Here is a 102,687-nt window from a genome sequence, read left to right as displayed (position 1 = left end):
CACAGCCTGGAGCTGACCGGCAAGGAGTTGCGCTCATGATTCCGGCTCACACCGAGGTCGGCCGGGGGTCCGGGGGTTGGCCCCCGGGAAAGCACAGCCTGGAGCTGACCGGCAAGGAGTTGCGCTCATGATTCCGGCTCACACCGAGGTCGGCCGGGGGTCCGGGGGTTGGCCCCCGGGAAAGCACAGCCTGGAGCTGACCGGCAAGGAGTTGCGCTCGTGACCGCCACCGGCACGGGGATGTACACGCCGAAGCCCGGCGCGGCGCCCCTCCCCCGCATGATCGCGGCCCAGGCCGCGCTCGAGACGAAGATGCTGCTGCGCAACGGCGAGCAGTTGCTGCTGACCGTCGTCATCCCGACGCTGCTCCTGGTGCTCTTCAGCACCGTGGACATCGTCGACACGGGCGCCGGAGAGGCGGTCGACTTCCTCGCGCCCGGCATTCTCGCGCTCGCGGTGATGTCGACCGCGTTCACCGGCCAGGCCATCGCCACCGGCTTCGAGCGCCGCTACGGCGTGCTGAAGCGGCTCGCCTCCTCGCCCCTGCCCCGCTGGGGCCTGATGACGGCGAAGACGCTGTCCGTCCTGGTCACCGAGGTGCTCCAGGTCATCCTGCTGACGGTGATCGCCTTCGCGCTCGGCTGGTCGCCGCAGGGCAACCCGGTCGCCGTCCTGCTGCTCCTGGTCCTCGGCACGGCGGCCTTCTCGGGCCTGGGCCTGCTGATGGCCGGGACGCTGAAGGCCGAGGCCACCCTGGCCGCGGCCAACCTGGTGTTCCTGCTGCTGCTCGTCGGCGGCGGGGTCATCGTGCCGCTCGACAAGTTCCCCTCCGGCGTTCAGGACGTGCTCGGCCTGCTGCCGATCTCGGCGCTGTCCGACGGACTGCGGGACGTGCTCCAGCACGGCGCCGGGATGCCCTGGGGCGACCTGGGGATCCTGGCCGTCTGGGCGGTCGTGGGGCTGGCGGCGGCCGGGAAATTCTTCCGCTGGGAGTAGGGAAGGGGGAGGGAAGGTGTCCTGTGACGGACCCCTCGTGAAAGTGTGCACAAGCGGCGGCCTACGATGGTTCGCGTGCCAAACGTGACCCGCGCCGACGCCAAGGCCGCCCTGCGCAACCCGCTCGCCTTCATCGCCGAGCGCTGGACCCCGGAACCCCGGACGGTCCGGCGCGCGGCCCTCTCCGCGCTCCTGATGTCGGTGTTCATCGTCGTCACCGGTGGCGCCGTACGGCTGACCGGCTCGGGCCTGGGCTGCCCGACCTGGCCCAAGTGCACCGACGACTCGATCACCGCCACCAGCGCGATGGGCTTCCACGGCGCCATCGAGTTCGGCAACCGCATGCTGACGTACGTGCTGTGTGCCGCCGTCGGCTGGGCGATCATCGCCGCGCGCTCGCAGAAGCCGTACCGGCGCGGCCTGGTCCGGCTGGGCTGGGCGCAGTTCTGGATCGTGATGAGCAACGCGGTGCTCGGCGGCATCGTGGTGCTGGTCGGTCTCAACCCGTACACGGTCGCCGCCCACTTCGTGGCGACGTCCGCGCTCATCGGGGTGGCCACGGTGATGTGGCAGCGCACCCGCGAGGGCGACGCGGCACCGCGCCCGCTGGTCGGCAAGGCCGTGCAGCAGCTGGTGTGGTTCCTGGTCGCGGCGGCCGTCCTGCTCATCCTGGTCGGCACGGTCGTCACCGGTGCCGGCCCGCACGCGGGCGACTCCAGCGAGGTCGAGCGGATGCCGGTCGACTGGGAGACCGTGAGCAAGCTGCACGCCGTGCTGGCGTGGATCGTGGTGTCGCTGACGTTCGCCCTGTGGTTCGTCCTCAAGGCGGTCGACGCGCCCAAGAGCCCGCTGAACCGCACCCGCGAGCTGTTCCTGATCCTGCTCGCGCAGGGCGTCATCGGTTACGTCCAGTACTTCACGGACCTGCCCGAGGTCCTGGTCGGCCTGCACATGCTGGGTTCGGCCGTGATGTGGATCTGGGTGGTGCGGGTGGTGCTGTCGCTGCGCGAGCGGCCGGAGGCGGTGGCCGACGTGCCCGGCCCGGCCGCCGAGGCGAGCCTGACGAAGGCCTGACCGGGCAGGGCTCAGTCGAGTCCGTACACCCTGCGCGCGTTCCCCGACGCCAGCATGCCCGCCACCCGCTGCGCGTCGGCCAGTGACCAGGCGCCCTCGGCGACCCAGGTGCCGAACACCCGCCCCAGGGCCTCGCGGAACAGGCGGGCGCCCACCACATGGAGTTCGGGCAGGCCCTGCGCCCCGGTGGAGAAGAGGACCTTGCCGAAGGGGGCCAGCTCCAGGATCTCCGCGAGGACGGTCGCGGCCCGGGCGCCCGTGCGGACCAGGGCGGCTCCGCAGTCGACGTGGACGTGCGGGAAGACACCGGCGAGATGGGCGGCGTGCCGGTGGTACGGGTAGCCGTGCAGCAGGACGAGGTCCGTGCCCAGGCCGGCCGTGGCCCGCACGAAGTCCGTCAGCAGCACCGGATCCGTACGGTCGATCCGCAGCCCCGGCGCACCCAGCCCCGCGTGCAGCTGGAGCGGCAGGCCCGAGGCGACCGCGCTCCACAGCAGATGCCGCAGCAGCACCGGGTCGCTCAGCTCCCCGCCGACCCCGCGCCCGGCGAACCAGCGGCCGACGGCCCCCCGTACCTCCCCCGGCCCGGGCGGCTCGGGCGCGAGGGCGAGGCCGTGCCGTACGCCCGCGACCGAGGTGAAGGCGACGGCGTTCGCGGCGGCCGCGTGCACCGACTCGGCGAGGTTGGCGAGGAAGGACTCGACGGTTCCGGAGGTGTCGGCGACCTGCTCGGCGAGGAGTTCCAGGCGCACGATCTCGCGGGCCTCGGCGGCTCCGGCGGAGGCCAGCTCGCCGGGTTCCGTCAGATCACCCGGGAGGCCGGTGTCGACCAGGTACGTCGTGATGCCGCTGCCGCGCAGCAGCCGGCGGCCGGACTCCAGCACGCCCAGTTCCCGGCGTCGGGCCAGGTAGCGGGCGGGTGGGCAGTGTGGTTCGAGACCGAGCAGGGGTGGGCACCAGCGCCGCACGGCGAAGCCGGTCTGGGTGTCGAAGAGAGTGGTGCCGGGGGCGGGTGGGCCCTCGGTGCGGGAGAGGTGGGCCTCGAAGGTGCCGAGGCCCAGCTCTGTGCGCAGCACTCCGTGGCAGTACTGGTCCACTAGGGACGGCGTTTCGATCATCCGGGCCTCCCGGTGTGGACCCTGTTGTTCCTAGGGTCTTAACGGGTGAACCGGGTTCAGGTCGCGGTCCCGACGGGGGGTGCGGGTGTTCTGGCGGCCACGGGTTGCCGGTGGCTGATCGCGCAGTTCCCCGCGCCCCCGAGAGCCGGCTGCTCAGCCGTTGGACGGGCCGCCCACCTGGATGCCCGCCATGCGCGTCCACTCGTAGCGGCCCGTCTTCACCTTGGCCGCGAACTCGCCGTCGAAGGACTCGTGGGCCGTGATGCCGGACTTCTCCACGGCCTTCTCGGCGATCTCGTAGGACGGGGCGACCAGGTCGCCCCAGTTGCCGTCCTCGCCGACCAGGACGATGCGGGCGCCGCGCTCGCCGAGGTAGGCGACCTGGCCCTCGGCGCCGCCGTGGGCCTTGGAGAAGGAGGAGATCTGCTGGGCCAGCCGGGCCACCTTGCGCTCGGCCTTCGGGTCAACCTGCTGCGTGTCTGCCATGGCCAGGATGCTACTCACGAGTAGATCGACTGGCGAGGGCAGGGGGCTGTGACGTACGTCAGCGCAGGAACGGGTCGACAGCGACCGCCACGAACAGCAGCGAGACGTAGGTGATCGACCAGTGGAACAGGCGCATCTCCTTCAGCTTCGCGCCCGTCACCTCCGCCTTCGCGCGGTTCTGCAGGCCGTGCGCCTCCCAGAGCCAGAAGCCGCCCGCCAGCAGGGCGACCGCGGTGTAGAACCAGCCGGTGTAGCCGAGCGGGGTCAGCAGGAGCGAGACGGCGACCATGACCCAGCTGTAGAGCACGATCTGCTTGGCGACGACCTTGTTGGAGGCGACCACCGGCAGCATCGGCACGCCCACGCGCGCGTAGTCCTCCCGCACCTTCATGGACAGCGGCCAGTAGTGCGGCGGCGTCCAGAAGAACATGACGAGGAAGAGGATGACCGGCGCCCACGACATCGAGTTGGTGACCGAGGACCACCCGATCAGCACCGGCAGGCAGCCGGCGATGCCGCCCCACACGATGTTCTGCGAGGTACGGCGCTTGAGGATCATCGTGTAGACGACCACGTAGAACAGGAGCGCGCCGAGGGAGAGCCAGGCGCTCAGCCAGTTCACGGTGAGGCCGAAGAGCAGGGTGGAGGTGATCGCCAGGGTGATGCCGAAGACGAGGCACTCGCGCGGGCTGACCATGCCGGTGACCAGCGGGCGCTGCGAGGTGCGGTCCATCAGCGCGTCGATGTCGCGGTCGATGTACATGTTGAGCGCGTTGGCGCCGCCCGCGGACATGTAGCCGCCGAGGCACGTCAGCAGCACCAGCGTCAGGTCGGGCACACCCTGCTGCGCCAGGAACATCACCGGCACCGTGGTGATCAGCAGCAGCTCGATGATCCGCGGCTTGGTGAGAGCCACGAACGCCTTGACACGGGCCCCGAACGGCCGGTGGGCCGGGCTCTGGTCCGCCCCGATCATCCCCGCTGGACGGGATTCAACGGCCGTCACGCACACCCCTACAGAGACATCCCAGCAAGCCTCATCCCTGTGAAGTCCCGGTAAAGGCTCGCGCGTACCACGCCACTTTAGACGTTGCCCAGACTCGGACATTCGCGGGGGTCGGCTCGTGTTGGGAGGCACCTTCCGAAGGGCGCGCCGAAGCTCGATTGAGCACCCGGATGAGCGGCTCCGTATTCACCTGTCGAATGCGGTACGGCCCAGTCATGAGGCGGATCGGGATCAGCCCCGGCACTCTGGAGTGACTCGAAAAAACGCACGTCCCACGGGGGTAGGCTCGACTGCGGCCGGTGGGCGCCCCGATACACCGGCATCCGACATGTGGAGAGGAGCCCTGACCCAGGGTGAGCACCAAGCCGACCACCACAGACTTCGAGTGGACCGAGTTGGACCAGCGGTCCGTCGACACCGCGCGTGTCCTGGCCGCCGATGCCGTACAGAAGGTCGGTAACGGCCATCCGGGTACGGCGATGAGCCTGGCGCCTGCCGCCTACACCCTCTTCCAGAAGGTGATGCGGCACGACCCGGCGGACGCCGACTGGGTCGGGCGGGACCGCTTCGTGCTGTCCGCCGGCCACTCGTCCCTGACCCTGTACACCCAGCTGTACCTGGCCGGCTTCGGCCTGGAGCTGGACGACCTGAAGTCCTTCCGCACGTGGGGCTCCAAGACCCCCGGCCACCCCGAGTACGGGCACACCACCGGTGTGGAGACGACCACCGGCCCGCTCGGCCAGGGTGTCGCCAACGCGGTGGGCATGGCGATGGCCGCCCGCTACGAGCGCGGTCTGTTCGACCCGGAGGCCGCCGAGGGCGAGTCCCCGTTCGATCACTTCATCTACTGCATCGCCGGTGACGGCTGCCTCCAGGAGGGCATCTCCGCCGAGGCGTCCTCCCTCGCGGGCCACCAGAAGCTCGGCAACCTGATCCTGCTGTGGGACGACAACCACATCTCGATCGAGGGCGACACCGAGACGGCCGTGTCCGAGGACACGGTGAAGCGGTACGAGGCCTACGGCTGGCACGTGCAGCGGGTGCAGCCGCAGGAGAACGGCGACCTGGACCCGGCCGCGATCTTCGAGGCGATCCAGAAGGCCAAGGCCGTCACGGACCGGCCGTCGTTCATCGCGATGCGCTCGATCATCGCCTGGCCGGCCCCCAACGCGCAGAACACCGAGGCCGCGCACGGCTCGGCGCTGGGCGACGACGAGGTCGCGGCGACCAAGCGGGTCATGGGCTTCGACCCGGAGCAGAGCTTCGAGGTCTCCGACGAGGTCATCACGCACACCCGCAGGGCGCTGGAGCGGGGCCAGGCGGCCCGCGCGGTGTGGGAGAAGGCGTACCAGCAGTGGCGGGACAACAACCCCGAGCGCGCCGCGGAGTACGACCGCGTCGCCCGGGGTGAGCTGCCCACCGGCTGGGAGGAGAAGATCCCGGTCTTCGAGGTCGGCAAGGGTGTGGCCACGCGTGCCGCCTCCGGCAAGATCCTCCAGGCGCTCGGCGGAGTCATCCCCGAGCTGTGGGGCGGCTCCGCCGACCTGGCCGGCTCCAACAACACCACGATCGACAAGACCAGTTCCTTCCTCCCGGCGGACAACCCGCTGCCGGAGGCGGACCCGTACGGCCGCACGATCCACTTCGGTATCCGCGAGCACGCGATGGCCGCCGAGATGAACGGCATCGCGCTGCACGGCAACACCCGGATCTACGGCGGCACCTTCCTGGTGTTCTCCGACTACATGCGCAACGCGGTGCGGCTGTCGGCGCTGATGCACCTGCCGGTGACGTACGTGTGGACGCACGACTCCATCGGCCTCGGCGAGGACGGCCCGACCCACCAGCCCGTCGAGCACCTGGCGTCGCTGCGGGCGATCCCGGGCCTGAACCTGGTGCGCCCGGCGGACGCCAACGAGACCGCGATCGCCTGGCGCGAGATCCTCAAGCGCTGGACGAAGGAGTTCGGCAAGGGCCAGCCGCACGGTCTGGCTCTGACCCGTCAGGGCGTGCCGACGTACGAGCCCAACGACGATGCCGCCAAGGGCGGTTACGTCCTGTTCGAGGCCGACGGCGGTGAGCCCGAGGTCATCCTGATCGCCACCGGTTCCGAGGTGCACGTCGCCGTCGAGGCGCGCGAGCAGCTCCAGGGCGCCGGCGTGCCCACGCGCGTCGTGTCCATGCCGTCGGTGGAGTGGTTCGAGCAGCAGGACCAGGGGTACCGGGACAGCGTCCTGCCGCCGTCCGTCCGGGCCCGTGTCGCGGTGGAGGCCGGTATCGGTCTCACGTGGCACAAGTACGTGGGGGACGCCGGCCGCATCGTTTCCCTGGAGCACTTCGGTGCTTCGGCCGACGGCAAGGTGCTTTTCCGCGAGTTCGGCTTCACTCCCGAGAACGTGGCCGCCGCCGCGCGGGAATCGATCGCCGCAGCCCAGCGCTGACGCTCATATACGACACGTAGGAGATGGAATTTCCATGACAGACGCACTCAAGCGCCTCTCCGAGGAAGGCGTGGCGATCTGGCTGGACGACCTGTCGCGCAAGCGGATCACGTCCGGCAACCTCGCCGAGCTGATCGACCAGCAGCACGTCGTGGGCGTCACCACCAACCCGTCGATCTTCCAGAAGGCGATCTCGCAGGGTGACGGCTACGACACGCAGCTGACCGACCTCGCCGCCCGCAGGGTCACCGTCGAAGAGGCCATCCGCATGATCACGACGGCGGACGTCCGTGACGCCGCCGACATTCTGCGCCCGGTCTTCGACGCCACCGGTGGCCAGGACGGCCGGGTCTCGATCGAGGTCGACCCGCGCCTGGCGCACAACACGCGGGCGACGGTCGCCGAGGCCAAGCAGCTCGCCTGGCTGGTGGACCGGCCCAACACGCTCATCAAGATCCCGGCGACCGAGGCGGGCATCCCGGCCATCGCCGAGACCATCGGCCTGGGCATCAGCGTCAACGTCACGCTGATCTTCTCGCTGGAGCGCTACCGCCTGGTCATGGACGCGTTCCTGGAGGGCCTGGAGAAGGCCAAGGAGCGCGGCCTGGACCTGTCGCAGATCCACTCCGTGGCGTCGTTCTTCGTCTCCCGCGTGGACACCGAGATCGACAAGCGGATCGACGCGCTGGGCACCGACGAGGCCAAGGCGGCACGCGGCAAGGCCGGCGTCGCCAACGCCCGTCTGGCCTACCAGGCGTACGAGGAGGTCTTCTCCTCGGACCGCTGGAGCGCCCTGGAGAAGGCGGGCGCCAACAAGCAGCGTCCGCTGTGGGCGTCCACCGGTGTGAAGGACAAGGCGTACAAGGCCACCCTGTACGTCGACGAGCTGGTCGCTCCCAACACGGTGAACACCATGCCGGAGGCGACCCTGTTCGCCACGGAGGAGCAGGGCGAGATCCGCGGCAACGCCGTCGCCGGGACGTACGAGCAGGCCCGCGCTGACCTCGACGCGGTCGAGAAGCTCGGGATCAAGTACGACGACGTGGTCCGGCTGCTGGAGGAAGAGGGCGTCGAGAAGTTCGAGGCGTCCTGGACCGACCTGCTGAAGTCGACCGAGGCCGAGCTTCAGCGCCTCGCCCCCTCGGAGGGCTGAACAGGTGTCGAGCAGCAACCCGCTGCGTGACCCCGCGGACCGACGGCTCCCGCGTATCGCGGGGCCGTCGGGCCTGGTCATCTTCGGCGTCACGGGCGACCTGTCCCGGAAGAAGCTCATGCCCGCCGTGTACGACCTCGCCAACCGGGGTCTGCTGCCGCCGGGCTTCTCTCTGGTGGGCTTCGCCCGCCGCGAGTGGGCGCACGAGGACTTCGCGCAGGAGGTCCACGACGCGGTCAAGGAACACGCCCGCACGCCCTTCCGCGAGGAGGTCTGGCAGCAGCTCATCCAGGGCATGCGCTTCGTGCAGGGCACCTTCGACGACGACGACGCGTTCGAGCGGCTGCGCTCCACCATCGACGAGCTGGACAAGGCACAGGGCACGGGCGGCAACTTCGCCTTCTACCTGTCGGTCCCGCCGTCGTCCTTCCCGGTGGTCATCCAGCAGCTGAAGAAGCACCAGCTGGCCGACCAGACGGGCGGATCCTGGCGGCGCGCCGTCATCGAGAAGCCGTTCGGCCACAACCTCGCCTCGGCCGAGGAGCTCAACAAGGTCGTCCACGAGGTCTTCGCCCCGGACCAGGTCTTCCGCATCGACCACTACCTGGGCAAGGAGACCGTCCAGAACATCCTGGCGCTGCGCTTCGCCAACACGATGTTCGAGCCGATCTGGAACCGGTCCTTCGTGGACCACGTACAGATCACCATGGCCGAGGACATCGGCATCGGCGGCCGGGCCGGGTACTACGACGGCATCGGCGCCGCCCGTGACGTCATCCAGAACCACCTGCTCCAGCTCATGGCCCTGACGGCCATGGAGGAGCCGGCCTCCTTCGACGCGGACGCGCTGGCCGCCGAGAAGACCAAAGTCCTCGGCGCCGTGAAGCTGCCGAAGGACATGGGCCGGGACACCGTACGCGGCCAGTACTCGGCCGGCTGGCAGGGCGGCGCGAAGGTGATCGGCTACCTCGACGAGGACGGCATCAACGCCTCGTCGAAGACCGACACCTACGCCGCGATCAAGCTGGAGATCGACAACCGCCGCTGGGCGGGCGTCCCCTTCTACCTGCGCACCGGCAAGCGGCTGGGCCGCCGCGTGACGGAGATCGCCGTCGTCTTCCAGCGGGCCCCGCACTCCCCCTTCGACTCCACGGCCACCGAGGAGCTCGGCTCCAACGCGATCGTCATCCGCGTCCAGCCGGACGAGGGCGTGACGGTCCGCTTCGGCTCGAAGGTGCCGGGCACGTCGATGGAGATTCGGGACGTGTCGATGGACTTCGCCTACGGCGAGTCCTTCACGGAGTCCAGCCCCGAGGCGTACGAGCGTCTGATCCTGGACGTTCTGCTCGGTGACTCGAACCTCTTCCCGCGCACCGAGGAGGTCGAGCTGTCCTGGGAGATCCTCGACCCGATCGAGGAGTACTGGGACAAGAACGGCAAGCCCGCCCAGTACCAGGCCGGTACCTGGGGGCCCGCCGAGGCGGACGAAATGCTCGAGCGACACGGACGGAGCTGGCGTCGGCCATGAAGATAGACCTCACGGACACCACCGCCAGCAAGGTCAACAAGGCGCTGGTGCAGGGCCGCCGGGCGATCGGCACCCCGGCGGTCGGCATGGTGCTCACGCTGGTCATCGTGACGGACGAGGAGAACGCCTACGACGCGCTGAAGGCCGCGAGTGACGCCTCGCACGAGCATCCCGCACGCACGCTCGTGGTCATCAAGCGCGTCTCCCGCTCACCCCGCGACCGTACGCAGTCCCGCCTCGACGCGGAGGTCCGGGTCGGCGCGGACGCCGGTTCCGGCGAGACGGTGGTGCTGCGGCTGTACGGCGAGGTCGTCGACCACGCCCAGTCGGTGGTGCTGCCGCTGCTGCTGCCGGACGCCCCCGTGGTGGTGTGGTGGCCGGTGAACGCGCCGACTGACCCGGCGAAGGACCCCCTGGGCGCCCTCGCGCAGCGCCGCGTCACCGACACCTACGCCTCCGAACAGCCGGTACGGGACCTGGCCACCCGGTCCGGGACCTACACCCCGGGCGACACGGACCTGTCCTGGACCCGCATCACGCCCTGGCGCTCCATGCTGGCGGCGGCCCTCGACCAGGTCACCTGCGAGGTCCGGGCCGTCGAGGTGGAGGGCGAGGAGTTCAACCCGAGCTGCGAGCTGCTGGCGATGTGGCTCGCGGACCGGCTGGACGTCCCCGTGAAGCGGTCGCTGTCCGGCGGCCCCGGTCTGACGGCCGTGCGGATGGACACCAACTGCGGCCCCATCAAGCTGGACCGCGCCGACGGCTCCCTGGCGACGCTCTCGATCGAGGGCCAGCCGGACCGGGCGGTGGCGCTCAAGCGCCGGGAGACCGCCGAGCTGATGGCGGAGGAGCTGCGGCGGCTGGACCCGGACGACACGTACGCGTCCGCGCTGCGGTACGGGGTGGACCGGCTGAAGTCCTCCTGGTCGGCTCAGGTGCCCCGGCCTGCGGCTGCGGAGGGGCCGGAGGCCAAAGGAGAGCGTGGTGAGCCCAAAAGTGACGGGCGAGCACGACTCGCCCTCCCCGCTCCCGTTGAAGCGGCTGCGAAAGCACCCGCTGCGGAAGCGGCGGCGCAGGCACCGGTGAAGCAGGAACCGCCCGCGTTGGAGCCGGTCCGGAAGGCGGAGGTGAAGTGAGTACGGCACCGCAGCTGGTCGTGCACCGCGACAAGGAGCTGATGGCGCAGGCCGCGGCGGCCCGGCTGATCACGAAGATCGTGGACGCGCAGGCCTCCCGGGGCTCGGCGTCCGTGGTCCTGACGGGCGGCCGCAACGGCAACGGCCTGCTGGCCGCGCTGGCCGCGGCGCCCGCCCGGGACGCGATCGACTGGAGCCGGCTCGACCTCTGGTGGGGCGACGAGCGTTTCCTGCCCGAGGGCGACCCCGAGCGCAATGTCACCCAGGCGAGGAAGGCTCTCCTCGACTCGGTGCCGCTCGACCCGAAGCGGCTGCACGCGATGCCCGCGTCGGACGGGCCTCACGGCACCGACGTGGACGCGGCGGCGGCCGCGTACGCGGAGGAACTGGCGCAGGCGGCGGGCCCGGAGAACCACGGCCCCGTGCCCACGTTCGACGTGCTGATGCTGGGCGTCGGGCCGGACACGCATGTCGCGTCGCTGTTCCCGGAGCTGCCGGCGGTCCGGGAGACCGACCGCACGGTGGTCGGCGTCCACGGCGCGCCCAAGCCGCCGCCGACCCGGGTGACGCTGACGCTCCCGGCGATCCGTGCGGCCCGTGAGGTGTGGCTGCTGGCCGCGGGCGAGGACAAGGCCCAGGCCGCGGCGATCGCCCTCTCGGGCGCGGGCGAGATCCAGGCGCCGGCGGCGGGGGCGTACGGCAGGAGCAGGACGCTGTGGCTCCTGGACGGGGCGGCGGCTTCGCAACTGCCGCGTTCCTTGTATCCGCCGGCGTCACCGTGAACGTCCTCGGGCCCCCACTTCGTGGCGAAGTGGGGGCCCGAAACGCATGCGCTACTTGACCGACCCGGCCATCACGCCCTGCACGAAGTGCCGTTGGAAGGCGAAGAACACGACCACCGGGACGACCAGGGACACGAACGCCCCGGGTGCCAGGACGTCGATGTTGCTTCCGAACTGGCGTATCTGGGACTGGAGTTGCACGGTCAGCGGCTGCGATGCGCTGTCCGCGAACAGCAGCGCCACCAGCATGTCGTTCCACACCCACAGGAACTGGAAGATGGCCAGGGAGGCGATCGCGGGCCGTCCCACGGGCAGGACGAGCCGCGTGAAGATGCGCCACTCGCTGCCGCCGTCCATACGGGCGGCCTCCAGCATCTCCTTCGGCATCTCGGCGAAGTAGTTCCGCAGCAGGAACACCGCGAAGGGAAGTCCGTAGGCCACGTGGAAGAGGACGACACCGGGGATCGTGCCGAACAGGCCCAGGTGCCCGAAGAGTTTGGCGACCGGCAGCAGACCGATCTGCACGGGCACCACCAGCAGCGCGACCACGACGAGGAAGATCGCCTCCCGCCCGGGGAAGTCCAGCCAGGCGAAGGCGTACCCGGCGAGTGCCGCGAGGACCACGACCAGCACCGTCGTCGGCACCGATATCAGCACCGTGTTCCAGAACGCCTGGGTGATCCCGGCGTTCCCCAGCAGCGACGAGTAGTTGTCGAAGGACAGCTGCCCGGGGCTGGAGAACACCGTCCACCAGCCGCCCTTCGCCGTGTCCTCGGCGGACCGCAGCGAGGACAGGAACAGCCCGGCCAGGGGCGTCATCCAGACGAGGCCCACAATGACGAGGAAGGCCTGGACGACCCCGTTGCCCAACCCGCGCCGAATCGCGTTCATCGCTGGCTCCTTCGGAAACGGCGGACGTTGAACACCATGGCCGGGACGACCAGCAGCAGGAGCAGCACGCCCAGCGCACTGCCGAGGCCCTGGTTGTTGCCGCCGCCGAACGACACCAGCCACATCTGCGTCGCGAGGACGGTCGCGTCCTCCTGCACGGGCCCGGGCGCGATGATGTAGACGAGGTCGAAGACCTTCATCACGTTGATGACGAGCGTGATGAACACGACCGACAGCACCGGTGCCAGCAGCGGCACCGTGATCCGCCGGAAGATCTGCCACTCGTTCGCGCCGTCCATCCGCGCCGCCTCCAGGGCGTCCCGCGGCAGCGTCGACAGACCCGCCCCGATCAGCACCATCGCGAAGCCGGTCCAGATCCACAGGTAAGCGCCGATGATCGCCGGAGTGACCAGGGCCGGCCCCAGCCAGGAGACACCGTCGTAGGGCTGGGCGAAGTTGGACGAGGGCAGTCTCACCTCGTAGGAGCCCGGTTCGAGTCCCTCGAAGCGGAAGGAGCCGTCGGCGGCCGTGGTCGCCGAGGCGACCTGCTCGCCGTCGCGGACCGCCTCGACCCTCATCTGCGGCAGTCCGCTCTCGCGCCGGTCGACCTTGCCCTGCTCCCCTCCCCCGCCGGGCGTGAAGTCCAAGTAGACGACACCGCGCAGTTCGTCGGCGGCGGCCTTCCGTCCCGCCGCCGCGTACGCGGGCGCGGCCCCGCCCGGCAGGTCGTCGGGCTGCACGCCGACCAGGCCCAGCGCCACCGCGTTCCCCGGGGACACGGTCGTACTCGTGCGGTACGAACCGTCCTTCTCCTTCGTCAGGCCCTGGGCGTCACGCGCCCGGGCCGTCGGATAGGAGGACTCCGCCTTGAAGGCGTCGTGGACGGAGACCACCGCGGCGTTGAGCACGCCCTTGTCGGGGTCCTCGTCGTAGGCGAGCCGGAAGATGATGCCGGCGGCGAGGAAGGAGACCGCCATCGGCATGAAGAGGAGCAGTTTGAAGGCCGTCGCCCAGCGGACCTTCTCCACCAGTACGGCGAGGATCAGTCCGAGGCCGGTGAGCAGGGCCGGGGCCACGACGACCCAGATGGCCGTGTTCTGGACGGCCTTGAGGGTCGCCGGGTCGCGGAACATCTCGGCGTAGTTGTCGCCGCCGACGAAGCTCGTTCCGGAGGCGTCGAAGAGACTGCGTCCGATGCTGAACAGCACGGGGTAGACGACGAGCGCGCCGAGCAGCAGCAGCGCGGGCAGCACGAACAGCAGGGCGATGATCTTCCCGCGCCGGCGCAGCCGCCGGGTGCGGTCGGCGACCGGGCCGGGCGGTGGGGGGCTCGTCTCTTTCACGAGGGTCGCTGTCATGGCGTATCAGTCCTGGTACGCCTTGGCCGCCGCGGCCTCCAGCTTCGCGGCGGTGCCCTTCGGGTCCGACGGGTCGCGCAGGAAGTCCTGGAGGAGCTTCCACTCGCCGGTGCCCTTCGTGCCGCCGAAGGACGCCGGGGCCTGGTCGGACATGTCGAAGCGGACCGAGTCCCCGGCCTGGACGAGGGACTTGGCGGTGGCGCGGGTGACGTCGTCGCCGTAGGAGGCGAGGTCGAGCTTCTTGTTCGGGGAGAGGAAACCGCCCGCCTCGGCCCACACGGCCGAGGCCTCGGGCGTGGCGAGGTACTCCAGGAGGGCCTGGGCGGCCTTCTGGTTCTTGCCGTCCTTGAGGACGACGGCCGCGTCACCGCCGCTGACCACCGGTGCCTCGCCGCCGCCGACCGCCGGGAACGGGAAGAAGTTCGCGTCCTGGCCGACCTTCTTGCCGAACTGGTCCTTGGCGACACCGGCGACGAAGTCGCCCTCGTAGACCATGCCGGCCTCGGGCTCCGGGCCGAAGACCTTCTCCACCGAGCCGGGGAAGTCGGTGTTCAGGGCGCCCTTCTGGCCGCCCGCGATGAGCTGCTTGTCCTTGAAGAGCTTGCCGAGGGTGGTGAGGGCGTCGACGACGGACGCGTCGGTCCACTTCAGCTTGTGCGCGGCGAGGGCGTCGTACTTCTCGGGTCCGGCCTGGGAGAGGTAGACGTTCTCGAACCAGTCGGTGAGGGTCCAGCCGTCCTGCCCGGCCACGGAGAAGGCGGCGAGGCCGGAGTCGGACACGGTCTGCCCGGCCTTGAGCATCTCGTCGTAGCTCTTCGGGGGCTTCACGCCGGCCTGCTCTAGGGCGTCGGGGCTGTACCAGACGGTCGACTTGTGGGCGGCCTTGAAGTACAGGCCGTAGAGGGTGCCGTCGACGCTGCCGTACTTCTTCCACACGGGGGCGTATCCGGCGTCGACGGCCTGCTCGGTCTTCTTCGACAGGGGCTTGAGCCAGCCCTGCTGCGCGAACTGCTTGAGCACGCCGACCTGCGGGACCATCACGACGTCGGGGGCGTTGCCGCCCTCGATCTTGCTGCCGACGACGGTGGAGACGTTGTCGCCGGTGGACACGAACTGCGTCTTGGCGCCGGTCTTCTCGGTGAAGGCGTCCAGCACCTTCTGGAAGTTCTTCTGCTCGGTGCCGGACCAGACGCCGGCCACGGTGATCGACTGGCCGCTGAGCGCCTTGTCGCCGCCGCCGGCCGAGACGGGTCCGCCGCCGCAGGCGGTGGCGCCGAGCGCCAGGGCGAGGGCGGTGCAGCTGGTGAGCAGGGTGGTACGTCGTCGCATCATCGTTGATGTCCCTTCGGAGGGTTCGCTTGCGGGGAGTTCGCTTGCGCGGATGTTGCTTACGCGGACTTCGCTTGTGCGGGTGTCGCTTGCGGGGCGGTCAGGAACGGATCCACCAGGCGGCCGTCGAGCCGGAGAGCACTCCGGGCGGGCAGGGGCCGCTGGCGAGCAGGGGGGAGCCGGGTACCGGCGCGGGTGTGGGGGCCGTACCGAAGTTGACGGCGCACACCAGGTCGCCGCGTTCGAAGGCGAGGACGCCGGGTGAGGCGTCCAGCCAGCGCATGGTGCCCTCGCCCAACTGGGGCAGGGCGGACCGCAGTTGGAGGCCGTCGCGGTACAGGTGCCAGAAGGAGCGGGTGTCGGCGAGGGCGCGGTCGGTGGCGTATTCGGCGAAGTACTCCGGCTGCGGCAGCCACGGCTTGGCGCTCTCCACGCCCGGGGTGAAGCCGAACGGCGAGGCCTGGCCCGACCAGGGCAGGGGGACCCGGCAGCCGTCGCGGATGCGGGCGCGGCTGCCGGTGCGGCGGAAGATCGGGTCGGTGAGCACGTCGTCGGGCAGGTCCACGACCTCGGGCAGACCGAGCTCCTCGCCCTGGTAGATGTAGGCGGCGCCGGGCAGGGCCAGCATCAGCAGCGCGGCGGCGCGGGCGCGGGCGGCGCCGAGGCCGCTGCCCTCGGTGGCGGGTTCGCCGTAGCGGGTGACCGTGCGGACCTGGTCGTGGTTGTTGAGGACCCAGGTGACGGTCGAGCCGGTTCCGGCGATGTCCTGCATGGCCTCGGCGATGACCTTCTGGAAGGCGTCGGCGTCCCAGGAGGCGCTGAGCAGGTCGAAGAAGAAGGCCTGGTGCAGCTCGTCGGGGCGGACGTACTGCGCGTGCTCGCGGGCGGTCGGGACGGACACCTCGCCGACGAGGAGGCGTTCGCAGCCGTCGCGCTCGGTGTACTCCTCGCATATGGAGCGCCAGCGCCGCCATACGTCGTGGACCTCGGGCTGGTTCCAGGCGAGCGGGTTGACCGAGTCGCGGGTGCGGGCGTCGGCCTCCGGGTCGTCGGAGTCGGGCAGCTCCGGGTGCTTGTAGAGGCCGGCGGCGACGTCGATGCGGAAGCCGTCGATGCCCCGGTCCAGCCAGAAGCGCAGGACCCGGTCGAACTCGGCGCCGATCTCGGGGTTGCGCCAGTTCCAGTCGGGCTGCTCGGGCGCGAACATGTGCAGGTACCACTGGCCGGGCGTCCCGTCCGGCTCGGTGACCCGGCTCCAGGCGGGGCCGCCGAACATGGAGTGCCAGTTGTTGGGCGGCTCGGCGCCGTCCGGGCCGCGGCCGTCGGCGAAGTGGAAGCGGGCACGGGCCGGGCTTCCGGGCGGGGCCGCGAGCGCCTCGCGGAACCAGGGGTGCTCGCTGGAGCAGTGGTTCGGGACGATGTCGAGCAGCACCTTGATGCCGAGCCGCCGCGCGGCCCCCACCAGCTGGTCGAACTCGTCGAGGTCGCCGAAGAGCGGGTCGACGTCGCAGTAGTCGGCCACGTCGTAGCCGTGGTCGTGCTGCGGCGAGGGATAGAAGGGGCTCAGCCAGATCCCGTCGACGCCGAGCTTCTTGAGGTACGACAGTCCGGCCCGGACGCCGGCGAGGTCGCCGATGCCGTCGCCGGTGCTGTCGAGGAAGCTGCGGACGTACACCTGATAGATCACTGCGTCACGCCACCAGTGGTGCCTGTTCAACCCATCGACCTGTCTCTGAGGAGGGCAGCGGTTATGCATGCATGTTAAGTAGGCGTGTCGAGAGGGTGTCAATGAAAAGGCAGAAGCTACCGAGCGGTTGAGGTGCTGAAATTCGGACGTACTGGTGCAATCCTCAGCCAGATGAGATGTCCGCGTTACCTAACAAGTAAGTAGGAGGCGGCTAGCGACGCGAGATGACGGCGAGCTCTCGCGCCAGACGACGCACCGCCGCTTCGGGCGTCTGGTGCCCGGCCATGGCGTCGTGCACGACCGCCTGCACGACCAGGCTGACCTGGTCGTAGCGCGGGCTCTTGGGGCGCGGTTCGGCCGCGAGCACGCTCGTCCGCAGGGTCGGCAGGTACGGGAACCTGCGGATGAGCGCCGGGTCCCTGTAGAGATCGGCCCGTACGGGCGGCAGCGCGCCGCGGGTGAGGACCTGGCGCTGGACGCGCTCACTGGTGAGGTACGCGATCAGGCGGGCCGCCGAGTCGGGGTGTTGCGCGTGCGAGCTGACGGCCAGGTTGGAGCCGCCGAGGACGCTGGTGCCCGGCCCGTCGGGTCCGGGCAGGGGTACCGCGCCGACCTTCCCGGCGACCTTCGACCCGGGGGCGGAGGCGCCGACGTAGGCGTACGGCCAGTTCCGCAGGAAGAGCAGCCGGCCGTCCTGGAAGGCCTGTTTGGACTCCTCCTCCTTGTACGTCAGCGCTTCCCTTGGGATCCAGCCGTCGCGCACTCCGCGCGCCAGGAACCCGATGCCCTCGCGGGCCGCCGCCGAGTCGACGGTGACGCGTTCGCCCTCGTCGCCGAGGATCGAGCCGCCCGCCGAGTAGACGGCCTCGGCCGCGTTCACGGTGAGGCCCTCGTAGGGCAGGAACTGTCCGGCGTAGCCGTCGAGGCCGTGCTTCGGGGCGATGGTCTTCGCGTACCGCTCCAGCTCCGCCCAGGTGCGCGGCGGCTCGACGCCCTCCTCGGCGAGGACGTCCTTGCGGTAGAGGAGCAGGCCGGCGTTGGTGACGTACGGGACGGCGTAGAGCTTCCCGTCGTAGGTCGCCGTGTCGACTACCGGCTGGAGGAAGGTCTTCAGGGGGAAGCGGTCCCGGGGCAGGGGCCTGATCCAGCCCGCCGCGGCGAACTCCGGGGTCCAGTTGACGTCGATGTTGAGCACGTCGAACCGGCTGCGGTCGCCGTCGCGCAGGTCGGTGACCATCTGGGCCTGGGTTTCGTCGGCCGAGTCCGGCAGCTCGACGAGGGTGACCTTCTCGCCGGGATGGGTACGGTTCCAGCCTTCCAGCAGGGGCCCCAGATAGCCGGTGAGGTCTCCTGCGGTGGCCAGGGTGAGGGGGCCGCGGCTGCCCTCGGGGGGCTCGCCCGCCCGTGCTCCGGCGGTGACGTAGCCGGTCAGGACCACGACGAGAACGAGGAGGCCCCTACCCGCGGCATGGATCCACCGCATAGGTTCCTCCCTGTACACCGGCGCTGGGCACCTTTGCCCGGAATCAGAGGCCATGTATACCTGTTAGGTATGGGCGATACTAGGGCCTGGAGCACATTGGACCAGACAGGAGGACTGCACGCGTGCGCCTGCCCCTCCTGGCACTCCTCGCCCGCGGAGCCGCCCACGGTTACGAGCTCAAGCAGGACCTTGAGCAACTGCTGGGCTCCGCGTACCCTCAGCCGAATGTCGGCCAGATCTATGTGACCCTCGGCCGTCTCGAGAAGTCGGGACTGATCGAGGGCGAGGACGTGGCGCAGTCCAGCCGGCCCAACAAAAAGGTCTACCACCTCACCGACGCCGGGCGGGAGGCGTTGCGCGCCTGGTTCGAGGAGCCCGAGGACGAGCCGCGGGTGCGGGACGAGTTCTTCATGAAGCTGGCGCTCGCTCCGCAGACCGGTCTCGCCGAGCAGATCACCCTGATCAACCAGCAGCGTCGCCAGTATCTGAACACCATGCGGCAGCTGTCGAAGCTGGCCGCCGCCGAAAACCGCGACAACCGCATCGCCCATCTGCTGATAGAGGGTGCGATGCTGCACCTGCAGGCCGATCTCGACTGGCTGGAGCGGTGCCAGGAAGAGCTGGAGGAGCTGGAGTGAGCGACGACCGTCCCGCTCCTGTGCTGCGCGCCGAGGGGCTGGTGAAGACGCACCACGGCGAGGGCGCCCCGGCGCATGCCGTGCGCGGGGTCGACCTGTGCGTGCGGCCCGGCGAGTTCGTGGCGATCACCGGCCCGTCCGGCGCCGGCAAGTCGACGCTGCTGCATCTGCTCGGCGGGCTCCAGCGGCCGGACGCGGGCCGCATCTGGCTCGACGGCGAGTCCACCGACACCTACAGCGAGGCACGCTGGGCGGTGGAGCGCAGGAAGCGGATCGGGATCGTCTTCCAGTTCTTCAACCTCGTGTCGAACCTGTCCGTCGCCGACAACGTGGAGCTGCCCGCCCTGCTCGCGGGGACCCCGCCGAAGCACGCGCGCACCGAGCGCGAGGCGCTGCTGGCCGAACTGGGCCTGACGGGCAAGGAGCGCAGCATGCCGGGCGAGCTGTCCGGCGGCGAGCAGCAGCGGGTCGCCCTGGCCCGGGCGCTGGTCAACCATCCTCCGCTGCTGCTGGCCGACGAGCCCGCCGGCAGCCTCGACAGCAAGGGCACCCGCGAGGTGATGCGGCTGCTGTCCCGCTTCCACCAGCGCGGCCAGACGATCGTGCTGGTCACACACGACGCCCGGCTGGCGAGCGCCGCGGACCGGGTGATCAGCTTCTTCGACGGCCGGATCGCCGACGACGCGGAACTCGACGGCGGCACCACCCCGCCGCGCCGCTCCGGGATATCCGGTGTGCTGGAGCTCAAGGACTGACATGCGCGTCCACGACGACCGTGCGGACCTGCGGGTCCACGACGACCGCGCGCCCCGCGGGCCGAGGGGCTGAGGCCCGTGCGAGCCACCCTGCGCTGGGCCCACTCCGATCTGCGCACGCATCGCGGCGAGGCGCTGTTCCTCGTCCTCGCCACCGCGGGCATCGTCGCCTCCCTGCTGCTGGCCACGGCCCTGTTCGGCTACGCGACCAACCCCTGGCAGCGCGTGTTCACGCAGTCGCACGGCGCGCATGTGTCGCTGCACACCGCCACGGCGGCCGACACCGGGAAGCTGGCCGACCTGGACGGTGTGGACTCCGTCGCCGGCCCCTACCCCACCGCCTCCACCACCGTCTCCTCGCGCGGCAGCCGCGCCGCCGTCGAACTGCGCGGCACGCCGGAGCGGCCCTTGGTCGGCCGCCCGCTGATCGTCTCCGGCCACTGGCTGAACCCCTCGACCCCGAACGGCGTGGTCCTGGAGAGCCGCCTCGCCCGCGCCCTGCTGGCCGAGCCCGGCGACACCCTCACCGTGCCCGGCACCGCCCGCGAGCTGACCGTCGTGGGCCTCGCCGACAGCGCCGAGCCGCGCTACCGGCCCGGTGAGCAGCCGGGCCTGGTGTGGGCACTGCCGTCGGCCGTGCCGGATCCCGGCGGCCAGGTGATCGGGCTGCGGCTGACGGACCCGGGCGACACGTCCTACGTCGTCCAGCGCGCCGTGACGGTGCTGGGCTCCGGGGCGATCGGCGAGGTCTCCACCTGGCAGCAGGCACGAGCCGAGGCGCAGGGCGACAACCGGCTCCTCGGTCAGGTGCTGGGTCTGTTCGGGCTGGGCGCACTGGTCGCGGCCGGGCTCGCCGTGCACGGGGCGATCGGCACCCGCATCCGCGGCCACCTTCGGGACCTCTCCGTCCTGAAGGCCATCGGCTTCACCCCCGGCCAGGTGGTCCGGATCTTCCTGCTCCAGCACCTCGCCTACGCCCTGCTGGGCGCCCTGGCCGCCGCCGGTCTCGCCGAGGCCCTGGGCAGCCGGATCCCGGGGCGGCTCGGGGACGCGGTCGGCGTGTGGCAGGGGTTGCCCGGGCACACCGTGGCGCTGCTCGTGGTGCCGGTCGGCGCGGTGCTGTTCATCGGCGCCACCACCGGGCTGGCCGCCTGGCGGGCCGGACGCGTGCCGCCGGTGCCAGTGCCGAGACCCGCCGCGACCTCGGGCGGACGGCTGTCCGGCGTGTCGCGCCGGGCCCTCGGCGTGCGGATTCCGCCCGCGCTGGTGCTGGGCTGGCACAAGGCGTTCACCCGCCGCCCCCGCTCTCTGGCCACCGTCGCCCGCCTCACGCTGCCGCTGCTGCTGATCGTCGTCGCGATGAGCGCCTGGACCACCATCGACCGCTTCCACAGCGAGCCCGAGCAGGTCGGCCTGCCCACCACGCTGAGCGTCCGCGCCGACGCCGGCCTGGGCGAACAGCAGGCCCGCTCCCTCCTGGAAAGCGACCCACAGGTGGCCGCCGCCTACCCGGGCGTCGAGACGGCCGCCCTGGGTCCGAGCCAGACCGCGACCATCGCGCTGCGCGGCCTCGGCACCCACCGGGACCCGTACCCGTACACCCTCGCCGAGGGCCGCCCCGCCCGCGGCGCCGACGAGGCCGTGGCCGGGCAGGGGCTGCTCGACCTGCTGGACGTGCGGGTCGGCGACTGGGTCCGGATGACCGTCGGCGACCGGCCGCAGATCCTGCACATCGTGGGCCGCAGCATCGAGCCGGAGAACGCCGGCCGGGTCATCTCCACGTCCCTCGACACCCTCCGCGAGGACGACCCGGGGCTCCGCCCGACCCTCTACGAACTCCGCCTGGACCCCGGCGCCGACCCGCGCGAGGTCGCCGACCGGCTCGCCACGGCCGGGCGCGGCCACCTGGACGTGCACACGGTGATCAACCCGGCGGACGGGCTCTCCCCCCTCCGCGCGGTCGTGGCCGGGCTGATCGCCGTCCTCGCCCTCATCGGGCTCATCGAACTGCTGACCGCGATCGGCGGCACCGTCCGCGAGGGCGAGCGGGACCTGCTGGCCCTGAAGGCCATCGGCCTGTCCCCCCGGCAGATCACGGCGATCACCGTCACGGCCACGGGTCTCACGGCCTTGACGGCCGTCCTCGCCGCCACGGCCCTGGGCCTCCCGCTCGCCCACTGGCTGATCGACGCCCAGGGCCGGTCCAGCGGCATCGGCGCGGGAATCGCCCAGGGCCCGTCCGCGATCCTGATGGTGCTGCTCGGGGCGGCAGCGGTCCTCTGCGCCGCCGCGCTGGCCGCCGTCCCCGCGGCCCGGGCGGCCCGACGGCGCCTCGCCGACACGCTGAGCGCGGTGGCCTGAGCCCGGCGGCCTCGCCGGTCAGCCGCCGTACGGGGCTTGCCGGTTGTACGGCGGCTGCGGGTGGGGTGCGTACGGGTGCCGCGGGTTGTACGGCGGCTGCGGGTGCGGGGCATACGGGTGCTGCCCGCCCGGCGCGTAGGGATGGCCGTACGGGTTCCCCTGCTGCGGCGGCAGGTACGGCGCTCCCGCCGGAGGCATCGGCGGGACCGGGCCCGGGGCGGGTGCGGGCGTCACCGGGTGTGCCTTCAGCCGGATTCCGTACCGCCGCTTCAGCCGCCCCATCTCCAGCAGCGCGATGGCGGTGACCGTCACCGGCGCGCCCAGGATGAAGACGATGCCGAGGGTGAGGCTGAGGCCGTGCAGATCGCCGGTGACGAGGTCCGGGATGGCCATCAGCCAGCTGGTCACCACGGCGAGCAGCGGCGGCAGGCAGCGGTGCACGGCAGCTGTGCCGAAGAAGTTGCCGGAGACCCGCACCGCTCCGTAGGCCGTGAAGATGAGCATCCACATCATCGTCAGGCCGACCGTCAGGATCATCACCATGCTGCCGGCCGCGTTCGTCGTCCGCACCAGCACCAGCAGCGCCGCGACACAGCCGACGAACAGCAGGAGCAGCTTGAGGGAGTTGAGGAGCGGCACCCGCACCTGCCGTACGGTGCCGCCGCGCCGCCAGACCCAGAGCATCGCGCCGACCGTCAGCGGCGTGAGGAAGAGCAGGACGACGGAGGCCGTCATCGCGTTCTCCAGCAGCTCCGTGAAGTCGAAGCCGCCCTCGATGAAGGTGAAGACCCCGAGGGACGCGACCGCCCCGGCGATGACGCGGAACCTCTTGAGCCGCTCCACCGACGGATCGAGCGGCTGCGGAATCCACGCGGGATGGAACACCGCCCGCGCCACGTCCTGGGGTTTGAGCAGGGACCGGGCCGTCAGCGTGCCGCCGGTCCAACTTCCGCGTGTGCGTGCCACTTCGCGCTCCCCCGAGCACTCGCCGTGATGATCGTCCGGGAGTCTACGGGACAGGGACGGGACGGCGCGCTGCCGCCCGCCGTCCCGTCCCCCCGTCCCTCCGGCGGCCGTCACTCCCGGCCGCGCAGCTCCCGGTACGTGGCGACCAGGGCCTGGGTGGAGGCGTCCAGGCCCTCGACCTCGGCGCCCTCGGTCAGAGCGGGTTCGACGCGCTTGGCGAGGACCTTGCCCAGCTCGACGCCCCACTGGTCGAAGGAGTCGATGTTCCACACCGCGCCCTGCACGAACACCTTGTGCTCGTAGAGGGCGACCAGCTGACCGAGGACGGACGGCGTCAGCTCGGGCGCGAGGATCGTGGTCGTCGGGTGGTTGCCCTGGAACGTCTTGTGCGGCACCAGCTCCTCCGGCACGCCCTCGGCCCGCACCTCCTCGGGCGTCTTGCCGAAGGCGAGCGCCTGCGTCTGGGCGAAGAAGTTGGCCATCAGCAGGTCGTGCTGCGCCTTCAGCTCCTCGCTCAGCTCGCCGACCGGCCGGGCGAAGCCGATGAAGTCAGCCGGGATCAGCTTCGTGCCCTGGTGGATGAGCTGGTAGTAGGCGTGCTGCCCGTTGGTGCCCGGCGTGCCCCACACGACCGGACCGGTCTGCCACTCCACCTCGCGCCCGTCCCGGTCGACGTACTTGCCGTTGGACTCCATGTCGAGCTGCTGGAGGTAGGCGGTGAACTTGGACAGGTAGTGGCTGTAGGGCAGCACCGCGTGCGACTGGGCGTCGTGGAAGTTGCCGTACCAGATGCCCAGCAGGCCCAGCAGCAGCGGCACATTGGACTCAGGGGGCGCGGTCCGGAAGTGCTCGTCGACGATGCGGAACCCGTCGAGCATCTCGCGGAAGCGGTCCGGGCCGATGGCGATCATCAGGGCCAGGCCGACCGCGGAGTCATAGGAGTAGCGGCCGCCGACCCAGTCCCAGAACTCGAACATGTTGGCCGTGTCGATGCCGAACTCGGCGACCTTCTCGGCGTTCGTCGACAGCGCGACGAAGTGCCGGGCGACGGCGGCCTCGTCATCCAGCGCGTCCAGCAGCCAGGAGCGCGCGGACGTGGCGTTGGTGACCGTCTCGATGGTCGTGAAGGTCTTGGAGGCGATGACGAACAGCGTCTCCGCCGGGTCCAGGTCCCGGACCGCCTCGTGCAGGTCGGCGCCGTCCACGTTCGACACGAAACGCACCGTCAGCGAGCGGTCCGTGAAGGCCCGCAGCACCTCGTACGCCATCGCGGGGCCGAGGTCGGAGCCGCCGATGCCGACGTTGACGATGTTCCGGATCCGCTTGCCGGTGTGGCCGGTCCACTCGCCCGAACGCACCCGGTTCGCGAAGTCCGCCATCTTGTCGAGCACGGCGTGCACATCCGGCACCACGTTCTCACCGTCGACCTCGATCACCGCGTCCCGCGGGGCGCGCAGCGCGGTGTGCAGCACGGCCCGGTTCTCGGTGGTGTTGATCTTCTCGCCGCGGAACATGGCGTCCCGGAGCCCGAAGACGCCGGTGGCGGCGGCCAGTTCGCGCAGCAGCCGCAGGGTGTCGTCGGTGACGAGGTGCTTGGAGTAGTCGACGTACAGGTCACCGACCCGGAGGGTGTACGCGGTGCCGCGGCCGGAGTCGGCGGCGAACAGCTCGCGCAATGCGACTCCGCCCAGCTCCTCGCGGTGCTTGGCCAGTGCCGTCCACTCGGGCGTCTGGTTGAGCCTGGTACGGACGTCTGCGTTCATCTCGGACTTCAGCCTTCTTTCCTGTCCTGCCTGCGTACCTTGCCCCGCTGCCGGTCCCAACCTAATGGAGCAGCGCGTGACATCGGCTGTCGTGGCGCCGTCCTCCGGCTCAACAACAGATACGTTCACCTGGAGCACGGGTATCAGCGCGATGACGGCGAGGACGAAGAAGGCGGCCGTGAGCAGGGGCGGGGTGTTCGGCCCCCGGGCGGCGGCGACGGCTCCGCCCAGCAGGGCGCCGAGGGGCACCCCGGCGAAGGCCAGGGTCCGGAAGGCCGAGCTGACCCGGCCCAGGAGTCCGGCGGGGCTGCGCTCCTGCATGAGGGTCGTCGTGTTGACGTTCCACACCATGCCCAGGAGCCCGAAGACGGCCAGAGCGCCCACCAGCACGGCCAGGCTGCGTACGGTGCCCATGACGACGAGGAGGGCGGTCTGCACCGAGCCGGCGAGCAGCACCGACCGCAGCCGGCCGAGCCGCGCCACCAGCCGGGCGTTCACCACTCCTCCGGCCAGGCTGCCCAGGGTGAAGGCGGTGCCCGCTGCCGCGTATCCGGCGGGGCCCGCCCGGAGCCAGTCGGTGACGAGGACGACCAGCATGGCGAGCTGGGTGCCCATGCCGATGTTGCACAGGGCCGTGGCGGTGCACAGGGCCCGCAGGGCACGGTCGCGCCACAGGGTGCGCAGTCCCTCGGCGATCTCCCGGCGCAGCGTGCTGCCCGCCGGTCTCGGCTTCCGGCCGGACTCGGCGGCCGGCAGGGAGGCGATCAGCGCGGCGGCCACGAGGAAGGTCACGGCGTCGGCCGCGAACGGCACGGCCGTACCGGCTGCCAGCAGCAGCGGCACGACGGGTCCGCCGAGCAGGCCGCCGGCGATGCGCTGGCCCGTCATCAGCCGGGCGTTGGCGCTGCCGAGCGCGTCCCGCTCGACCAGGACGGGCAGCAGGGCCGTGGCGGCGTTGTCGAAGAGGGTCTGGAGGGTGGTGAGGGCGACGGCCAGCACGATGAGCAGGCCGATCGAGGCGTGTCCGAGCGCGACGGCCACCGCGAAGGCGGCGACCAGCAGCCCGCGTAATGCGTCCACCGTCCACATGGCCCGCCGCTGGTCCACCCGGTCGGCGACGGCCCCGCCGAGCAGGCCGAAGACGATCCAGGGCAGATAGCCGCAGGCCGTGACGGAGGCGATGAGCAGCGGATCGTCGGTCAGCGTGACGGCCAGCAGGGGCAGCGCGGCCGTCCGCAGTGCGTCGCCGAAGCTGGACAGCACGGCGGCGCTCCACAGCCGTCCGAAGCCCCCACGCCACGCGGGCGCGCGCAAGCTCCCCGCCTCGACCGTCGCCACCGCTCCCCCTCATGGTTCGTCCGATGCACAAACCGTAGAGGGCACCACTGACAATCGGTCGCGGCGGCGAAAGACGGGAAGGCAGCTCCGGCCGGGCACCTGCTGGTGCCCGGCCGGTCTCGACTTCTAGATCTCGCCCCGCAGTTTGGCGAGCGCCTCGGCGAGGATCGCCTCGCCGTCCGCGTCGCTGCGCCGCTCCCGCACATACGCCAGGTGCGTCTTGTAGGGCTCGGTGCGCGGCGGGTCCGGCGGGTTGTCCCGGTCCTGGCCGGCCGGAAAGCCGCAGCGGGGGCAGTCCCAGGTATCGGGCACCTGCGCGTCGCTGGCGAAGCTCGGCTGGGTCTCGTGTCCGTTGGAGCACCAGAAGGAGATGCGCAGCCGCGGCGCGGACTCGCCGCGCTCGGCCTCGCCCATCGGCCCCGCCCCGACCCGGCTTCCCCGGATCGCGTTGCCACTTGCCACGGTCGTAACTCCCTGCGTAATGGTGCCGCGAAGCGAGTCGGCGTTCCGCTTCGCTGCGAGCGCCTCAGTCTACGTAAGGCCCAACGCGCGTCCAGTGATTGGAGTTACAACCCTCACACCTAGACGCAAGCCCCATGATAGGCCGCGCTCAGCTGCGCGTACCGAACATGGGGCCTTACGTACGAGTCCGTGCGGATTGCGGCTCGGTCAGTTGTTCACCTTCATCATGATGCCGAGCACGACAATGCACGCGAACCACAACAGACCGACCACGACGGTGATCCGGTCGAGGTTGCGCTCGGCGACCGAGGAGCCGCCGACGGAGGACTGCATGCCGCCACCGAACATGTCGGAGAGGCCGCCGCCCTTCCCCTTGTGCATCAGCACCAGCAGCATCAGCAGCAGGCTGAAGACGATCAGGGCGATGGAGAACCCCAGAACCACGGCTGGACCAACTTCCTCGGATGCGGATGGACGACGCGGGGCCCAGCACAGCGCTGGACCCCGCAAGGGTACGACGGATCGCCGCTACGGCCTACTCACTGGTCACGGAAGCGCACGATCTTGACGAACTCGTCGGCGTCGAGCGACGCGCCGCCGACCAGGGCGCCGTCGATGTCGGCCTGGGCCATGATCTCGGCGACGTTGCCCGACTTCACCGAGCCGCCGTACTGGATGCGGACCTTGCCGGCCAGCTCCTGCGAGTACAGCTCGGCGATCTTGCCGCGGATCGCCGCGCAGACCTCCTGGGCGTCCTCGGCGCCGCAGACCTTGCCGGTGCCGATGGCCCAGACGGGCTCATAGGCGATCACGACGGTCTCGGCCTGCTCGGCGGGGAGGTCCTTCAGACCGCCCTCGACCTGGGCGAGGGTGTGGGAGACGTGGTTGCCCGCCTCGCGGACCTCCAGCTCCTCGCCGACGCACAGGATCGGGGTCAGGCCGTGCTTGTAGGCGGCCTTGACCTTGGCGTTCACCAGCTCGTCGGTCTCGGCGTGGTACTGGCGGCGCTCGCTGTGGCCGATGGCGACATACGTGCACTTGAGCTTGGCCAGCATGGGGCCGGAGATCTCGCCGGTGAAGGCACCGCTGTCGTGCGCCGAGATGTCCTGGGCGCCGTACTTGATCTTGAGCTTGTCGCCGTCGACCAGAGTCTGCACGGAGCGCAGGTCGGTGAAGGGCGGCAGGACGGCGACCTCGACGGCCTCGTAGTCCTTGTCGGCCAGGGCGAAGGCGAGCTTCTGGACGTGGGCGATGGCCTCGAGGTGGTTGAGGTTCATCTTCCAGTTGCCCGCCATCAGCGGCGTGCGCGTGCTCATTAAGGTCAGTCCTCCAGTGCGGCGAGGCCGGGGAGCGTCTTGCCCTCGAGGTATTCGAGGGAGGCGCCACCACCGGTCGAGATGTGGCCGAATGCGTTCTCGTCGAAGCCCAGGATGCGGACGGCCGCGGCGGAGTCGCCACCGCCGACCACCGTGAAGGCCTGGGAGTCGAGGAGAGCCTGGGCGACCGCCTTGGTGCCCTCGGCGAAATCGGGGTGTTCGAAGACGCCCATGGGGCCGTTCCAGAAGACGGTGGCGGCGTCGACGATCTTCGAGGCGTACAGCTTGCGTGACTCGGGGCCGATGTCCAGGCCCATCTGGCCGGCCGGCATGGCATCCGCGGCGACGGTGCTGGGCCCGGCCGGAGCCTTGGTCTTCAGGTCCGGGAACTCCGGCGCGACCACGACATCCACGGGCAGAACCAGCTCGACGCCGTTCTTCTCGGCCCGCGCGATGTACTCCTGGACGACCGGAAGCTGGTCCTCCTGGACCAGGGAGGAGCCGATCTCGTGGCCCTTGGCCTTGAGGAAGGTGAAGACCATGCCGCCGCCGATGAGCAGGCGGTCGGCCTTACCGAGCAGCTGGTCGATGACGGCGAGCTTGTCGGACACCTTGGCGCCGCCCAGGACGACGGCGTAGGGCCGCTTGACGTCGTCGGTGAGCTTCCTCAGGACGCCGACCTCGGTGGCGATGAGGTAACCGGCGTAGTGCGGCAGGCGGGCCGGGAGGTCGAAGACCGAGGCGTGCCTCCGGTGCACCGCGCCGAAGCCGTCGCCGACGTAGACGTCCGCGAGGGCGGCGAGCTGGTCGGCGAAGGCGCCGCGCTCGGCGTCGTCCTTGCTCGTCTCACCGGCGTTGAAGCGCAGGTTCTCGACGACCGCGACCTGGCCGTCGGCGAGGCCGGCGACGGTGGCCCGGGCGGACTCGCCGACCGTGTCGGCCGCGAAGGCCACGTCCGACCCGAGGAGCTCGCCGAGACGCGCGGCGGCCGGGGCGAGGGAGAAGGCCGGGTCCGGGGCGCCCTTGGGGCGGCCCAGGTGGGAGGCGACGACGACCCGGGCGCCCGCGTCGGCGAGGGCCTTGACCGTGGGCAGCACGGCGCGGATGCGGCCGTCGTCGGTGATGCGCGTGCCGTCCAGCGGCACGTTCAGATCGGCGCGGACGAAGACCCGCTTGCCCGCGACCCCTTCGGTGAGGAGTTCGTCGATCGTCTTCATGAAGGGACTCCTGAAAGAGCTCGTGATCGCTCGTAAGCGCTCGTGATCGAACAGCTCTGATCTGTACGTGAGTCAGGGCTCGGACGGCGCGTCCTCGCGCCGCCCGAGCCCTGCTCTCACATGGACGTGCCTGCTCGTTTGATCAGAGCTGGTTGCCGACGAAGACCGTAAGGTCCACGAGGCGGTTGGAGTAGCCCCACTCGTTGTCGTACCAGCCGATGACCTTCACGTTCTTGCCTTCCTGGACCATGGTCAGGGAGGAGTCGAAGGTGCAGGACGCCGGGGCGTTCACGATGTCGGAGGAGACGATCGGGTCCTCGGTGTACTCGAGGATGCCCTTGAGCTCGCCCTCCGCGGCCTTCTGGAAGGCCGCGTTGACCTCTTCCTTGGTGACCTCGCGGCCGAGCTCCAGCACCAGGTCGGTGACCGAGCCGGTCGGGACCGGGACGCGCATCGCCATGCCGTCCAGCTTGCCCTTGAGCTGCGGCAGGACCAGCGCGGTGGCCTTGGCGGCACCCGTGGTGGTCGGAATGATGTTCTCGGCGGCGGCACGCGCGCGACGCAGGTCCTTGTGCGGGAAGTCCAGGATGCGCTGGTCGTTGGTGTACGCGTGCACCGTCGTCATCAGGCCCTTGACGATGCCGAAGTTCTCGTCGAGGACCTTCGCCATCGGCGCCACACAGTTGGTGGTGCAGGAGGCGTTGGAGATGACGTGGTGGTTCGCCGGGTCGTACTTGTCCTGGTTGACGCCCATCACGATGGTGACGTCCTCGTCCTTGGCCGGAGCCGAGATGAGGACCTTCTTCGCGCCACCGGCGATGTGCTTCTCGGCGTCGGCCTTCTTGGTGAAGATGCCGGTCGACTCGATGACGATGTCGACGCCCAGCTCGCCCCACGGGATGTCGGCGGGGTTGCGCTCGGCGAGGACCTTGATGGTCTTGCCGTCGACGGTGATCGTGTCGGCGGTGTGCGTGACCTCCTGCTTGAGGCGGCCCAGGATGGTGTCGTACTTCAGCAGGTGCGCGGTGGTCGCGGTGTCACCCAGGTCGTTGACAGCCACGATCTCGATGTCTGCACCCTGCTCCAGCAGCGCGCGGAAGTAGTTGCGACCGATACGACCGAAGCCGTTGATGCCTACGCGGATCGTCACGAACCGATCTCCTCGTTGGTACGCCGGCCATGCGGTGCCGGCGAGCTCTGTTTGGGATGTCCCCGACCGCCTACGACCCTACCTCTCTGAAGCCGCGGTGGTGACATCCAGATGCCTCATACGCGGCAGGGCGGTCCGTACCCGCCAGTAGGGGTACGGACCGCCCACCGCCGCGCGCAAGATCACTCGATTTCGCTACAGGGCGGGTTCCCTGTTGACCAGGGATGTCACCCGTCCAGGGAAGCGAGCGCCTTCCTCATCAGTGCCGCCCGGTCGGCCGCTGCGGTGACGTGCTCCAGGCCGAAGCCCAGCAGCACGGTGTCGTCCGTGGTGACCGCGCCGTACGTCTGGAACAGGGCGCCGGTGCGTGCCCAGTCCTTGAGGACGGCCGGGCTGCCCTCGGGCGGTCCGGCGACCTTCCAGGCGCCGAGCGAGGTCTCGAAGCCCTCGGTCTCCTTCGCCGCGCCGCCCACGACGAGCGAGGCGTCGTCGGCGAGGACGCCGTGCCCGCCGCTGCCCGGATCGGTGACGTAGCTGATCGCGACCTCGACCGTCTTGCCCGCGTAGGCGCCCAGGTCGAAGTTCACCTGCTGCCAGCCGCTGGAGGAGCCCGTGAGGCTGTTCCACGTACCGGTGGTGCCGGTCGCGGTGCAGCCGTCGGCCGCCACGGTCAGGTAGTGCTTCAGCCACGGGTGCTCGTTGACGTAGAACCCGCCCTGGCACTCCGTCGGCACGGCCGTCCTGGTGGCGCCGCCCAGCTCGGGGAGGGTGGTCCAGTCGTCGGCGCCGGCGGTGTGGGCCTCCACGATGGCGTGGTCGTAGCCGGACTCCGTGTCCCACAGCAGCTGGGTACGCAGGGTGGGCTTCTCGGAGGCGGTGATGCCGGTGAGGTCCACGGTACGGGTGAGGCGCTTGTAGGCGTCGTCGGTGTGGACGGCTGCGGCCATCGAGGAGCCCGCGAACGGGCCGTACGGGTTGACCGTGCCGGCGAACTGCCCGGCCCCCTTGCTCGCGAACTGCGGGAACTCGCCGGTGCCCAGCTCGTCGGAGGTGACGCTGTAGGTACCGGCCTTGTCCAGCGGGTTGCCGGGGGCAGCGCTCAGTGGGCTGGTGACGCCGCCCAGCTCGCCGGAGCCGGTGAACCCGGTGGCCCCGGGGGTGGCGGTGCGGGTGTAGGCGCCCAGGTAGTACTGGCCGAAGTCGTTCGACAGCGCGCCGCCGCCGAGGTCGACGTTGCCGCCTGCCTGCTCGCCGGCCTCGATGAGCCGACCGCCCTCGTTGAGGAAGGCCCGCAGCTGGAGCTGGGTGGCGACGCCCGGGACGCTCGCGCCCGTGTAGTGGGCGACGGTGTCGAAGTGGCTCAGCACGCCCAGCGCGTCCGGCGCGCCCTGCTTGGCCACGTCCCAGACGATCGCCTTGCGGCCGCTCGCCTTGAGCGCGTCCACGTACGTCTGCGCCTGCGTGGCGGCAGCACCCTCCTCGGCGACGACGAGGGTGTTCGCCCGGGGCCGCTCGGCGACGGTGTAGGTGAAGCGCTCACTGGAGACCTTCTTGCCGTTCTTCGCCTCGCCGGTGAACCACACCTCGACCTTGTCGCCCGGTTCGCCGTCCTTGACCTTGGCCCGGTACTCGTCGAAGTAGAGGTTGTCCTCACCGCCGTAGGTCTCGCCCCCCTTCCAGGGCTTGAGCGCCATGTCCTCGGTGCGGCCGCCGTTGACGCGGTACTTGAGTTCCTTGTCGCGCACCGACTTCCGTACGACGACGGAGACCTCCTGGTCGGCGCCGCGGGAGTACGACGTGCCGAACGCGGCCGGGGTGAAGTCGGCGGCGCTCAGGCCGACCGACGAGGACGGCCGGTCGGGGCGGGCGGCGGACTCGGCGACGGAGAGCGCGAACGGGACGTTCTTGGCGAACTCCTGCTGGATCAGCTTCTCGTCGTCCGGGAAGGTGAAGACCGACTGGCAGTCGGATGCCTTCCACTCGTCGTTCGGGTAGAGGTCCGAGACGGTCTGGCAGGTCGACATCTCGGGGGTGAACATCGCCAGGCCGTTGACGTTCGCCGCGTGGCCGTCCGCCTCGCCGTTGGTGGTGTACAGCTCGGAGGAGAGCTGCGGGTGGTAGCCGGGGATCGCGGAGTTGTCGGGCGTACCGGCGAGCGCCTTGTACAGGACGTCGTCCGGGGTGTGCGTGGCCACCTGCCAGCCGACTCCGTAGAGGATGAGTTCGGCGGCGGAATGGTAGTTGATGCCGTACGTGAAGCCGATCCGCTTCTGGAAGGCGTCCAGGGCCTGGGTCTCCGGCTCGGAGCCCGGGCCCGCGCCGCGGTAGGTCTGGCTGGTGGGGTTGGGGGACGAGCCCTCGTCGTCGTAGCCCCACTTGTAGGCGAAGTTGCGGTTGAGGTCGACGCCGTCACCGGTGGTGATGGTGCCGTCGCCGTTGACGTCCCGCAGGTTCTTGCGCCACTGCCGGTTGGCGGGGTCCGCGAAGGTGTAGTCGTAGCCGTCGGGGTTGGCCGACAGCAGGAACCACAGCTCGGTGGAGTCGACGAGCTTCTTGACGCGCCGGTCCTTCTTGTAGTTGTCCAGGTAGTGGTGCATCAGGCGCCGGGTCATCTCCGGCGTGATCCACTCGCGCGCGTGCTGGTTGGACATGTAGAGGACGGACGGCTTGGAGCCGTCCTTCGTCTTCTTCGCACCCTTGGTGAGCTTCAGCGCGAGGATGTCCTGGCCCTTGATGGTCTTGCCGATGGAGACGACCTTGGTGAGGCCCGGATTCTCCTGCGCGGTCCGCAGGAGTTCCTCGCGCAGGCCGCCCTTGCCGCTGTACGGGCGGAACACGCCCTCTGCGGCGTCCTCGACGCGGGCCTCGGCCCGGGTGGAGAGTTCGTGCTCGGTGAGGCCGACGCCCTGCTTCTCCAGCTTCTTCGCCTGCTGGTCCGTCAGGTAGGCCTCGACGGTCGCGGTGCCCTTCTCGGGCACCCGCTCACTCAGTTCGTGGCCGTCCTGGCCGGCCGCCAGCAGCAGGGGTACCTGCTGCTGGGTGACCTCGGCGCGGAAGACCTTGACTTCGTCCGGGTCGGACGGGGTCGAACTCCCCGGTTGTGCCTGGGCGATGGGTGCGAAGCTCGCTCCGCCGATCAGGAGCGCGCCGACAGCGAGGATCGATCTCGCTCTTCGTCTCATGAACCCCCCTAGCGTGGGTCCGCCACAGCAGCGAACAGATGCCAGGCTCATGACAGTCCATGATCGAGTCAAGGGTGCCTCAACGACACGCAGAAGCCGGTGCCGGTCACCCAAGTGGGCGTCGGCACCGGCTTCTTGACGTCGTGTGGGATCAGCCCACCAGGTTGTCCGCCAGCTCGTCGCTGAGGTTGGCCTCCGTGCCCGGGATGCCGAGGTCGGAGGCGCGCTTGTCGGCCATGGCCAGCAGGCGGCGGATCCGGCCGGCGACCGCGTCCTTGGTCAGCGGCGGGTCGGCGAGCGCGCCCAGTTCCTCCAGGGAGGCCTGCTTGTGCTCCATGCGCAGCCGGCCGGCGGCGGCGAGGTGCTCGGGCACGTCGTCGGCGAGGATCTCCAGGGCGCGCTGCACGCGGGCACCGGCCGCGACGGCCGCGCGGGCCGAGCGGCGCAGATTGGCGTCGTCGAAGTTGGCGAGCCGGTTCGCCGTGGCGCGCACCTCACGGCGCATCCGGCGCTCCTCCCAGGCCAGCACCGACTCGTGCGCGCCGAGGCGGGTCAACAGCGCGCCGATCGCGTCACCGTCCCGGACGACGACCCGGTCCACACCGCGCACCTCGCGGGCCTTGGCGGCGATCGACAGCCGGCGGGCGGCACCGACCAGGGCGAGCGCTGCCTCGGGACCCGGGCACGTCACCTCCAGGGAGGAGGAGCGGCCCGGCTCGGTGAGCGAGCCGTGCGCCAGGAACGCGCCACGCCAGGCGGCCTCGGCGTCGCAGGTGGCCCCCGAGACCACCTGCGGGGGCAGGCCGCGGATCGGGCGGCCCCGCCCGTCGACCAGGCCGGTCTGGCGAGCGAGCTGGTCGCCGCCCGCCACGACCCGCACCACGTAACGCGAGCCTCGGCGCAGCCCGCCCGGAGCCATCACGATCAGCTCGGAGCTGTGGCCGAAGATCTCCAGAATGTCCCGCTTGAGCCGGCGGGCCGCCATCGCCGTGTCCAGCTCCGCCTCGATCACGATCCGACCGCTCACCAGGTGAAGGCCGCCGGCGAACCGCAGAATGGCGGAGACCTCCGCCTTTCTGCAGCAGGTCCGGGTGACGGGGAGCCGGGAGATCTCATCCTTCACCGCTGCCGTCATCGCCATGGGCCGATCCTTCCATGCATCCGAAAAATACGGTCGTACGCGGCGGCCAACAGCTCCGGGTCGTGCCTCGGGGTGCCGTCGGGCCGGGCCACCGGCGCCAGCTCGACCGCGGCCCCGAACCGCTTGGCGGCATCGGTCAGGGAGTCACGGTCGGGCACGGCGGCCTCGTCGGCCAGCACCACGTCCAGGGCGAGTTTAGGGGCGTGTCGTCCCAAAACCTCCAAATGACGCTGCGGGGAGAAGCCCTCGGTTTCTCCGGGCTGCGGCGCGAGGTTCAGGGAGAGCACCCGGCGGGCCTTCGTCTGCGTGAGCGCGTCCAGCAGCTCGGGCACGAGCAGGTGCGGGATGACCGAGGAGAACCATGAGCCGGGGCCGAGCACCACCCAGTCCGCGTCCAGGACGGCCGCGACCGCCTCGGGCACGGCCGGCGGGTCGTTCGGCACGAGGTGCACGGACTGCACCTCACCCGGGGTGAGGGCGACGGTCGCCTGACCGCGGACCGTGTCGACCTCCTCCGGGCGCGCCGGGTCGTGGCCCTTGACCAGGGCCTGGAGCTCCAGTGGCACGGCGGACATCGGCAGCACGCGCCCCTGGGCGCCCAGCAGCCGTCCGACCAGGTCGAGGGCCTGGACATGGTCGCCGAGCTGCTCCCACAGGGCGACGATCAGCAGATTGCCGACCGCGTGCTCGTGGAGGTCGCCCTGGGACTGGAAGCGGTGCTGGATGACCCGGGCCCAGGTCTGGCCCCAGTCGTCGTCGCCGCACAGCGCGGCCAGCGCCTTGCGCAGGTCGCCGGGCGGCAGCACGCCCAGCTCGTCGCGCAGCCGGCCGCTGGAGCCGCCGTCGTCGGCCACGGTGACGACGGCGGTGAGGTCACCGGTGATCCGGCGCAGCGCGGCGAGCGAGGCCGACAGGCCCATGCCGCCGCCGAGGGCGACGACCTTCGGCTGGGTGCCCCGGCGGCGCGCTCTGCCGCCGCGGGCCTCGGCGGGCCGGCCGCCCTTGGCGCCGTTGACCTCGGGCACCACCCGGCGCAGCCGGCTCAGCCGCGGTGTACGTCGTGTCATTCGCGTCCCATGTCCCGGTGTACGACCACCGTCTCCACGCCCTCGGCGGCGAGCCGGGCGGCGAGCTTCTCCGACATGGCGACCGAGCGGTGCTTGCCGCCGGTGCAGCCCACGGCGATGGTCACATAGCGCTTGCCCTCACGGCGGTAGCCGGTGGCGACGAGCTGGAGGAGCTCCGTGTAGCGGTCGAGGAACTCCTTGGCGCCGGGCTGGTTGAAGACGTACCCGGCGACCTCGTCGTTGAGGCCCGTGTACGGGCGCAGCTCCGGGACCCAGTGCGGGTTCGGCAGGAAGCGGCAGTCGACGACGAGGTCGGCGTCGACCGGCAGGCCGTACTTGTAGCCGAACGACATCACCGTGGCCCGCAGCTCCGGCTCCTCCTCGCCGGCGAACTGGGCGTCCATCTTGGCGCGCAGCTCGTGCACGTTCAGGCTGGAGGTGTCGATCACCAGGTCGGCGTCGCCGCGCAGCTCGCGCAGCAGTTCGCGTTCGGCGTCGATGCCGTCGACGATGCGGCCGTCGCCCTGCAGGGGGTGCGGGCGGCGCACCGACTCGAAGCGGCGGACCAGGGCCTCGTCGGAGGACTCCAGGAAGACGATCCGCCGCGTGACGTTCTTGGCCTCGAGGTCGGCGAGGGACTCGCGGAGGTTGTCGAAGAAGCGGCGGCCGCGGACGTCGACGACGACGGCGATCCGCGCCACGTTGCCCTGGGAGCGGGCGCCGAGCTCCACCATGGTGGGGATCAGCGCGGGCGGCAGGTTGTCGACGACGAACCAGCCGAGGTCCTCCAGGCACTTCGCCGCCGTGGAGCGCCCGGCTCCGGACATGCCGGAGATGATCACCAGCTCGGGAATGGCCGCGTCCGGGACCGGGGCCTTCTCGTTGGGCGTGCCCGTACTCACCTGTGCTCCGTCTCCGGCTTGCTCGTGTTGCCCGTCGTGCTCGTTCACATTCATGTCTCCTGCCCCCGTCGTTCGTCCGGGGCGCCCATCGTCACGGGTTCCCCACTGGAACCCATGGTGCCGGGTTCCTCCTCCATGATCTCTCCAGTCGCCGTGTTGACGGCGGGTGCGGCCGAGGCCGAGCGGGCGAGGGCCACCGCGATCGTCTCGGCCGTCTTGCGGCCTATGCCGGGCACCTCGCAGATCTGCTCGATGGTGGCGGCTCGCAGTTTCTTCAACGAACCGAAGTGCTTCAGAAGTGCCTGCTTGCGTGTGTCCCCGAGGCCGGGGACGTCGTCCAGGGGGCTGGAGCGGAAGCGCTTGGACCGCTTTGTGCGCTGGTAGGTGATCGCGAACCTGTGGGCCTCGTCACGGACGCGCTGGAGCAGGTACAGGCCCTCGCTGGTGCGGGGCAGGACAACCGGGTCGTCATCGCCGGGCAGCCAGACCTCCTCCAGGCGCTTGGCGAGGCCGCACACGGCGATGTCGTCGATGCCCAGCTCGTCCAGGGCACGCTGGGCGGCCGCGACCTGCGGGGCGCCGCCGTCGACGACCACGAGCTGGGGCGGGTAGGCGAACTTCTTGGGGCGGCCGTCGTCCTCGGTGAGGGTGTCCGCGCTGGTGAGGGTGTCCGTGCCGGTGAAGGGGCTCTCACCGATCTCGGTGTTCTCGGCGCTCCCGGCACTCTCGGCGTCCTCGCCGTCCGTCCACTCGCCCGTCTTCTCCTTCTCGGCGAGATAGCGCCGGAAGCGGCGGGTGATCACCTCGTGCATCGAGCGGACGTCGTCCTGTCCGGCGAAGCCCTTGATCTGGAAGCGGCGGTACTCGCTCTTGCGGGCGAGCCCGTCCTCGAAGACGACCATGGAGGCCACGACGTCGTCACCCTGGAGGTGGGAGATGTCGTAGCACTCGATCCGGAGCGGGGCGCTGTCCAGGTCGAGGGCGTCGGCGATCTCCTCCAGAGCGCGCGAGCGCGTGGTCAGGTCGGAGGCGCGCTTGGTCTTGTGCAGCACGAGCGCCTGCTGGGCGTTGCGCTGCACGGTCTCCATGAGGGCTTTCTTGTCGCCGCGCTGCGGGACGCGCAGGGAGACGCCCGAGCCGCGCCGGCCGGTGAGCCACTCCTGGACGGGCTCAACGGGGTCGGGCAGGGCCGGGACCAGGACCTCCTTGGGGACGGCGTCGCCGGTCTCCTCCCCGTACAGCTGCTGCAGGGCGTGCTCGACCAGGGCGCCGGTGGTGATCTCCTCCACCTTGTCGGTGACCCAGCCGCGCTGGCCTCGCACGCGTCCGCCGCGTACGTGGAAGATCTGGACGGCCGCCTCCAGCTCGTCCTCGGCGACCGCGATCAGGTCGGCGTCGGTCGCGTCGGCGAGCACGACCGCGTTCTTCTCCATGGCCTTCTTCAGGGCCCCGATGTCGTCGCGCAACCGGGCCGCCCGCTCGTACTCCATCTCGTCGGCCGCTTCCGCCATCTGCTTCTCCAGGCGGCGGATGTACGTGTTCGTCCGGCCGGTCATGAAGTCGCAGAACTCGTCGGCCAGTTCGCGGTGCTCCTCGGCGGAGACCCGGTCCACGCAAGGGGCCGAGCACTTGCCGATGTAGCCGAGGAGGCAGGGGCGGCCGGTACGGGCGGCGTTCTTGAACACGCCCGCCGAGCAGGTGCGCACGGGGAAGACGCGCAGCAGCAGATCGACGGTGTCGCGGATCGCCCACGCGTGCGCGTACGGTCCGAAGTACCGGACGCCCTTCTTCTTGTGACCGCGCATCACCTGCACGCGCGGGTACTCCTCGTTCATCGTCACCGCGAGGTACGGGTAGCTCTTGTCGTCGCGGTACTTGACGTTGAAACGGGGGTCGTACTCCTTGATCCACGAGTACTCCAGCTGGAGCGCCTCGACCTCCGTGGACACCACCGTCCACTCCACGGACGCGGCCGTGGTGACCATGGAGCGGGTGCGCGGGTGCAGGCCCGCCAGGTCCTGGAAGTAGTTCGCCAGGCGCTGGCGCAGGCTTTTCGCCTTTCCGACGTAGATCACCCGGCGGTGCTCGTCACGGAACCTGTAGACCCCCGGCGAGTCGGGGATCTCACCCGGTTTGGGGCGGTAGCTGGAGGGGTCGGCCATGTCTCACACCCTACTGGCGAGCACCGACAGTCCGGCGCGGCCGCGGGGCACGATCACGGTCCCGGCGGGAGGCAGTTTCCAACGGCATGTCCCGCCGCGGGATTACGGCGGGCCGGTAGCGGGAATGCAGGCTTCCCACGGGGACACGGCGACGTCCGGTGGACGGAGACCGTGTCGGTGCAGACACAGGTTGTCAGTGCGGACCGCCCGCTTCCGAGCGGAATGGGCGGGCCACGGGTCGGAGGGCTGCGCAGATGAAGCGGATGCGGATCGAGAAAACCCGGCGGACGGTCCGTGCCCGCCGGTACGCGGACGAGGCGTTCGCGCTGCGCGACGCCCTGGACCCGCGCGACCCCGACATAGTGCGGGCCAAGCGCCTGGCTCTCAGGGAACAGGGCGGAAGCGGCCGCTCCTAGCAGTACACCTCCACCGCACACGTCCACCGTGAACGCCCGGGGCGCACGCCCCGGGCGTTCGCGTGTCCGGACGGAGCCCGGCCAGGAGCGCGTACGTCACTGTCCGGCATCAAGTGTTGTCGGGACCAGGTCAACACGCTTCAATGCGGGGGAACTCGGGGCCCTGAACGACGGCGTACGGATGTGAAGACCTCTTCCGCGCCGGGGGGACGGCCCCGGGCGGCCCGCGCCGACGGTCTGACCAGCCGTCGCCGACTCACAGAGAGGCCCCTGCATGCCGCACGCCCCACAGCAAGCGGACGTCGCCACCGCGGAACTGGACTCGGCCCTGCGAGGCGGCCCCTTCCACGTCGCCCTGCGGGCCGCGATCGCCGCCCGCGGACTGCCCCTGCAGCGCGTGCAGCACCATCTGTCCCGTCACGGGGTGAAGGTCGGCGTCACGAGCCTGAGTTACTGGCAGCAGGGGGCCCGGCGTCCGCAGCGCCCCGAGTCGCTACGGGCCGTGCGGGCGCTGGAGGAGATCCTGGAGCTTCCCGAGGAGTCGCTCATCCGGCTGCTCGCCGAGTCCGCGGAGAGCCCGTCCGGGCTGCGGTCCGCCGCCCGCTCCTACCGCTCGCTCGTCGAGGCCTCCGGGGTCCTGGACCAGTTGCTGGCCGAGCTGGACTGCCCGCCGGACGGGGGCCTGCACACGCTCGGCCACCACGAACGGCTCCGGATCGGCGCGCGGCGCGAGCTGGCCGAGCGCGAGTCGCACCACATCGTGCGCGCCCACCGGGACGGCATCGACGGCTTCGTGGCCGTCCACCACGGCGACCGGGGAGCCACCCCGGAGCGCATGCGGGTGCACGCCCTGGAGAACTGCCGTATCGGACGCGTCCGTTGGCACCGTGACACGGGACTGCTCGCGGCCGAGCTGCTCTTCGACACCCGGCTGCGGGCCGGGGACACCTTCCTGTTCCGCTACGGCGTCGAGGACGGCACGGCGGGTGTGGCACGCGAGTACGTCCGCGGCTTCGACTCCCCCGGCGGCCAGTACGCCCTCCAGGTGTGCTTCGACGCGGCGGCCCTGCCGGTGCGCTGCCACCGTTTCGCGCAGCACTCGGCCGCGGCGCCGCGCAGCGGATGCCACGACCTGGCTCTGAGCGGCCGGCACCGGTCGGTGCATCTGGTCGAGCCGCGGGTGCGGGCGGGATTCCTGGGGATCGGCTGGGACTGGGAGTAGACAGCTGAGGGCGGCGGCCGCAGTCGGTGCTGCGGCCGCTGCTTGCTGCCCGCTGCCTGCCGTGTGCCGTGTGCCGCCTGCCGCCTGCCGCCTGCCGCCTGCCGTTTGACGTTTGACGTTTGACGTAAACGATTGCGCAAACGTTTACGTCTGCCGCCGGATGCGATACGTTCCCCGCCAGGACCTGAAAGAGGAGGCGGGAGCGGCATGGCGACCATGGCCGACGTGGCGCGGAGCGCCGGTGTCTCCGTGGCAACCGTCTCGCATGTGCTGAACGGCACCCGGCCGGTGCTGCCGCACACCCGCAAGGCGGTCCTGGACGCCGTGGAGGAGCTCGGCTACACCACGAACACGCTGGCCCGTTCCCTGGTCACGGCCCGTACCCGGTCCGTCGGGCTGGCCGTGTCGGCGATCAGCAACCCCTACTTCACGGAGATCCTCCAGGGCGTCGAGGCCGCCGCGCTGGAGGCCGGGTACAGCCTGCTCATCGCCGATCCGCACGACGACCCCGCGCACGAGCGCAAGGTCGTGCAGCTGCTGCACGAGCGCCGGGTCGACGGCATGATCGTCGCGCCCTCCGCCGATCCGCGCGGACTGCTCGCCTACCTGGGGCGGCACGACGTACCGGCCGTGTTCCTGGACCGGCTGATTGACCCGCCCGGGAAGGACGGCGGTCCGCGCTTCGACCAGGTGTGCGCCGACAACGCCGAACCGACATCCCGGCTGGTCACCCATCTTGCCGGGCTCGGTCACCGGCGGATCGGGCTGGTGGCGGGGCGGCCGGGGCTCAGCACCACGAGCGAGCGGATCACCGGCTACCGCAGCGGTCTCGCGTTCGCGGGGCTGACGTACGACGAGCGGCTGCTGGTGCACGGCGACTCGGAGTCGACCGGCGCCGAGCAGGCCACCGAGGCCCTGCTGTCCCTGGGCGTGCCGCCCACCGCGCTGGTCACAGGCAACAACGCCATGACCATCGGGGTGCTGCGTGCCCTGAGCGCGCGCGGACTGTCCGTGCCGGGCGACATCGCGCTGTGCTGCTTCGACGACTTCGCCTGGGCGGATCTGTTCTCGCCCCGGCTCACCGCGATCGCCCAGCCCGGCAAGGACATCGGGGCGCGGGCCGTCCGCGTGCTCCTGGAGCGTCTCGCCCGGCCGGACCGGCCCGCCCGGACCGTGCGTCTGCCCTGCGCCTTCGTCCACCGCACGTCGTGCGGCTGCCCCAGTCCGTCCGAGGAAGGAACCCTGTCGTGATCGTCGTCGCCGGTGAGGCACTGATCGACCTGGTACCGCAGGGCACGGGTGCCCTGGCGGCGCTGCGGCCCGCGCTCGGCGGCGGCCCGTTCAACACCGCCGTGGCGCTGGGCCGCCTCGGCTCCCCCGCCGCTTTCTGCTCCCGGGTGTCGTCCGACGCCTTCGGAGAGGCCCTGCTGGACCGGTTGCGCGAGGCCGGGGTCGACGTGTCCTCGGTGCAGCGGGGCACCGAGCCGACGACCCTGGCCGTCGCCACGGTCGGCGCGGACGGCTCGGCTGCGTACTCCTTCTACGTCGACGGGACGGCGGACCGGCTGTTCACGGCGCCCCGGGCGCTGCCGTCGGGCACCCGGGGCGTGTCCTTCGGTACCTGCTCGCTGGTGCTGGAGCCGGGGGCGAGCGCATACGAGAAGCTGATGCGCCGGGCTGCCGCGCAGGGCGTGTTCACCGCGCTGGACCCGAACATCAGGGCCGGGCTGATCCCGAACGCGGACGCCTACCGGGCACGGTTCAAGAGCTGGCTGCCGTCGGTGTCGCTGCTGAAGCTGTCGGCGGAGGACGCCGAGTGGCTGGGCGGCACGCCCCGGGAGTGGCTGGCGGCCGGTCCGGCGGCGGTCGTGATCACTCGGGGCGGCGACGGGCTGACCGCCTTCACCGCCGACGGCGGGGAGTACACGGTGCCGGGCGAACGCGTGGCGGTCGTGGACACGATCGGCGCGGGCGACACGGTCAACGCGGCCCTGCTGCACGGGCTCGCCGAACGCGACGCCCTCAGCGCCCGGGCGCCGGCCGAACTGGGCCCCGACGGCTGGACGGAACTGCTGGGCTTTGCGGCCCGCGCGGCGGCGGTCACCTGCTCACGGGCCGGGGCGGAACCGCCGTACGCGCACGAACTGCGGGGCTGACCGGGCGAGCCGCCGGTGGCGGGCCGAGGGTGCTTCAGCCGGTCTCGCCCATCGCCACCGCCCGCAGTGCGCCGGGGCGGCGGCCGTTGAGGCGGTCCAGTGCGGCCGCCGTGGCGTCGTCCTCGGGCAGGTGGATGACGAGCTGCTGCCCCTCGTCGGGGAGCGCGAGCGTCTCGTGCAGCAGCCGCAGGGAACCGGCCTCCGGGTGCTCGATGTGCTGGGAGCCCGTCCGCCGCGGTGCCATGGCCAGATCGGCGAACCGGTCGGTGAAGTCCGCGCCTGCCGTCACCGACAGCTCGTCGGCCAGCTCGGCGAGGTACGGGTCCCCGAGGGGGACGCCGTGCCGGAGCCGGGCGACGAGGTCGTCGGCCACCCGGTCCCAGTCGCGGTAGACGCTGCGGGCCCGCGCGTCGGTGAACAGATACCGGAGCAGGTTGGGCCGCTCGTCGTCGAGCAGGCCGAGTGGGCCGACCAGACGCTCGTACCCGGCCGTGTGGGCGAGGATGTCGCCGATCCAGTTGACCACCAGTGCGGGAGTGGGCTCCAGGCGGTCCAGCACGGCCCGTACGGTGGGGCGCGCCGCGCGGCTGAGCTGCGGCGCCGCCGCACAGAGCAGGGGGTCACCGCCGTCCGCCTCCTTGGTCAGGCGGCGCAGCAGCATCCGGTCGGTGAGGGAGAGGTTCAGGGCGTCGGCGAGGGCGCCGAGCACCTGGGCGGAGGGGTTGCGGTCGCGGCCCTGTTCCAGCCGGGTGAGGTATTCGACGCTGACGCCGGCGAGCGTGGCCAGTTCTGCACGCCTCAGGCCCGGGGTACGGCGCCGGGGGCCTGCGGGCAGACCCGCCTCGGCCGGGGTGACGGCTTCGCGCCAGGTGCGCAGGAACGTGCCCAACTCGTTGTCGCTCACCCGCCGAACGTACAGCGCCCGCGGGCGCGGAGGGTGGCCCCGTCACTACCAGGCTCCGGCCGGTCTCCCTCCCGTGCCGCACGGCCCTCAGGGTGGAGGGCATGACGAATGAAACCGCCGCCGCTGCCAGGACCGCTCTGCCGCTGGCCCCGGGCACCTGGGCCCTCGACCCGTTCCACTCCTCCGTGAACTTCACCATCCGGCACCTGGGCATCGCCAAGGTGCGGGGGCGCTTCGAGCGGCTGGAGGCCGAACTGTCCGTCGGGGAGCGGGTCGAGGACGTGCGGGTCTCCGCGACCGTCGACCTGGTCTCGGTGAACACCGGCAACGCCGACCGGGACGCGCACGTCCGCGCCTCCGACCTGCTCGACGTGGAGAAGCGCCCGACGATGACGTACCGCTCGACGCGAGTGTCGGGCGAGGGTGACGACTGGACCATGGAGGGCGAGCTTACGATCGGCGACGTGACCCGCCCGGTGTCGTTCGCCGTGGAGTTCGGCGGGCTGGTCGAGGTGCCCATGGACGGCAGTCGGCACGCCGGGTTCGAGGCGACGGGTGAGATCCGGCGCGGCGACTTCGGGCTGGACTTCGCCCCCGGTCTGCTCGGCGACGTGGTCAAGATCCAGCTCGACATGCAGTTCGTGGAGCCGGAGAAGGCCTGACCAAACACCGAACGCGCCGTGCCCCACAGGACGTTGCCTGTGGGGCACGGCGCGTTCGGCAGGAGACCTCAGCCCTTGCTGGTCCGGGTCGTCTTCTTCGCGGCGGCCTTGGTGGTCTTGGTCACCGTCTTCTTGGCGGCCGTGCCGGTGACCGTCTTGGTGGCGGTCTTGCGGGCCGATGCCGTCTTGGCCGCGACCGTCTTGCGGGCCGTCGTCTTGCGCGGCGCCTTCACCGAGGACGCGTCGCTGACGCGGTCGGCGCCGAGGACCTCCCGCAGGAACTTGCCGGTGTGGCTGGCCGGGACCCCGGCCACCTGCTCGGGCGTGCCCTCGGCGACGACCAGTCCGCCGCCGGCGCCGCCTTCGGGGCCCATGTCGACGATCCAGTCGGCGGTCTTGATCACGTCGAGGTTGTGCTCGATGACGATGACCGTGTTGCCCTTGTCGACCAGTCCGGACAGGACCGTCAGCAGCTTGCTGATGTCCTCGAAGTGCAGACCGGTGGTCGGCTCGTCCAGGACGTAGACCGTGCGGCCGGTGGAGCGGCGCTGGAGCTCGCTGGCGAGCTTGACGCGCTGGGCCTCACCACCGGACAGGGTGGTCGCGGACTGGCCGAGCCGTACGTAGCCGAGGCCGACGTCCTTCAGGGTCTTCATGTGGCGGGAGATCGCGGGGACCGCCTCGAAGAACTCGGTGGCCTCCTCGATCGGCATGTTCAGGACGTCGGCGATGGACTTGCCCTTGTAGTGGACCTCCAGGGTCTCCCGGTTGTACCGGGCGCCGTGGCAGACCTCGCACGGGACGTAGACGTCCGGGAGGAAGTTCATCTCGATCTTGATGGTGCCGTCGCCCGCGCAGTTCTCGCAGCGGCCGCCCTTGACGTTGAAGGAGAAGCGGCCGGGCAGGTAGCCGCGGACCTTCGCCTCGGTCGTCTCGGCGAACAGCTTGCGGATGTGGTCGAAGACGCCGGTGTACGTGGCCGGGTTGGAGCGCGGGGTGCGGCCGATGGGCGACTGGTCCACGTGCACGACCTTGTCGACGAGGTCGTCGCCGTCCACGCGCGTGTGCCGCCCGGGCACGCTCCGCGCACCGTTCAGCTCGCGGGCCAGATGCGTGTACAGGATGTCGTTGACCAGCGTCGACTTGCCGGAGCCGGACACGCCGGTGACGGCGGTGAAGACGCCGAGCGGGAACGAGACGTCGATGTCCTGGAGGTTGTTCTCCCGGGCGCCGTGCACCGTGAGGTGCCGGGACGGGTCCAGCGGGCGGCGGATGTCGGGCAGCGGGATGGCCTTCTTGCCGGACAGGTACTGACCGGTCTGCGACTCGGCGTTGGCGAGGAGCTCCTTCAGGGAGCCGCTGTGCACGACCTTGCCGCCGTGCTCACCGGCGCCGGGGCCGATGTCGACGATCCAGTCGGCGGTCTTGATGGTGTCCTCGTCGTGCTCGACGACGATGAGTGTGTTGCCCATGTCGCGCAGCCGGACCAGGGTCTCGATCAGCCGGTGGTTGTCGCGCTGGTGCAGACCGATGGACGGCTCGTCCAGGACGTACAGGACGCCCACGAGGCCGGAGCCGATCTGGGTGGCCAGGCGGATGCGCTGGGCCTCGCCGCCGGACAGGGTGCCGGCCGCGCGGTTCAGCGAGAGGTAGTCCAGACCGACGTCGACCAGGAACCGCAGCCGCTCGTTGACCTCCTTCAGCACGCGCTCTGCGATCTTCTTGTCGCGGGCGGTGAGCTTCAGCTCGCCCAGGAAGTCCGCGCAGTCGCTGATCGACATCGCGGAGACCTCGGCGATGGACCTGCCCATGATCGTGACCGCGAGGACGACCGGCTTCAGGCGCGTGCCCTGACAGGTCGGGCAGGGCACCTCGCGCATGTAGCCCTCGAAGCGCTCGCGGCTGGAGTCGCTCTCGGCCTCGCTGTGCCGGCGCTTGACGAAGGGGACGGCGCCCTCGAAGGCCGTGGTGTAGCGGCGCTCGCGCCCGTAGCGGTTGCGGTAGCGGACCTCGACCTGGGTCTTGTGGCCGTGGAGCAGGGCCTTCTTGGCGCGCTGCGGCAGACCGGCGAAGGGGATGTCCGTGCGGAAGCCCAGCGCGTCGGCGAGGGCACCGATCAGGCGGCCGAAGTAGTCCTTGGTGTGGCCGTGCGACCAGGGGTGGATGGCGCCCTCGTCGAGGCTCTTGTCCTCGTCCGGGACGATCAGCTCCGGGTCGACCTCCATGCGCGTGCCGATGCCGGTGCAGTCGGGGCAGGCGCCGAAGGGCGAGTTGAAGGAGAAGGAGCGGGGCTCCAGCTCCTCGAAGGACAGGTCGTCGTACGGGCAGTACAGGTGCTCCGAGTACATGCGCTCGCGCTCGGGGTCGTCCTCCGGGAGGTCGACGAAGTCGAGCACGACCATGCCGCCGGACAGGCCGAGGGCGGTCTCCACGGAGTCGGTGAGGCGGCGCTTGGCGCCGTCCTTGACCGTGAGGCGGTCGACGACCACCTCGATGGTGTGCTTCTCCTGCTTCTTCAGCGTGGGCGGGTTCGACAGCTGGATCGTCTCGCCGTCCACCCTCGCACGGGAGTAGCCCTTGGTCTGGAGGTCGCCGAAGAGATCGACGAACTCGCCCTTGCGCTCGCGCACCAGCGGCGACAGCACCTGGAAGCGGCTGCCCTCGGGCAGCTCCAGGACCCTGTCGACGATGGCCTGCGGCGACTGGCGCGAGATCGGACGGCTGCACTCGGGGCAGTGCGGCTTGCCGATGCGCGCGAAGAGCAGCCGCAGGTAGTCGTAGACCTCGGTGATGGTGCCGACCGTGGAGCGCGGGTTGCGCGACGTCGACTTCTGGTCGATGGAGACGGCCGGGGACAGGCCCTCGATGAAGTCGACGTCCGGCTTGTCCATCTGGCCGAGGAACTGCCGGGCGTACGAGGAGAGGGACTCCACGTAGCGCCGCTGTCCCTCCGCGAAGATGGTGTCGAAGGCCAGCGAGGACTTGCCCGACCCCGACAGGCCCGTGAAGACGATGAGCGAGTCGCGCGGGAGGTCGAGCGAGACGTTCTTGAGGTTGTGCTCGCGCGCTCCACGAACGATGAGACGGTCGGCCACGCCGGTCCGCACCTTTCTTGAGAGAAGTGACAGGGGCGGGGCCCCCGTCTTTCTCAGACTAGGGGGAGCCACTGACAACGCCGGTCGGGTTCACGGGTTGCCAACAAACCCCGGCTCTCCAGCATGCCCGACGCCACGTCCGACCATATAGCACGCGCTTTCGAATTACGGCACTGCTTCACCACCTTCACCCGAAGGAGTGGCGGAGCTAGGGTCAGCACCATGATTGATCACGCTCATGACCTGGCGTCTGTACGTGACGCGACGGAGCGGCTGCTGACCGCAGTCGGCAAACTGGACAACGCGTCTGTGACCCACCCGTCACGGCTGCCCGGCTGGAGCCGCGGCCACGTCCTGGCCCACCTCGCCCGCAACGCGGACGCCCTCGTGAACGTCCTGGAGGGGCGTCCCATGTACGTCTCCGGCGAGGCCCGGGACGCCGACATCGCGCGGGACGCCCCGCGCGCCCTCGACGTCCAGCTCGCCGACCTGCGTGAGAGCGCGGCCCGCTTCCGGCAGGCCGGGGACGCTCCGGCGGACTGGTCGCGCACGGTGGAGCTGCGCAACGGGGTCACGGACTCCGCGTCCCGGGTGCCGTTCCGGCGGTGGGTCGAGGTGGAGCTGCATCACGTGGACCTGGGGATCGGATACGAGCTGGAGGACCTGCCGGCGGAGTTCACCCAGCGGGAGATCGACTTCCTCGCCGACCGGTTCGCCGGGCATCCCGACGTACCGTCCACGCGCCTCACGGACGGCACGCGCGAGTGGAGGACGGGACGGGACGCGGAGGCGGGACCGGAGGTGACCGTCACGGGCTCTCCGGCGGACCTGCTGGGCTGGCTCGCCGGCCGCCGCCCCGGGGCGGCACTGGCGGTGAACGGAGGTCCGCTTCCCGCGCTGCCTCCGCTCTAGGGCCGCTTCCCGGTTGCGGGACCGGGCCACTCCCCCGCTATAGGCTGGCGGACATGACGTACAGCGGAGAGGTGACGGTCGGCGGACCGGCCGATGTGCACGAGCTCAAGGACCTGATGATCACCAAGATCGCGGTGGGTCCGATGAACAACAACGCCTATCTGCTGCGCTGCCGGGCCACGGACGAGCAGTTGCTGATCGACGCCGCGAACGAGGCGGAGACGCTGCTCGGCATGATCGGTGACGACGGCATCGCGTCCGTCGTCACGACCCACCGGCACGGCGACCACTGGCAGGCGCTGGCCGAGGTCGTCGCGGGCACCGGCGCCCGCACCTACGCGGGCCGCGAGGACGCCGACGGCATTCCCGTACGGACCGACGTGCTGGTCGACGACGGCGACACCATCCGGGTGGGGCGCGTGGAGCTCACCGCGCGCCACCTGGTCGGGCACACGCCCGGTTCGATCGCCCTCGTCTACGACGACCCCCACGGGCATCCCCATGTGTTCACCGGGGACTGCCTGTTCCCCGGCGGTGTGGGCAACACCCATAAGGACCCGAAGGCGTTCGCGCGTCTCCTCCACGACGTCGAGACCAAGATCTTCGGCGCTCTCCCGGACGAGACCTGGGTCTACCCGGGGCACGGCAACGACACGAGCCTGGGCGCGGAGCGCCCGCACCTGCCGGAGTGGCACGCGCGCGGGTGGTGAGGATCGCGCGCGGAGTGCGGTGACGGGCGCGCGGGTGGCGCGCAGGACTGGTGAGTGGCTGCGCGGGGCGCAATCGCGTTGAGGGGTGAGCCGCGCACGCGCCCCGTGTGAATCGCCCACACACGCCGGTGTCGCACGTGCGCTCCCCTCGGACCTGGTTGCGCGGTCAACTGGTAGCAGCCCCGCGCAGGATGACGGCTCCTGGGCGGATGGGCCGCCGGCCTGTCGTTCCCCGCCCTCGGCCGGCGGCCCGGGCAAATGCCGACACGGCAGCGGTCGGGGCCCGTTCGAGCCGAGGCCGAGGCACGCGCGCGTGAGCTGCTGGAGCGGGGCACCACCGAGCATGTCCTCGGGGGTCCCAGCAGCAGGAGCGGACGCGGCGCTTCCTGCGGCGGATCGTGGAGGCGGGGCGGCTGTAGGAAGGCGGGCTGTAAGAGGCGTCCGCCATGGCCGGCGGGGCTTACCGGCAGTGGTTCACGCGTCCGCCTTGCCCGCCCCTGCCAGCGCCGCGACCCGCTCCACCCCGAACACGTACCCCTGCACGCCGCACCCCGCGATGACCCCGTCGGCGCGCAGCGAGACGTAGGAGTGATGCCGGAACGACTCGCGCTGGTGGATGTTGGAGATGTGGACCTCCAGCACCGGCAGGCCGTCACAGGTGTTGAGGGCGTCCAGGATGGCGACGGAGGTGTGCGAGTAGGCACCGGGGTTGATCACGATGCCGCAGTGGTTCAACCGCGCCTCGTGGATCCAGTCGACCAGCTCGCCCTCGTGGTTGGACTGGCGGAAGTCGACCGTGCCGCCGTGCGCGGCCGCCGCCTTGGCGCACAGGGCCTCGACGTCGGCGAGGGTGTCGGAGCCGTAGATCTCCGGCTGGCGCTGGCCGAGCAGGTTCAGATTGGGGCCGTTGAGGATCATGATCGGGGCGTGGGCCAGGGTGCGGGGCACGGTTCCTCCGGTCCGTTCGGGGTCGGGCGGCCCGTGGCGGACCGCTGCTCACAGCCGGTTTATCACGGTGCGCCGGCAGCCCGCCGGGCCGTAGCCTCCCGGCATGACGAGCCTGACCAGCCCGACCTGTCCGCCCAAGCCGTCCCCGGGTGACCGCATCGCCGTGATCTCGCCCTCCTCAGGTCTGCCGGGGCTCTTCCCGCTCCCCTACGAGCTGGGCCTTCGGCGGCTGCGCGAGGAGTTCGGGCTGGAGCCGGTCGAGTATCCGGCGACGCGCACCATGGGCTCCACACCCCGGGAGCGGGCCGACGACATCCACGCGGCCTTCGCCGACCCGGAGATCAAGGCCGTCATCGCGTCGATCGGCGGCGACGACCAGATCACCGTGCTGCCGTACCTGGACCGGGAGTTGATCCGGGCCCACCCGAAGCCGTTCTTCGGGATGAGCGACAACACGAACCTGCTCGCCTTCCTGCGCACCTGCGGCATCGTCGGCTTCCACGGCGGGAGCGTGATGTACGAGCTGGGCCGCCCCGGGGCCATGCATCCGCAGACCGCCGAGTCCCTGCGCGCGGCCCTGTTCACCTCGGGACCCTACGAGTTGAGGCCCGCCGAGCGGTGGCGTGACATCGACCGGGACTGGGCGGACCCGGCGACCTTCGACGCGGAGCCGGAGACCCGGCCCGGTACCGGCTGGACCTGGGTGAACCCCGACCGGGTGGCCGAGGGCCGCAGTTGGGGCGGCTGCCTGGAGATCGTCGCCTGGCTGCTGATGGCCGACCGGGAGATCGCCCGCGACCTGTCCGAGTACGACGGCGGCGTGCTGCTCCTGGAGACCTCGGAGGACATGCCGAGCGCCACGGAGGTCTTCCACACCCTGCGGAGCATGGGCGAGCGCGGGCTGCTGAGGCGCTTCTCGGCCCTGCTGATGGGCCGGCCGAAGGCATGGTCCTTCGAGCGGCCCAACACCCCGGAGCAGGCTGCCCGTTACGCGGCCGACCAGCGTGAGGCCGTGCTGCGCGCCATGCGGGCCTACGCCCCGGAGGCCACGATCGTCTTCGACGTGGACTTCGGGCACACCGATCCCCAGCTGGTGATTCCGTACGGCGGCACCGTGCGCGTGGACGGACCCGCCCGGCGCATCACGGTCACGTACTGAGGGCCCCAAGCCCTCCGTGCGCCCCCGTAACCGGCGATCACGGTGGGTGGTTGACGCGACATGCACGACGAACGCACCGTAAAGGCACCCTCCATGCCGCGCCTCGCGGCCGCCTCACTCGCCGGCACAGCCATCGAGTTCTACGACTTCTTCGTCTACGGCACCGCGGCGGCCCTGATCCTGGGTCCGCTGTTCTTCCCGACCTTCTCTCCGGTGGCCGGGACACTGGCCGCCTTCGCCACCTTCGGTGTGGGCTTCGTGGCCCGGCCGCTGGGATCGGTGCTGTTCGGGCACATCGGGGACCGGCGCGGGCGGCGGCCGGTCCTCGTCGCCTCTCTGCTGCTGACGGGGGCCTCCACGGTCGCGGTCGGCTGCGTGCCGACGTACGACACGATCGGCATGGTCGCTCCTCTGCTGCTCCTGGTGCTGCGCTTCCTCCAGGGGCTGGGGCTCGGCGGGGAGTGGGGTGGGGCGGTGCTGCTGGCCGTGGAGCACGCGCCGGCCGAACGGCGCGCCCTGTGGTCGAGTTTCCCGCAGGTCGGGCCCGCGCTGGGGTTCCTGCTCGCCAACGGTGTGGTGCTGGGGCTGTCCTCGACCCTGACCGAGGCGCAGTTCGCCGCGTGGGGGTGGCGGGTGCCGTTCTGGGCGGCGGGAGTTCTGGCCGTCGTGGGGCTGTGGCTGCGGTCGTCGCTCGCCGAGAGCCCCAGCTTCCTCCAGATCGACGACCACGCCCGCGTGCCCCTCGCCGAGGTCGTCCGCGACCACTGGCGGCTCCTCCTGCTGACCGGCGGGGGACTCGCGATCGGCTACGCGATCTTCTACGCCGTGACGACCTGGTCCCTCGCGTATGGGACGGAGCGGCTCGGGGTGAGCCGCAGCGTCATACTGACCTGCATCATGGGCGCGGTGCTCGTGAAGGGCGCTCTCACCCCGCTGGTCGCGCTGCTCGGTGACCGCTACGGCCGGCGGCCGCTCTGCCTGGCCGGGTGTGCGGCCGCCGCGCTGTGGATGTTCCCGATGGTCGCGCTCCTCGCCACCGGGGCGCCGCTGCCGATGTTCCTCGGCTTCCTCGGGGCGATGCTCGCGTTCATCACGATGTTCGCCGTGATCGCCGCGTATCTGCCGGAGCTGTACGAGCCGCGGGTGCGCTGCACCGGCGCCGCCGTCGGCTACAACCTCGGCGGGGTCGTCGGAGGTGCGCTCACACCGATCGTGGCGACGGCCCTGGCCGAGCAGGGCGGGCGGGTGCCGTGGGGCGTGGCCGCCTATCTGACGGTGATCGCGCTGTTCAGCCTGGGGTGCTTCGCGTTGCTGCCGGAGACGCGTCCGGTGCGGACGGGCGCGGCTGCGGAGGCCGCTGCGGGGTGAGCCGGGTGCGGGTGCCGTGCCCGGTGCGGCGCGGTGCGGTGCGGTGCCCAGTGCGGTGCCGTGGCTCAGGAAACAGGCAAGCACCGGGGCCGGTGGTCGCCAATGCGCCGACCACCGGCCCCGGTGATGGTTGTTCCTGCGTCCGACGCGGTCAGACGTCGACGCTGTCCTTCGGAGCGTCTCCGCTCTTCCCCTGCGCCGCCTCGGCCGCCGCCTGCTTCTTGGAAGCTCGCAGGCTGGTGATCGTGGTGACGATCAGGACGGCGCAGATCACGCCGAGCGATACCGGAATGCCGATCTCGGGGACGTGCACCCCGGACTCGTGCAGCGCGTGCAGCACCAGCTTCACGCCGATGAAGCCGAGGATGATCGACAGGCCGTAGCTGAGGTGGACCAGCTTCCTCAGCAGGCCGCCGATGAGGAAGTACAGCTGGCGCAGACCCATCAGGGCGAACGCGTTGGCCGTGAAGACGATGTACGGGTCCTGGGTCAGGCCGAAGATCGCGGGGATGGAGTCGAGGGCGAACAGGACGTCGGTGGTGCCGATCGCGAGCATCACGACCAGCATCGGGGTCATGACCCGCTTGCCGTTCTCCTCGATCCACAGCTTGGTGCCGTGGTAGCGGTCGGCCACGCCGAAGCGGCGCTCGGCGGCCTTGAGCAGCTTGTTCTCCTCCCAGTCCTCGTCCTCCTCGTCCGCCCGGGCCTCCTGGATGAGCTTCCAGGCGGTCCAGATGAGGAAGGCGCCGAAGATGTAGAAGACCCAGGAGAAGCTGGCGAGGATCGCCGCACCGGCGGCGATGAAGATCGCTCGCAGGACCAGGGCGATGAGGACGCCGATCAGCAGCACCCGCTGCTGGTACTGCGACGGCACCGCGAACTTCGCCATGATCAGGACGAAGACGAAGAGGTTGTCGACGCTGAGTGACTTCTCGGTGATGAAGCCGGCGAAGAACTCACCGGCGGGCTGGCCACCGGCGAACAGGAGCAGGCCGAATCCGAAGAGGGCGGCCAGCACGATCCAGACGACCGTCCAGATCCCGGCTTCCTTGATCGACACGTCGTGCGGCTTGCGGCCGATGAAGAAGTCGACCGCGATCAGGGCGGCGAGACCCACGATCGTCAGGACCCATAGGGTCACGGAAACATCCACTGCGCCTCCGGCAGTCGTAACGGCAAATGTCAGCGTCGTCGCTGCCGGAGGTCTCTTCCACCCAAGGACGGGCCGGCGCCCCGGGATCTGGCCTGATCCGTATTGACGGGTACGCCGCAGCAGACAGGGAGTACTCCCCTCCGTGCCGTCAACAGTACCCAATCACCAAGAACAGGTAAAGAGCTTGGCAAAAGAATGGCCAAAATGCCTGGTCAGGGAGCTTTACGTGAACTTGGTGCGGGCAGCGGCCACCTGGTTCAGCACCTGCTGGAGGACCTTGCTGCCGGACGGCACGAGCGAGGGCTCGTACGTCCAGGCATGACCGACCCACGGGTCGGCGAGGTGATCGTCGGCCACCGGTGTCAGTCGCAGCAGCGAACGCCACAGCGGGTCGAGCAAAGGCCCGTACCCGGAGGACTCCTCCCGGTCGGCCACCATCATCAGGTGGACACCGAAGGCGGGGCCCTCGTCGGCGAGGTAGCGCAGCTGGTTCACGGCCCGGTCGTCGAAGCCGTGCGGGAAGTCGTTGACGATCAGCAGCTGCTGAGACGTGTCGAAACCGGGCGGGAGGGAGTCGGCGGCGCCGCCCCGGACCGCCATCTGCACCAGGTCGACCCGCTGGGTGAGCCGGCCCAGCACGTCCGCCACGCCGGCGGCGCCGAGCGCGGGCGGGGCCGCGAGCACACCGGCCTGCACGAGGGGCGCCAGCGGCTGAGCCCCCGAGCCGGCCGGGTCGATGACATGGACGGTGAACTCGCCCGCCGGGTAGACGGCGAGCAGCCGGCCCGCGTGCGCGACCGCCGTATCCATGGCGAGACGGCTCATGGCGTGGGAGTCGGTGAACGAACCGTCGGACGATCCGGCCGGTCCGCTGTCGATCCACAGGCCCCGCTCCAGCGGCAGCCGGACCAGCATCGGGATGCGGATCCGGTCGTCCTCGGGGAGGTGGAGATCGCCCAGGCGCAGGGCCATGGGGATCTCCATCGGCACCCGGTAGGAGTGCCACGCCGGGTTGTCCCAGCGGGCGTACGCCGGCGGCAGGGCCGGCTCGACGACGTCGGCCTCGGCCGCGAGCTGGGCGAGGTCCCGGTCGAGGGCCTCCCGGGCCTGTGCGACGAGCTGGGCGTGCCGGGCCCGGACCGCCTCGCGGGCGGCGTCGCCCTGCCCGCCGATCCGGCTGCGCGGGTCGGAGAGGACCTGCTCCAGCTCCTTGTCCATGCGTGACTCGGCGAAGTCGACGGCGCTGCGGTAGGCGGCGGTGGTGCGGGCCAGGTCCTCGAACATGCCCCACACCTGGTTGTAGAGCCGCTCCTCCATGGACCAGCCGGTCGCGTCACCCGCGACGGGCTGTGCGGGCTGCCCGGGGGCGGCCGGAGGCGCGGTCGGCGGGGGCGGTGGCGGAGCGGCGTTCTGGCGGCGCGGGTGGCTGTAGTCGATCGGGCCACCGGCCGTCGGCGCGGACGGCTGGGTGACGGCGTGGGGGTCCGGCTCGGCGCCCGGATACGACGGCTGCTGCGGAGCGGGCTGCCCGGGACCGCCGGGCGTCTGACCGCTGTACGGGGACACCGGCGGCACGGGAGGGGGCTGAGGCACGGTGCCGCCCTGGTCCGGGCCGAGGGCGGGAGCCGCTGCCTGCCGGGAGCGGTTACCGTCCGCGGTGCGCGGCGGGGGCGCCTGCACCGAGCGGGCCAGCCCCTGGGCCACCGCGTCGTTGATGCTGTCGGCGAGCTGACGGGCCTGCGGCAGGCCCTGGTCGGTGAGGAGTTCGGCGAGGCCGCCCGCGTAGCCCTGGCCGACGGCTCGCACCTTCCAGGCGCCCTGCCGGCGGTAGAGCTCCAGGGCGACGACGGCCGACTCGGCCTCCAGGCCGGTGATGGTGTAGCTGGCGACCTCGCCACCGTCGAGGCCGGTGACGGCGACGAAGGGGGCGGCCACCGCGCCGAAACGGACCGGGCCCGTCCCGCTCACGGGGAGGGCGAGCAGCACGCTGACACGGTGGACTGCCTCCGGCACGGCGTCCAGGTCCACCGCAAGGCGATGGTCGGCGGCGGCCTGACGGGAGACCTCGAGACCTGGCTGGGTGGGTGCGCCCGGGTGGGCCACCCACTCCACGCCGTGGATCCGGCCGTTCTCGTCGCCGAGCGCGGCCACGGCCACGATCGGCGTACCAGCCGAGATCCGGATCTCGAGACGGGCCTGGGAGAGCGGGTGGTTCTGCCCCCGCACCAGCTCGGCCGTCATCGCCTTCGTCCCCCTGTGTCGTTGTGTGAGGTCGCGTGCTGCTCGCCGGGCCCGCCGACCGGGGCCCGGGCGCTCTCAGAGCACTGGCAGGATCGCCGGCATCAGGTCCTGGAAGGTACGGCCGTTGGCCGGGTTGCCCAGGGCCGTCATCGTCCAGCCCTGGCCGGAACGGTGGACCTTGGCCATGATCTGGGCCGTGTACTGGCCGCCGCCGGCGAGCGTGTAGCGGGCGAGCTCCTGGCCGTTGGTCTCGTCGACCAGGCGGCAGAACGCGTTCTGCACCTCCTGGAAGGTCTGGCCCGTGAAGGAGTTCACGGTGAAGACGATCTGGTCGATGTGGACCGGGACCCGCGCGAGGTCGACGAGGATCGCCTCGTCGTCGCCGCCCTGGCCGACACCGCCGACGAGGTTGTCACCGGTGTGGCGCACCGAGCCGTCGTCGCTCACCAGGTGGCGGAAGAAGACGACGTCGACCGGCTGCTTGTCCGCGAACAGGACGGCGGAGGCGTCGAGGTCGATCTCGCGCGTGCGCGAGCCGAACAGGCCGCGCCGGGGAGCCGCCTGCCAACCGAGACCCATGCGAACCGCGGTCAGGCTGCCGCCGTCGCTCTTCTGCAGACTGATGGCCTGACCCTTGGTCATGTTGACGGTCACGCGCTGATTCCCCTCTCGAACGTCCCCTGTTGCCGCGCAGTCGCGGTTGACCAGAACCCTACGCAGGGGTACTGACAGCGACGTACCCCGGTCCGCACTTTGTGTCGGTCTTGCAACACTGCGCGTACGCGGCAGGCTGTCAGGCCAGGCCCGCCTCCTTCATCTGGCGCAGCTCCTTCTTCATCTCCGAGACCTCGTCGCGCAGTCGGGCCGCGATCTCGAACTGGAGCTCCGCGGCGGCGGCCCGCATCCGCGCGGTGAGCTCCTCGATCTGTTCGGCCAGTTCGGCCGCGGGGCGGTCGGTCGGCACCGTCTCCTTGGTCTTGCCCTTGCCCTTGGCGGACTTGGCCGCCCCGGCCGCCTTGCCGAGGGAGGGCACGGGCGCCTTGGTGCCGCCGCCGTCCTTCTTCGCCTTGCGGTAGCCCGAGCCGAGCAGTTGCTCGGTGTCGATGTCCTCGCGGGCGATCTGGGCGACGATGTCGTTGATCTTCTTGCGCAGGGGCTGGGGGTCGATGCCCCGTTCCGTGTTGTAGGCGATCTGCTTCTCGCGGCGCCGGTTCGTCTCGTCGATGGCCTTCTCCATCGCCGGGGTGATCTTGTCGGCGTACATGTGGACCTGGCCGGACACGTTGCGAGCGGCGCGGCCGATGGTCTGGATCAGGGACGTGCCGGAGCGCAGGAAGCCCTCCTTGTCCGCGTCCAGGATCGCCACCAGGGACACCTCGGGCAGGTCGAGGCCCTCGCGCAGGAGGTTGATGCCGACCAGCACGTCGTACTCGCCCGCGCGCAGTTCACGCAGCAGTTCGACACGGCGCAGGGTGTCGACGTCGCTGTGCAGATAGCGCACCTGGATGCCCAGCTCCAGGAAGTAGTCCGTGAGGTCCTCGGCCATCTTCTTGGTGAGCGTGGTGACCAGGACGCGCTCGTCCTTCTCGGTGCGCTGCCGGATCTCGTGCACCAGGTCGTCGATCTGGCCCTCGGTGGGCTTGACGACGACCTCCGGGTCGACGAGGCCGGTGGGGCGGATGATCTGCTCGACGACGCCGTCCGAGCGGGACATCTCGTAGTTCCCGGGGGTGGCCGACAGGTAGACCGTCTGGCCGATGCGCTCCTGGAACTCCTCCCACTTCAGGGGGCGGTTGTCCAGGGCGGAGGGCAGCCGGAAGCCGTGGTCGACGAGGGTGCGCTTACGGGAGGCGTCACCCTCGTACATGGCGCCGATCTGCGGAACGGTGACGTGCGACTCGTCGATGACGAGGAGGAAGTCGTCCGGGAAGTAGTCCAGCAGAGTGTTCGGCGGTGAGCCGGGCGAGCGGCCGTCGAAGTGCATCGAGTAGTTCTCGACGCCGGAGCAGCTGCCGATCTGGCGCAGCATCTCGATGTCGTACGTGGTCCGCATGCGCAGGCGCTGGGCCTCCAGCAGCTTGCCCTGCTTCTCCAGCTCCGTCAGGCGCTCGGCCAGCTCCTTCTCGATGTCGTTGACGGCCCGCTCCAGGCGCTCGGGTCCTGCGACGTAGTGGGAGGCCGGGAAGACGTAGAGGTGCTCGTCGTCGCTGATGATCTCGCCGGTGAGCGGGTGCAGGGTGGACAGCGCCTCGATCTCGTCGCCGAACATCTCGATGCGGACGGCCAGCTCCTCGTAGACCGGGAAGATCTCGATGGTGTCGCCGCGGACGCGGAAGGTGCCGCGCGCGAAGGCCATGTCGTTGCGCGTGTACTGGATGTCCACGAAGCGGCGCAGCAGCTCGTCGCGGTCGATCTCCTCGCCGACGCGGAGGGGGACCATACGGTCCACGTACTCCTGCGGGGTGCCGAGACCGTAGATGCAGGAGACCGAGGCGACCACGACGACGTCGCGGCGGGTGAGCAGCGAGTTGGTCGCGGAGTGGCGCAGGCGCTCGACCTCCTCGTTGATCGAGGAGTCCTTCTCGATGTAGGTGTCCGACTGCGGGACGTACGCCTCGGGCTGGTAGTAGTCGTAGTACGAGACGAAGTACTCGACGGCGTTGTTCGGGAGCAGCTCGCGGAACTCGTTCGCCAGCTGGGCGGCCAGTGTCTTGTTCGGCGCCATCACGAGCGTGGGGCGCTGGAGCTTCTCGATCATCCACGCGGTGGTGGCGGACTTGCCGGTGCCGGTCGCGCCGAGCAGCACGACGTTCTTCTCACCCGCCTCGATGCGCCGGGCGAGATCGGCGATGGCCGTCGGCTGGTCGCCGTTCGGCTGGTAGGGGCTGACGACCTCGAAGGGCGCCACCGTGCGTTCGATCTTTGAAACGGGCCGCATGGGATCCACCGTACGACCCCGCACTGACAACGGGCTCTGATCAGCGGTTCTGTGGGGTGCGGGACCCCCGGTGCTCAAAGGTCCGGCGGGGACGGAACCGCAGGCGGTGGGCGGAGTGCCGGACGTGGGTGTGGGCGGGGATGCCGGGCTTCTGCTCGACGGGGACGACGGCGGGCTTCCCCATGACCATCAGCGGATCGAACATCACCACGACGCCCGCGAGAAGCAGGAAGGCGAGCGGGCCGATCAGCATGGGTGCGAGCAGGCTCGCGGGCGAATCTCCCGTGGTGGGTTCATCCGTGCCGTGCAGGTGGACGCTGAGGGCGGCCATACCGGTGTAGTGCATGCCGCTGACGGCCAGTCCCATGACGAGGCTGGCGCCCACGCTCCACAGGAAGCCCCTGACCTGGCCGGCGGCCCACAGGGCTGCGGTGGCGGCGCCCATGGCGATGACGACGGAGATGCCGACCGTGACGGTGTTGTACTCCAGCTTCCCGTCCAGGCTCATGCTGGCCATGCCGAGGTAGTGCATCGACGCGATGCCGAGGCCGGTGATGGTCCCGCCGGTGAACAGGGCCGTCCCGCGGGCTCCCCGGTAGCCGACGATGAAGATCCCGACGCCCACCATGACGATCGCCACGGCCAGGCTCGCGAAGGTCATCGCCCTGTCGTAGTGGATCGAGGTCCCCCGGACGGTGAATCCCATCATCGCGACGAAGTGCATGGTCCAAATGCCGGAGCCGATGGCGGCGGAGCCGAGGGCGAGCCAGCCGGGGCGCCAGGACTGCGAGACGAGCATGGATCTGGTGGTGCAGCGCAAGCCGAGAGCGCCACCGAGAAAGGCCATGAAGTAGGCCACCAGGGGTGTGACCAGGCCATAGCTGAATCCGTCGACCGTGCCCTGCATGCGCGGCTGCCCTTCCCGCCCGTGAACGTCCCGGAATACCTGATGTGCGCCCCCTCCCAGGACCGCACGAGCGGTCAGGGTTGACGCAGAGAGTATGACCCCCACCGGAATGGTCGAACGACTTTCCGGCAAAGAAACACGGCCTTGCCGCAGTTGTGCGGTACCGGTGAGCGGAGTTGGGTCATCCCCGTTCAGCGTGTGGCCATCCCGTACCCCTCTCGCGTTGACCCTCTGCTGTCACAGTTGTGCTGTCTGTGATGTCGCCGATCGCTCGTCGCGAGGAGTACGCATGCACGCGCGCGCTGTTGCCGCCTCGACCACCGCACTCCTGGGAACCGCCGCCCTGCTGTTCCCCGCCGCCCCCGCCCAGGCCGCGGGGGGCAGCACGTCGCCGCTGGTCATCGCGCACCGGGGTGCCTCCGCGTACGCGCCCGAGAACACCCTGGCCGCCGTGGACAGAGCGGCGGAGCTGGGCATCCGCTGGGTGGAGAACGACGTGCAGCGAACCAGGGACGGCGAGCTGGTCGTCATCCACGACGACAACCTGCGGCGCACCACCGACGCCGAGGAGGTCTTCCCGGGCCGGGCTCCCTGGAAGGTGAAGGACTTCACCGCAGCGGAAATCGCGCGTCTGGACGCGGGCAGCTGGTTCGGACCCGCGTACGCGGGCACGCGCGTGCCGACGCTGGAGCAGTTCACGGACCGCTTGGAGCGTCACCACCAGAAGCTGCTCCTGGAGATCAAGAACCCGGAGCTGTACCCGGGCATCGAGCGGCAGACCCTGAAAGTCCTCAGCAACGAGGGCTGGCTCGACCGGTCGCATCTGGCCGGCCGGCTGATCGTGCAGAGCTTCAGCCCGGACAGCGTGCGGGCGGTGCACGAGCTGAAGCCCGGCGTGAAGACGGGCCTCCTGGGGACGCCGCCGGTCTCGGACCTGCTCTATTACGCCGAGTTCGCCGACCAGATCAACCCCTCGTACAGCTCGCTGTCCCCGGCGTACGTGTCCTCCGTGCAGGCGTTCGACGGACCGCACGACAAGCCGCTGGAGGTCTTCGCCTGGACGGTCGACGACGGGAGGACGGCCCAGCGGGTCGCCGGGTACGGGGTCGACGGGATCATCACCAACAAGCCGGATGTGGTGCGAAAGGCCGTGGGCGGCTGATCCGGGGTTCCGCCCGGCGGCATTGTCAGTGGCGGGTCCTACTGTGGGCGCATGGACAGCCGAGAGCAAGTCGGGCCGCGGGTCGTGTGGGCGGTCGTCGAGAGCGGGATCGGGCCGTTGCTGCTGGCCGCGAGCCGGGACGGCCTGGTCAACGTCGTGTTCCACGCCGCCGACGCGGTGCGGGACCGGGCCGTCGAGCGGCTGGCGTCACGGCTGGGCACCGAGCCCGTCGAGGCGCCCGGCTCCCCGCTGCTGGCCGAGGCGATACGCCAGTTCGAGGCCTACTTCGCCGGTGAGCGACGCGACTTCGACCTGCCGCTGGACTGGTCGCTGATCTCCGGCTTCAACCGGGAGGTCCTGCGCGAACTGGCCTCGGGCGTGCCGTACGGATCGGTCGTCGGATACGGCGACCTGGCCGGGCGGGTCGGCCAGCCGGGCGCCGCCCAGGCCGTGGGCATGGCGATGGGTGCCAATCCGCTGCCGGTGGTGGTGCCCTGTCACCGGGTCGTCGAGAGCGGCGGCGGCATCGGCGGCTTCGGGGGCGGCCTGGAGACCAAGCGGAGGCTGCTCGCCCTGGAAGGGGTGCTTCCCGAGCCGCTCTTCTGACCCCGGGCCCGGTCAGTCGTCGTCCCGGCCCCGGTCAGTCGTAGTGCCGGGCCTCGAAGACGTTGCCGTCCGGGTCGCGGAAGTAGAAGCTGCAGGTGGCCTTGCCCCGGGCTCCGAAGGAGTCGTGGGCAAGATCGGACATCGGTACGGAGCGTTCCCCGAGGCGGCTGAGGAGGGCGTCGAAATCGCCGCGGGGCAGCGACAGGCAGACATGGTTGACCGGGTGCCCCGCGCTGTCGGCGGAGCCGGGCAGCATCGTCATGCGCTCCGCGAAGCTCAGCGGCATGAGGTCGAGGATGGTCACGTCGTTGACGCGCACGGAGGGGAACGGCACCTCACCCGCCGCGAACTCCGCGAGCCGGACCGCCTCCAAGCCGACGGCCTTCTCGTAGAAGTCGGCGGCGGCGAGCGGGTCGCGCACCCAGAGGACGACGTGGTCGAGACGCGGTATCTGGTCAGTCATGCACCCCAGGCTCGTGACGGCTCCGGCAGCCCGCAAGGGTTTGGCCCGGCTCGCCGCCCGCCAGAGATGAGGGAAGACAACTGACCGACTGACAGGAGGCAGGCGCGTGGTGCTGGTGGTGTCCGAAGAAGTGCGGGAGGCGATCGACGCGCGCCGGCCCGTCGTGGCCCTGGAGTCCACGATCATCGCCCACGGGCTGCCGCGGCCGCGCAACCTCCAGGTGGCGCTGGAGCTGGAGACGGCCGTGCGGCACGAGGGCGCGGTACCAGCGACGATCGCCGTTCTGGACGGGCGTCCTCATGTGGGCCTGGACAAGGAGCAACTGGAACGAGTCGCGAACGAGGACGGGATCCGCAAGCTCGGCCACCGTGACCTGCCGCTCGCGGTGGCGTCCGGGACGAGCGGGGCGACCACGGTGTCGGCGACCGCGCTGCTGGCGGCGTCCGCGGGCGTGCGCGTCTTCGCGACGGGTGGGCTCGGCGGGGTGCACCGGGAGTGGACGGTGACGCAGGACGAGTCGGCCGACCTGGGGCTGCTGGCGCGCACGCGCATCACGGTGGTGTGTGCCGGGGTGAAGTCGATCCTGGACGTGCCGGCGACCCTGCAGCGGCTGGAGACGCTCGGTGTCGCCGTGGCCGGTTACGGCACCGGCCGGTTCCCCGGCTTCTACCTCTCCGACTCGGGACATCCGGTGGACTGGACGCTGGAAACGCCCGAGCAGGTGGCGGGCGTCATCCGGGCCCAGGACGCACTCGACGGGCCCGAGTCGGCGCTGATCGTCGCCAACCCCGTCCCCGAGGAGGAGCAGCTCGATCCGGACCTGCACGCACGCGTGCTGGCGGACGCGCTGCACGCGTGCGAGGAGGAGGGCATCACGGGCCAGGCGGTCACGCCCTTCCTGCTCGACTATCTGGTGCGGCACACGGACGGCGCCTCCCTGAGCGCCAACCTGGCGGCGGTCCGGGGCAACGTACGCCTGGCGGCGCGGATCGCGGCGGCCTGGACCCGGGGATGACCGTGGCCGACGGCGGGGGACCGGGAGGGGGAGCGGGTTCCGGGGGCTCGAGTCCGGGTTCGGCGGAGACCGGCGCCGGCTCGGCGGAGACCGGCGCGGAGACTGCGCAGACCGGCGCGGAGTCGGCGCAGACCGGCGTCGGCTCGGCGGCCGGCCGGGGGCTGCTGGTCGTCGGGGACGTCATCACCGATGTCGTCGCGCGGCACCGGGGGCCGCTCGCGGCCGGTACGGACACGACTGCCTCGATCCGGACGGTGGCGGGCGGGGCGGGCGCCAATGTGGCGTGCTGGGCGGCGCACCGGGGCGCGGCGGACGTACGGCTGCTCGGGCGGGTGGGGGCGGAGGCGGCGGCCTGGCACGAGCGGGAGCTGGTCACCCAGGGGGTGCGTCCGCAGCTCGTCGTCGACCCGCTCGTGCCGACCGGCACGGTGATCTGCATGGTCGACGGGGGCGCTTCGGCGGAGCGGACGTTTCTCACCGACAGCGGCGCGTCGTTGCGGCTCGGGCCCGCCGACTGGTCGGACGCGCTGCTCGACGGCGTGGCCCGGCTGCACCTGTCGGGCTACCTCCTGTTCTCCGAGCCGAGCCGGGCCCTGGTGACGGTGGCCCTGAAAGCCGCACGCGCGCGTGGAGTGCCGGTGAGTCTGGACCCGGCATCGGCCGGCTTCCTGGCAGAGCTGGGCGCCGAGCGGTTCCTGGCGCTCGTCGAGGGCGTGGACGTACTCCTGCCCAGCCGGGACGAGGCGTGCCTGCTGACGGGGCTGGCGGACGCGGCCGAGGCGGCGGCAGAGCTGAGCCTGCGCGTGCAGCTGGTCGTTGCCAAGCAGGGCCAGGAGGGGGCACTCGTGGCCCGCTCGGGGAAGGTGCGCGCCCACGTTCCGGCCGTACCGGCGACACCACGGGACACGACCGGCGCCGGGGACGCCTTCACCGGCGCGTTCCTCGCCGCCCTGCTGGCGGGTGCCGGGCCGGAGGATGCCGCGGCGGAGGGCTGCCGGGCGGGCGCGCGGGCGGTGGAACGGGTGGGTGGGAGACCGCCCCTGCCGAGCTGACCGGCCTCGGCGGGTGGACCTGCCCCGACTACTGCTTCCGCCCCCACGCCGAGATCATCGGTGCCGTCGTCAGATCGAGCGCGCCGGACGTGACGTTCTCGAGGTGGCGGTCGATGTCCTGGTCCGTGGAGAGGCCCGCCGTGACGAGCTGGTCGCGGATCTGACGGATCGTGACGGACTCCAGGGCGGCACAGGCCGGCGAGGCGAGGGGGAAGTAGGCGTCGGCGAGGACCCGGGTCAGTCCGGCGTCCCGGAGCAGCCGCGGCAGGGTGCGGCCGCACGGCAGGTCGGTCCCGCGGTCGGCGAGCAGTCCGCGGAAGCCCTGCCGCAGCCGGTTCGCGAGCTGTTGCTCGGGGCCGTACTCGTCGGGGCAGAGCAACGGCTGGAGGGCGGGATCGGCGTCCTCGACGAGGAGGCGCCCGCCGGGGCGCAGAGCCTTGACCATGGACCGCAACGCCCGTTCCCGGTCGGTGACGTGGACGAGGGCGAGGCGGGCGTGCACCAGGTCGAAGCCCTCCCCCGGCGGCTCCTGCGCGCCGAGGTCGTGGAACCGCACCTCGACGGGTGGCCGGGCGGCGGCGGCCAGCCGTGAGGTGTCGGTGTCGGTCGCGACGACGCGTCCGGTCGGGCCGACCTTCTTGGCCAGCCAGGACACCACGGTGGTGCCGGCACCGACCTCCCAGCACCGCCAGCCGGATCCGACGCCGAGCGCTTCGAGGTGCCGGAACGTCGTGGGGTCGAAGAGAGCGGCGAAGGCGCTGAAGTGCTCTGCCGCCTCGGTCTGCCGGTTGTCGAGGAGGTACCCGTCGGTTCGCGTCATGCCGCGATCATCCCATTTATCCGACTTATCCGTACTCGTCGACGCTCCGGCACGGAGAACCGCGTCGGATGCCTCCGTACTGAGAACCGCCCCGCACGGGCATGCGTCGATGCGACGGGAGCGCGGCGCCGGCGCCGTTCGTCCACAGCCGGGAACCAAGCGGAACGGGCCGTATCCACAGGCTTACCCGCAGCTCACGCAGGCCTGGCAGACTGGCGCGCCAAGGCGCAGGAACGGCGCGATGAGTTCCACGCAAGGAGATCCGGATGTCCATGGCAGGGAATCTGCGGAAGGTCACGAGCCTCGGCGGGGTCGGCGGCCTTCGCAAAGTGGCTCGGCTGGCCCGGCGGCGCCCGCGCGTCGACCTGAGTCACCCGGCCCGGTCCCCGCTGGGCTCCTCGGTGGTGAACTGCGTGATGTACCGGGAGGGCGTCCGCACCCCCGCGCACGGCGATCTGGTGGACACCGTGGAGCGGATGCGCAAGGGCCGGGAGGGCTTCGTCTGGCTCGGTCTGCACGAGCCCACCGACCAGGAGTTCGCGGGCATCGCCGAGCTCTTCGACCTGCACCCGCTGGCCGTCGAGGACGCGGTCGAGGCTCACCAGCGCCCCAAGCTGGAGCGCTACGGCGAGACGCTCTTCGCGGTGTTCAAGACGGTCTGCTACGTCGAGCACGAGGAGCTGACCGCCACCAGCGAGGTGGTGAACAGCGGCGAGATCATGGTGTTCGTCGGCGCGGACTTCGTGATCACGGTGCGGCACGGCCGGCACGGCTCGCTGGGCCCGCTGCGCGAGGAGCTGGAGTCCGACCCCGACCAGCTCGCCAAGGGCCCCTCGGCGGTGCTGCACGCGATCGCGGACCACGTGGTCGACGACTACCTGACGGTCACGGACTCGGTGCACGCGGACATCGACCAGGTCGAGACGGACGTGTTCTCGGAGACCGGCGCGCGGACCGACCCGGGGCGCATCTACCAACTCAAGCGTGAACTGCTCGAACTGAAGCGGGCGGTGGTGCCGCTCAGCCGGCCGCTCGAGGATCTCGCCACCCGGCCGATCCGGGCGGTCGACCCGGAGATACAGGCGTACTTCCGCGACGTCTCGGACCACCTGCTGCGGTCGAAGGAGCAGATCGCCGCCTTCGACGAACTGCTCAACTCCATCCTGCAGGCGCACCTCGCGCAGGTCACGGTCGCGCAGAACGAGGACATGCGGAAGATCACGGCGTGGGCCGCGATCGTCGCCGTGCCGACGATGGTCTGCGGGGTCTACGGCATGAACTTCGACCACATGCCGGAGCTGCACTGGCGGTACGGCTACGGCATGGTCATCGGCGTGATATCCGTCGCGTGTCTCGCGCTGTACCGGGAGTTCCGGCGCAGCGGCTGGCTCTGACGCGGGCCGCGGCCCGCGGAGGGCCGAGGGGCGCCTGTGGGGTGATCCGCGAGGTCAGTGCCCGGTGGTCGTGGCGTAGACGCTCTCCGCCCATGAGGCGATCTGGTCCTTCGCGAGATGCCGGGCCAGGTCGGCTTCGCTGATCATGCCGACCAGTCGCTTGTTCTGGATCACGGGCAGCCGGCGGATCTGGTGCTGCTGCATCTCGTGGAGCACCTCGCCGACATCGGCGTCCGCCTCGATCCAGCGGGGCGTGCCCTTGGCCATCTCGCCCGCGGTGATCCTGGCGGGGTCGTGGCCCATGGCGACGCAGCCGACGACGATGTCGCGGTCGGTGAGGATGCCGCAGAGCCGCTCGTTCTCGTCGCTGATGGGCAGGGCGCCGACGTTCAGCTCGCGCATGAGCTGGGCGGCGCGGTCGAGGGTTTCATGGGCGGGGATCCACTGGGCGCCGCGGTGCATGATGTCTCCGGCGGTGGTCATGGAGTACCTCCCGGGGCCGGACGGCCGGCGCGGAGCGGGACGCACCGCGAGTCCCGGCGCCGTCCATTCTCGCCGCGCCACCGGATGCCCGCACACGGAGGACGGCACAGGGAAGACGGCACGCGGAAGACCACCACCCGCCCGGCACCGGACGCCGGGCCCCTGGATCAGCCGCCCCACGCCGGATGGCGCGGATCGTCGGCTCGCACCAGGACGTCCGCCGTGTTCACCGGGTCCGTCTCGTGCTCGTAGCGCTCGAAGGCCGGGAGGGTCCACTGCTCGGCCTCGGGTGTGCGGCGGCGCAGCGCGCCTTGGGAGAGGAGGACGTGGACGCTCAGATCGAAAGGGAACCAGTGCCGAAGGAGGAAGGGCCCGTGCAGCAACAGCACGCCGCCGGGCGGGAGTTCGACGTAGGGGCTGCGGGTGGCGCGGTCGGCGGCCGGGTCCCACAGGTCGGGCAGGACGCGGCCGGATCCGTCGGCATCGAGCGGGCCGAACACCTCGCGCCACAGGGCGCCGGTGTCGTACCAGCCGCTGTAGTAGGCCTCGGCGTCCTGGTGGCCGTACTCCAGCCGTACGGAGGCGGGACGCAGAAAGCCCTCCGTGGCCACGACGAGCGCGGAGCGGCCACGTATGCGCAGCGCCTCGGAGAGGCGGTGGGCGAGGTCTCCCGGGCGGGCGGCCGGGGCGCCGTCGAAGGCGACGCGCGGCCAGGGGCTGCCGTCGGCGGGCTTCAGGTCGAGCAGGCGCTCGGCGAGCAGGTCGCCGAGCCGCTCCCAGGTGATCGCTTCGAGTCGCACACGGCCCATGATGCGTCAGGCCGAAACGGGAGGTGCCGTCCCGCCCGCGGGCGCCGGGGAGGGGCGGTGGCCGGATCGGCGGGTTCTGTCGCGCCGTGCGTAGTTCGCGCCTCTCTCAGGGGGAATGAACCACTTATGGTCCCCCGCGCGTCGCTCCCGCCCCTCGCCGGACTTCTCGTCTTCCAGCCCCTCGGGCGACGGTACTGCGCCGAGTGCCGGCGAGGGCCGCTGCCGCTGCTCGTCCTCGAGGACGGCGCCCCGCGCTGCCTCGACTGTGCCGACCTCGGGCATCTGGTGTTCCTGCCGAGCGGCGACACCGCCCTGACGCGCAGATCGCGGGAGGAGAGCACGCTGTCGGCGGTGGTCGTGCGGTTCAACCGGCGCAAGAGCCGGTACGAGCGGCAGGGCGTGCTGGTCGAGGAGGCGGCGCTCGCGCGGGCCGAGCAGCGCTGCCTGGCGGACGCCGAAGCGAGACGGCGGCGCCGGGTGCGGGACGCGCGGCGGCGGGCGGCTCAGGACGTCCTGTTCGCGCAGGCGTTCGCGACGGAGATACTCCGGCTGTTTCCCGGGTGCCCGGCCGATCGGGCGCGGGCCATCGCTCTGCACGCCTCGGAGCGGGGCAGCGGGCGGGTGGGCCGTAGCGCGGCGGGGCGTGCGCGGACCGAGGCCGCGGTGACCTCGGCGGTCGTGGCGTCCGTACGGCATCTGGACACGCCGTACGACCGGCTGCTGATGAGCGGCGTGCCCAGACACGAGGCGCGGCGGCGGATCGCGGCGGCGGTGGCGACGGTGCTGAGGGGATGGACCGAGGCGGGACTCGGTTCCGCGGGGTGATGTGAGAGGTCCCGGGGCGTGGAGTCGCAAGGCGTCACCCCGGCCGTTCGGTGGACCGTGGACGTGCGCTTATGGCCCCGCGCCCCTCGGCCATGGTCACTGTGCCCGTACGGGAATTCACTTGTGGTGAGGAAGGGTGCCGGGCAGGATCCCGGCTCGACGGGCGGGAGAGGGACATGATCGACGGACCGTACTTCGTGCTGACGGTGCTGGGTGTACTCGGGACCGGTCTGGTGGCCGGGGTGTTCTGCGGCTTCTCGACCTTTGTGATGCGGGGCCTCGGCATGCTGCCGCCCGCGCAGGGGGTCGCCGCGATGAACGCGATCAACGTGGCCGCGGTGACTCTCCCCTTCATGATCGTGTTCCTCGGGTCGGCCGTGCTGTGCGCGGTGATCGCCGTGGTGACGTTCGTGCTGTGGCCGGACGAGGGGACGGTGGAGCTGCTGGTGGGCAGCGCGCTGTACCTGTTCGGGTCGTTCGGGCTGACCATGGTCGCGAACGTGCCGCGCAACGACGCGCTGGCCCGGCTGGAGCCGGGCTCGCCGGAGGCGGCGGCGTACTGGCCGGCGTACGTACGCGAGTGGACGCTGTGGAATCACGTCCGCACGGCCGCCTCGGCCGGGGCGGCGCTGGCGTACGTGCTGGCGCTCACCTGAGTCCGCGCCACACGCGACAGGCACCGGCCGGGAGGCGGACGTATCGTGGCGAAAAGGGTGTCGCACGGCGAGTGAGCAGAGTGCCGCCGGACGGCGCACGGCCTGCCCCACGCGCACGCAAGGAAGACGGCCATGGCCGATCCCAAGGGTTTCATGACCACGCCCCGCCAGGACTGGCCGCGCAGGCCGGTCGAGGAACGGTCGCGGGACTGGGACGAGGTCTACGTCCCCGGGGCGCTGCTGCCGATCATCAGCAAGCAGGCCGACCGGTGCATGGACTGCGGCATTCCCTTCTGCCACGACGCCTGCCCGCTGGGCAACCTGATCCCCGAGTGGAACGACCTGGTGTCCAGGGAGGACTGGCGGGCGGCCGCCGACCGGCTGCACGCGACGAACAACTTCCCGGAGTTCACCGGCCGGTTGTGCCCGGCGCCGTGCGAGACGGGGTGTGTGCTGGCGATCAACCAGCCGGCCGTCACCATCAAGAACGTCGAGTGCGCGATCGCCGACCGGGCCTGGGAGGAGGGCTTCGCGCCGCCGAGGCCGCCGGAGCGGCTGTCGGGCAGGACGGTTGCGGTGATCGGTTCGGGCCCGACCGGGCTGGCCGCGGCCCAGCAGCTGACGCGGGCCGGGCACACGGTCGCCGTGTACGAGAGGGACGACCGGCTCGGCGGGCTCATGCGCTACGGCATCCCCGCGTTCAAGATGGAGAAGCACCATCTGGAGCGGCGGCTGGAGCAGATGCGGGCCGAGGGGACGAAGTTCCGGACGTCTACGGCGGTCGGGCGGGACATCGGGGCCGACGAGCTGCGGACTCGCTACGACGCCGTGGTGCTCGCCACCGGGGCGACCGCCTGGCGTGACCTTCAGGTGCGGGGACGGGAGCTGACGGGCATTCACCAGGCGATGGAATACCTTCCATTGGCCAACCGGGTGCGCGAGGGCGATCTGGAGACGTCCCCGCTGTCGGCCGCCGGGAAGCACGTCGTCATCGTCGGCGGCGGCGACACCGGGGCGGACTGCCTGGGCACGGCCGTCCGGGAGGGTGCCGCGTCCGTGACCCAGCTGGACATCTACGCGCTGCCGGGCGCGGAGCGCGACGAGGACACCGAGCCCTGGCCGACGTACCCGATGCGGGTCTACCGGCTGTCCGCCGCCCATGAAGAGGCCCGTGACCTGCGGACCGCCCCGGTGGCGGACGCGGATGCGCGGCTGTTCGCGGCGTCCACGCTGCGCTTCGACGGCGACGCGCAGGGACATGTGCGGTCGCTGCACCTCGTCGAGGTGGACGCGCGGCGCCGCCCGGTGGAGGGCACCGGGCGGACGCTCCCCGCCGACCTCGTGCTGCTCGCCCTCGGCTTCTCCGGGCCCGACCGGGAGGACGGGCTCGTCGACCAGCTGGCGCTGGAGATGGAGCCCCGCGGGACGATCACGCGGGACTCCGGTTTCGCCACGAACGTGCCCGGGGTGTTCGCCGCGGGAGACGCGGCCCGGGGGCAGTCGCTCATCGTCTGGGCGATCGCCGAGGGGCGGGCGGTGGCGGCAGCCGTCGACCGCCATCTGACGGGCAGTTCGAGGCTGCCGGCACCGATCGGACCGTACGACCGGCCCATGGCGGTGTAGTCCGCGGCCCTGCCCCGGGGATGATCACCGCTCGTCCGTGCCCGCCACCTTCCCCGTCGACAGCGCCACCCGGTTCCAGGTGTTGATCGTGCAGATCAGGGCGAGGACGTGGGCCAGTTCCCACTCGTCGAACTGTGCGGCGGCCTGCGCGTAGACGTCGTCCGGGACGCCGGCGTCGGCGATGCGCGTCATCGCGTCCGTGAGGGCGAGGGCCGCCTGCTCGCGCTCGGTGAAGAAGTGGCGGGCCTCGCGCCACACGGCGACCATGTGCAGCCGGTCCTCGCTCTCGCCGGCCTTGCGGGCGTCGTTGGTGTGCATGTGGAGGCAGTACGCACAGTGGTTGAGGTGCGAGGAGCGGATCTGGATCAGCTCGACGAGGGCCGGGTCGATGCCCTCTCGGGCCGCGGCGTCGAAGGCGATGAGGGCCTTGAAGGCCTTCGGGGCGGACTTGCCGAACTCCAGCCGGGTCGCCGTCACTTCGGTGCTGTTCGTGCTCGTGTTCGTCGTCATGCCCTTCAACCTACGAGCCGGAAAGACCCACTGTAGGGTGCATTTCCATGGCGAATTCGTGGGTCAATTCCGCTGAGCGGATCGGGGCCGACCTGCATCTGGAGCTGACCGGGCCGGGCGGTCGGCGGGCGGCGCTGATCCGGGCCCTGCGCGAGGCCGTGCGCAGCGGGCGGCTCGCTCCGGGCACGCGGCTGCCGCCGTACCGCTCGCTCGCCGCGGACCTCGGCGTCGCCCGCAACACGGTGGCGGACGCGTACGCGGAGCTCGTCGCGGAGGGCTGGCTCACCGCCCGGCAGGGCTCGGGAACGCGGGTCGCAGAGCGTGCCGAGCCGCTGCGGCCCACTGCCCGCGTGCCCAAGACGGCACCTCCACGCGCGCGTGGCCCCCGGCACGACCTGACGCAGGGCACGCCGGACGCCTCGGCCTTCCCGCGCACCGCCTGGCTGGCCTCCTACCGACGGGCCCTCCAGCAGGCACCCAACGAGGTGTTCGGGCCGGGCGACCCCGCCGGCCGGCCCGAACTGCGGGAGGCGCTCACGGAGTACCTGGCACGCGCGCGTGGCGTGCGGACCGAACCGGGCCGGATCGTCGTCTGCTCCGGCTTCGCGCACGCGCTGCGACTGCTGTTCGGCGGCGGCGTCCTGCGTGGGCCCCTCGCGGTGGAGGCGTACGGGCTCGGGTTCCACCGGGAGGTCCTGGCCGCGGCCGGGGTGCGGACCGTGCCGCTCCCCCTCGACGAACACGGCGCGCAGGTCGACCGGTTGAGACGCGAGCGAGCCGTGCTGCTCACACCCGCGCACCAGTTCCCGACCGGCGGCCCCCTGCACGCCGCGCGCCGGGCCGCCGTGGTCGACTGGGCACGCGCGCGTGACGGGCTGGTCCTGGAGGACGACTACGACGGGGAGTTCCGCTACGACCGCAAACCGGTGGGCGCCGTCCAGGGGCTCGACCCCGAGCGCGTGATCCACATCGGCTCGGTCAGCAAGAGCCTGTCACCCGCGGTGCGGCTGGGCTGGATGGTGCTCCCGGAGCGCTACGTAGGCGCCGTCCTGGCCGCCAAGGGCGAGCGCGAGGCGTGGGCGAGCGTCCTCGACCAGTTGAGCCTGGCGGACTTCATCGCCTCGGGATCGTACGACCGGCACGTCCGGCGGATGCGGCTGCGGTACCGCAGCCGCCGGGACCGGCTCGTCGCGGCGCTCGCCGAGCACGCGCCGCACATCGAGGCCACCGGTATCGCGGCCGGGCTGCACGCGGTGCTGAGGCTGCCGCCCGGTACCGAGGCGTCCGCGGTCAAGGCCGCCGCCTGGCAGGGCATCGCCCTCGACGGCCTGGCCGCGTTCCGGCACCCGGAGACGGACATGCCGGTGAGTGACGGGCTCGTCGTCGGGTACGCGACCCCCTCCGAGCATGCCTACGGGCCGGCCCTGGAGGCGCTGTGCGGTGCGCTGCCGCCGCCGTGACCGGCCCGGAGCGGAACCCGGGGAACCCCCAGAAGCCTAGGCTTTGCGCCCGACCGCCCCGTATCCCGGGATCACCCCGTCGTCCTGCCCGGGCACGGGCTCGCCCAGCTCGGGGTGCCAGCGGTGGGGCACCTCGACGCCGGGCTCGACGAGGTCGAGGCCGTCGAAGAAGCGGGTGAACTCCGCGCGGGAGCGCAGGGCCAGGGTGACGCCCGCGGCGCGCAGCTTCTCGGTGGCCGCCTTCGACTCCTCCGGGGTGAAGTCGGCGGTCGCGTGGGTCATCACCAGGTAGCTGCCGGAGGGCAGTTCGGCGAGCAGCCGGCGGACCAGGTCGTGGGCGCCGTCGTCGTCGGAGACGAAGTGCAGCAGCGCGACGAGCGACAGCGCGACGGGCCGGCTGAAGTCCAGGACCTTCCGCGCGCCCTCCAGGATGGCGTCCGGGTCGCGCGCGTCGGCCTGGAGGTACTCGGTCGCGCCCTCGTCCGTGCCGCGCAGCAGAGCCGCCGCGTGGGCCAGGACGATGGGGTCGTTGTCGCAGTAGACGACCCGGGCGCCGGGCGCGATCTGCTGGGCGACCTGGTGGAGGTTGGGCTCGGTCGGGATGCCGGTGCCGATGTCCAGGAACTGCCGTACGCCGCTGCGGGACAGCCAGCGCGTGGCCCGTTGCATGAAGGCCCGGTTGACCCGCGCCATCACCGGCACCCTCGGGTCGAGGGTGAGCATCTGACGGCCCATCTCCTCGTCGACCGGGTAGTTGTCCTTTCCGCCGAGGTACCAGTCGTACATCCGCGCGGGATGGGGCCTGGTCGTGTCGATCTGGACGGCCGACGTGGGGTCCTGCCCGGTCATGAGGCACTCCGTAAGACACAGAGGGTGGTCAATTCAGCACCAGCGATTCAATGACAACGTGAAGAGGTCGAGCGACAGCAACGGCAATCACGTCAGGACAGCAGGAAGTCCGCCTCCCCCGCCTTCGCTCCTTCGATGAAGGCCGTCATCTCGGCGGTGGTGTAGATCAGCGCCGGACCGTCCGGGTCGGTGGACTGGCGGAGGGCGATCCGGCCGTCGGCGAGTTTCATCGCCTCCAGGCAGTTGCCTCCGTTTCCGCCGCTCCACGGCTTGTGCCAGCCTTCGCTGCCCAAGTCACGCGCGGGCATGCCGTTGTAGACGTGTTTGCGCGGCTTGATGCGATCCATTCACAGCTCCTTGCGGAGATCCCGGAGGATCTCCTTCGTGCGATGTGCCGTAGCGGCCTGCGCCGCCATGCGGTCCATGACCTCGAGGTGGGTCGCCACCTCGGTGCGCGCGTCGAGATAGACCGCGCCGGTCAGGTACTCGCTGTAGACCATGTCCGGCAGTTCGGGCATGGCGAATCGGAACAGCACGAACGGCCCGTACGTCCCCGGGTGGGGCCCGTTGGCGAACGGGGCGATCTGCAGCGTCACGTTGCGGAGCTTCGTGGCGTCGAGCAGTTTGTCGATCTGGGCGCGCATCACCTCCGGGCCGCCGGCCGGGCGCCGCAGTGCGGTCTCGTCCATCACGACCCACAGCCGGGGTGCGTCCTCGCGGGTGAGCAGGTCCTGGCGCTTCATGCGCAGGGCGACATGGCGCTCGATGTCCTCGGGCCGGGTCTGGCCGATGGCGCCCGACTGAAGCACCCCGCGCGCGTAGTCCTCGGTCTGCAGCAGCCCGGGGACGAAGTGGGGCTCGTAACTGCGGATGACGCTGGCCGCGCCCTCCAGGCTCACGTACATCGAGAACCAGCCGGGCAGGATGTCGTGGAAACGCTGCCACCAGCCGGGCCTGTTGGCTTCCTCGGCCAGTTGAACGAAGGCTTCGGCCTCGTCGTCGGAGATTCCGTAGGCCTTGAGGAGGAGTTGCAGATACGGGATTTTGAGCGCGACCTCGGCCATCTCCATACGGCGGACCGTGGCGGGCGCGACGCGGAGGATGCGCGCGGCCTCCTCGCGCTTCATCCCGGCGCGTTCCCTCAGATCCAACAGGCGTCGGCCGAGAACGACCTGACCGACCGTCGGCGCGGACCGCGGTTCACTCACGCTCCACCTCCACGAAGAGTTATGACGAGCCGGCCACAAGAAAACGCTGACAGCCCGGCGGCGCCATTCGAGGACCCTTTCGAAGAACTGATCCGAACACATGTTTCGAACAAATCTTCGACGATCTCAACTGGCGCCGCGCGGGGTGCTGTTGCGAGCAGTGTGCCACGGCCTTCCAGACCGTCACACAGCACTCTGCAATTTTCAGAGTGACACTTGCCAAGTGTTCACGGCGGGGCGATAGTGGCAAGCGTGATTCCGTCCGCGCCCTTAGGAACAGACGCCGCCGCAGGCCCTCTCGGGCTCGGCGCCGACACGGGAGAGGCCCCCCTCGGGACCGCTGCCGAGCGCCGGTTCCGATTCGAGCTGGCCGCGCATCCGGGTTCCCCCGCCCAGGCCAGACGCCTGACGCGGACCCGGCTGACCGGCTGGTCGGTGTGCGAGGACACGTGCGACAGCGCGGCCCTGGTGGTTTCCGAGCTGGTCACCAACGCCATCGTGCACACGGCGAGCACCCACATAGTGTGCGAGCTGCACGACGGCGACGACCTGCTGCGGATAGCCGTGCGCGACGAGGGCTGCGCCCCTGGCCAGCCTCACGCCGCCAGCCGGACACGGCCCGAGGAGGAGCACGGGAGGGGACTGCTTCTCGTCGACGCCCTCTGCCATTCCTGGGGTGCCCATGAGCACGGCCCCGGACTGCTGGTCTGGGCCGAGCTGCCGCGCACGGCCGCGCCGCCGCGCCCGGCGGACACCCTGCACGATGCGGCCGAGCCCCGGAGCGACCTGGGCTGGGGCGCCCGCCCCAAGCGCGGCCCGTCCGACGACTCGGACGAGGGGGACGGAACCCCTCAGGACCACATGCGGAGTGCCCCGGAGGTTCCCCCGCAGGAGCGCCGCCGAGAGCGGGGGCACGCATGAGCCCTCTGCGGGGAGGCCGCGTGCTGAACCTGGACACGCTGGTGCGCGTCCGGCGCGGACTGGGCACACCGGGCCCGGCCCTGCGGCTGCCCGTGCCCGACGGCATGACCGCCCCGCTCGGGTGCGACGCGGTCGCCGTCCCCGCCCACGTCGGCCCGCTGGTCATGCCCCGGCTGCCCCGCGTGGGCTGCGTCTACGCCGACGAGACGCACTGGTGGTGGCTGGTCCCGTCCGACTCCGACCACGCCCTGGAGTGGCCCACCCCGGCGCGGTACGTGACCGGCGCGGTCGTCCCGGACCTGCTGGAGATCCCCGACCTGATCCACCGCCCGGACGGCACGCTTCCGTACACCCCGCCGATCCCTCTCTATCTGTCGCTGTGCCGCGCGACGGGGACAGCACCGTCCTGGTCGCGCCCGGTCAGCGCGTAGGCGGGGCCTGACCTACGCGGCGCGGCGGATCTCGGCGCAGCCGGGGACCCGCACGGTCGCGTGTGGGGCCGGGTCGATTGCGCCGAGGGGCCGGTGCGTCACGCCGGTGGTGCGAAGCCCCCGCACCCCAGCCCCGCGCTCTCCCCCTCACCACCTCCCACCCCCGCGCCGCCCCGCACCTCCCCCGGTCACGTCGTGTGCCCGCGCGCATCCGGCGCCCCGGGCTGCGCCCTGCCCGGGCAGGCGGCCGCGCCGCGATAGTGGCCGTTCGTTCTGGAGCGGGCACGAGCGGGGAGGTCGGTCGACGGTGGGGAAGAAGCGGACCGCGCCGGAGGTGTCCGAGTCGGAGCGGCTGCTCTTCGGCGGGCCGCTGCGCTATGACATGGGCTGGAACCAGCACGCCGACGCGTTCCTGGAGCTGAACTTCCGCGCCATGATCACCCGGCTGCCGTCCCTGCTCGCGTCCAGCCTCCGGCTCGCCCGGCAGGCCGACCGGGGCGTCGCGCGGATCGTACTGATCACGCACCGGCTGGCGTCCGTACGGCACGCGGATCTGTGCACGTGCTGGACCAGGGCCGGCTCGTGGAGTCCGGGACGCCGGACGAGCTGCTGGCCACCGGCGGGCTCTACGCCGAGCTGTACGCGCTCCAGGCGGAGCAGTTCGCCCCGTCACCCGCGCCGGTCAGGAAGGTGCCGGCGCCGAAGGCGGGCTGACGCCACACGTCAGGCCGTGGCGTCGGCCGCGTCCCCGCTGCGCACGATCACCAGGAACATGTCCGTGGCGAGGTCCATGACAACCTCGGCGGGCAGGCCCTCGCTGCGCCGCGCCTGCGCGAACTCCTCCGCAGGCCAGGAGCCGCGCGGCCCACCGGCGGGAAAGCTCTCGAGCACCGTTCGCCCGTTCACCCTGCACCTCCATGTAGCGCTGTACTCGTAGAGTTAAACGCCAACGATGGGGTCAACGGCTCGCGAAGTGACGGTTCTGAGACGTAGTTGACACGCGTTCACCGCCAAGTGTGACCAACCTCTCAGCCTCTTGGCGTATGTGTTCACTTTCCGTATCAGTCGTCGTACTCGTCGTGGTACCGGACGCGCTCACTTCCCGCAGGCGCCCCAAAGGCCGACGCACGTCCCTTGGGCTCCTCCCACTCCTCCTGCCGGCCCAGTGCGGTGAGGTCCAGCAGGCTGGTGGTCGAGCCGAGGCCGTCGAGGCCGCGCTCGTACGTCGCGTAGGTGTGGAAGACCCGGTCGCGGTCCCGCAGGAAGCAGCTGAGGCCGGGACGCTCGACGAGCTCACCCTCGCGCTCGAGGGTCACCTCGAAGTCGCGGTTGAAGTCGCTGCCGTACGACGAGTACCAGGGCAGCGTCCAGCCCATCCGCGCCTTGAACGGCAGGATCCTCGGATAGGGCGCCCGGGACACGGCTGCGAACGACGTGTCACGGGCCTGAAGATGGGAAAGATGCCCTATTTGATCCAGGAATGCGGAGCAGCTGCGACAGCCCGCGTCCCACTCGGGCGCGAACATGAAGTGGTAGACGACGAGCTGGCGCCGGCCCTCGAACAGGTCGAGCAGGGTGGCCTTGCCTCCCCCAAGCTCTCGGCTCCGCTCGAGCAGGGAGGTGCCCCCACCGCCCTCGAACACGTACTCCTCGTCGACCTCCACCATGGGCAGTCCGCGCCGCTCGGTTTGAGCGCGTCCCGCGCGCGGGTGGCGGCCTTCTCCTTGCGCAGCAGTTCCGCGCGCGCAGCGCGCCACTCGCCGCGCGAGACGATCTCCGGAAGCGACATGGGCCCTCCTGTGACAACGGTCCGTCCGGGGTGGTGACCGGCGGGAGGGGCGGAACTCATCGCTGTCCGGGAGAATTTCCCGGAACACCTCGCGGTGCCGTCAGGTGTCGTACTGCTGGATGCGCCGGCCGTGGTCGCGGTCGACGAGCGCGGGCAGGCGCTCCTCCAGTTCCCGTACCACCGCCGGCACGTCGATCGTCAACAGTTCCCGGTCGCGCATGAGGATCCGCCCGTCGACGATCGTGGTGCGGACGTCGGCGGAGCGGGCGCTGTGCACGAGGGTGGCGGCGAGGTCGTGGACGGGCTGGGTGTGCGGCCCGCTGAGGTCGACCAGGACGATGTCGGCCCTCCGGCCGGGCGCGATGCTGCCGACGCCGTTCCCGAGCCCCACGGCACGGGCGCTCTGCAGGGTGGCGTGGTGCAGGGCCTGGCGGGAGGTCAGCCAGCGGGGGTCGCCCTCGGCCGACTTCTGGACCAGCGAGGTGAGGGCCATGGACTCCCACACGTCGAGGTTGTTGTTGGAGGCCGCGCCGTCGGTGGCGAGTCCGACGTCGACGCCGATGTCGCGCAGGGCGCGGACGGGTGTGGTGTCGGGCCAGGCGAACTTGAGGTAGCCGCGGGGCGCGCTGGCGACGGCCGTACGACCGCCCGCCCGCTGGAGGACGGGCAGGTCGCGGTCGGCGATGCCGGTGCCGTGGGCGAGGAGCACGTCCGTGTCGAGGATGCCGGTGCGTTCCAGGACCTCGATCGGAGTGACGCCGTGGCGGGCGAGGCTGGTGTCGGTCTGGTCGCGGTTCTCGGCGGCGTGCAGGTGCACGGGCAGACCGTGCTCGCCGGCGAGCCGGGCGGTGGCGGCGAGGTCGGTGTCGTCGACCGTGTAGGGAGCGTGCGGCGCGAGCGCGGTGGTGATCCGGCCGTCGGCCGCCCCGCGGTGCCGCAGTGCGAACTCCAGTGACCGCTCCCGGCCTTCGGGGCCCTGTGAGGAGAAGAAGGCCTCACCGAGCAGGGCCCGCATGCCGCAGTCCGCGACCACTCGGGCCACCGCGTCCATGGCGAAGTAATGGTCGGCGAAGCAGGTGACGCCCGCCCGGATCATCTCGGCGCAGGCGAGCCGCGCCCCCAACTCGACGTCCTTCGCCGTGAGGTTGGACTCGACGGGCCAGACGACGTCGTTGAACCACTCCTCGGTGGGGAGGTCCTCGGCCAGGCCGCGCAGAGCGACCATCGGCGCGTGCGTGTGGCAGTTGATCAGGCCGGGGAGGGCGGCCTGGCCGGGGGCGTCGATGCGCTCGGCGGCGGGCAGGTCCGCGGCCTCGGCGGTGGTCGTGACCGCCTCGACGACGCCGTTCCGTACGACGATCGCGGCGTCCCGCGCGAATCCGATCCGCTCTTGATCGTCGTGCACGAGGACGGTACATGCGCTGATGATGAGGTCGGCGGGACTGTCCGCGGCAGAAGGCGTCATTCCGCCAACGTACGACTGCGTCGTAGGGCGGCATGAGCCGAACCGCACATCCCGTCACGGCTCTGTCGCGGGGCGGGCCGGGCGCGCACCCTGGCCTCACCACCCCGTCTGTCGGCTTCTGAAAGGAGCCCGGCATGCTCCTCGGCACCTGGAACCTGGAGAACCTCTACCGGCCCGGCGGCCCGTACGGCCCGAAGGACGGCGCCGGGTACGAGGCGAAGCTCGCCGCGCTCGCCGCAGTGATCACCGAACTCGATCCGACCCTGCTCGGCGTGCAGGAGGTCGGGGACCCCGAGGCCCTGAAGGACCTGGCCGGGATGCTCGACGACGACTGGCATGTCGCCCTGTCCGAGCATGCGGACGGCCGGGGCATACGGGTCGGGTTCCTGAGCCGTACGGCGGTGACGGTGGTGGCCGACACGCGGGTGTTCCCGACGGAGCTGCGTCCCGTCCAGGCTGACGATGCGGGGCTGACGGCGGGACAGGCGGGGCGGGGCGTCCTCGCGGTGGAGGTCGAGGGCGGGGACGGGCCGCTGCGGGCGGCCGTCTGTCATCTGAAGTCGAAGCTGCTGTCGTATCCCGACGGCCGGTTCCAGCCGCGCGACGAGGGCGAACGGGCCCGCTACGGCGCCTACGCCCTGTACCGGCGGGCCGCCGAGGCGACGGCGCTGCGCGCGCTCGCGGACGAGCTGCTGGCCGGTGACGGGCGGGCTCGGGACGTGGCTGTCCTGGGCGACCTGAACGACGAGGTGCAGGCGGCGACCACGCAGATCCTGCTCGGCCCGCCCGGCTCGGAGATCGGCACACCGGGCTACGACCGGGCCGACCGGGGCGACGCGACGCGGCTGTGGGACGTGGCCCCGCTCATCCCGCCCGGGCAGCGCTGGTCCCGGGTGAACTCCGGGCGGCGCGAGCTGATCGACCACATACTGCTGAGCCACCGCCTGGTGCGCCGGGCGACGGCGGCGGGCACGGGCCTGCCCGGCGAGGGCCCGCCCGGCCTGCCGTCGGTCGGCCCGGACCCGGCGGAGCGCCGGGGCGAGCCCGGATCGGATCACGCTCCGGTGTGGGTACGGGTCGGCGGCTGACCACGTAGCCGGTGCCGGAGCCTCCCCGCTGCGACCGGGAGGCGGTCGCGGCGGGGAGGCGGTCGCGGGCGGGAGGCGGTCGCGGGCGGGAGGCAGTCGGCCAGGAGGTCGGCCCGCAGGCCGACGGCGGTGCCGGGAGCAGTTGCGGCCGGAAGGCCGGCCCGCAGACCGGCGGCGGCACCGGAAGCCAGCCGCGGCCCGGAGGCCAGCCCCCAGACCAGCAGCGACACCGGAAGCCAGCCACCACCCAGAAGCCAGCCCCCAGACCAGCAGCGACACCGGAAGCCAGCCACCACCCAGAAGCCAGCCCCCAGACCAGCAGCGACACCGGAAGCCAGCCGCAGCCCGGAAGCCAGCCCCCAGACCAGCGGCGGCGCCGGGCGCGCTACCCGGCGAAGGGTGTCCGGGGCGCTACCCGGCCAGGGGTGTCCGGGGCGGCCGCAGTCCCACGCGTTCTCCTCGTCCGGCGAGTTCGGCGAGGACGGCCGCGAGGCGTTCCTTGTGGCGCGGCCCGATCCGGCCCGTGTCGTCGAGGTGGACCGCGCAGGCGGTCGTGGTGTCGACGAGGCGTTCGAGGAGGTCGGCCACCTCGTCCGCGCCCTCGGTGTGCCGGGCGAGGGCGGGCAGTTCGTGCGCGGAGAGGGAGATCGCCGATCGGGCCTCGGCCAGGGTGCGATAGGCCTCGCGGCGCAGGGTCCAGCGGGTGGCGCGGTGGTCGGAGGGGGTGCCGGAGGTCCCGATGCGCGGGGCGTCGGCCTCGTCGAGCACGTGCGCGAGGTAGGCGTGCGCGGCCTCGCTCGCCGCCGCGAGCCGGGCGCGCACGCCCCCGCCGCGCTGTCCGGGCATCGGCAGGTGCCCGACGATCAGCACGATCGCGCAGGCCAGCAGCGTCTCGCCGATCCGGCCGGCAGAGGCCTGCGGCTCGCCGCCGACCATGACCAGGGCGAGGACCAGGACGGTGACGACCGCGGTCTGGGCGGCGAAGTGCCGGGTGGCGACGGGTATCAGCGCTCCGCTGAGGGCGACGAGCGCGATGAGCCCTTCCGGGCGGGGCAGGACGGCGGCCAGCCCGGCGAAGAGCAGCGCCCCGAGGACGGTCCCGGCGGCCCGGTTCAGCACCCGCGAGGCCAGCGGTCCGAGGTCGGGCTTGACCAGGAACACGGCGGTGGCCGGCAGCCAGTACCAGTGCTCGTGCTGCCCGTACCACTGGGTCCGGTGCAGGGCCTGGGCGATCGCCGAGCTGGCGCCGAAGCAGAGGGCGACGCGCAGCCCGTACTCGCGTCCGGCACTGCCGATGGCGGCGCGCAGCCGGTCCCCGGCGCTGCGGGGCCGGGTGTGCAGATCGCCGCCCCGGCCCTGGTCGAACACCTCGGCGGCATGCAGGAGGGCGTCGTCCAGGGCGCGCAGGGCGGGCGCCGAACGGGACGGTGCGGGCAGCGGCCCGGTGTGGGTGTTGCCGCGTACGGCGGCGGCGAGCCGCCGGGGACCTTCGGAGGCCCGCTCGGCGACGGCCTCCTCGGCCCAGGCGAGGGCGGTGGCGGCCTCGGCGAGGGGCAGGGCCGCGGCGTACTGCGCGTGCAGCCGCCGCTCGGTGGAGGAGGAGGCGTACCTGCGCAGCCGGGGTCCGGCGAGGGCGTCCTGGGCGTGGTCGAGGGCGGCGGTCAGGGCGGCCCGGCGGCGGATGGCGTCCGGCCCGCCGACGGCGTCGAGCAGCTCGGCGACGGCGTCGTACACGCCGGCCACGGCCTCCCGCTCCCCGTCGAACCGGAAGTCACCGGCGAGGGAGCCGGGCGTGGGCAGGACGAGCCGCAGCACGAGCAGCCACCCGGCGCCGGCGAGATAGGCGAGGGCACGCTCCCATCCCGGCTCCGGCAGGGGCATCCCGGCGCCGATCGCCGCGCCGACCAGCAACTGGGTCCCGACGGCGGACGCGACGGGCCCGACGGCGCTCATCCCTCCGGCGACCAGCCCGACGACCGTGAGCACCACGGTCAGCACGACCGCTCCGGTCTCCTGCCCGGTGTACGTCCCGACCACCAGGCCCACCGCACCGCCCAGGGCGGGCACTCCGATGCGCTTGACCGAGACGCGCCGGCTCCCGGGCCGGTCGTTGATCCCGGCGAGCATGGCGGCTATGGCGGCGACTACGCCGAGGGAGGTGAGACCGGTCTGCACGGCCACGAGCAGCACGGGCCCGGCGGACAGGGCCCCCCGCGTCACCGCGCTCCAGGGCACCGGCCCCCGCTGGGCATGCAGGGCATGCGCGAGCCAGGGCGGAAGCTTCGGGGCGATGCGGCGGGACACGGGGCTCCTGTCGTCTCGACGAGGGCAGGGGTGAGCCTTCGGGCGACGGTGGCCGGGGCGGGGTGTGGCTGCCCACGGTAGGTGGGGTTCCTGGAGGATAGGTTTCCGGAACGTGTCGAACGGCTCGAAGCCGGCGTTCTTTATGTACGCAATCCAGAACGCGCTACTGGTTCACCCGGCGGTGACGGCTTTCACGGCCCGGGCGAGGAGCGTCTCCGCGTCGGTGACGGCGCGGGCGAGTGCGGCCGGGTCGTCCGTGAGGTTGCGTACGACCGCGTCCACCTCCTGCAAACCCGCCCGCGCCACCAGACCCTTCTCGTTGGTGACCCAGTCGCCGCGCGCCGCCGGCACCGCGTGCGCGGTCAATGCCGCGGCGAGGGCGATCGCGCCCGCGACCTGGGTGACGGCGTTCTTCGGGGCGTGGCCGGCCTTGGCGTAGGCGAGGGTGGCCGCGGCCATGCCGTGCCAGTGCGCCGGGGCGCTCTCGCGCAGGGCCGGCGGGTAGGCACCCGGACGCGGCAGTGTGCCCCGCAGGACCTGGTTGATCGCGAGTTCGGCGACCAGCAGGTACGTCGGGATGCCCGCCAGGTGGAACATGAGGGGCTCGACGCGGAAGCGGCCCGCCTCCGCTTCCGCCAGCTCGTGTTCGACCACGTCCAGATCGCGGTAGTGGACGTCCACGCGGCGGCCCTCGATCGTCAGCCAGGCCCCTCCGTTGAAGACGCCGCCGCCCCAGGCGCCGATCTCGCAGACCTCGCCCTCCCAGCCGACCGCGCGGAGGTCGGCCGGGTCGAAGGCGCCGCGGTAGTAGACCGCCAGATCCCAGTCGCTGTCGGGCCGTTCGGTGCCCTGGGCCCGGGAGCCGCCGAGGGTGACGGCCTCGACGGCGGGCAGGGCGGCTAGGCGGTCCGCGGTGGTGGCGAGGAAGGGGTGGTCCGGGAGGGCGGGCACGGCGGGCTCCTGGCAGACGGGGTCCGGGGGAGCCTAGGGGGACGCCTCGGTCGCCGGGAACCGAAATACGGGTGCGTGCGGGTGCCGGGGCCCGCATGATCGGTGGGTTGTCCGCCGCCGCCCGCAGATCGGAGACCTCACGTGATCCGCCGCGTCACCGTCCCGAGCCTCTTCCCGCCGCCCGCCTACTCCCATGTGTCCGTCGTGGAGGCCGGCACCCGGCTGGCCTTCCTCGCCGGGTCCGTACCGCTGGGCCCCGACGGCACACTCGTCGGGCCCGGAGATCCCGTGCGGCAGGCCGAGCAGGTCATCGGCAATCTGCGGGAGCAGCTGGCCGCCGTCGGGAGCGATCTGGCGCACGTGGTGGCGACCGACGTGTATGTCGTCAGCAGTGAGCCCGCCGAGCTGTCCGCCGTCTGGAGTGTCGTCGAGGCGTCCGGCCTCAGTGCGGGTCCGCACTCGTCGACGCTGATCGGCGTGGCGTGTCTGGGGTACACGGGACAGCTGGTGGAGATCACGGCGACAGCCGTCGTGCCCGAGGGGTCGTCCGCCTGAGGAGAGTCCCATGTTGATCGAGCACCGCGGGCGGCGGCCCGTCGTCCCCGAGTCCGCGTACGTCGCCCCGACGGCCGTCCTGTGCGGGGCCGTCGTCCTCGGTGAGCGCAGCCGGGTGCTGCACGGGGCCGTGCTCACCGCGGAGGACGGGGAGGTGAGGGTCGGCTCGAACGTCGTCGTCATGGAGAACGCGCTGGTGCGGGGTCGGTCCGCGCACCCCACCGGGATCGGTGACGCGGTGCTCGTCGGCCCGCACGCCCATGTCAACGGGGCGACCCTTGAGGACGAGGTCTTCGTGGCCACCGGTGCCTGCGTCTTCCCGGGGGCCCTCGCGGGTGCCGGCTCGGAGCTGCGGATCCACAGCGTGCTGCACGTCAACTCCGTGCTGCCGCCCGGCACCGTCCTGCCCATCGGCTGGATCGCGGCGGGCGCGCCCCGGGCCCGGCTCTTCGCACCCGGGGAACACGACGAGCTCTGGCAGATCCAGGAGGCGCTGGACTTCCCCGGCACGGTGTACGGCATCCCGCGCGGCACTTCCATGCGGGAGCTCATGGCCCGGCAGACGGCGTTCTACGGGGCCCACCGCGACGACGTCACCCTCGACGACCCGGGCAGCACGGCATGACCTACCGCCGTCCGGGCCTCCCCCACGCCCTCGGTTTCGGCAGCGGCTCGGCGTAGCTCCCCGCCCGGCTCGTCGTCAGCCCCAGTGCCACCAACGACTCCGCCAGTTTGACCGCAGCGGCGACCCCGTCGACGACCGGCAGGCCCAGTTTCTCCCCGACGGCCCGCTGCAGCCCCGTCATACCGGCGCAGCCCAGGACGAGCACCTCCGCCCCGGCCGCGCAGGCCTGTTCGGCGGCGGCCAGGAACGCCGTCTCGGTCCGTTCGTCGTCGCCGAGGCCGAGCACGTTCAGGCCGGTGCCGACGACCGCCGCGCAGTTCCGCGCCACGCCCGCCGTCTCCAGGCTGTCCTCGATCTGGCCGCACGAGCGCTCCAGCGTGGTCACGACGCCGTAGCGGCGGCCCAGCAGGCAGGCGAGATGCGCCGCGGCCTCGGTGATGTCGACGACCGGTACGTCCACCAGTTCCCGTACGCCCTCCCTCCCGTGCTCCCCGAATCCGGCCATGACCACGGCGTCGTACGGCGGTCCGTCGTAGGTCCGCAGCGTGTCCAGGACGGCCGCGGCGGACAGGTAGCTGTCGAGCCAGCCCTCCGCGGACGCCGGCCCCCAGGCGGGGGTCAGTCCGGTCACGGCGGTGCCCGGGCCTGCGGCGGCCCGGGCACCTCGCACGATCTCCTCGGTCATCTCCTGCGTGGTGTTGCAGTTGGTGACGACGATCCGCACGTCTCTCAGACCTCCGCGGTGGCACGCTCGGGACGGCACAGGGCCGCGTACAGCCCGGCGGCGAGCGCCGTGCCGATGAACCAGGAGTACGGGGCGACATCGCTGAAGGTCTTCACCAGCGCGAGCACCGCCGCGACACCGGCCGCCGGCAGGAACGCCCAGAGCGCCTTGGGATTGACCCCCTTGCGGTAGTAGTAGCGGGAGCCGGGGGTGGCGTCGAACAGTTCGTCCACGTTCACGCGCCCGCGCTTGACCCAGTAGTAGTCGAGCATGATCACGCCGAACAGCGGGCCGAGGAAGGCGCCGAGGCCGCCGAGGAAGTAGTTCACGACGGTCGGGTTGGAGAAGAGGTTCCAGGGGGTGACGAGCAGCGCCGCGACCGTGCTGATCATGCCGCCGACCTTGAAGGTGATCTTCTGCGGCCAGACGTTGGCCAGGTCGTACGCCGGGGAGACGAAGTTGGCGACGATGTTGACGCCCATGGTGGCGATGGCGAAGGTCAGCGCGCCCAGCACCAGCACCCAGGTGCTGCCGATCTCGGCGACGAGGTAGGCCGGGTCGGTGATCTCCTTGCCGAAGACCTCGAAGGCGCCCGCGGTGACGATGACCGACACGATCACGAAGGCCGTGGAGTTGACGGGCAGGCCCCAGAAGTTGCCGCGCCTGACGGACTTGTAGTCGGGCGCGAAGCGGGAGAAGTCGCAGAAGTTGAGCATCAGGGTGCCGTACGTGGCGAGGACCAAGCCGATCGCGCCGAACCACTGGCGCCACTGCTCGCCGACGGAGACCGGGTGCGGCGTGGAGGTGAGCGAGATCGTCCAGCCGGCCTTGGCGAGGATCCACACGGCCAGTGCGATCATCACCAGCCAGATCGCCGGGCCGCAGAAGTCCTGGAACTTGCGGACCGATTCCATGCCCCGGCTGATGATCGCCGCCTGGACCAGCCACAGCACGATGAAGGAGAACCAGCCGAGGGCGTCCAGGCCGAGGAAGGAGTTGTGCGTCCACGACTCCAGGCTCGGCCAGGCCGCGAGCAGCATCACGTTGACGGCGACGGAGGCGAGGTAGGTCTGGATGCCGTACCACATGATGGCGATCACGGCCCTGATCAGCGCCGGGATGTTGGCACCCCAGATGCCGAACGCGATCCGGCTGACCACCGGGAAGGGCACGCCGTGGCGCTGGCCGATCTTGCCCATCCGGTTCATGCCGATGTAGATGATCACGAACCCGACGAGCAGGGACGTGAAGATCTGCCAGACGTTCATGCCGAGGAAGAGCAGTCCGGCGGCGAACGTGTAGTTGCCGAGGTTGTGGACGTCGGACATCCACATGGCGAAGAGGTCGAAGACCTTCCAGCTGCGCTTCTCGGCGGGCGCGAGGTCTTCGTTGGTGAGCCGGGGATCGGGGACGAACGCTGGGGTGCCGGTGACTGCGGCACGGTCGGCGAGTGACACGGGGCCTCCATGAGCGAGGGGACGGCGGAGGGCTGCTCGGTGGGCTCAGCGAGGGTTTGGTATACCAAACTGCGCTCATGGTCTCCCCGTCAACCGTTCTGACCGATGTCGCTCTCGTTAACGCTCCGTAAAACACCCCTCGCGTCGACGAAGATGGGCTCCATGACGAAGATCGAACCCCTCGGAGCGGTACGCGAACGCGTCACGGCCGATCTGCGCCAGGAGATCATCGCGGGCAGTCTCCGCCCGGGCGACCGCCTGGTGGAACGCGAGCTGGCGGAGCGGTTCGGTGTCTCGCGCGTGCCGGTCCGGGAGGCGATCCGGGCGCTCGTCACCGAGGGCTTCGTCCACTTCGAGACCCCCCGCCGTACGGTCGTACGGCGCCTCACCCCGACCGACGTCAAGGAACTGTTCGAGCTGCGCGAGGCCCTGGAGGTCTACGCCGCCGGACTCGCCGCCTCCCGCGCGACACCGGAGGATCTGACCGAGATGCGGGACCTCCTCGGCCGCGCGGCCGCCGCCACCGAGGCCGGGGACGCCGAGACGATCACCGACGTCAACAGCCGGCTGCACGACCGCATCGTGGCGATGGCCGGCAACAGCCTGCTCACCGAGGCCCTGGAGCCGGTCGCCGGCCGGCTGCGCTGGATGACCCGGCGCAACGAGGAGTGGCCGCAGCTCCTCGTGGAGCACCGCGAGCTGTACGAGGCCATCGCCTCGGGCGATCCGGAGCGCGCCCGCGCGCACGCGCTGACGCACGTACGGACCAACTACCGCTCAACGGTCCGCCATCTGTTCGGCGAGGAGGCTCCCTAGCCGCTTTCCGTGGGCAGACCCGCCGCCCGCCCGGCCGTCCGCAGGACGTCGCGCAGCATGGCGGGGGTGAGCCGGCCGGTGAAGGTGTTGCGCTGGCTGACGTGGAAGCAGCCGAAGAGTTCCAGGCCGTCGAGAAGGAACCGGGCACCGTGGGAGAAGGCGGGGCGCGGCCGGGGCACGGACCAGCCGGCCTCGGTGAACGCGGGCAGCGCGGCCTGCCAGCCGAAGGCGCCGAGTACGACCACGGCCCGCAGGGTCGGGCGCAGCAGCCGCAGTTCCTGCACGAGCCAGGGGCGGCAGGTGTCCCGCTCCTCGGGGGTGGGTTTGTTGGCGGGCGGGGCGCAGTGCACGGGCGAGGTGACGCGTACGCCGTGCAGCTCCAGGCCGTCATGGGCGTGCAGGGCGGTCGGCTGGGAGGCGAGGCCCACGTCGTACAGCGCCTCGAAGAGGACGTCCCCGGAGCGGTCGCCGGTGAACATCCGGCCCGTGCGGTTGCCGCCGTGGGCGGCGGGGGCGAGCCCCACGATCAGCAACCGGGCGTCCCCGGGCCCGAACCCGGGCACCGGCCGGCCCCAGTACGTCCAGTCCGCGAAGGCGGCTCGCTTGGCCCGGGCCGTCTCCTCCCGCCAGGAGACCAGCCGCGGGCAGGCCCGGCAGTCCGCGATGCGCCGGTCGAGGAGGGGAAGGCCGCTGGCATCCATCACTCCACGGTAGGCGCAGGCGGGGCCCGTGCTCGTCACAGGGGGCAAGATCCTGGGCAGGTCCGGCGCCGCCGGGGTGCGGGCTCAGGCACTGCTGGTCTGCGGGGCCCGTTCACCGCTCGGGCGTAGCCAGAGCAGGGCGCCGGCCAGAAGTGCGGCTCCCGTCAGCAGCCAGGGCAGCGGGCCGGGCCTCAGGGCCCCGACGATCAGGCCGGTGAGCGCGCCGACCAGCTGCTGGGCGAGGGACTGGACGGACAGCGCGGTGGCGCGACCCGCGCTGGAGACGCTGCGGTGGAGCAGCTCGTTCTCGTTCGGGGAGGCGACGCCCAGCCCGAGGTAGAAGAGTCCGAAGCCGGCGACCGCGAGACCCGTGGCCATCGGGTGGCCGGACGTCGCGGTGACCCCGAGCAACAGCAGGCCTCCCGCCCCGGCGGCGAGACTGACCAGGACGGCCCGCTCGCCACTGCCCGCAACCCGGGCGGCGAAGGGCGCGAGGTGGCTGCCGAGACCGGAGCAGACGAAACCCGCGCAGGACAGGGCAGCGTAGATCATCGCCCCGGAGCCGGTCGCGCCGGTGACCGCGACGGTACGGCCCGGTACGAGCAGTTCGATGGCGGCCAGGGCGCTTCCGGCGGCCGCGGCGCTGATCAGGATCCGGCGGACCAGCGCGTCCCGTCCGCCCAGCCGCAATCCGCCCATGACGGTGGCCGGGACGCCGCGCACCACGGAACGCAGGGTGGCCGGTGGTCGTGGCGGCTCCCGCAGGACGGCCAGTACGTAGCAGACGAAGACGACCTGGACCGCGGCGCCCAGCAGCAGGGGAACGGACAGCGGCAGCACCGCCCCGGACGTCGCCTCGCTCAGCCGGGTACCGGGATCGGGCCCCAGGCCGAGCAGCCAGGGCAGGGCGCCTCCGAGCAGGAGCCCTGCCGCGAGGGCGGCGGAGGTCGCGGAACCGCCCCGGGCCAGGCCCGTGCGCAGCTCGGCGTCCGGGCCGGAGCACGCCTGGACGGTGTCGACGTACCAGGCCTCGGCGGTACCGCTGGCCAGGGCCCGGGCCACGCCCATGAGCACCATGCCGGCGGTGAGCAACCAGGCGGTGGCGCCTAGGCCGATCAGGAGGCAGGCGACCACGTTGAGCGCACCGGCCAGGGCGAGGACCGGCCGGCGCCCGAGGACGTCGGAGAGCCCGCCGGTGGGCAGCTCCAGCGCGGCCACGGTCAGCGAGTGGGCGGCGAAGAGCCCCGCGATCGCGGCCAGGGACATGCCGCGTTCGCCGAGCAGCAGGACGATCGAGGCCATGCCCAGGCCCGGTGGCAGCCAGAGGAGCGCACAGACGGTGACGTAACGGCGGCGAGCGGTCCGTGTCCCGGGCGGCTGGGTCACGAGGTCCGTCATGAGGTGGTGGCCTCGGGGGCCGTGTCCTCGCGCCCGCTGTCGTTCCGCTCCTGCGGGGCGAACGGCAGGGCGGCGGTGAGGAGCACGACGTGCTCGGCGCGCGGGTCGTCCGCGTCCCGCGCGGTCAGTTCCTCCAGCTTGCCCGCGACGGTCTCCAAGAGCTCGGTGACCGACTCGGCCGTAAGCCGGGGCATGAGATCACTGATCCCGGACGACTCCACCCACTCCTGGCCGAGCCGCCCGGCGGCCATGTCCGCCTCGTACCGGGCGAGGGACCTCTCCAGGTGCTCGATCTGCCGCCGTCGCGCCAGGCTGACGAAAGCCCGGCCCGCCGCGGTGGACTCCATCGTCTCGTTGCTCCAGGACGTGACGGTGTGCAGCGCCCGCCAGCGCCGCTCCCGCCCGTCGCGGTGCTCGGCCTCGGTGATGAACGCGTACTTCGCCAGCACCCGCAGGTGGTAGCTGGCCGACGCCGACGACTCCCCCGTCCGCGCGGCCAGCTCACTGGCCGTGGCGGGTCCGTCCTGCCGCAGCAGTCCGAGCAGTTGGATACGCAGGGGGTGGGTGAGCGCCTTCAGGGCGGCGGAGTCGTGCTCGGGATCGAGTACGCGCTTGTGCTCGTCGCTGTCCATGCCGGGAGGTTAGGGCGCCCAGGGCACTTAGCAAAAGAGTTTTTGCAAAATTTGTTTGGGATAGTTGCTCGGAGGGCGATATCCCGCCCGGCTGGGCGGCTCGGAGGACTAAGGTCGGGGCATGGCTTCTCAAGGTGCGGGGCACGAGAGGACGGACGGGACCGAGGACGCGGGCCCGGGCGCGGCGCCCGAGTCCCCCACGGCCGCCGGCGGCTCCGGGAACGGTGATACGAAGGCCCTGGATCCGAAGGTCGCCGCGGCGATCGCCGCCGCCGAGGCCGCGGGCCCGCAGAGCGGCACGACCGTGCGCGTCGACAGCTGGATCTGGTCCGTACGCCTCGTCAAGACTCGTTCCATGGGAGCCACCGCCTGCCGGGGCGGCCACGTGCGCGTCAACGGCGAGCGCGTGAAGCCCGCACACGCCGTCCGCGTAGGGGACGAGGTGCGTCTACGGCACGAGGGCCGCGAGCGGGTCGTCGTCGTCACCCGGCTGATCCGCAAGCGGGTCGGGGCCCCCGTGGCCACCCAGTGCTACATCGACAACTCCCCGCCGCCCCCGCCCCGCGAGGCCGTCGCCCCCGCCGGCATCCGCGACCGCGGCGCGGGCCGCCCGACGAAGCGCGACCGCCGCGAAATGGAACGCCTCCGCGGTGTGGCCGGCCCGGGCAGCGTGCCCGGTCCCGGCCCTGGTCCTGGCGGGGGGTTCGGCAGCGGCTCGGGCAAACCCAGGCCGTGAGCAGGCCGAGGAACCGGCACCACCCCTCAGACCAGCGCCCGGGACGGGCCGCCAGACCCTCCCGGACGGCGCCGGAGCCGTAAGCGACACGGTCGCACCCGGTCACGCCTGTCGCCGCAACAGCCGGAGCAGATCCGCGTTGTGCCCCCGCCGTGCCCACGCGATGAGGGCGAGCGGCACGATCAGAATCAGCGGCGTCGCCGCGTACTGCCCGTCGAAGACGGCTATCTGCACGATGAACGCGCCCACCATCAACGCGCTCAGCGCCATCGCCGCCACCGACTGGAGCACCGGGATCAACAGGGCGATCGCTCCGGCCAGTTCGAGCACGCCGATGGTGTACATCCCCACGCTGCCCCAGCCGAGCCGCTCGAACGACTCGGCAGCCGACGCGTGCCCGATCAGCTTGGGCAGGGCGCTCGGGATCGCGTAGAAGAGGGCGAGCAGCACCTGCAGAGCGCGCAGGGCGATCCGGGCACGCCGCCCGCGAGCGGTCGCGGACTCGGCGATGACGACGCCGGCCTGGGTGGAGTCGGCGGCGGTGACGGAGGCGGTGGTCTCGGACATGAAGATCTCCTGGGAAGCGGTCCGTGGTGGTGTCGGAGAGGTAGACCGGCCGTCATCCCGGAACTCATCGCCATCGAGGAGAAGTCGAGCGGAAGGTCACCCCGATCCCCTCGGCCCTGCGCCCGTCAGGGGCAGAGCCGTTGGAGCCTCAGCCGCTCAGGCGCCCCGCTTCCGCTCCCCCAGGCGGGCTCTCACCCACCCGAGCCCCTAAACCGCCGGCACCGCCCGCACCCATATCCGGTCCTCCGTCAGATAGCGGTCCACCTTCAGGCCCGCCTCCTCCAGCGCCTCCTCGAACTGCTCCTTGGTCAGTGGTCGCGCCCGGAACGTCTGGGTCCAGACGGCGTCGGGGAACTCGTACTCCGCACGCACCGAGTTGACCCCGTCGCCGGCCGGTTCCGACGACGCGATCCGTACGGTGAAGCCGCTGGGGTCCTCGCGCTCGCGCGGCACGTTCTCGTGGTAGCCCTCGCCCTCCCGCTGGATCAGCACGCAGCCGCCCTCCACGACATGACGCACGCAGGTGCGCAGCATGCCGCGCCGCACCCCGACGTCTCCCGTGTGCACGAGGAACGACGCGAGCAGCACCACGTCGAACGTCTCGCCCAGGTCCAGTTCCTCGATCGGGCCGCATACGGTCCGCGCGCCGCGCACGCGCTCCAGCATCGGGGCGGACTCGTCCACCGCCGTGACCGTGAAGCCGCGCTCCAGCAGTGCGTGGGTCACGCGTCCGACTCCGCTGCCCAGTTCCAGGATGCTCGCGCCCTCGGGGACGGCGGCGGCGATGACCTCCGGTTCGCCCCCGACGGGCAGCCGTGAGTAGAGCTCCACCGCGCAGCCGTCCGGGGTGATGGCCCCGGGGCCCGTCCCCTCGTACCCCTCACGCATTTTCATCTCCATGCCCGTCCAACGGGCCGTGTCCGCACGCCCGTTCCCCTGACGGTCACCTTCACCCGACCGAGTGAACGGGACAGCACGGTCCGGGAGTTGAGGCCGCAGCGGCTACCGCCGGAACCAGCCGTGCTCCACGTACCAGTGGCCGCCCGCCCGCAGGTGGTCCCCCACCGCCCGCTCCACCGACGTGCACCTCGGCAGACCGGCCGGCGGCAGGTCCGGGTCTCCGAAGAACTGGAGCCGTCCCAGCTGGTACAGCTCACCCCGGAAGTGGTGCGTGAGCCACTGCGGGACCTGCACCCCTCCCGTGCCCTGCCGCCGCCGACGGAACGCCATGTTCCGCCCGGCTTCGGCGAGGCGCTCGGCGAGCGGCACCTCGGCCCCGACCTCTCCGATGTCCCGTACCAGCTGCTCGACGCACTCCTCCAGGAGCCTCATGGCCCCGGCATCCCCGGTCAGTGTCCGCCGCAGGGCGACCAGGTCGTCGATGTCCTCGTGCGGCACGGCGAGATCGAGCAGGATCTCGGGAAGGGTGTCGGCGTCCGGCAGCATGCACGGCTCCCCCGTCGACCTTGGTGAACCCTCGCCACGAAGAGTACGTTGCAAGCAGGAGTGGTGATCGAAGGATGCGTACAGGCAGTGAACCGCGGACCGCGCGCAGTGCCCTGCGGGCGCGTTTCTGGCTGAGCGTGTGGGGGCTGGTCTGGGCCCTCTTCGGGACGGTGGCGTTCACGCTCGCCGGGCGGACCGGGTGGGCCATCGCCTGCGGTGTGCTGCTGTTGATCGTCACGATCGACCTGGCCGTCGTCCTCCGGCACATCCGTCAGGGCCCGCACTACCAGCCAGGCCGCGACATCCCGCCCTACGAACCGCCGGACAAACGCCCCTGAAGCAGACGGGGCGCCCGCTCACGAGTCGAAGCGCGCGGCCTTCACAAACTCCGGATTCGGGTCGAGCGCGGCCGCCAGGCGGAAGTGGCGCCTCGCCGGGCCGGGACGGCCCTCGCGCTCATAGGTACGGGCGAGCGCGAAATGCGCGAACGCGTTGTCCGGCTCCCGCTCCAGGACGATCTGGAACTCGAGCTCCGCCGGCCTCAGCTGCGCCGCCGCGAAGAAGGCACGCGCCCGCAACAGCCGCGCCGCGGTGTTCTCCGGGTGGGTGGCGATGACCCCGTCGAGCAGCTTCACCGCGCCCCGCGGGTCCCGCGCCGCGAGCAGCTGCTCGGCGGCACGGAAGTCGATGACATGCGTCTCCGGGGTACGTCCGGTCGAACCGCTGGTCTCGGGCACGGCAGAGTCCTTCCCTCACTGCAGGGGTTCAACGCCCCCACGGGGTGCCGCTATTCCGTGGGAGACGGCCGGGGCGCCTGCGACCTGCGCACCAGCTCGGCCCACACGTCCTTCACGCGCTGCTCCAGCTCCTCCAGCGGGACGTCGTTGTCGATCACGATGTCCGCGATCTCCCGGCGCTGCTCGCGCGTCGCCTGGGCGGCCATCCGCGCGCGGGCGTCCTCCTCGGTCATGCCGCGCAGCCGTACGAGCCGGTCGAGCTGGGTCTCGGGGGCCGCGTCGACGACGATCACGAGGTCGTACAGCGGCGCCAGGCCGTTCTCCGTGAGGAGCGGGACGTCGTGGATCACGACCGCGTCCTCGGCGGCGGCCTCCTCCAGCTCGCGGGAGCGGGCGCCCACCAGGGGGTGCACGATCGAGTTGAGGGTGGCGAGTCTGTCCGCGTCGGCGAAGACGATGGCGCCGAGGCGGGGCCGGTCCAGGCTGCCGTCGGCGGCGAGGATCTCCTCCCCGAAGGCCTCGACGACCGAGGCGAGCCCCGGCGTCCCTGGTGCGACGACCTCCCGCGCGATGCGGTCCGCGTCGATCAGCACGGCCCCGCACGCGACGAGCAGCCGTGACACCTCACTCTTGCCGGCACCGATGCCGCCGGTCAGGCCCACCTTCAGCATGCCCGCAGCTTAGGCCCTGCCACTGACAGGGCCCTCAGCCAGGCCGTACCGGGATCAGCTGTCGCCTTCTCGTTCCGCCAGGAATTTCTCGAACTCCTGGCCGATCTCGTCCGCCGACGGGATGTCCACCGGCTCGGCGAGCATGTTGCCCCGGGTCTCGGCGCCGGCGACGGCGTCGTACTGGTGCTCAAGGCCCTCGACGAGCGCGGTGAGGTCCTCGTCGCCCTCGCGGATCTGCCGGTCGATCTCCGTCTGGGTGCGGTGGGCGTCCGAGCGCAGGGCGTGGGCGATGCCGGGCAGGACCAGTCCGGTCGCCGCCGTGATGGCCTCCAGGACCGTCAGAGCCGCGTCCGGGTACGGGGAGCGGGCGATGTAGTGCGGGACGTGGGCGGCGACGCCCAGGACGTCGTGCCCGGCCTGGAGCAGGCGGTATTCGACGAGGGACTCGGCGCTGCCGGGCACCTGCGCCTCCTCGAACGGGCTGGGGTGGCCCGGGACGAGGTCGGTGCGGTTGCCGTGCGGGGTGAGGCCGACGGGCCGGGTGTGCGGGACGCCCATGGGGATGCCGTGGAAGTTCACGGAGAGGCGGACGCCGAGCCGCTCCACGATCTGCTTCACGGCGGCGGCGAAGCGCTCCCACTCCACGTCCGGCTCAGGGCCGGACAGCAGCAGGAAGGGCGCGCCGGTGGCGTCCTGCACGAGCCGCACCTCGAGGGCGGGGTCCTCGTAGTCGCTCCAGCGGTCGCGCTTGAAGGTCAGCAACGGGCGGCGGGCGCGGTAGTCCACGAGCCGGTCGTGGTCGAAGCGGGCGACGACCTGGTGGGGCAGCGAGTCGAGCACCCGGTCGACGATCTGGTCGCCGGTCTCGCCCGCGTCGATGTATCCGTCGAAGTGGTAGAGCATGACAAGTCCGGCCGACTCCTGGGCGAGCGCCATGTCGACGACGGCCAGCCCCTTCGGCTCCCAGGCGTACAAACCCTGCGGATCAAGCACAGTGACCGCTCCTCCTCGTGTTCACACTCCACAACGCCGTTGCGGGCGTGGGCATTCCCTGGAGGAGGAGAACTTCGATCTTGGCAGCGGGCAACGCCCTTCAAGGGGCGCGGGGAACTGCGCCACAAGCCCCCACCGGCCGGCTGCCGACCGATCGGCCGGCAAGCGCTGAGGGCCCGCACCTCGAAAGGTGCGGGCCCTCAGTCAGGAAGAGCTACTGCTCAGTGGGCGTCAGCTCTGCCCACCCGCCAGCTTCTCTCGCAGGGCGGCAAGCGCCTCGTCCGAGGCCAGCGCGCCGGAGTTGTCCGCACCCTCGGAGGAGTACGAACCGCCACCGCCGGACGCGGCCGGAGCGGCGGCCTCGCCACCCTCGGCGGCGGCCTTCTCGTCCGCCTCGCGGGACTTGATGACCTGCGCCTGGTGCTGCTCGAAGCGCTGCTGCGCCTCGGCGTACTGGGTCTCCCAGGCCTCGCGCTGGGTCTCGTAGCCCTCGAGCCAGTCGTTGGTCTCGGGGTCGAAGCCCTCGGGGTAGATGTAGTTGCCCTGGTCGTCGTACGACGCGGCCATGCCGTACAGCGTCGGGTCGAACTCGACCGAGGCCGGGTCCGAACCGAAGGACTCGTTGGCCTGCTTCAGCGAGAGGCTGATGCGACGACGCTCGAGGTCGATGTCGATGACCTTGACGAAGATCTCGTCGTTGACCTGGACGACCTGCTCCGGGATCTCCACGTGGCGCTCGGCCAGCTCGGAGATGTGGACCAGACCCTCGATGCCCTCGTCCACGCGGACGAACGCACCGAACGGAACCAGCTTCGTGACCTTGCCGGGCACGACCTGGCCGATCTGGTGGGTGCGGGCGAACTGCTGCCACGGGTCTTCCTGGGTCGCCTTCAGCGACAGGGAGACACGCTCGCGGTCCATGTCCACGTCGAGGACCTCGACGGTGACTTCCTGGCCGACCTCGACAACCTCGGACGGGTGGTCGATGTGCTTCCAGGAGAGCTCGGAAACGTGGACCAGACCGTCGACGCCACCCAGGTCCACGAAGGCACCGAAGTTGACGATCGAGGAGACGACGCCGGAACGGACCTGACCCTTCTGGAGGGTGGTGAGGAACGTCTGGCGGACCTCGGACTGGGTCTGCTCGAGCCAGGCACGGCGGGACAGGACCACGTTGTTGCGGTTCTTGTCCAGCTCGATGATCTTCGCCTCGAGCTCCTTGCCCACGTAGGGCTGGAGGTCGCGGACGCGGCGCATCTCGACCAGGGAGGCCGGGAGGAAGCCACGGAGGCCGATGTCGAGGATGAGACCACCCTTGACGACCTCGATGACGGTACCGGTGACGATCCCGTCCTCTTCCTTGATCTTCTCGATGGTGCCCCAGGCACGCTCGTACTGGGCGCGCTTCTTCGAGAGGATCAGGCGGCCTTCCTTGTCCTCCTTCTGGAGAACAAGGGCCTCGATCTCGTCACCGACGGCGACGACCTCGTTCGGGTCGACGTCGTGCTTGATCGAGAGCTCGCGGCTCGGGATCACACCTTCGGTCTTGTAACCGATGTCGAGCAGGACCTCGTCCCGGTCGACCTTCACGATGACGCCGTCGACGATGTCGCCGTCGTTGAAGTACTTGATCGTCTCGTCGATCGCGGCGAGGAAGGCTTCCTCGTTACCGATGTCGTTGACCGCTACCTGCGGGGTGGTGGCGGTGGTCTCGGTGCTGCTCGTCATGTGGGAAAGGGCTCCGGTACGGACATTGAAGTCGTAGGTACTGCTACGCCGGGAGCCCGTTTCGCTCTGCAGAAGCCGGACAGCCAAGGAAGCGCCACTCAAAAACGGTGACGCCTCGACAACCGAGGGGACATACATACAGATGCGAGCGCAACCTGCTACGTCTGAGGTGCGCAGGCCCGCAGCGCAACTTGTAGCATACGGGGGCAGCCGGGCAGGGTCAATGCGCGAAGCCGCCCACGCGGGGCGGATCGCCGCATACCCGGCACAAGTCATGTCGTTCGAGGCCACGCGGGCCGTACGACGCCCCCTTTGTGACACCGCCGGGACCGGCTGGACGGAAGAGTACGACGAGGGAGCCGATCATCCAAGAGTCCGAAGCGTCCGAACCCGAGGCCACCCGGCGTGATGCCGGGGCCACGGAGAGCTCCCGCGCCAATCGTGGCTGGTGGGACCGCAACGCGGACGAGTACCAGATCGAGCACGGCACGTTCCTCGGCGACGACCGCTTCGTCTGGGGCCCCGAAGGGCTGGACGAGGTGGAGGCCGAGTTGCTCGGCCCGCCGGAGGAACTGAAGGGCCGGGACGTCCTGGAGATCGGCGCCGGCGCCGCACAGTGCTCGCGCTGGCTGACCGCCCAGGGTGCGCGCCCGGTCGCCCTGGACATCTCCCACCGGCAGCTGCAGCACGCGCTGCGCATCGGCGTCTCCTTCCCCCTGGTGTGCGCCGACGCCGGTGCGCTTCCCTTCGCGGACGCGTCGTTCGACCTGGCCTGCTCGGCGTACGGGGCGCTGCCCTTCGTCGCCGACCCTCGCCAGGTCCTGCGCGAGGTGCGCCGGGTGCTGCGGCCCGGAGGCCGTCTCGTCTTCTCGGTGACGCATCCGATCCGCTGGGCCTTCCCGGACGAGCCGGGGCCGGAGGGGCTGTCGGTGTCGGCCTCGTACTTCGACCGCACTCCCTATGTCGAGCAGGACGACGAGGGACAGGCGGTCTACGTCGAGCACCACCGCACGCTCGGCGACCGTGTCCGGGACGTCGTGGCGTCGGGCTTCCGACTGGTCGACCTGGTGGAGCCGGAGTGGCCCGTCTGGAACACCTCCGAGTGGGGCGGCTGGTCGCCGTTGCGCGGGAACCTGATCCCCGGGACGGCGATCTTCGTGTGCGAGCGGGACTGATACGTCCCCGCGCGTGAGGGTGCGCTTCCCCGGCGTACGACACTGAGGGGCGTGATCCGTTACGACGCCCTGGAAGCCCTGCCCGTACGCGGTGCCCTGCCCGCCCTCGACGAAGCCCTGGAGGGGCACGGCACCGCCGTCCTCGTGGCGCCGCCCGGCACCGGCAAGACGACGCTGGTGCCGCCGGCCCTGGCGGGACTGCTCGGGAAGGGGCCCCAGCGGCGGGTGATCGTGGCGGAGCCGCGGCGGATCGCGGCCCGGGCCGCGGCGCGGCGGATGGCGTGGCTGCTGGGCGAGAAGCCCGGCGAGAGCGTCGGCTACACCGTTCGCGGGGAACGGGTCGTCGGGCGGCACACGCGCGTGGAGGTCGTCACGACCGGTGTGCTGGTGCAACGGCTGCAGCGGGACCAGGAGCTGGCCGGTGCCGACGTGGTGGTGCTCGACGAGTGCCACGAGCGGCACCTGGACGCGGACACGGCGGCGGCGTTCCTGTGGGACGTTCGGCAGACACTGCGGCCGGAGCTGCGGCTGGTGGCCGCCTCGGCGACGACCGACGCGCAGGGATGGGCGCGGCTGCTGGGCGGGGCGCCGGTGGTCGAGGCGCAGGGCACGGCGTATCCGGTGGAGGCCGTGTGGGCGCCGCCGGTGCGTCCGGTGCGGCCGCCGCACGGGATGCGGGTCGACCCGGCGCTGCTGACGCATGTGGCGTCCGTGGTGCGGCGGGCGCTGGCCGAGCGGGACGGGGACGTGCTGTGTTTCCTGCCGGGCGTGGGCGAGATCGCCAGGGTCGCCGGGCAGCTCGGGGGGCTCGGTGACGTCGAGGTGCTTCAGGTGCACGGGCGGGCGCCCGCGGCCGTGCAGGACGCGGTGCTGGTGCGCGGGGAGCGGCGGCGGGTCGTGCTGGCCACGTCCGTCGCGGAGTCCTCTCTGACCGTGCCCGGGGTGCGCCTGGTCGTGGACTCGGGGCTGGCGCGCGAGCCGCGGGTGGACCACGCGCGCGGGTTGAGCGCGCTGACGACCGTACGGGCGTCGCAGGCGGCCGGGCGGCAGCGGGCGGGTCGGGCCGGGCGCGAGGCGCCGGGGGCGGTGTACCGGTGCTGGGCGGAGGCCGAGGACGCGCGTCTGCCGCGGTATCCGTCGCCGGAGATCAGGGTGGCCGACCTGACGGCGTTCGCGCTGCAGGTGGCGTGCTGGGGGGATCCGGACGCGTCCGGGCTCGCGCTGCTGGACGGGCCGCCGAGCGGGGCCATGGCGGCGGCCCGGGAGGTCTTGACGGCGGTGGGGGCGGTGGACGCCGCGGGGCGGGCCACTGAGCGGGGAGTCGCCCTGTCCCGGCTGGGTCTGCATCCCCGGCTGGGGCGGGCCTTGCTGGACGGGTCCGGCTCGGTCGGGGCGGAGCGGGCCGCCGAGGTCGTCGCGCTGCTCAGTGAGGAGGCTCCGCGGGAGTACGGAGACGATCTGGCGGGCGCGCTGCGTCGTGCTCGGCGTGGGGGTGACGCCTATGCGTCACGGTGGCGGAGCGAGGTTCGGCGGCTGCGGGCCGCCGCTCCCGGAATGTCCCGTCCACGGGACTGCCCTCCAGGGGCGGAGGCCGAGGGGCCGGGCAGCCTCTCCGAAGAGCAGCAGGTCGGGCTAGTCGCCGCTCTCGCCTTTCCCGAGCGGGTCGCCAAGCGTGACGGTGGGTCGTACCTCATGGCTTCCGGGACCCGGGCCGAGAGCGGTGCGGGGAGCCGGCTGACCGGTGCCCCCTGGATCGCTGTCGCCATGGCCGACCGGCCGGTCGGCAAGGGGCACGCGCGCGTGCAGCTCGGGGCTGTCGTCGACGAGGAGACGGCCCGGCTCGCGGCGGGGGCGCTGCTGGAGGAGCGGGACGAGGTCGGGTGGGACAACGGAGAAGTCGTGGCGCGTCGGGTGGAGCGGCTGGGGGCCGTGGAGTTGGCGGTGCGGGCGCTGAAGGACGCCGATCCCGGCCTCGTGCGCAGCGCGTTGCTCGACGGGCTGCGGCGGGAGGGGTTCGGGCTGCTGCGGTGGCCGGCGGAGGCCGAAGCCCTGCGGCAGCGGCTCGCGTTCCTGCGGCTGCATCTCGGTGAGCCCTGGCCGGACGTGTCCGACGACGCGCTGCACGCGCGCGTGGAGGAGTGGCTGGAGCCGGAGCTCGGCCGGGCGCGGCGGCGGGCCGATCTGGCACGGATCGATGCCGGGGAGGGGCTCGCCCGGCTGCTGCCCTGGGCCTGCGGAGAGGCGGGGCGGCTCGACGAGCTGGCCCCGGAGCGGATGACCGTGCCGAGCGGGTCGCGGATCCGGATCGACTACTCACGGCCCGAGCAGCCCGTGCTGGCGGTGAAGGTGCAGGAGATGTTCGGGCTCCAGGAGTCGCCCCGGGTCGCCGGGGTGCCGCTGCTCGTGCATCTGCTGTCCCCGGCCGGGCGGCCGGCCGCCGTCACCGCCGATCTCGCCTCGTTCTGGCGGGACGGCTACAAGGGCGTACGGGCGGAGCTGCGGGGGCGGTATCCGAAGCATCCGTGGCCCGAGGACCCGGCGGGGGCCGAGCCGACCCGGCACACCAACGCGCGGCTCAGGCGCTGACCGACGACGGTTCCTCGGCCGACGTGGCCGCCGGGCCCGAGGGCCGGCGGCTGCGGGCCTCCAGGTACAGCGCGAGGGCCAGCAGGAGGACACCGAGGGTCAGGAAGCCCCACGGCAGGTAGGACGTCATCAACAGGATGAGCAGACGCTGGGACTTCACCAGCTCGACCGTGTGCGTGAGGTAGTCCTCGCGCATCTTCACGTGGCCGGCGAACGCGGTCACCTTGTCGCGGTCGCCGAGGAGGGTGCCGCCGCGCAGTTCCTCCTTGTGGATCTCCTCTCCGTACACGGGGGCGCCGGTGACGGGTTCGACCCAGAACTTGCGGACCGTGGTGTACCAGCGGGTCGTGCCGGTCTGTGCCACCGCCTCGGGGGTGAGGCCCTCGACGGGCAGGGTCTTCGGGATCTTCACCTTGGTCCAGGGGATGGTCTGCTCGAAGTAGTAGACCTCGAGGCCCCGGAAGTCCTGGGTGCCCTTGTACGTGATGGGCGCGGTGATGCGGGCCTGGGCGTCGAAGTACTCGTAGTCCCGTTTCTCCGTCAGGAAGGGCCATTTGAACTCGATGCCCTGGCGGCGCACCGGGTCGCCGTCGACCATCTCGCCGGTGGCATGGACGGGTTCCTGGGTGTGGGCGTCGAAGATGTAGCGCTCGGGGATCTTGGAGACCATCTTGCCGTCGGGGCCGACGACGTAGGACAGGCCGTCCCAGACGACGACGTCCCGGCCGGCCGACTCCTCGATGCGCTCGGAGGCCTCCACGTTGCCCTTGAGGGTCTGGACGATGGTGACCTTGGAGACCCTCTTCGCCTTCATCGTGCCGTAGTCGAGGAGGGTGGCGTCCTTCGCCTCCAGGACCATGTCCTGGTACTGGTTCGCGGGGACCTTGGCGAGGCGCGGGAAGGCGTACCAGCGCAGCAACGGGGACAGGGCCGCGAAGAACACGGCGAGGGCGAGCAGGACCAGGCCGGCCTTGCGGCGCATCTCGGCCTCCCTCCCGGGCGGGCGGTCAGGGGTGTGCGGGCACCGTCGTCAGCAGCGGCTTCGGGGACGTCCCGCCCGAGGGGGATGCGAGGGCGGTCAACGTCAGGACCACGGCGAACGCGACGGCGAGACCGGTGGCGGCGGCGATGAGAGCGCGCATACGGAGCCTCCCCACGGGTCGTGACGGCCAGAACTGATACGCCGTCAGCTTTCTCGGCACCGTAGCAACGCGCGGCGGAGATGAGAACACGTTGCACACACAACGACGCCCCTCTTACAAGAGGGGCGTCGTGCGTCGTACTGGAGAGCTACGCGCTCGGACTGGCCGACGGGCTCGGCGAGGACGTCTCGGCCGCCGCCACGGTCAGTTCGACGGTGAGCGTCGCTCCGCCTGCCGTGGTGATGCGGAGCAGGAACGTGCCGGTCGTGTCGTCCGCGTACAGCTCGGGCAGCTTGAGCAGGCCCTTCGCGTCCGTCTTCAGGCCCGTCAGGGTGCGGACGGTCTTGCCGTCGGCGTCCTTGAAGTAGGGGCCCTTGTCGTCGGCAGTCGGGTCGTCCGCGGACTTGACCAGCGTGGCGGTGGCCGCGACACCGT

Annotated in this window: 93 protein-coding genes and 5 pseudogenes (1 of these 98 only partly in view); 41 read left to right on the top strand and 57 right to left on the bottom strand. The window is 71.4% G+C overall.

Features of this window, described 5'->3' with window-relative positions; genetic code table 11:
- Positions 1–240 precede the first annotated feature (240 nt).
- Positions 241–996, top strand: a complete 756-nt coding sequence (locus tag G3I77_RS05600; protein ID WP_248501471.1) for an ABC transporter permease — start codon at positions 241–243, stop codon at positions 994–996.
- Positions 997–1,062: 66 nt separating this feature from the next.
- Entirely contained in the window at positions 1,063–2,070 is a 1,008-nt protein-coding gene (locus tag G3I77_RS05595; protein ID WP_248501420.1) for a heme A synthase, read from the top strand.
- Between the two features lie 11 nt (positions 2,071–2,081).
- Here G3I77_RS05595 and G3I77_RS05590 read toward each other — a convergent pair whose 3' ends face one another.
- The 3 genes from G3I77_RS05590 to G3I77_RS05580 form a co-directional block, all read right to left on the bottom strand.
- Positions 2,082–3,188 (bottom strand): amidohydrolase family protein, encoded by a 1,107-nt coding sequence (locus G3I77_RS05590; protein WP_248501419.1) that lies wholly within the window; start codon positions 3,186–3,188, stop codon positions 2,082–2,084.
- 153 nt (positions 3,189–3,341) lie between these two features.
- Positions 3,342–3,674, bottom strand: coding sequence for a hypothetical protein (locus G3I77_RS05585; protein ID WP_248501418.1), 333 nt, complete (start codon positions 3,672–3,674; stop codon positions 3,342–3,344).
- A 58-nt stretch (positions 3,675–3,732) separates the two neighbouring features.
- Positions 3,733–4,650 carry a heme o synthase gene (locus G3I77_RS05580; RefSeq protein WP_248501470.1) on the bottom strand — a complete coding sequence of 306 codons (918 nt, stop codon included), beginning with the start codon at positions 4,648–4,650 and terminating at the stop codon, positions 3,733–3,735.
- A 383-nt stretch (positions 4,651–5,033) separates the two neighbouring features.
- Here G3I77_RS05580 and tkt point away from each other — a divergent pair, with 383 nt between their 5' ends.
- Genes tkt through pgl form a run of 5 tightly spaced genes read left to right on the top strand, consistent with a single transcriptional unit; the run spans position 5,034 to position 11,720 of the window.
- Positions 5,034–7,121, top strand: coding sequence for a transketolase (gene tkt, locus G3I77_RS05575; RefSeq protein WP_248501417.1), 2,088 nt, complete (start codon positions 5,034–5,036; stop codon positions 7,119–7,121).
- Between the two features lie 34 nt (positions 7,122–7,155).
- Entirely contained in the window at positions 7,156–8,274 is a 1,119-nt protein-coding gene (gene tal, locus G3I77_RS05570; RefSeq protein ID WP_248501416.1) for a transaldolase, read from the top strand.
- Positions 8,275–8,278: 4 nt separating this feature from the next.
- A complete protein-coding gene (gene zwf, locus G3I77_RS05565) occupies positions 8,279–9,802 on the top strand; it encodes a glucose-6-phosphate dehydrogenase (RefSeq protein WP_248501415.1) in 1,524 nt (507 codons plus the stop codon).
- Entirely contained in the window at positions 9,799–10,938 is a 1,140-nt protein-coding gene (gene opcA, locus G3I77_RS05560) for a glucose-6-phosphate dehydrogenase assembly protein OpcA (protein ID WP_248501414.1), read from the top strand. Before zwf ends, opcA begins: the two co-directional genes overlap by 4 nt.
- The gene (gene pgl, locus G3I77_RS05555) at positions 10,935–11,720 is read left to right on the top strand and encodes a 6-phosphogluconolactonase (protein WP_248501413.1); all 786 of its coding nucleotides are present in this window, start codon (positions 10,935–10,937) and stop codon (positions 11,718–11,720) included. The genes opcA and pgl overlap by 4 nt, the downstream gene beginning before the upstream one ends.
- Before the next feature lie 51 nt (positions 11,721–11,771).
- Here pgl and G3I77_RS05550 read toward each other — a convergent pair whose 3' ends face one another.
- The 3 genes from G3I77_RS05550 to G3I77_RS05540 are packed head-to-tail and all read right to left on the bottom strand — an operon-like array spanning position 11,772 to position 15,301.
- Positions 11,772–12,611 (bottom strand): carbohydrate ABC transporter permease, encoded by an 840-nt coding sequence (locus tag G3I77_RS05550; protein WP_248501412.1) that lies wholly within the window; start codon positions 12,609–12,611, stop codon positions 11,772–11,774.
- On the bottom strand, positions 12,608–13,969 hold the full coding sequence (locus G3I77_RS05545; RefSeq protein ID WP_248501411.1) for an ABC transporter permease subunit: 1,362 nt from the start codon (positions 13,967–13,969) through the stop codon (positions 12,608–12,610). The genes G3I77_RS05550 and G3I77_RS05545 overlap by 4 nt, the downstream gene beginning before the upstream one ends.
- Positions 13,970–13,975: 6 nt before the next feature.
- Positions 13,976–15,301, bottom strand: coding sequence for an ABC transporter substrate-binding protein (locus tag G3I77_RS05540; protein ID WP_248501410.1), 1,326 nt, complete (start codon positions 15,299–15,301; stop codon positions 13,976–13,978).
- Between the two features lie 5 nt (positions 15,302–15,306).
- Here G3I77_RS05540 and G3I77_RS41085 point away from each other — a divergent pair.
- Positions 15,307–15,384, top strand: a pseudogene (locus G3I77_RS41085) (hypothetical protein); the annotation flags it as partial.
- 14 nt (positions 15,385–15,398) lie between these two features.
- Here G3I77_RS41085 and G3I77_RS05535 read toward each other — a convergent pair.
- Positions 15,399–17,054: a glycoside hydrolase family 13 protein gene (locus tag G3I77_RS05535; protein ID WP_248501409.1), complete on the bottom strand. Its 1,656-nt coding sequence runs from the start codon at positions 17,052–17,054 to the stop codon at positions 15,399–15,401.
- Positions 17,055–17,196: 142 nt separating this feature from the next.
- Positions 17,197–18,468, bottom strand: a complete 1,272-nt coding sequence (locus G3I77_RS05530; protein ID WP_248501408.1) for an ABC transporter substrate-binding protein — start codon at positions 18,466–18,468, stop codon at positions 17,197–17,199.
- A gap of 122 nt (positions 18,469–18,590) precedes the next feature.
- Between G3I77_RS05530 and G3I77_RS05525 the strand changes: the two genes are divergently transcribed.
- The 3 genes from G3I77_RS05525 (at position 18,591) to G3I77_RS05515 (ending at position 22,222) form a co-directional block, all read left to right on the top strand.
- Positions 18,591–19,106: a PadR family transcriptional regulator gene (locus G3I77_RS05525; RefSeq protein ID WP_248501407.1), complete on the top strand. Its 516-nt coding sequence runs from the start codon at positions 18,591–18,593 to the stop codon at positions 19,104–19,106.
- A complete protein-coding gene (locus G3I77_RS05520) occupies positions 19,103–19,861 on the top strand; it encodes an ABC transporter ATP-binding protein (RefSeq protein ID WP_248501406.1) in 759 nt (252 codons plus the stop codon). Before G3I77_RS05525 ends, G3I77_RS05520 begins: the two co-directional genes overlap by 4 nt.
- 78 nt (positions 19,862–19,939) lie before the next feature.
- Entirely contained in the window at positions 19,940–22,222 is a 2,283-nt protein-coding gene (locus G3I77_RS05515) for an FtsX-like permease family protein (RefSeq protein ID WP_248501405.1), read from the top strand.
- Positions 22,223–22,240: 18 nt separating this feature from the next.
- On the opposite strand, the gene G3I77_RS05510 is transcribed toward G3I77_RS05515, so the two are convergent.
- The 13 genes and pseudogenes from G3I77_RS05510 to uvrC all read right to left on the bottom strand — a co-directional run bounded on the left by G3I77_RS05510 (position 22,241) and on the right by uvrC (position 38,888).
- Complete coding sequence (locus tag G3I77_RS05510; protein ID WP_248501404.1) at positions 22,241–23,188, bottom strand: YppG family protein; 948 nt, start codon at positions 23,186–23,188, stop codon at positions 22,241–22,243.
- A gap of 110 nt (positions 23,189–23,298) precedes the next feature.
- Entirely contained in the window at positions 23,299–24,951 is a 1,653-nt protein-coding gene (gene pgi / locus G3I77_RS05505; protein WP_248501469.1) for a glucose-6-phosphate isomerase, read from the bottom strand.
- A gap of 114 nt (positions 24,952–25,065) precedes the next feature.
- A pseudogene (locus tag G3I77_RS05500) lies at positions 25,066–26,289 on the bottom strand (MFS transporter); the annotation flags it as partial.
- Between the two features lie 126 nt (positions 26,290–26,415).
- Positions 26,416–26,751 (bottom strand): RNA polymerase-binding protein RbpA, encoded by a 336-nt coding sequence (locus G3I77_RS05495; RefSeq protein WP_003957010.1) that lies wholly within the window; start codon positions 26,749–26,751, stop codon positions 26,416–26,418.
- A gap of 207 nt (positions 26,752–26,958) precedes the next feature.
- On the bottom strand, positions 26,959–27,189 hold the full coding sequence (gene secG, locus G3I77_RS05490; RefSeq protein WP_016826779.1) for a preprotein translocase subunit SecG: 231 nt from the start codon (positions 27,187–27,189) through the stop codon (positions 26,959–26,961).
- A 101-nt stretch (positions 27,190–27,290) separates the two neighbouring features.
- Positions 27,291–28,067, bottom strand: a complete 777-nt coding sequence (gene tpiA / locus G3I77_RS05485) for a triose-phosphate isomerase (RefSeq protein WP_248501403.1) — start codon at positions 28,065–28,067, stop codon at positions 27,291–27,293.
- 5 nt (positions 28,068–28,072) lie between these two features.
- Positions 28,073–29,284: a phosphoglycerate kinase gene (gene pgk, locus G3I77_RS05480; protein ID WP_248501402.1), complete on the bottom strand. Its 1,212-nt coding sequence runs from the start codon at positions 29,282–29,284 to the stop codon at positions 28,073–28,075.
- Between the two features lie 142 nt (positions 29,285–29,426).
- Positions 29,427–30,434: a type I glyceraldehyde-3-phosphate dehydrogenase gene (gene gap, locus G3I77_RS05475; RefSeq protein ID WP_248501401.1), complete on the bottom strand. Its 1,008-nt coding sequence runs from the start codon at positions 30,432–30,434 to the stop codon at positions 29,427–29,429.
- A gap of 227 nt (positions 30,435–30,661) precedes the next feature.
- Positions 30,662–33,616 (bottom strand): M14 family metallopeptidase, encoded by a 2,955-nt coding sequence (locus tag G3I77_RS05470; protein ID WP_248501400.1) that lies wholly within the window; start codon positions 33,614–33,616, stop codon positions 30,662–30,664.
- A 151-nt stretch (positions 33,617–33,767) separates the two neighbouring features.
- Entirely contained in the window at positions 33,768–34,757 is a 990-nt protein-coding gene (gene whiA, locus G3I77_RS05465; protein WP_031143855.1) for a DNA-binding protein WhiA, read from the bottom strand.
- The gene (gene yvcK / locus G3I77_RS05460) at positions 34,748–35,824 is read right to left on the bottom strand and encodes a uridine diphosphate-N-acetylglucosamine-binding protein YvcK (RefSeq protein ID WP_248501399.1); all 1,077 of its coding nucleotides are present in this window, start codon (positions 35,822–35,824) and stop codon (positions 34,748–34,750) included. Before yvcK ends, whiA begins: the two co-directional genes overlap by 10 nt.
- On the bottom strand, positions 35,821–36,780 hold the full coding sequence (rapZ, locus tag G3I77_RS05455) for an RNase adapter RapZ (RefSeq protein WP_248501398.1): 960 nt from the start codon (positions 36,778–36,780) through the stop codon (positions 35,821–35,823). The genes yvcK and rapZ overlap by 4 nt, the downstream gene beginning before the upstream one ends.
- Positions 36,777–38,888, bottom strand: coding sequence for an excinuclease ABC subunit UvrC (gene uvrC, locus G3I77_RS05450; RefSeq protein ID WP_248501397.1), 2,112 nt, complete (start codon positions 38,886–38,888; stop codon positions 36,777–36,779). Before uvrC ends, rapZ begins: the two co-directional genes overlap by 4 nt.
- Positions 38,889–39,151: 263 nt before the next feature.
- Here uvrC and G3I77_RS05445 point away from each other — a divergent pair, with 263 nt between their 5' ends.
- From G3I77_RS05445 to G3I77_RS05430, 4 genes are all read left to right on the top strand, one after another.
- Entirely contained in the window at positions 39,152–39,304 is a 153-nt protein-coding gene (locus G3I77_RS05445; RefSeq protein ID WP_248501396.1) for a hypothetical protein, read from the top strand.
- 274 nt (positions 39,305–39,578) lie between these two features.
- Positions 39,579–40,526 carry a hypothetical protein gene (locus G3I77_RS05440; RefSeq protein WP_248501395.1) on the top strand — a complete coding sequence of 316 codons (948 nt, stop codon included), beginning with the start codon at positions 39,579–39,581 and terminating at the stop codon, positions 40,524–40,526.
- A 207-nt stretch (positions 40,527–40,733) separates the two neighbouring features.
- On the top strand, positions 40,734–41,777 hold the full coding sequence (locus G3I77_RS05435) for a LacI family DNA-binding transcriptional regulator (RefSeq protein ID WP_248501394.1): 1,044 nt from the start codon (positions 40,734–40,736) through the stop codon (positions 41,775–41,777).
- Positions 41,774–42,682 carry a carbohydrate kinase gene (locus G3I77_RS05430; protein ID WP_248501393.1) on the top strand — a complete coding sequence of 303 codons (909 nt, stop codon included), beginning with the start codon at positions 41,774–41,776 and terminating at the stop codon, positions 42,680–42,682. The genes G3I77_RS05435 and G3I77_RS05430 overlap by 4 nt, the downstream gene beginning before the upstream one ends.
- Positions 42,683–42,716: 34 nt before the next feature.
- Here G3I77_RS05430 and G3I77_RS05425 read toward each other — a convergent pair whose 3' ends face one another.
- A complete protein-coding gene (locus tag G3I77_RS05425) occupies positions 42,717–43,586 on the bottom strand; it encodes a helix-turn-helix domain-containing protein (RefSeq protein ID WP_248501392.1) in 870 nt (289 codons plus the stop codon).
- 101 nt (positions 43,587–43,687) lie between these two features.
- Here G3I77_RS05425 and G3I77_RS05420 point away from each other — a divergent pair, with 101 nt between their 5' ends.
- Positions 43,688–44,248, top strand: a complete 561-nt coding sequence (locus tag G3I77_RS05420) for a YceI family protein (RefSeq protein ID WP_248501391.1) — start codon at positions 43,688–43,690, stop codon at positions 44,246–44,248.
- A 68-nt stretch (positions 44,249–44,316) separates the two neighbouring features.
- On the opposite strand, the gene uvrA is transcribed toward G3I77_RS05420, so the two are convergent.
- Positions 44,317–47,343, bottom strand: coding sequence for an excinuclease ABC subunit UvrA (gene uvrA / locus G3I77_RS05415; protein WP_248501390.1), 3,027 nt, complete (start codon positions 47,341–47,343; stop codon positions 44,317–44,319).
- A gap of 222 nt (positions 47,344–47,565) precedes the next feature.
- Here uvrA and G3I77_RS05410 point away from each other — a divergent pair, with 222 nt between their 5' ends.
- The 3 genes and pseudogenes from G3I77_RS05410 to G3I77_RS05400 form a co-directional block, all read left to right on the top strand.
- Positions 47,566–48,255 (top strand): maleylpyruvate isomerase family mycothiol-dependent enzyme, encoded by a 690-nt coding sequence (locus tag G3I77_RS05410; RefSeq protein ID WP_248501389.1) that lies wholly within the window; start codon positions 47,566–47,568, stop codon positions 48,253–48,255.
- Positions 48,256–48,308: 53 nt separating this feature from the next.
- A complete protein-coding gene (locus G3I77_RS05405) occupies positions 48,309–48,965 on the top strand; it encodes an MBL fold metallo-hydrolase (protein ID WP_248501388.1) in 657 nt (218 codons plus the stop codon).
- Between the two features lie 318 nt (positions 48,966–49,283).
- Positions 49,284–49,384 (top strand): annotated as a pseudogene (locus G3I77_RS05400) (peptide ABC transporter ATP-binding protein); the annotation flags it as partial.
- Positions 49,385–49,439: 55 nt separating this feature from the next.
- Here G3I77_RS05400 and aroQ read toward each other — a convergent pair.
- The gene (aroQ, locus tag G3I77_RS05395; protein WP_142164611.1) at positions 49,440–49,913 is read right to left on the bottom strand and encodes a type II 3-dehydroquinate dehydratase; all 474 of its coding nucleotides are present in this window, start codon (positions 49,911–49,913) and stop codon (positions 49,440–49,442) included.
- Between the two features lie 103 nt (positions 49,914–50,016).
- Between aroQ and G3I77_RS05390 the strand changes: the two genes are divergently transcribed.
- Positions 50,017–51,072 carry a S66 peptidase family protein gene (locus tag G3I77_RS05390; protein ID WP_374385336.1) on the top strand — a complete coding sequence of 352 codons (1,056 nt, stop codon included), beginning with the start codon at positions 50,017–50,019 and terminating at the stop codon, positions 51,070–51,072.
- A gap of 93 nt (positions 51,073–51,165) precedes the next feature.
- The gene (locus G3I77_RS05385; protein WP_248501387.1) at positions 51,166–52,440 is read left to right on the top strand and encodes an MFS transporter; all 1,275 of its coding nucleotides are present in this window, start codon (positions 51,166–51,168) and stop codon (positions 52,438–52,440) included.
- 151 nt (positions 52,441–52,591) lie between these two features.
- Here the strand turns inward: G3I77_RS05385 and G3I77_RS05380 are convergent, their stop codons facing one another.
- The 5 genes from G3I77_RS05380 to G3I77_RS05360 all read right to left on the bottom strand — a co-directional run bounded on the left by G3I77_RS05380 (position 52,592) and on the right by G3I77_RS05360 (position 59,679).
- The gene (locus tag G3I77_RS05380) at positions 52,592–53,593 is read right to left on the bottom strand and encodes a TerC family protein (RefSeq protein ID WP_248501386.1); all 1,002 of its coding nucleotides are present in this window, start codon (positions 53,591–53,593) and stop codon (positions 52,592–52,594) included.
- Between the two features lie 222 nt (positions 53,594–53,815).
- A complete protein-coding gene (locus tag G3I77_RS05375) occupies positions 53,816–55,834 on the bottom strand; it encodes a TerD family protein (RefSeq protein ID WP_248501385.1) in 2,019 nt (672 codons plus the stop codon).
- 75 nt (positions 55,835–55,909) lie between these two features.
- Entirely contained in the window at positions 55,910–56,488 is a 579-nt protein-coding gene (locus tag G3I77_RS05370) for a TerD family protein (RefSeq protein WP_248501384.1), read from the bottom strand.
- Between the two features lie 139 nt (positions 56,489–56,627).
- Positions 56,628–58,772, bottom strand: a complete 2,145-nt coding sequence (gene uvrB / locus G3I77_RS05365; RefSeq protein WP_248501383.1) for an excinuclease ABC subunit UvrB — start codon at positions 58,770–58,772, stop codon at positions 56,628–56,630.
- Between the two features lie 40 nt (positions 58,773–58,812).
- Positions 58,813–59,679: an MHYT domain-containing protein gene (locus G3I77_RS05360; protein WP_248501382.1), complete on the bottom strand. Its 867-nt coding sequence runs from the start codon at positions 59,677–59,679 to the stop codon at positions 58,813–58,815.
- 289 nt (positions 59,680–59,968) lie between these two features.
- Between G3I77_RS05360 and G3I77_RS05355 the strand changes: the two genes are divergently transcribed.
- Positions 59,969–60,841, top strand: a complete 873-nt coding sequence (locus G3I77_RS05355; RefSeq protein WP_248501381.1) for a glycerophosphodiester phosphodiesterase family protein — start codon at positions 59,969–59,971, stop codon at positions 60,839–60,841.
- A gap of 51 nt (positions 60,842–60,892) precedes the next feature.
- Positions 60,893–61,447, top strand: coding sequence for a methylated-DNA--[protein]-cysteine S-methyltransferase (locus G3I77_RS05350; protein ID WP_248501380.1), 555 nt, complete (start codon positions 60,893–60,895; stop codon positions 61,445–61,447).
- A 34-nt stretch (positions 61,448–61,481) separates the two neighbouring features.
- Here the strand turns inward: G3I77_RS05350 and G3I77_RS05345 are convergent, their stop codons facing one another.
- A complete protein-coding gene (locus G3I77_RS05345; RefSeq protein ID WP_248501379.1) occupies positions 61,482–61,910 on the bottom strand; it encodes a VOC family protein in 429 nt (142 codons plus the stop codon).
- Between the two features lie 106 nt (positions 61,911–62,016).
- On the opposite strand from G3I77_RS05345, the gene G3I77_RS05340 reads away from it, so the two are divergent.
- Together G3I77_RS05340 and G3I77_RS05335 are read left to right on the top strand one after the other, a co-directional pair.
- Positions 62,017–62,925 (top strand): pseudouridine-5'-phosphate glycosidase, encoded by a 909-nt coding sequence (locus G3I77_RS05340; RefSeq protein ID WP_248501378.1) that lies wholly within the window; start codon positions 62,017–62,019, stop codon positions 62,923–62,925.
- A complete protein-coding gene (locus G3I77_RS05335) occupies positions 62,922–63,977 on the top strand; it encodes a carbohydrate kinase family protein (protein ID WP_248501377.1) in 1,056 nt (351 codons plus the stop codon). Before G3I77_RS05340 ends, G3I77_RS05335 begins: the two co-directional genes overlap by 4 nt.
- Positions 63,978–64,005: 28 nt before the next feature.
- On the opposite strand, the gene G3I77_RS05330 is transcribed toward G3I77_RS05335, so the two are convergent.
- Positions 64,006–64,797, bottom strand: coding sequence for a methyltransferase (locus G3I77_RS05330; RefSeq protein ID WP_248501376.1), 792 nt, complete (start codon positions 64,795–64,797; stop codon positions 64,006–64,008).
- Between the two features lie 266 nt (positions 64,798–65,063).
- On the opposite strand from G3I77_RS05330, the gene G3I77_RS05325 reads away from it, so the two are divergent.
- Positions 65,064–66,191, top strand: a complete 1,128-nt coding sequence (locus tag G3I77_RS05325) for a magnesium and cobalt transport protein CorA (RefSeq protein ID WP_248501375.1) — start codon at positions 65,064–65,066, stop codon at positions 66,189–66,191.
- A 54-nt stretch (positions 66,192–66,245) separates the two neighbouring features.
- Here the strand turns inward: G3I77_RS05325 and G3I77_RS05320 are convergent, their stop codons facing one another.
- Both G3I77_RS05320 and G3I77_RS05315 read right to left on the bottom strand, forming a co-directional pair.
- The gene (locus G3I77_RS05320; protein WP_248501374.1) at positions 66,246–66,674 is read right to left on the bottom strand and encodes a CBS domain-containing protein; all 429 of its coding nucleotides are present in this window, start codon (positions 66,672–66,674) and stop codon (positions 66,246–66,248) included.
- 167 nt (positions 66,675–66,841) lie between these two features.
- Entirely contained in the window at positions 66,842–67,483 is a 642-nt protein-coding gene (locus G3I77_RS05315; protein ID WP_248501373.1) for a uridine kinase, read from the bottom strand.
- 126 nt (positions 67,484–67,609) lie between these two features.
- Here G3I77_RS05315 and G3I77_RS05310 point away from each other — a divergent pair, with 126 nt between their 5' ends.
- The 3 genes from G3I77_RS05310 to G3I77_RS05300 all read left to right on the top strand — a co-directional run bounded on the left by G3I77_RS05310 (position 67,610) and on the right by G3I77_RS05300 (position 70,587).
- On the top strand, positions 67,610–68,308 hold the full coding sequence (locus tag G3I77_RS05310; RefSeq protein ID WP_248501372.1) for a DUF2293 domain-containing protein: 699 nt from the start codon (positions 67,610–67,612) through the stop codon (positions 68,306–68,308).
- 176 nt (positions 68,309–68,484) lie between these two features.
- Positions 68,485–68,964 (top strand): DUF1772 domain-containing protein, encoded by a 480-nt coding sequence (locus G3I77_RS05305; protein WP_248501371.1) that lies wholly within the window; start codon positions 68,485–68,487, stop codon positions 68,962–68,964.
- Between the two features lie 132 nt (positions 68,965–69,096).
- Positions 69,097–70,587, top strand: a complete 1,491-nt coding sequence (locus G3I77_RS05300) for a glutamate synthase subunit beta (protein WP_248501370.1) — start codon at positions 69,097–69,099, stop codon at positions 70,585–70,587.
- 24 nt (positions 70,588–70,611) lie between these two features.
- Here G3I77_RS05300 and G3I77_RS05295 read toward each other — a convergent pair whose 3' ends face one another.
- A complete protein-coding gene (locus tag G3I77_RS05295; RefSeq protein ID WP_248501369.1) occupies positions 70,612–71,097 on the bottom strand; it encodes a carboxymuconolactone decarboxylase family protein in 486 nt (161 codons plus the stop codon).
- Positions 71,098–71,144: 47 nt separating this feature from the next.
- Between G3I77_RS05295 and G3I77_RS05290 the strand changes: the two genes are divergently transcribed.
- Complete coding sequence (locus G3I77_RS05290) at positions 71,145–72,557, top strand: PLP-dependent aminotransferase family protein (protein ID WP_248501368.1); 1,413 nt, start codon at positions 71,145–71,147, stop codon at positions 72,555–72,557.
- A 36-nt stretch (positions 72,558–72,593) separates the two neighbouring features.
- Here G3I77_RS05290 and G3I77_RS05285 read toward each other — a convergent pair whose 3' ends face one another.
- From G3I77_RS05285 to G3I77_RS05275, 3 genes are all read right to left on the bottom strand, one after another.
- Positions 72,594–73,406: an SAM-dependent methyltransferase gene (locus G3I77_RS05285; protein ID WP_248501367.1), complete on the bottom strand. Its 813-nt coding sequence runs from the start codon at positions 73,404–73,406 to the stop codon at positions 72,594–72,596.
- Between the two features lie 92 nt (positions 73,407–73,498).
- Positions 73,499–73,753, bottom strand: a complete 255-nt coding sequence (locus G3I77_RS05280) for a DUF397 domain-containing protein (protein ID WP_248501366.1) — start codon at positions 73,751–73,753, stop codon at positions 73,499–73,501.
- Complete coding sequence (locus G3I77_RS05275; RefSeq protein ID WP_248501365.1) at positions 73,754–74,614, bottom strand: helix-turn-helix transcriptional regulator; 861 nt, start codon at positions 74,612–74,614, stop codon at positions 73,754–73,756. It lies immediately after the preceding gene.
- A 243-nt stretch (positions 74,615–74,857) separates the two neighbouring features.
- On the opposite strand from G3I77_RS05275, the gene G3I77_RS05270 reads away from it, so the two are divergent.
- From G3I77_RS05270 to G3I77_RS05255, 3 genes and pseudogenes are all read left to right on the top strand, one after another.
- Positions 74,858–75,535: an ATP-binding protein gene (locus G3I77_RS05270; RefSeq protein WP_248501364.1), complete on the top strand. Its 678-nt coding sequence runs from the start codon at positions 74,858–74,860 to the stop codon at positions 75,533–75,535.
- Positions 75,532–75,966 (top strand): hypothetical protein, encoded by a 435-nt coding sequence (locus G3I77_RS05265; protein ID WP_248501363.1) that lies wholly within the window; start codon positions 75,532–75,534, stop codon positions 75,964–75,966. The genes G3I77_RS05270 and G3I77_RS05265 overlap by 4 nt, the downstream gene beginning before the upstream one ends.
- Before the next feature lie 508 nt (positions 75,967–76,474).
- Positions 76,475–76,680, top strand: a pseudogene (locus G3I77_RS05255) (ABC transporter ATP-binding protein); the annotation flags it as partial.
- 9 nt (positions 76,681–76,689) lie between these two features.
- On the opposite strand, the gene G3I77_RS05250 reads toward G3I77_RS05255, so the two are convergent.
- From G3I77_RS05250 to G3I77_RS05240, 3 genes and pseudogenes are all read right to left on the bottom strand, one after another.
- Entirely contained in the window at positions 76,690–76,872 is a 183-nt protein-coding gene (locus G3I77_RS05250) for a hypothetical protein (protein WP_248501361.1), read from the bottom strand.
- A gap of 155 nt (positions 76,873–77,027) precedes the next feature.
- A pseudogene (locus G3I77_RS05245) lies at positions 77,028–77,755 on the bottom strand (DUF899 domain-containing protein).
- A 100-nt stretch (positions 77,756–77,855) separates the two neighbouring features.
- Positions 77,856–79,220 carry an amidohydrolase gene (locus G3I77_RS05240; protein WP_248501360.1) on the bottom strand — a complete coding sequence of 455 codons (1,365 nt, stop codon included), beginning with the start codon at positions 79,218–79,220 and terminating at the stop codon, positions 77,856–77,858.
- A 134-nt stretch (positions 79,221–79,354) separates the two neighbouring features.
- On the opposite strand from G3I77_RS05240, the gene G3I77_RS05235 reads away from it, so the two are divergent.
- A complete protein-coding gene (locus G3I77_RS05235) occupies positions 79,355–80,308 on the top strand; it encodes an endonuclease/exonuclease/phosphatase family protein (RefSeq protein ID WP_248501359.1) in 954 nt (317 codons plus the stop codon).
- A gap of 411 nt (positions 80,309–80,719) precedes the next feature.
- Here the strand turns inward: G3I77_RS05235 and G3I77_RS05230 are convergent, their stop codons facing one another.
- Together G3I77_RS05230 and G3I77_RS05225 are read right to left on the bottom strand one after the other, a co-directional pair.
- Positions 80,720–82,612, bottom strand: coding sequence for an FUSC family protein (locus tag G3I77_RS05230; protein WP_248501358.1), 1,893 nt, complete (start codon positions 82,610–82,612; stop codon positions 80,720–80,722).
- Between the two features lie 171 nt (positions 82,613–82,783).
- Positions 82,784–83,563 (bottom strand): nucleotidyltransferase domain-containing protein, encoded by a 780-nt coding sequence (locus G3I77_RS05225; protein ID WP_248501357.1) that lies wholly within the window; start codon positions 83,561–83,563, stop codon positions 82,784–82,786.
- Positions 83,564–83,704: 141 nt separating this feature from the next.
- Between G3I77_RS05225 and G3I77_RS05220 the strand changes: the two genes are divergently transcribed.
- Together G3I77_RS05220 and G3I77_RS05215 are read left to right on the top strand one after the other, a co-directional pair.
- Complete coding sequence (locus tag G3I77_RS05220; protein ID WP_248501356.1) at positions 83,705–84,118, top strand: RidA family protein; 414 nt, start codon at positions 83,705–83,707, stop codon at positions 84,116–84,118.
- A 10-nt stretch (positions 84,119–84,128) separates the two neighbouring features.
- A complete protein-coding gene (locus tag G3I77_RS05215) occupies positions 84,129–84,743 on the top strand; it encodes a gamma carbonic anhydrase family protein (RefSeq protein WP_248501355.1) in 615 nt (204 codons plus the stop codon).
- A 1-nt stretch (position 84,744) separates the two neighbouring features.
- On the opposite strand, the gene G3I77_RS05210 is transcribed toward G3I77_RS05215, so the two are convergent.
- Both G3I77_RS05210 and G3I77_RS05205 read right to left on the bottom strand, forming a co-directional pair.
- On the bottom strand, positions 84,745–85,467 hold the full coding sequence (locus G3I77_RS05210; protein WP_248501354.1) for an aspartate/glutamate racemase family protein: 723 nt from the start codon (positions 85,465–85,467) through the stop codon (positions 84,745–84,747).
- 5 nt (positions 85,468–85,472) lie between these two features.
- On the bottom strand, positions 85,473–86,924 hold the full coding sequence (locus G3I77_RS05205; protein ID WP_248501353.1) for an NCS1 family nucleobase:cation symporter-1: 1,452 nt from the start codon (positions 86,922–86,924) through the stop codon (positions 85,473–85,475).
- 153 nt (positions 86,925–87,077) lie between these two features.
- Between G3I77_RS05205 and G3I77_RS05200 the strand changes: the two genes are divergently transcribed.
- Complete coding sequence (locus G3I77_RS05200; RefSeq protein WP_248501352.1) at positions 87,078–87,740, top strand: GntR family transcriptional regulator; 663 nt, start codon at positions 87,078–87,080, stop codon at positions 87,738–87,740.
- On the opposite strand, the gene G3I77_RS05195 is transcribed toward G3I77_RS05200, so the two are convergent.
- The 3 genes from G3I77_RS05195 to G3I77_RS05185 all read right to left on the bottom strand — a co-directional run bounded on the left by G3I77_RS05195 (position 87,737) and on the right by G3I77_RS05185 (position 90,471).
- On the bottom strand, positions 87,737–88,441 hold the full coding sequence (locus G3I77_RS05195; RefSeq protein WP_248501351.1) for a uracil-DNA glycosylase: 705 nt from the start codon (positions 88,439–88,441) through the stop codon (positions 87,737–87,739). The genes G3I77_RS05200 and G3I77_RS05195 overlap by 4 nt on opposite strands.
- 84 nt (positions 88,442–88,525) lie before the next feature.
- Positions 88,526–89,839: an MFS transporter gene (locus G3I77_RS05190; RefSeq protein WP_248501350.1), complete on the bottom strand. Its 1,314-nt coding sequence runs from the start codon at positions 89,837–89,839 to the stop codon at positions 88,526–88,528.
- Positions 89,836–90,471 (bottom strand): helix-turn-helix domain-containing protein, encoded by a 636-nt coding sequence (locus G3I77_RS05185; RefSeq protein WP_248501349.1) that lies wholly within the window; start codon positions 90,469–90,471, stop codon positions 89,836–89,838. The genes G3I77_RS05190 and G3I77_RS05185 overlap by 4 nt, the downstream gene beginning before the upstream one ends.
- A gap of 121 nt (positions 90,472–90,592) precedes the next feature.
- Between G3I77_RS05185 and G3I77_RS05180 the strand changes: the two genes are divergently transcribed.
- The gene (locus tag G3I77_RS05180) at positions 90,593–91,207 is read left to right on the top strand and encodes an RNA-binding S4 domain-containing protein (RefSeq protein ID WP_248501348.1); all 615 of its coding nucleotides are present in this window, start codon (positions 90,593–90,595) and stop codon (positions 91,205–91,207) included.
- Between the two features lie 102 nt (positions 91,208–91,309).
- Here G3I77_RS05180 and G3I77_RS05175 read toward each other — a convergent pair whose 3' ends face one another.
- From G3I77_RS05175 to G3I77_RS05165, 3 genes are all read right to left on the bottom strand, one after another.
- Positions 91,310–91,774, bottom strand: a complete 465-nt coding sequence (locus tag G3I77_RS05175) for a DoxX family protein (RefSeq protein WP_248501347.1) — start codon at positions 91,772–91,774, stop codon at positions 91,310–91,312.
- Between the two features lie 207 nt (positions 91,775–91,981).
- Positions 91,982–92,662 carry a bifunctional 2-polyprenyl-6-hydroxyphenol methylase/3-demethylubiquinol 3-O-methyltransferase UbiG gene (locus G3I77_RS05170; protein WP_248501346.1) on the bottom strand — a complete coding sequence of 227 codons (681 nt, stop codon included), beginning with the start codon at positions 92,660–92,662 and terminating at the stop codon, positions 91,982–91,984.
- A 114-nt stretch (positions 92,663–92,776) separates the two neighbouring features.
- Positions 92,777–93,220 (bottom strand): acyltransferase domain-containing protein, encoded by a 444-nt coding sequence (locus G3I77_RS05165; RefSeq protein WP_248501345.1) that lies wholly within the window; start codon positions 93,218–93,220, stop codon positions 92,777–92,779.
- 74 nt (positions 93,221–93,294) lie between these two features.
- On the opposite strand from G3I77_RS05165, the gene G3I77_RS05160 reads away from it, so the two are divergent.
- On the top strand, positions 93,295–93,558 hold the full coding sequence (locus G3I77_RS05160; RefSeq protein ID WP_248501344.1) for a DUF6343 family protein: 264 nt from the start codon (positions 93,295–93,297) through the stop codon (positions 93,556–93,558).
- 18 nt (positions 93,559–93,576) lie between these two features.
- On the opposite strand, the gene G3I77_RS05155 is transcribed toward G3I77_RS05160, so the two are convergent.
- From G3I77_RS05155 to rpsA, 4 genes are all read right to left on the bottom strand, one after another.
- Positions 93,577–93,957: a tetratricopeptide repeat protein gene (locus G3I77_RS05155; RefSeq protein ID WP_248501343.1), complete on the bottom strand. Its 381-nt coding sequence runs from the start codon at positions 93,955–93,957 to the stop codon at positions 93,577–93,579.
- Between the two features lie 50 nt (positions 93,958–94,007).
- Positions 94,008–94,628 carry a dephospho-CoA kinase gene (coaE, locus tag G3I77_RS05150; RefSeq protein ID WP_248501342.1) on the bottom strand — a complete coding sequence of 207 codons (621 nt, stop codon included), beginning with the start codon at positions 94,626–94,628 and terminating at the stop codon, positions 94,008–94,010.
- Positions 94,629–94,682: 54 nt separating this feature from the next.
- On the bottom strand, positions 94,683–95,621 hold the full coding sequence (locus tag G3I77_RS05145) for a PAC2 family protein (protein ID WP_248501341.1): 939 nt from the start codon (positions 95,619–95,621) through the stop codon (positions 94,683–94,685).
- Between the two features lie 231 nt (positions 95,622–95,852).
- Positions 95,853–97,349 carry a 30S ribosomal protein S1 gene (rpsA, locus tag G3I77_RS05140; protein ID WP_248501340.1) on the bottom strand — a complete coding sequence of 499 codons (1,497 nt, stop codon included), beginning with the start codon at positions 97,347–97,349 and terminating at the stop codon, positions 95,853–95,855.
- A 314-nt stretch (positions 97,350–97,663) separates the two neighbouring features.
- Here rpsA and G3I77_RS05135 point away from each other — a divergent pair, with 314 nt between their 5' ends.
- Positions 97,664–98,524: a class I SAM-dependent methyltransferase gene (locus G3I77_RS05135; protein ID WP_248501339.1), complete on the top strand. Its 861-nt coding sequence runs from the start codon at positions 97,664–97,666 to the stop codon at positions 98,522–98,524.
- A gap of 51 nt (positions 98,525–98,575) precedes the next feature.
- Complete coding sequence (gene hrpB, locus G3I77_RS05130) at positions 98,576–101,110, top strand: ATP-dependent helicase HrpB (RefSeq protein WP_248501338.1); 2,535 nt, start codon at positions 98,576–98,578, stop codon at positions 101,108–101,110.
- On the opposite strand, the gene G3I77_RS05125 is transcribed toward hrpB, so the two are convergent.
- From G3I77_RS05125 to G3I77_RS05115, 3 genes are all read right to left on the bottom strand, one after another.
- Positions 101,100–102,092, bottom strand: coding sequence for a DUF3068 domain-containing protein (locus G3I77_RS05125; RefSeq protein WP_248501337.1), 993 nt, complete (start codon positions 102,090–102,092; stop codon positions 101,100–101,102). The two genes, hrpB and G3I77_RS05125, sit on opposite strands and share 11 nt — an antisense overlap.
- Positions 102,093–102,117: 25 nt before the next feature.
- Positions 102,118–102,252 (bottom strand): SPW_0924 family protein, encoded by a 135-nt coding sequence (locus G3I77_RS05120; RefSeq protein WP_248501336.1) that lies wholly within the window; start codon positions 102,250–102,252, stop codon positions 102,118–102,120.
- A gap of 148 nt (positions 102,253–102,400) precedes the next feature.
- A protein-coding gene (locus tag G3I77_RS05115) for a lytic transglycosylase domain-containing protein (RefSeq protein WP_248501335.1) crosses the window boundary here: on the bottom strand, positions 102,401–102,687 show its final stretch. 1,462 nt of this gene lie beyond the right edge of the window; 287 of the gene's 1,749 nt are visible here — the last part of the coding sequence; its start codon lies beyond the right edge, outside the window; the stop codon is at positions 102,401–102,403.

It is taken from the genome of Streptomyces sp. D2-8 (assembly GCF_023184515.1).
Taxonomy (GTDB): domain Bacteria; phylum Actinomycetota; class Actinomycetes; order Streptomycetales; family Streptomycetaceae; genus Streptomyces.
Note: the sequence above shows the minus strand (reverse complement) of the source record. Positions and strands in the feature narration are given on the sequence as shown.

What these genes read in the sequence shown, in the direction of transcription:
- G3I77_RS05125 (WP_248501337.1), bottom strand. Translation starts at nt 102,092, where the DNA reads ATGCGCCGCAAGGCCGGCCTGGTCCTGCTCGCCCTCGCCGTGTTCTTC.
- G3I77_RS05550 (WP_248501412.1), bottom strand. Translation starts at nt 12,611, where the DNA reads ATGAACGCGATTCGGCGCGGGTTGGGCAACGGGGTCGTCCAGGCCTTC.
- G3I77_RS05265 (WP_248501363.1), top strand. Translation starts at nt 75,532, where the DNA reads ATGAGCCCTCTGCGGGGAGGCCGCGTGCTGAACCTGGACACGCTGGTG.
- G3I77_RS05185 (WP_248501349.1), bottom strand. Translation starts at nt 90,471, where the DNA reads ATGGACAGCGACGAGCACAAGCGCGTACTCGATCCCGAGCACGACTCC.
- G3I77_RS05410 (WP_248501389.1), top strand. Translation starts at nt 47,566, where the DNA reads ATGATTGATCACGCTCATGACCTGGCGTCTGTACGTGACGCGACGGAG.
- G3I77_RS05200 (WP_248501352.1), top strand. Translation starts at nt 87,078, where the DNA reads ATGGGCTCCATGACGAAGATCGAACCCCTCGGAGCGGTACGCGAACGC.
- G3I77_RS05315 (WP_248501373.1), bottom strand. Translation starts at nt 67,483, where the DNA reads ATGGGCCGTGTGCGACTCGAAGCGATCACCTGGGAGCGGCTCGGCGAC.
- G3I77_RS05175 (WP_248501347.1), bottom strand. Translation starts at nt 91,774, where the DNA reads ATGTCCGAGACCACCGCCTCCGTCACCGCCGCCGACTCCACCCAGGCC.
- whiA (WP_031143855.1), bottom strand. Translation starts at nt 34,757, where the DNA reads ATGGCGATGACGGCAGCGGTGAAGGATGAGATCTCCCGGCTCCCCGTC.
- tpiA (WP_248501403.1), bottom strand. Translation starts at nt 28,067, where the DNA reads ATGAGCACGCGCACGCCGCTGATGGCGGGCAACTGGAAGATGAACCTC.
- G3I77_RS05590 (WP_248501419.1), bottom strand. Translation starts at nt 3,188, where the DNA reads ATGATCGAAACGCCGTCCCTAGTGGACCAGTACTGCCACGGAGTGCTG.
- G3I77_RS05405 (WP_248501388.1), top strand. Translation starts at nt 48,309, where the DNA reads ATGACGTACAGCGGAGAGGTGACGGTCGGCGGACCGGCCGATGTGCAC.
- G3I77_RS05585 (WP_248501418.1), bottom strand. Translation starts at nt 3,674, where the DNA reads ATGGCAGACACGCAGCAGGTTGACCCGAAGGCCGAGCGCAAGGTGGCC.
- G3I77_RS05530 (WP_248501408.1), bottom strand. Translation starts at nt 18,468, where the DNA reads ATGCGGTGGATCCATGCCGCGGGTAGGGGCCTCCTCGTTCTCGTCGTG.
- G3I77_RS05580 (WP_248501470.1), bottom strand. Translation starts at nt 4,650, where the DNA reads ATGATCGGGGCGGACCAGAGCCCGGCCCACCGGCCGTTCGGGGCCCGT.
- G3I77_RS05355 (WP_248501381.1), top strand. Translation starts at nt 59,969, where the DNA reads ATGCACGCGCGCGCTGTTGCCGCCTCGACCACCGCACTCCTGGGAACC.
- G3I77_RS05285 (WP_248501367.1), bottom strand. Translation starts at nt 73,406, where the DNA reads ATGACCGGGCAGGACCCCACGTCGGCCGTCCAGATCGACACGACCAGG.
- G3I77_RS05320 (WP_248501374.1), bottom strand. Translation starts at nt 66,674, where the DNA reads ATGACCACCGCCGGAGACATCATGCACCGCGGCGCCCAGTGGATCCCC.
- G3I77_RS05215 (WP_248501355.1), top strand. Translation starts at nt 84,129, where the DNA reads ATGTTGATCGAGCACCGCGGGCGGCGGCCCGTCGTCCCCGAGTCCGCG.
- G3I77_RS05305 (WP_248501371.1), top strand. Translation starts at nt 68,485, where the DNA reads ATGATCGACGGACCGTACTTCGTGCTGACGGTGCTGGGTGTACTCGGG.
- G3I77_RS05190 (WP_248501350.1), bottom strand. Translation starts at nt 89,839, where the DNA reads ATGACGGACCTCGTGACCCAGCCGCCCGGGACACGGACCGCTCGCCGC.
- uvrB (WP_248501383.1), bottom strand. Translation starts at nt 58,772, where the DNA reads ATGCGGCCCGTTTCAAAGATCGAACGCACGGTGGCGCCCTTCGAGGTC.
- G3I77_RS05180 (WP_248501348.1), top strand. Translation starts at nt 90,593, where the DNA reads ATGGCTTCTCAAGGTGCGGGGCACGAGAGGACGGACGGGACCGAGGAC.
- G3I77_RS05345 (WP_248501379.1), bottom strand. Translation starts at nt 61,910, where the DNA reads ATGACTGACCAGATACCGCGTCTCGACCACGTCGTCCTCTGGGTGCGC.
- G3I77_RS05170 (WP_248501346.1), bottom strand. Translation starts at nt 92,662, where the DNA reads ATGCGTGAGGGGTACGAGGGGACGGGCCCCGGGGCCATCACCCCGGAC.
- G3I77_RS05280 (WP_248501366.1), bottom strand. Translation starts at nt 73,753, where the DNA reads ATGGATCGCATCAAGCCGCGCAAACACGTCTACAACGGCATGCCCGCG.
- G3I77_RS05300 (WP_248501370.1), top strand. Translation starts at nt 69,097, where the DNA reads ATGGCCGATCCCAAGGGTTTCATGACCACGCCCCGCCAGGACTGGCCG.
- G3I77_RS05470 (WP_248501400.1), bottom strand. Translation starts at nt 33,616, where the DNA reads ATGAGACGAAGAGCGAGATCGATCCTCGCTGTCGGCGCGCTCCTGATC.
- rpsA (WP_248501340.1), bottom strand. Translation starts at nt 97,349, where the DNA reads ATGACGAGCAGCACCGAGACCACCGCCACCACCCCGCAGGTAGCGGTC.
- G3I77_RS05310 (WP_248501372.1), top strand. Translation starts at nt 67,610, where the DNA reads ATGGTCCCCCGCGCGTCGCTCCCGCCCCTCGCCGGACTTCTCGTCTTC.
- G3I77_RS05600 (WP_248501471.1), top strand. Translation starts at nt 241, where the DNA reads ATGTACACGCCGAAGCCCGGCGCGGCGCCCCTCCCCCGCATGATCGCG.
- G3I77_RS05325 (WP_248501375.1), top strand. Translation starts at nt 65,064, where the DNA reads ATGTCCATGGCAGGGAATCTGCGGAAGGTCACGAGCCTCGGCGGGGTC.
- G3I77_RS05120 (WP_248501336.1), bottom strand. Translation starts at nt 102,252, where the DNA reads ATGCGCGCTCTCATCGCCGCCGCCACCGGTCTCGCCGTCGCGTTCGCC.
- G3I77_RS05445 (WP_248501396.1), top strand. Translation starts at nt 39,152, where the DNA reads ATGCGGATCGAGAAAACCCGGCGGACGGTCCGTGCCCGCCGGTACGCG.
- tal (WP_248501416.1), top strand. Translation starts at nt 7,156, where the DNA reads ATGACAGACGCACTCAAGCGCCTCTCCGAGGAAGGCGTGGCGATCTGG.
- G3I77_RS05195 (WP_248501351.1), bottom strand. Translation starts at nt 88,441, where the DNA reads ATGGATGCCAGCGGCCTTCCCCTCCTCGACCGGCGCATCGCGGACTGC.
- G3I77_RS05375 (WP_248501385.1), bottom strand. Translation starts at nt 55,834, where the DNA reads ATGACGGCCGAGCTGGTGCGGGGGCAGAACCACCCGCTCTCCCAGGCC.
- G3I77_RS05350 (WP_248501380.1), top strand. Translation starts at nt 60,893, where the DNA reads ATGGACAGCCGAGAGCAAGTCGGGCCGCGGGTCGTGTGGGCGGTCGTC.
- opcA (WP_248501414.1), top strand. Translation starts at nt 9,799, where the DNA reads ATGAAGATAGACCTCACGGACACCACCGCCAGCAAGGTCAACAAGGCG.
- G3I77_RS05295 (WP_248501369.1), bottom strand. Translation starts at nt 71,097, where the DNA reads ATGACGACGAACACGAGCACGAACAGCACCGAAGTGACGGCGACCCGG.
- uvrC (WP_248501397.1), bottom strand. Translation starts at nt 38,888, where the DNA reads ATGGCCGACCCCTCCAGCTACCGCCCCAAACCGGGTGAGATCCCCGAC.
- G3I77_RS05360 (WP_248501382.1), bottom strand. Translation starts at nt 59,679, where the DNA reads ATGCAGGGCACGGTCGACGGATTCAGCTATGGCCTGGTCACACCCCTG.
- coaE (WP_248501342.1), bottom strand. Translation starts at nt 94,628, where the DNA reads ATGCTGAAGGTGGGCCTGACCGGCGGCATCGGTGCCGGCAAGAGTGAG.
- G3I77_RS05595 (WP_248501420.1), top strand. Translation starts at nt 1,063, where the DNA reads ATGGTTCGCGTGCCAAACGTGACCCGCGCCGACGCCAAGGCCGCCCTG.
- G3I77_RS05535 (WP_248501409.1), bottom strand. Translation starts at nt 17,054, where the DNA reads ATGCATAACCGCTGCCCTCCTCAGAGACAGGTCGATGGGTTGAACAGG.
- pgk (WP_248501402.1), bottom strand. Translation starts at nt 29,284, where the DNA reads ATGAAGACGATCGACGAACTCCTCACCGAAGGGGTCGCGGGCAAGCGG.
- G3I77_RS05160 (WP_248501344.1), top strand. Translation starts at nt 93,295, where the DNA reads ATGCGTACAGGCAGTGAACCGCGGACCGCGCGCAGTGCCCTGCGGGCG.
- G3I77_RS05390 (WP_374385336.1), top strand. Translation starts at nt 50,017, where the DNA reads ATGACGAGCCTGACCAGCCCGACCTGTCCGCCCAAGCCGTCCCCGGGT.
- G3I77_RS05420 (WP_248501391.1), top strand. Translation starts at nt 43,688, where the DNA reads ATGACGAATGAAACCGCCGCCGCTGCCAGGACCGCTCTGCCGCTGGCC.
- G3I77_RS05165 (WP_248501345.1), bottom strand. Translation starts at nt 93,220, where the DNA reads ATGCTGCCGGACGCCGACACCCTTCCCGAGATCCTGCTCGATCTCGCC.
- G3I77_RS05545 (WP_248501411.1), bottom strand. Translation starts at nt 13,969, where the DNA reads ATGACAGCGACCCTCGTGAAAGAGACGAGCCCCCCACCGCCCGGCCCG.
- G3I77_RS05385 (WP_248501387.1), top strand. Translation starts at nt 51,166, where the DNA reads ATGCCGCGCCTCGCGGCCGCCTCACTCGCCGGCACAGCCATCGAGTTC.
- G3I77_RS05290 (WP_248501368.1), top strand. Translation starts at nt 71,145, where the DNA reads ATGGCGAATTCGTGGGTCAATTCCGCTGAGCGGATCGGGGCCGACCTG.
- yvcK (WP_248501399.1), bottom strand. Translation starts at nt 35,824, where the DNA reads ATGACACGACGTACACCGCGGCTGAGCCGGCTGCGCCGGGTGGTGCCC.
- G3I77_RS05540 (WP_248501410.1), bottom strand. Translation starts at nt 15,301, where the DNA reads ATGATGCGACGACGTACCACCCTGCTCACCAGCTGCACCGCCCTCGCC.
- rapZ (WP_248501398.1), bottom strand. Translation starts at nt 36,780, where the DNA reads ATGAATGTGAACGAGCACGACGGGCAACACGAGCAAGCCGGAGACGGA.
- G3I77_RS05440 (WP_248501395.1), top strand. Translation starts at nt 39,579, where the DNA reads ATGCCGCACGCCCCACAGCAAGCGGACGTCGCCACCGCGGAACTGGAC.
- G3I77_RS05235 (WP_248501359.1), top strand. Translation starts at nt 79,355, where the DNA reads ATGCTCCTCGGCACCTGGAACCTGGAGAACCTCTACCGGCCCGGCGGC.
- G3I77_RS05335 (WP_248501377.1), top strand. Translation starts at nt 62,922, where the DNA reads ATGACCGTGGCCGACGGCGGGGGACCGGGAGGGGGAGCGGGTTCCGGG.
- G3I77_RS05240 (WP_248501360.1), bottom strand. Translation starts at nt 79,220, where the DNA reads ATGACGCCTTCTGCCGCGGACAGTCCCGCCGACCTCATCATCAGCGCA.
- G3I77_RS05330 (WP_248501376.1), bottom strand. Translation starts at nt 64,797, where the DNA reads ATGACGCGAACCGACGGGTACCTCCTCGACAACCGGCAGACCGAGGCG.
- pgi (WP_248501469.1), bottom strand. Translation starts at nt 24,951, where the DNA reads ATGAACGCAGACGTCCGTACCAGGCTCAACCAGACGCCCGAGTGGACG.
- G3I77_RS05435 (WP_248501394.1), top strand. Translation starts at nt 40,734, where the DNA reads ATGGCGACCATGGCCGACGTGGCGCGGAGCGCCGGTGTCTCCGTGGCA.